A 113,081-nucleotide genomic window follows, 5' to 3' on the forward strand; every position below is an offset into this window, starting at 1 on the left:
GCCGCGTTGACGTTCGAGATCGGCAAAAACGCGGTAGCGGCCCTCGGCATGAAGCCCGTCCAGCTCGTTTTTGAAAAATGCTTCGAAATCCATCATATGCTCCAGTATCGCGCGGCCGTTCTTGCCGACCGGACGTCCGCGCGTCAATGCTTACCCTTTGCTTTAACATCAACTGCGGCAAAAGGCCCAGATTTTTGAATGATTCCAGACAAAAAAATGCGTGCGCCACAATCAGTGGGATCGGTGCGCAAAAGCGCCTGACATAGGCGCAAAATCCGCACGGCCGCAACAACACTCTCCGCGAAAAAAATCAGGCCAAGAGTGGACAACCCTTTCTTCCGACATAGTTTTCCAGCTAGCCTGCCAAAAAAACAAAAGGGACGGCCTTTGCCCACTGGACAACAACCTCGGAGAGAAGAGATGAAAAAAGCTGTCATACTCGCATTGATCGGCCTGTCGATCGCAAGCTGCACGCCGACCCAGCAGGGCGCCGGTATCGGCGCTGCATCGGGCGCCGTCATCGGTGGCGCGGTCACCGGCAATGTCCGCGGCGCGGCCGTCGGGGCCGCCATCGGCGGCGTGTCAGGCGCTCTTATCGGCAGCGTCGCGGAACAGCCCGGCCAGTGCTACTATCGCGACCGCTATGGTCGCCGTTACATTGACGCTTGCCCGCGCTGAGAGCGCTGACAAAGCGGCAAAACAGGAAATCCCGGACACACATCCGGGATTTTTTGTGCTGAATTAGTGCGTGGGCAATTTAAAATGGTACACCCTGCGCGATTTTGCCGCTAAGCTGTTCACGGCTGGGCAACGAAGCTTCATGTAGGCGTAACCAAAAGCAGCGGATGCGGATTAGAGGGACAAGTCCGAAAATAGGTTTTGCGTATCGGCGAACAGGCACCATGATGGTGGTCGCAGCGGCAGCTGCTTTCTCACCGGTCCTGATCGGCGATGCTTACGCCTTCAAGCTTTTCGGCATCACCATCTTCGGCAAGGAGGAGGACGAGAGCGAACAGGTGCCCGATCCGGTGCGCTATCAAGTCGACCTGAAGGCCGACACCGCCGATCCCGATCTTAAGGAAGCGCTCGAAAACAGCTCCCGCCTCGTCAGCGACCAGAAACAGCCAGTCTCCGGCGATCTCGGCATCGTCGTCAAGGCGCGTGACGACCGCGAGCGGCTGATCGCCGCCTTGTACGAAAAGGCGCGCTATGGCGGCGTGGTGACGATCACCATCGATGGCAGAAACATCGACGACCTGCCGCCCAATCCGACCTTCGACCGCTCCGGGCCGATCCCCGTCACCGTCAATATAACACCCGGTCCCGTGTTCAGGGTCAGAGAGGTGCAGTTCGGCGGCGACGCCGCAGATCGCAATCCCGCCGATTACGACCTTGCCCCCGGCGCCGAGGCCGGCTCGCTCGCCATCATCAAGGCCGGCGACAAGATTGTCGAACAGTTGAAAAGTGAAGGCCGGCCCTTCGCCAAATTGACCGAACGCAAGGTCGTCGCCGATCACAGGAGCGATACGGTCGACATCGTGCTTGCTGCCGAAGGTGGGCCTGTCGCCCCGATCGGCGATGTCGGGGTCACCGGCGAAAAAACCGTGCGGCCCGGTTTCATCCAGCGTTATTCCCGGCTGAACAAAGGGGACGCCTATTCGCCGGAAAGGCTGAAGAAGGCCGGCGAGCGGCTTCGCGCCCTCGGCGTCTTTTCGAGCGTCACTATTCATCAGGGCGATGTGCTGGCGCCTGATGGTACGCTGCCGATGACGATCGAGGTTTCCGAAGGCAAGAGGCGTTATTTCGGCGTCGGCGCGCAATATTCCACCACCGACGGCCTCGGCATCCAGGGTTACTGGGGCCACCGCAACCTGTTCGGCGAGGCCGAGACGCTGAGGATCGAAGGCTCGGTCTCGCGGCTCGGCGAAACAACCGATGTCGGCAGCCTCGACTACTCCGCCGGCATCCTCTTCACCAAGCCCGGCGCCTTCTTCCCGGCCGCCACGCTGAAGGCCGGCATCGTCGCCAAGACCCAGAACCCGGACGCTTATAATGCGACGCTCGTCACCGCCTCGCTTGGCCTTTCCTATGAACTGACCGACAAGGACACGGTGTCGGCGAGCGGCGAAGTCAGCTGGGAGCGTGATGACGACGCCTTCGGCACCAATGACTATCTGACCATCGCCCTGCCGCTTCAATATGATCGTGACGCACGCGACGACAAGTTCAATCCGACCGAAGGCTATCGGGCGACAGCATCGGCAAAGCCCGGCTACGAGATCTTCAACGCCACACCCTACGCGGCATTCGAGGGCTCGATCTCCGGCTATCTGCCATTCGGCGCCGAGGACCGCCTCGTGCTTGCCGGCAAGATCGCCGCCGGCGTGCTGATCGGCGGCGGCGGGATCGAGGACATTCCTGCTACGCAGCGTTTTTTCGCCGGCGGCGGCGGTTCAGTGCGCGGATATAGCTATCAGGAGATTTCGCCTTACAATGACAATGGCGATGCCACCGGCGGCCGCTCCTATGTGACCGGATCGTTGGAGGCCCGCTTCAAGATCACCGATACAATCGGCCTCGTGCCCTTCATCGATGTCGGCACCGTATCGGATAGCACCTTCCCGGGTTTTTCCGATATCCGCGCCGGCGCCGGCGCGGGAATACGATATGCCACACCTTTCGGGCCGTTGCGGCTTGATTTTGCCGTGCCGCTGAACAAGTACGAAGATGGCACAGATTATGGAATTTATGCCGGCATCGGCCAATCCTTCTAGGGTTGCGATTCCGGCTTCTTCCGATCGATGGGCCGCATGAAAACGGGGTAGTCCGCGCCGATGCAAACGCTGGCAAAAATCGTCAACTGGATCGTGCGGGTCACCGGCTATGCCGTAGGCGCCATTTTGATTCTCGCTGTCGCGGCACTTGCGATCTTCGGCTTCACCTCCTTTGGCGCCCGCATCGTCACCGAAAGGATCGCCTCCACCCTTTCCAACCGCGACATGACGATCGAGGTGCGCGAACCGGAAGGGCTTTTGACCGGCGGGCTTCGCGCCGCCGAAATCTCCCTATCCGACACCAGGGGCGTTTTTGCGGAAATTCACGGCGTGGCAATCGATTGGAACCCGCTAGCGCTGCTGACGGGAACATTCCACGCCAAGCGTTTCCAGATCGACACGATCAACGTGCTGCGCAAGCCGGTGCGCACCCTGCCCTCGCGGCCCGGCGCCGAAAATTCCGGCGGCTTCGCACTTCCGGTCAAGATCGATGTCGACCATGTGGCCCTGCCCGATATCAAACTGGCCGAAGCTTTTGCCGGGCGCGCCTTCGCGCTCGCCGCCAACGGCAGCCTTTCGGCCGATGGCGACGGCGGCGAAGCGATGGTCAATGTCAGCCGCCACGCGGTTCCGGATGCGCGCCTTACTGCCGATATCGCCTATGCGCCGGCCGAAAACCGGCTGCGGCTGAGGGCGCAGCTTGCCGAGCCGAAGGGTGGGCTTTTGGCAGGCTTCCTCGGCCTGCCTGACAATCCTGCCGTCAACATCGACATCGACGGTCAGGGACCGATATCCGACTGGACGGGCAAAGTGCAGGCTGCGCTCGACGGACAGCAGCGCGCTGCAATCGAGGGCCGGCATGCGATTGGCACAGACGGACTGCACCATCTCGATCTCAAGGGTGGCGGTGACCTGAGTTCGCTTCTTCCCGCGGCATTCCGGCCGCTTTTCGCCGGCCAGACCAATATCGACCTTGCCGCCACCTTCGACGATCATGGCAAGCTCGATATCCAGACCGGCAACATCGCCACCGGCAGCGTCGTCATCGCCGCATCGGGCGCGCTTGATCCGGCCGGCAACAACAGCCTGAACGCCAATCTGCTCGGCACATCCGGCCCCGTCGATTTCCGCTGGCCGCTCGCCGAAGGCGAAGCGCGCTTTCTGATATCAGGCCTCAACCTTGCTCTAACAGGCGACGCGCAGACCGCCCGACTGAGCCTCAGCGGCTCGCTCGACAGCGCAACCTTGCCGCAGGCCGATATCGGCAATGTCAAGCTGACGGCAAAGAGCGACGCCTTCAATCTTGCCGCCCGTTCCGGCAGCGTTCAGCTACGCCTCGTGGCCGGCGACGCAACCTTTGCCGAGCCGAACCTCAACCGCGCAGTTCAAGGCCCTATCACGATCGCCGCGCCGCTCCAGATTTCGCTGGGCGACATCGGCTTCAACGGCACCACCGTCGAAAGCGCCAATATCAACGGCAGCCTCAACGGCTCCTATCGGCTGGCGGACCGCGCGCTGACCGGCAATGTCAAGCTGAGCGTCGAACCGGCGGCCCTGCCGGCTGCGGCGACGAGCAGGTTCGATCAGCCGATCTTGGTCGAAGGCCAAGTGACTGGCACGATCCCGTCGAAATTCGCGCTGTCCAACCTCGTCCTGAAATCCGGCACGCTTGAAGCTGCCGGCAACGTCGCGCTCGACGGCTCGATGTTGAACGCCGATCTTTCAGGCCGGCTGCCCGATATCGGAAAGCTGATGACAGGCGCCAGCGGCGGAGCAGGTTACGCGCTGAGGATCGGAGGCGAACTGCCGGCGATCTCCGTGACAGCCAATATCAAGGCTCCCAGCCTTGAGATAGCTGATCGCGCGCTCGCCGACCTCAATATCGATCTGTCGGGTGTCGCCGATCCCAAGGCGCCGCAGGGGAAGTTTGCGGCCACCGGCACGATCGACGGACAGCCGCTCGGCATCAACGGCGACATCCGCTCTGAAAACGGCGAGACGAACATTCCCGCACTGACCGCCGATGTCGGCGGCAACCGGCTGACCGGCAATCTGGAACTCTCGCCCTCCTTTACACCCTCGGGCGCGTTGACCTTCGATTTTCCCAAGCTGGGCTTGCTGGCCGCGCTCGGCGGACAGAAAGCCGAAGGAGACCTCAAGGGTTCGCTCGGCATCGATAGCCACGACGGCAAGATCGCGCTCAAGCTCGTTGCGTCAGGCGCCTCGATCCGCCGCGATACGCTCGCGATCGCTAAGCCGGATATCGACCTCACGGTCAGCGATCTCAGCACCCTTGCGGCAAACGGCACGCTCAGGGCCGAGGAGGTAGCTGCCGGAGCGAACAAACTTGGCGGACTTTCTCTCAGTTTTACCAAGCAGCAAGACCGCACCAACTTCGACCTCGATGCTGCCTATGACGGAAATCCCGTGATGGCGGACGGCACCATCGAGATGGCCGCCGGCAATATCGGCCTCAACCTCGATCGGCTCTCGGCAAGCCCCCGCAACATTCTGATCGAACTCGCTGCGCCGACGCGGGTCACGGTCACCGGCGGCGTCGCCAATCTGGACGGACTGACGTTGAAGACCGGCGCCGGCTCGGTATCGGTTACCGGTTCGGCCGGCGAGACGCTGAAGCTCGATGCCATCATCAAAGAGCTGCCAGCATCACTCGTCGACGGTTTCGTGCCGAATCTTTCGGCTGGCGGCACGATCTCGGGAACGATTGCCGTGACGGGAACGCCGGCAGCACCCATCGCCGATTTCAAACTCGACTGGAAGGATGCGACCACAGGACAGCTTAAGGGCGCGGGCCTGGCACCGCTCGGCATCATCGCCAGCGGTAAATTCGTCGACAAGAAGCTCGATTTCGACACGACAATCGCCGGTGCCGACAGCCTGTTGCTCAAGGCCCGCGGTGACGTCGGGCTCGCCGATCCGACGGCGCCGGTGTTCGATATCGACGCCGATATCCTGAACCTGCCTGCGCAGGTCGCCAATGGTTTCGTTTCCGATCTCGCCGCCGAGGGCGCGATCACCGGAAAGGTGACTGCCTCCGGTTCGCTTAAGGCTCCGACCGCCAATTTCGATCTCGCCTGGAAAAACGCTGCCACGAGCCACACAAAGCGGGCCGGCCTCGCGGCTCTTGATGTGACCGCGTCCGGCAAATTCGCGGGCGACAAGCTCGATTTCGACGCTGCGGCCAGAGGCGCCGGCGGGGGCTCGCTCAAGGCAAACGGCAACGTTGATATCACCGGGACGACGGTCGGCAGCGTCAGGGCGGACGCAACGCTGACCAATATCCCCGCAACTATTGCCAACGGCTTTGTTCCCGATCTCGCAGCGGAAGGCACTGTCTCGGGAATGGTCGCGGCCAGCGGGTCGCTTGCGGCTCCGAACGCCGATTTTGATCTCCATTGGCAAAACGCCGCGACGAGTCACACGAAACGAGCCGGCCTTACCGGTCTTGACGCTAGGGCGTCCGGAAAGTTCGCTGACAACAAGCTCGATTTCGACGCTGCGGCCAGCGGCGCCAACAACCTCTCGCTCAAGGCAAACGGCAACGTGGACATCACCGGAACGACGGTCGGCAGCGTCAAGGTCAACGCAACACTGGACAATATCCCGGTGGCTATTGCCAACGGCTTCGTTCCCGATCTCGCAGCGGAAGGTGCTCTCTCCGGAACGGTCGCGGCCAGCGGGTCGCTTGCGGCTCCGATCGCCGATTTTGATCTCCATTGGCAAAACGCCGCGACGAGCCACACGAAACGAGCCGGCCTAACCGGTCTTGATGCCACGGCGTCCGGCAAATTTGCCGACAACAAGCTTGATTTCGACGCCGTGGTCGCCGGCGCAGACAGCCTCTCGCTCAAGGCGAACGGCAATGTCGCCGTGACCGGCACGACGATCGGCACCGTCGCGGCCGATGCGACGCTGTCAAATATCCCGGCAAGCCTGGCAAACAGCTTCGTCGCCGATCTCGCCGCCGAAGGCACAGTCTCGGGGAGGATCTCGGCTGCGGGCTCGCTTTCCGCCCCCACCGCCAATTTCGACCTCAATTGGAAAGACGCTGCGACGAGCCACACGAAGCGTGCCGGCCTTGCCGCTCTCGACATGACCGCATCGGGGAAATTCGCCGATAACAAGCTGGATTTCAACGCGGCCGCCGGTGGCGATCAAGGTCTCTCATTGAAGGCCATGGGCAATGTCGCTCTCGCTGGTACGGCGATCGACAGCGTGAAGGTCGATGCCGAAATCGCCAAACTCCCGGCTGCTCTCGCCAATGCCTTCGTCCCCGATTTGGCGGCCGGCGGCACAATATCAGGCACGCTCTCGGCAGCCGGAACACCCGCTGCACCCAAGGCCGATTTCAAGCTCGACTGGACGGACGCCGCGACCAGCCACACCAGAAGCGCGCATCTTTCCGGCCTCGCGCTTGCCGCATCGGGACACCTCGCCGACAACAAGCTCGACTTCAACACCAATCTTGGCGGCCAGGACGGCCTGTCGCTGAATGCCGCTGGCAATGTGGCGATATCGGGCACTTCGATCCGCAACATCGACGTCAAAGCCGATCTTGCCAATCTGCCCGCGGGCCTTGCCAACGGCTTCGTTCCCGGTCTTGCCGCCGAGGGCACCGTGTCGGGAACGGCATCCGCCTCAGGAGCGCTGCCGAAACCCGCCGTCGATTTCAAGCTCGATTGGAAGAACGCCGCCACCGCCCAGACCAGGAGCAGCGGCTTGTCGGGCCTGAGTGCCGCGGTCACCGGCAAGTTCGCCAATGACAGGGTCGATTTCGATGCTAGCCTTGCCGGCAAGGACGGCATGTTGGCCAAGGCGGCGGGTGGCGCGACGATCGCGGGAACCGCGATACGCGACCTTTCGATCAATGCCGATATTCCGGCGCTGCCCGCAAATATCGCCAATGCCTTTGTTCCCGGCCTCGGAGCCGAAGGCACGCTGTCGGCGAGCGCCCAGACATCGGGAACGCCGGCAGACCCGATCGTCGATTTCAAGCTGAATTGGAAAGATGCCGCGACCAGCCACACCAAGGCCGCCGGCCTCTCCCGCCTTGCCTTGGCGGCGACGGGAAAATATGCCGGCGACCGGCTGGATTTTGATGCCGACCTCAGCGGCGGTGGCGGTATTTCGCTGAAAGCCGCTGGTAATCTTTCCATTGCAGGCACAACGATCCGATCGATCGACGTCACCGCAAACGCCGCCAATGTTCCGGCCGCCATCGCCAACGGTTTTGTTCCTGGCATAGGAGCCGAAGGCACGATCTCGGCGACGGCCAAAGTGACTGGCACGCTGAGCTCGCCCGTCGTGGACTTCAAGGTCGACTGGAAGAATGCGGCAACGAGCCAGACGAAGGGCGCCGGTCTTTCGCCATTCACCATCGGCGCATCCGGCAAGCTTGCCGATAACAGGCTGACGGTCGACACCAACCTTGCCGGCGACGCCGGCATGTCGCTGAAAGGCGGCGGCAGCGTCGTGATATCGGGCAACCGCGCCCTCGACATGCGCTTCAACGGCAATGTTCCCTTCGCCGTGCTTGGCGCCCCGCTCGCACAGCAGGGCTTTGTCGCCGACGGCGTCGCCAAGGTCGATCTTAAGATTGGCGGAACGGCCGCAGCCCCCGTCATCAACGGCACGGTCTCGACATCAGGCGCCAAGCTTGTCGACGTCAGGCGCAATCTTGCCGTCAACAATCTCGCAGCCACCGTCACCTTCAATGGCAACCAGGCCGTCATCTCGCGCCTCAGCGGCAATCTGGGCGGCGGCGGCACGATTTCGGCAAGCGGTACCATCGGCATCCAGCCCGCCGGCGGATTTCCCGCCGACATTTCGATCAAGCTCGACAAGGCCGTCTATGTCGACGGAACGCTTGTCGTCTCGACCGTCAACGGAACGGTCGGCCTGCGCGGGCCGATCCTGAGTGCGACGCTGAGCGGCAAGCTTCGGCTGGACAAGACCTCGATCACCGTCCCGGAAAGATTGCCGACCTCACTCCGTGAAATCGACATCCGGCATAAAAACGCACCGCGAGCGGTGCTGGCGCAGCTGCGCGATGACGGTGAACGGAAGCCGGGCGAGAAGTCCTCGACTATCACACTCGACCTCGAAATCGATGCGCCCTCGCAGATCTTCGTGCGCGGCCGCGGCATCGATGCCGAGCTTGGAGGTCTCGTGACGATCCGCGGAACGGCGGCAGCACCGATCGTCACCGGTGGCTTTACAATGCGCCGCGGCCGGCTCACCATTCTCAATCGTCGCCTCAATTTCTCCGACAAGAGCAAAATCACCTTTGCCGGCGACCTGACGCCGGCGCTTGACATGGAAGCGACCTCCACCTCCGGCACGACGACCCTGACGGTGGATGTCTCAGGCCTTGCCACCGATCCGTCAATCACCTTCTCCTCCTCGCCCCAGCTGCCGCAGGACGAGGTGTTGGCGCAGCTGATCTTCGGCCAGTCGATGTCGAAGCTCTCGCCGGTGCAGATCGCCCAGCTCGCCGACGCCGTCAGCCAGCTGGCCGGCAACCGCTCCACCTCGCTTTTCGAGGGTCTGCGCAACCAGCTCGGCGTCGACGATTTCGACATCAGCACCGACGCGAAGGGCCAGACGAGCGTCAGCGTCGGCCGCTATCTCAACGACCGTACCTATTTCGAATTGCAGCAGGGCGGCTCGGCCGGCGCCAAGGCAATCATCAATCTCGATGTCGGCCGTGGCGTCAAATTGCGGGGAGCCGCCGGCGGCAATGGCGCCGGCGAAGCGGGCATCGTCTATGAACGGGAATATTAAAGCAGCTTAGAAACCCGTCTTGCTCGTTTTAAGAAGAATGTTGGTCTCGGTCGAATTGATGCCGTTGATCAGTCTGATTCGGCGCAGCGTCTCGTCAAAGGCGGCAAGATCGCGGTCCTCCAGCTCGGCGACGAAATCCCATTTGCCATTGGTGCTGTGAAGCGCCCGCACCTGCGGCAAGCCCCTGAGCTGATCGGCCACCCTGTCGGCGAGCTTGCCGAGCACCTCGATCATGACGATCGCGCGCACGCCGGCGGATCGCGTCTCGTGACTGGTGCGGATTGTGAAGCCGACGATGGTGCCGCTGGCGACCAGCCGGTCGATACGGGCGGCGACCGTTGCCCGCGATGCACCGGTCATTGCCGCGAGCGAGGAGACGGACATGCGAGCATTATGGCGAAGCGCACTCAGAAGTTCGGTATCGAGATCGTCCACGTCGAACACTTTGTCAAAATAGCTTTATCAATCTGCGCAATCATAATCCATTTCCGGCACTTTTCCATCTTTTTGCCGCCAGCCCTTTATCCCACTATCGGCCGAAAACAGGCCTCAAACGGAGCCCTCGAATGAATGCGCAATCGCGATCAGTCACCCTCATCGGCGCACCCTTGGAAGAAGGTTCGGGTCGCAGAGGCGCCGCCATGGGCCCCGCGGCGCTGCGGATCGCCGGCGTCGACCAGACCCTGATTGATCTCGGCCACGACGTCGCCGATATCGGCGATCTCTCTATCGTGCCGGCGATGGATCTGCCGAATCATCCGAAAGCCCATAATCTGAGGATCGTCGGTGCCTTCACCCGCGCATTGGAAAGCAGCGTCTATGACGTCGCCGCCGCCGGCCGCTTTCCGCTGATTCTCGGCGGCGATCATAGTCTGTCGATGGGCAGCGTCTCCGGCATGGCGCGTTATGCCGCCAGCAAGGAGCGCCCGCTCTTCGTGCTCTGGCTCGATGCCCATGCCGATTTCAACTCTCCGGCAACGTCACCCTCCGGCAATATTCACGGCATGCCCGTCGCCTTCTTCTGCGGCGAGGCGGAGTTCGCCGAAATCCTCCCGAAGGACCGGCCCTTCGTCGACCCGAAGAATGTCTTCCAGGTCGGTATCCGTTCGGTCGATGCGCGCGAGCGCGAGGAAATCCATGAACACGGCGTCAACGTCTTCGACATGCGGGCGATCGACGAGCAGGGCATCGGCGCCATCATGCGCGAGATTCTCGCTGTTGTCGCAAAGGCCAACGGCCTGCTGCATGTCAGCCTTGATCTCGACTTCCTCGATCCCGACATCGCGCCCGGAGTCGGCACGACGGTGCCTGGCGGTGCGACCTTCCGCGAAGCGCATCTTGTCATGGAAATGCTTTCCGACAGCGGCCTCGTCTCGTCGCTCGATCTCGTCGAGCTCAATCCGTTCCTCGATGATCGCGGCAAGAGCGCCCGTATACTGGTGGAACTGACGGCAAGCCTCTTCGGCCGCCGCATCTTCGATCGTCCGACACGCGCCGCATAGACAAGCTGAGGGAGAAGCGCCATGAACACTTCGGAAAAACTGATCGCAACGGAACAGCGGCTCGGCGCCCACAACTATAAGCCGCTCGACGTGGTGCTGACGCGTGGCGAAGGCGTGTATGTCTGGGATACCGACGGCAATCGTTATCTCGATTGCCTCTCGGCCTATTCTGCCGTCAATCAGGGCCATTGCCACCCGAAGATCCTCGCCGCCATGGTCGAACAGGCGGGGAGGCTGACGCTCACATCCCGCGCCTTCCGCAACGATCAGCTCGCCCATCTCTACGAGGAGCTTGCGACGCTGACGGGCTCGCACAAGATCCTGCCGATGAATTCCGGCGCTGAAGCGGTGGAGACCGCCATCAAGGCGGTGCGCAAATGGGGTTACGAGGTCAAGGGTGTTCCTGAAGGCAAGGCGGAAATCATTGTCTGCGCCGACAATTTCCATGGCCGCACACTGAGCATCATCAGTTTCTCCACAGATCCCGACGCCCGCACCAGCTTCGGCCCCTATACGCCGGGCTTCCGCATCATTCCCTTCGGCGACGCCGAGGCATTCGAAGCCGCGATCAACGGCAATACCGTGGCAGCCCTGATCGAGCCGATCCAGGGCGAAGCCGGCGTCATCATCCCGCCGGCCGGTTATTTCACCCGCATCCGCGAGCTCTGCACTGATAACAACGTCACTCTGATCCTCGATGAGATCCAGACCGGCCTCGGCCGTACCGGCAAGCTGCTGGCGGAGGAGCACGAAGGCATAGAGGCCGATGTGACGCTGATCGGCAAGGCGCTTTCCGGCGGCTTCTATCCCGTATCCGCCGTCCTTTCCAATTCCGAGGTGCTGGGCGTGCTGAAGCCTGGCCAGCACGGCTCGACCTTCGGCGGCAATCCGCTCGCCTGCGCGGTGGCGCGCACGGCCCTCAAGGTGCTCGTGGAGGAAGGCATGATCGAGAACGCCGCCGCGATGGGCGATTATTTCCTCGAAGGCTTGAGGTCGATCCGCTCCAACATTGTCAGAGATGTACGTGGCCGTGGCCTGATGATGGCGATCGAACTGGAGCCCGAAGCCGGCGGCGCGCGGCAATATTGCCATGCGCTGAAGGAGCGCGGCCTTCTCGCCAAGGACACCCATGACCACACGATTCGCCTCGCTCCGCCACTTGTTATAACGAGGGAGCAGGTCGATTGGGCCGTCTCGCAGATCGAAATGACGATCGGCTGAAGTAGAGCGAGGCGAAAAGCTTTATGCTCCCGTTCCCGATTTAGATTTGGGCAACACTCTTCTGTTAATGTCGTCGCTAACCGTAACGATGCTTTGAGTGCAGAGTCATCGCGTGGTGTGAAGGCAAAGCTCGTCCGCGCCAATGGTGGCGCACCCGCTTCTGCTTTGGCTTACGACAGTTGGGAAGAATTCTAATGGCCACGATCAATTCCACTAGCTTCAGCGGCGATACGCTCGAGATCATTGCCTTCCGCCTCCATGATCAGGAGTTTTGCGTCAAGACCACGACCATCCGCGAAATCCGCGGTTGGGCGCCCTCGACCCCGATCCCGCATTCGCCGGCCGATGTTATCGGCGTCATGAACCTGCGCGGTTCGGTCATCCCGATCATCGATCTCGCCTATAAGCTCGGCATGAAGAGTACGGTTGCCAACGAACGCAGCGCCATCGTGGTCGCCGAAGTTCATAGCATGGTCATCGGCATGCTCGTGGACCGCGTCTCGGATATTCTCACCATCTCATCCAGCCAGGTTCAGCCGGTGCCAGAAGTGACGGCCTCCTTCGACCGCGCGTTCTGTGAAGGCATCATCGCCTCCGAAAACGGCATGATCTGCTTCCTGAACCTCGCCAAGATGTTCAAGGAAAATGAGACGGATGAACTGGCTGCCTGATCTGCCGGAACAATTGGATATCGGAAAACCGCCGCTTTCGGCGGTTTTTTATTGCCGCCGACTTTCTTGCAGCGCCGCGACCTCGCCATCCCTCAGAACCACTTGTCCGGAAGCGGCCTGACCAACGCGTTGGCGACGGCAAGGATATACATGGCGCCGGTATAGAGGGCAGTGGCGCGTGCGCAGGCAGTTTGCTGCTGTCTCCCCTCCGGCAGACGCCACTTTGAATTACCGGACCCGGTTTGCCTCCGCCTCCGGCTTGCGGATCAGTGGAGCGGCCTGAAGCACGAGAGCATCCAGGCCATTCTCCTCTTTCTCGAGAATTTCAAACAACTGCCGCCGCATGCGCCGCTCCCAGAATTTGTTGATGTGCGTGGCGACGCCTTGCGCGGCCTCGTCTTGCGGCTGGCTTTTGAAAAAGGTGGCGATCTGGTTTGCCATATAGACAAGCTTGGTTTTGGTATCATGCGACATCGGCGATGCTTCCGGGCGAGATGCGGTGCGGGTGTGTGAAAATCTCGAAATCTTCGCCGCGCACCAGCGCGACGAGCGTCATGCCGGCCGCTTCGGCCGTGCGGATGGCAAGGGCCGTCGGCGCTGAAATGGCAATGAGCGCTGGGCTGCCGAGGATCGCCGCCTTCTGCACCATTTCCACCGACAGTCGGCTGGTGACGACGACTGCGCCGTTTCCGCCGCTTTCGCCGGCGCGGATGACGGCGCCGCAGAGTTTGTCCAGCGCGTTATGGCGGCCGACATCTTCGCGAACCGCGATCAGCCCGCGGCCGGGAAGGTAGAATCCAGCGCCATGGACGGCCCGCGTCTCCCGATGCAGCGGCTGCGCATCGTTCAGAAGCGAAACGGCCTGAACGATATCCGCATGAGACAGCGTCAACGGCGATGCCGAGACATCGGGCACCGGCCGCACCGCCTGTTCGATCGATTCGATGCCGCAGAGCCCACAGCCGACTGGTCCGGCCATGCTGCGGCGGCGCGCCCGCAGCCGATCGGCGACGTCGTCGGTAAGGCTGACCTGCACGTCGATGCCCTGCCCCCCCTCGACGATCTCGACGGCGGATATCTCCGCCGGCTTGGCGATAATCCCTTCCATCAGGCTGAAGCCGACGGCGAAATCCTCAAGATCCGCCGGTGTCGCCATCATCACCGCATGCGAACTGCCGCCATAGGAAAAGGCGATCGGCACTTCCTCGGGCACCATGCGCGAACCGCTGTGCATGACGCCGTTGCGGCGGGCGGTTTCGGGAGCACGGGCGGTGGTGGCGAAAGTCATCACAGACGCCTCCTCTTCTCCCCGAGGAAAGATGGGAGGATCTCGCCGACAACGCCAAATCGCCCCGGCATCGTCACTCCGCCGCTTCAAGCTTGCCGGCGATGCGGCGCGATTGCCGTGCCTGCTCGTCATATTCGAGCTGCCACTCGCTCGGCCCGTTCGACGGCGAGACCTGCACCGCCGTCACCTTATATTCCGGGCAGTTGGTCGCCCAATCGGAAAAGTCGGTGGTGATGACGTTGGCCTGCGTATTGGGATGATGGAAGGTCGTATAGACGACACCGGGCGCGACACGATCGGTGATCAACGCCCGGAGCGTAGTGTCGCCGGAGCGGCTGGCGAGCTTCACCCAGTCGCCATCGCGGACGCCGCGCTGTTCGGCATCGTGCGGATGGATCTCCAGCCGGTCCTCCGCGTGCCAGACGACATTCTCCGTCCGTCGCGTCTGTGCCCCGACATTATACTGGCTGAGGATTCGCCCGGTGGTGAGCAGAAGCGGGAAACGCGGGCCGGTGCGCTCGTCGGTCGCCACATATTCGGTGCGGATGAACTTGCCCTTGCCGCGCACGAAGCCGTTGACATGCATGATCGGCGAGCCGAGCGGGTTCTTCTCGTTGCAGGGCCACTGCACCGAGCCCATCTTGTCGAGATAATCGTAGGAAACCAGCGCGAAACTCGGCGTCGTCGCGGCGATCTCGTCCATGATCTCGGAAGGATGGGCATAGTTCCAGTCGAGCCCCATCGCCTGGGCAAGCTTCTGGGTCACTTCCCAGTCGCCATAACCGTTGCGCGGCGTCATCACCTTGCGCACGCGGTTGATTCGCCGCTCGGCATTGGTGAATGTGCCGTCCTTCTCGAGGAAGGTCGAACCCGGCAGGAAGACATGGGCGTAGTTCGCGGTTTCGTTGAGGAACAGGTCCTGCACGACGACGCATTCCATTGCCGCAAGGCCTGCCGCGACATGTTTCGTATCGGGATCGGATTGGAGAATGTCCTCGCCCTGGACGTAAAGGCCTTTGAAGGAGCCGTCGACCGCCGCATCGAGCATGTTCGGAATGCGCAGGCCCGGTTCGTCGCTGAGCTTCACACCCCAGAGCTTTTCAAAGATATCGCGCGTGGCATCGTCGGAAATATGCCGGTAGCCGGGCAGTTCGTGCGGGAATGAGCCCATGTCGCAGGAGCCCTGCACATTGTTCTGGCCGCGCAGCGGATTCACGCCGACACCGGGACGGCCGATATTGCCGGTCGCCATCGCCAGATTGGCGATCGCAATGACCGTCGTCGAACCCTGGCTGTGTTCGGTGACACCGAGGCCGTAATAGATCGCACCATTGCCGCCCTTGGCATAGAGCCTTGCCGCACCGCGCAGATCCGCCGCCGGCACCCCGGTGAAAACCTCCGTCGCTTCGGGACTATGTTGCGGTTCGGCGACGAAGGCCGCCCAGTCCTCGAATTCCGACCAGTCGCAGCGCTCGCGGATGAATGCCTCGTCGTAGAGCCCTTCGGTGACGATCACATGCGCCAACGCCGTCATGACCGCGACATTGGTGCCCGGCTTCAGCGGCAGGTGGTAGGAAGCCTCGACATGCGGCGACCGGACGATATCGGTACGGCGCGGATCGATGACGATGAGCTTCGCCCCCTGGCGCAGCCGCTTCTTCAGCCGCGAGCCGAACACCGGATGGCCATCCGTCGGGTTGGCGCCGATGATGACGACGACATCCGAATGTTCGATGCTGTCGAAATTCTGTGTGCCGGCCGAGGTTCCGAATGTCTGGCCGAGACCGTAGCCGGTCGGGGAATGGCAGACGCGGGCGCAGGTATCGACATTGTTGTTGCCGAAACCGGCGCGGACCAGCTTCTGCACCAGATAGGTTTCCTCATTGGTGCAGCGCGAGGAGGTAATGCCGCCGATCGCGTCGCGCCCATATTGATACTGAATGCGGCGGAACTCCGACGCCACATGCGCGAAGGCCTCGTCCCAGCTCACCTCCCGCCAGGGATCGCTGACCTTTTCGCGGATCATCGGGTTGAGAATGCGGTCCTTATGTGTGGAATAACCGTAGGCGAAGCGGCCTTTGACGCAGGAATGGCCGCGATTGGCTTGTCCGTCCTTCCACGGCACCATACGCACCAGCTCCTCGCCGCGCATCTCCGCCTTGAAGGAGCAACCGACGCCGCAATAGGCACAGGTTGTGACGGCCGAATGCTCCGGCTGGCCGATCTCGATCACCGATTTCTCCGTCAGCGTCGCCGTCGGACAGGCCTGGACGCAGGCGCCGCAGGAAACACATTCGGAATCCATGAAATTCTCATGCATGCCGGGTGACACGCGGGAGCCAAAACCACGCCCTTCGATCGTCAGCGCGAAGGTGCCCTGAACTTCCTCGCAGGCGCGCACGCAAAGCGAACAGACAATGCATTTGGAGGGATCATAGGTGAAATATGGATTGGACTCGTCCTTCGGCATCCATTTCAGATTGATGTCGCCGTTGCTGCGCGCCTTGACGTGATTGTCGCCCTCATAGCCGTAGCGTACGTCACGGAGGCCGACAGCACCGGCCATATCCTGCAATTGGCAATCGCCATTGGCAGCGCAGGTGAGACAGTCGAGCGGATGATCGGAAATATAAAGCTCCATCACACCGCGGCGGATATCCTTCAATCGTCCCGTCTGCGTGTGCACCACCATGTTTGCCGCCACCGGCGTCGTACAGGAGGCCGGCGTGCCGGCGCGGCCCTCGATCTCGACAAGACAGAGCCGGCAGGAGCCGAAGGCATCGACCATGTCGGTGGCGCAGAGCTTCGGCACCTCGATGCCGGCTTCCATTGAGGCGCGCATGATGGAGGTGCCCTCCGGCACGCTGATCTGCTGCCCGTCGATGGTGAGCGTCACCATGGTTTCGGATTTCGAAGCGGGAGTGCCGTAGTCGATTTCATGGATGAGAGACATGGATTGCACCTCCGCTAGATTTCAGTATCGGGCGCCTTGAGGCATGCCGCTCATCCGCCTGCCGGCACCTTCTCCCCGCAAGCGGGGCGAACGGGTATGCCGCACCACCTTCACTCGATACGCGACCTCGTGGCACGTCTCCTCTCCCCGCAGGCGGGGAGAGGGTTAGGGTGAGGGGCAACTTCGAATAAAAAACCATCACTCAGCCGCCTCCACGACCGGTGCCGGCGAAAAATCTTCCGGGAAATGCGTCATGGCGCTCATCACGGGATAGGGCGTGAAACCGCCAAGCGCACAGAGCGACCCGAATTTCATGGTATTGCAGAGATCGCCAAGCAGTACCCGGTTCTTCTCCGGCTCGATGCCGCCTGCGATCTTGTCGACCGTCTCGACGCCGCGCGTCGAACCGATGCGGCAGGGCGTGCACTTGCCGCAGCTTTCGACGGCACAGAATTCCATGGCGAAACGCGCCTGCTTCAGCATGTCGGCCGTGTCGTCGAAGACGACGATGCCGGCGTGGCCGATCAGCCCGTCCTTGGCGGCGAAGGCTTCGTAATCGAAAGGCGTATCGAACAGCGCCCGCGGGAAATAGGCGCCGAGCGGCCCGCCGACCTGAACCGCCTTGACCGGCCGGCCGGTCCTCGTGCCCCCGCCGATCCTGTCGACGATATCGCCGAGCGAAAGACCGAAGGCGGTCTCGTACAGGCCGCCATATCTGACATTGCCGGCGATCTGCAGCGGAATGGTGCCGCGCGAGCGGCCCATGCCGAAATCGCGGTAGAAGGCGGCGCCCTTCTCCATGATCACAGGCACTGAGGCCAGTGAAATCACATTGTTGATGACGGTCGGACAGTCGAACAGGCCCTTATGCGCCGGCAGCGGCGGCTTGGCGCGCACGATGCCGCGCTTGCCTTCGAGACTGTTCAAGAGAGCCGTTTCTTCACCGCAGACATAGGCGCCGGCGCCGGTGCGCACCTCGATATCGAAGGCGCGGCCCGAGCCAAGCACCGATGGGCCGAGAATGCCGCCCTGTCTGGCAATGCCGATGGCCTCGCTCATCACAGCGATCGCATGCGGATATTCCGAACGGGTGTAGACGAACCCCTTCGTGGCGCCGGTCGCGAGCCCCGCAATCGCCATGCCCTCGATCAAGACGAAGGGATCGCCTTCCATGATCATCCTGTCGGCAAAGGTGCCGCTATCGCCCTCATCGGCGTTGCAGACGATATATTTGCGTTCGCCGCTGGCATCGAGAACGGTCTTCCACTTGATGCCGGTGGGAAAACCGGCGCCGCCGCGTCCGCGCAGGCCGGAATCCGTGACTTCCTTGACGATTTCGGCAGGCGTCATCGAAACGGCGCGGCGAAGGCCGGCAAGGCCGCCATGCGCCTCATAATCGCCGAGCGAAAGCGGGTCGGTGATGCCACAGCGGGCGAAGGTCAGGCGGGTCTGTTCCTTCAGGAATGGGAGGTCTTCAACCTCCCCGAGACAGAGTGGGTGGCCGCGGCCGTTCATCATTCCCGCGTCGAACAGAGCAGGCACATCCTTTGCCTTCACCGGCCCGTAGCCGATGCGCTTGCCGGCGGCCTCGACCTCGACCAGCGGTTCCAGCCAGAACATTCCGCGCGAGCCGTTGCGCACGATCTCTGCATCGAAGCCGCGGGCGGCGATCTCCTGGGCAATCGCCTTTGCCACCTTTTCGGCCCCGAGCGCCAGCGCAGCGGCATCGCGTGGAACATAAATCTTGACTGTCATCGACGTGCCTCCGCAACGAGTTCCGCCGCCATCTGATCGTCTACGCGGCCATAAACCTCGCCGTCGAGCATCGCCGACGGGGCGCAGGCACAAAGGCCGAGACAGTAGACCGGCTCCAGCGTCACGGCGCCGTCGAGCGTCGTCTGATGAAAATCGATCCCGAGCAGCGCCTTGACGCGATCAGCCAACGCGTCGCCGCCCGTCGACTGGCAGGCCTCGGCGCGACAGAGCTTCAGCACATGGCGGCCGGCGGGATGGTCGCGATAATCGTGGTAGAATGTCATCACCCCGTGCACCTCGGCGCGCGAGAGGTTCAGTTCCTCCGCAATCACAGGCAGGGCTTCCTGCGGCACATAACCGAATTCTCGCTGAACCTCGTGCAGAATGGGAAGCAGCGGTCCTTCAAGGAAGCGAAGGTCGGCGACGATGGTCCGCGTACGCGCTGCGATATCGCCTTCGGCGATATGAATGGTCATCAGGCAGCCCTCCCGGCGGCTCGCTCGTTTCGGGATGGCAGGCCTCCCCAGCCGAGCGCCATCGTGCAGACAACATCTCAGGGAAGCCGACGACGATCAATAAAGCTATCTCGTGGATTGATAGGTTTTTTCTATCAGAGCTCCTCGTCCCGCACGAGCACTCTCGCTTCGTGCAGCAGGGCCGAAACGAGCGGGGTGAAGGGCTCCCGATAGGGTGCGACGAGGCCAACCAGATGGTGGGCTTCCGGTTCGACAATCGGAATCATCCGGATCTCCACCGGAAAACCAAATGATTTCGCCACGTTGCGCGGCATGATGCTCGCCCAGCGTCCGGTTCTGACATGCGAGAACAGCACGATCATCGAATTGGATTCGAGCGTCGGATGCACAGTGGCGCCGGCTTCTGTCAGATGCCGGTTGATGATGCGGCGGTTCTGCATGTCGGCGGTCAATAGACAAAGCCGAAGATCGCCGACCTCCTTCCAGGTCACATTGTCGCGATCGGACAGCGGGCTGCCTGCAGCAGTGATCAGATGATAGCGCTCGGCATAGAGCGGAACACTGGTGACCCGGCCGAGCGGCTCGTTTTCGAGATAGGTGATGCCGGCATCGATTTCGAGATTTTCGAGCATGCTCAGCACCTGCAGCGAGTTCCGCGAGACGATCGAGAAGGTCACTCCCGGATGTCGTTCCTGAAAGGGCGTGGTGATGCGCGATAGCATGGCGAGCGCCGTCGGAATGGCGGCAAGGCGGATATGGCCGGAAAGTCCGCGGCGGGCCGCGCGCATCTCCTCGCGCATGGTGCGGGCATCGCCGACGATGCGCCGGGCCCATTCCAGGACGCGCTGGCCCTCCGGCGTCAGCCCCTGAAAGCGCGAGCCGCGCTGCACCAGCATGACACCAAGCTGATCCTCGAGCTGCCGGATCGCGGCTGAAAGCGTCGGCTGGGAAACCCCGCACTCCTCCGCGGCGCGGCCGAAATGCTTTTCGTTGGCAAGGGCGATGAAAAATTCCAGCTTGTCGATCATCCGGTCTCCCGATCCGGCGCGAAATCATCCGGATCAGCTATCTTCGACGCAGCAACCGTGCTCCGCAAGGGCGGGTACTAATTGTTTTCAGCAGCCGGAAAAAGATCGAAGAGCGATTCAAGGAAGGCAAGCACGTTTGTATTGCCGATACGGTAATAGACCAGCCTGCCCTGACGGCGCGTATTGACGAGACCTTCGAGCCTCAAACGCGCGAGCTGCTGCGAGACCATTGCCTGCTGAATGCCGAGGATGTTTTCGATTTCACTCACCGTCCGCTCCTCGGTCGCGAGTATGCAAAGAATCAGAAGTCGAGTCTGGTGCGCCAGCGCCTTCAGCAGATCGCTCGCCTCACGAGCGTTTCCAGCGAGTTTGTGCAGTTCCTGACCGGACATTCCCGGCTCGGGCTTGGGCAATGGCATTCGACATCTCGGAAGGGAAGCAAAAAGGCAGATCAGCACAATAGCATATTCGCACACACGAATTTGCCAAAAGTGAAGAAATGTCAAAAAAGGTCTAACTAAATCAGCAGATAAGCTGGCCGCCATTGATCTCGAGGACCTGGCCGGTAATGTATCCGGAGAGCGAGGGCGCCGCCAGAAACAGATAGGCGGGAGCGCAATCCTCCGCTGTGCCCAGCCGCTGCAAGGGAATAGACTTTCTCGTCTGCTCCAGCTTTTCGCGGGAGGAATAGCGCTCGTGGAAATCCGTCTCGATCGTTCCGGGCGAGACACAATTGACGCGGATGCCATCCGGCGCGAGCTCGCGGGCAAGCGCCTTGGAATAGGTTGAAACGAAGGCTTTCGAGGCAGAATAAATCGAAGAACCGGGACTGCCGCCGGTCAGCGCGGAAATTGAAACGGTGTTGACGATGGCAGCGCCTTCCGCCGCCTTCAATGCCGGCAGCAACGCACGCGTCAGCGCCACCACCGACGTCTGGTTCAAACGCACGATCGCCTCATAATCCGTGTCAGTCAGTGTGGCAGCTGGAAAACGGCCGAGCATAGTGCCGGCGTTGTTGACGAGCACATGCACCTTGTCGAAAAAGGTAAGCGCATTTTCGGCAAATTGCGCAGCGCCGCCAGCGGCAGTGAAATCGGCGTGCAGCAACAGCGCCCGTCTTTCGGATTCAGCCGTCAGCAGAAAATCCGGCAGATCGCGCCCCGGTTTGCGTCCAGTATGGACGATCACCTTCGCGCCGCAGTCCAGGAACTGCCGGGCCACTTCGAGACCGATGCCCCGCCCGGCGCCGGTTACGATGACGTTGCGATTTTCGAATAGTCTCGGATGGAACACGAAGCTGTCCTCCTCGCGGACAATGCCGCCTGTTGCGCCATTCGCCCTTAACATATGAGCGCGCCGGCCGAAAGAAAGGCAGGCGTCATCTTTCCGCCAGAGGCTGGCGCTCTTCCCTGAAAGTTCATACTTCGATTTCGGTCTCCAGCAGCCGTGCGCCTGGCCCTTCCTCGCCGAGCTGATCGAAGGGATTGCGCAACGGACAGCTTTCGATCGACAGGCAACCGCAGCCGATGCAGCCGGTCAGACGGTCTCGCAGCAGGCTCAGCCGTCTGATTCGCGTGTCGAGTTCATCCTTCCAGCGCGCCGACAGCGTCTGCCAGTCGGCAATCGTCGGCGTGCGCCCCTGCGGCAGGGAGGCAAATGCCGTCTGGATTTCCGAAAGCGGAATGCCGACACGTTGCGCCACCTTGATGATGCCGAGCCGGCGAAGGACATCGCGTCCGTAGCGCCGCTGGTTGCCGCGCGTGCGGATACTCGAGATCAGCCCCTTGGCCTCATAGAAATGTAGCGCCGAGACGGCAAGACCACTGCGTTGCGCCACTTCGCCGACCGTCAGAAGCCTGCCGAGCGGCGTTGCAGAAATCCTATTCATGGCCTATTGACCTCAATATTAGTTGAGGTTTTATAACCGCTGCTTCCCCGGCCGTAAAGCACGAGGCGCAGGAAGGAGCTCAGTGAGATCATCCGGTCGATACAAGCTGAAATGATGGCGTCGGCGGTTGCCCGGCCCGCACCAATCGCCCTTGCCGATATTGCCGCCTGAAAGACAAGCGCTCGGGTTCCGTTCCCGGCAGGTACGGAACCTCGGAAAACACCCGGACAGGACCTCCGTCCGGGTGTTTTTTTATCTGCGCCCCATCCGACCGGGCGGACGGGTTTGCAATTTTGCGGTTGCGGCAAGAAAACCCCGATGATAGTTTTCGCCGAAATAACAGGGGAGCTCCGTGTCGCCGGGGCTGAGATGTGAGGCGCAAGCCTCCGGACCCTTCTAAGCTGATCTGGGTAATGCCAGCGGAGCGAGGTCCAAATGTATTCCGGCGCGCAAGTGTCACTCTACCGGACGTCCGGCAATTCCGTCGGCATCCCTATCGATGCCCTCAAGGCAACCGCCCCAAATCGCATCGAGACCGATGCCCTCGACAGGTTTGCGCGAACGGCCCGGCGAAAGCCTGAAATCGAACGCCGATGACATCGCCACGACCATCGGATTCGCGCCTTGCGACGCTCTATCTCGCCGTGTACCGGGCAATGCCCGCCTTGCTCGCAGGCTTTGCTTTTCTGGCGGCATGGGAACTCTATGTCGATCTTTCCGGTATCAAACCGTCCATTCTGCCGGCACCTTCGCGTATCCTTGTCCAGGGCTGGCTGAACCGAGAGGCGCTGATATCAAACACCTGGCCGACGCTCGGAGCGACACTCGGTGGTTTCGCCCTGTCGCTCGCCTTCGCCTTCGCCTCTTCGATCCTGATGGATTTCATGCCATTCATGCGCCGGGCAATGCTGCCGATCTTCATCGCCAGCCAGACTTTGCCGCTGGTGGCGATCGCGCCTCTCGTCGTCCTCTGGTTCGGTTTCGGCCTTTTGCCGAAGATATTGCTGGTGGCGCTCGTCACCTTCTTTCCGCTGCTTGTTGCCCTGCTTCAGGGCTATGAGGCGACCGATCGCGACATTGCCGAGCTCTTGAATTCGATGAAAGCGAGCCGCTGGCGCATTTTCCGCCTGGCGCGGCTTCCCTCGTCGCTGCCCTATTTCTTCGCCGGCCTTCGAATCTCGATCACCTATGCCGTCGTCGGCGCGATCTTTGCCGAATATGCCGGCGCTGCAAGCGGCCTCGGCATCTATATCCTCAACGCCAAGAACAATTTCCGTCCCGATCTCGTGCTCGCCGCCGTGATCGTCAGCGCTCTGTTGACGCTCTGCCTCTTCGCGCTGACGCTGGTTATCCAGCGTTTCGTCATGCCCTGGCAGCCATCCCAGGAGCGGCGCCGATGACCGGTCAGATGCTTGAGCTGCGCAACATCTCGAAGTCCTTCGACGGCATGAAAGTTCTAGACGACATTTCGCTCGCCGTCGCAGACGGCGAGTTCGTCTCGATCGTCGGCCCATCCGGCTCCGGAAAATCGACCGTGCTGAGACTGCTGACACAGGCGCTGCGACCCGATTCCGGCGCCATGCTTTTCAACGATGCAGCGCTGGAACAGACGCCGCATTCCTTTGCCTTCATGCCACAACGCGATGCGCTGATGCCCTGGCGCCGGATCATCGATAATGCCGCGCTCGGTCTGGAAGTGAAGGGCATGGCTCGCCGGGCTGCACGCGCCGCTGTCGCGCCCCTCTTCGAGCGGTTCGGCCTTGCCGGCTTCGAGCATCACTACCCCGCCTCTCTTTCCGGCGGCATGCGCCAACGTGCTGCGCTGCTGCGCACCGTCATCCAGGAGCAGGACATGCTGCTGCTCGACGAGCCCTTCGGCGCGCTCGATGCGCTGACCCGCACGCAGATCCAGGAGTGGCTGCAAGGCATGTGGACCGAACATCGCTGGACGGCGCTGCTGATCACCCACGATGTTCGCGAGGCCGTTTTTCTCTCCGACCGGATCTACGTGCTGTCTGCCCGTCCGGCGCGTGTCATCCGCGAATTCCGCGTTCCCCTGCCCCGCCCGAGAAGCATTGCCGATCTCGGTTCGCCGGCGGCCCAGGCGATCGAGACCGAAATCCTGCAAACCCTGCTTCATCCGCTAGAACAGGGTGGTTTTAGGCCGGTCGGCCCAAAATCTGAATCCTGTTCCAATTTAAAGAGTTAGAGTCTGATGTCGTTCGAAAACCGTACTTTTCGGCGTCATGCTCTAAAGACCTGAGGAGGTCACCATGCCGCTTCTCACCCGCCGCCAGACGATGCTCGCCGCCATCGCGACAAGCCTCGCCGGCCGCGTCGCCTTCGCTCAAGCGGCGCCCGCAAAGGTTCGTATCGCGCTCGACTGGACGCCCAACACCAATCACATCGGCATCTACGTCGCCAAGGCGAAGGGCTTCTACACGGCCGCCGGCCTCGATGTCGAAATTCTACCCTTTACCGACACGAGTGCCGGCACGCTGGTATCAAACGGGGTCGCCGATTTCGGCATCAGTAGCGAGATCGAGGCCCTGACGCAGCGTGCTGGCGGCGGTGACGTGAAGATGGTCTACGGCGTCGTCCAGACGGAAACCGCACGCCTGATCTTCAACGGCGGGCGGGACGACATCAAGAGCCCTAGAGATCTCGATGGCAAGACCTATGGAGGCTTCGGCGGCACTTGGGAAAGCGCGCTGGTCTCGGCGATGATCCGCAATGACGGCGGCAAGGGCGACGTCAAGACCGTCACCCTCGGCACCTCCGCCTATGAGGCGCTGGACAATGGCTCGATTGACTTCACGCTGGAGATCTACACCTGGGAGGGCATCGCCGCTGAGCTGGAAAATCGGCAGATCAGCCGCTTCCACTATTCCGATTACGGCATTCCCGACGAGCAGACGACAGTCATCGTTTCCAGTGACGCCTATCTCTCTGCCAGTCGAGAACACGCGCGCGCCTTCATCCAGGCCACGCGTCAAGGCTATGTCTACTCCATCGATCATCCCGACGAAGCCTGCGACCTGCTGATATCAGGAAGTAACGGTGCGCTGATGAACACGGATCTGGTGAGAGCATCTCAGAAGGCGTTGATCGAAGGCCATTTCCTGAGATCCGAGGCCGGCGTGATCGGCACGCTTGATCCGGCAAAGGCCGATGCCATTGGCGCTTTCCTGGTCGAGAACGGCATTCTCGTCGATGCGAATGGCGTCGTGCTCAAGGAGAAGCCGGACTTTTCCACCTATTACACCAACGAACTCCTCGGCTGAGCTCGCCCCGGGCCTTGCCGAGGCGGTCTTCCCAGGCAATGCTTTGCGCCTGGGCGGTTTGAGCCGAATCGGGCAGGGCGGGGAACGACATGCGAGCACAGGACAGACTGGCCGGAGCCGACTTTCTGCGCGCAATGGCCTGCTTGTTGGTGCTCGCGCATCATCTCGCGCTCCGGCTGGATATGCGCAGAATACCGGATGAATTGGCGGCGACGGCAAACGTCCTCCGCTTCGGCAATTTCGGCGTCGCCATCTTCTTCGTGCTCAGCGGCTTTCTGCTTGCCCGCCCCTTCTGGCACGCTCTCGACGCCGGCGGCGCCATGCCCAGCCTTGGGCACTACGCCATCCGCAGGTTGGCGCGCATCGCTCCGGGCTTCTGGGTCGCCACCAGCGTCAGCTTCGTCCTTAGCCTGACGCTGCTTGCCGTGCCGCTGACGCCAGAACTCGTCGTCCGCTACGTCTCGGGACTGTTGTTCATGAGCCAGTGGCATTGGCGCACGTTTTTTCCCGTCGAAGCCGATGGGCCGCTCTGGTCCATTCCCTTCGAGGTCACCAGCTATGTGCTCCTCCCGGTCGGCTTTCTCCTGCTGTTTCGCCTGCCGCTGCTACGGCAACGTCCGTTCTTCGCCCGCGCCGCCTGGCTCTGCGTCATTGCCGTCGTCCTTCTTGCTCATATGATGATCCTGAGGCTCTTTGCGCTCGACGATATCGGGCGCGGCTGGTCATATGGCCTTCAGGGTGGAGCGAAGGAATGGATGCCCAACTATAATCCGATCGGCTTCTTTGCTGTCTTCGCGCTCGGCGCGCTTGCCGCCGGCATCGAAGTGATGTTGCCCGCAAGACGATCTCCCTGGTTCGACGCCGCGGCACTCCTCGCCGTCGCGGTTGCCGCTTACCGCCTCCTCATATCCCCAGGCGGCTCGGCCGAAGGTTACGGTTGGCTTCACATCCCCTATGGATTTCCGGTCTTCCCACTGGCCGTTGCAACAGCGCTCGTTTCACTCAGCCATTCGCAGCGTCTGGGCAGGCTGCTTGATAACCCCCCCGTCCGCTACATCGCCAAGATCTCCTTCGGCATTTACATCTGGCAGGAGATCATCCTGACATTGATCCAGAGACTGGACCCCGGCTCGTTCGGCGCCTCCTCCGAGAATGTGGTCACCGGTTGGATGCAATCCTGCACACTGACAGCGGCGCTCGTTTTTCTGGTGGCAAGCCTCAGTTATTATCTGTTGGAACGACCAGTAATCGATTTTGGCAATCGTCTGACATCGCGCCGCCTCATCGGGCTACTCCTTTAGAAGTATAATTTCGGACGCCGCTCAACTAGAGGCATTAAGGTTAACGCGAAATACTCCCATTTTTGGCGTCTTTATGCTTACCGATTTCTTATTTATAACGATGACAAACCATACGTAAGCATGTATCTGTCTCCCCGCTGTTCAGTATCGCATCTAAACTTCTGGGCATTGAGTAATGTATGCTTTTACTTCGAAGATAAGTTCACGCTTCGATTCGTCTCAGCGTCAGAACAAAATCCGGACCCTGGTTGTAGCGAACTCCAACATTCGCCAACCGGACAGCTTTTCCGGTGTCGAAGGGAGGGCGGCTCTGCGATTGGCCGTAAAGCGGCTGATTGATATCGTCATCTCGGCCAGCGCTCTGCTCGTACTGGCGCCGCTTTTCCTGGCAATCGCTCTTTTCATCAAACTCGACGATGGAGGCCCCGTATTCTTCCGCCAGATCCGTTGGGGCCTGAACGGGCGGAAGATCACCGTCTTCAAGTTCCGCTCGATGCACATCGAAGCTTGCGATCCCAGCGGCATTCAGCAGACCGTCAAGGGCGACAGCCGGGTGACCGGCTTCGGCGCTATGCTCCGCAGGACCAACATTGACGAGCTGCCGCAGCTTCTGAACGTCCTCAGGGGCGACATGTCCCTGGTCGGGCCGCGCTGCCATGCCATCAACATGCGCGCAGCCGGCCGGCTCTACGAAGAATTGGTGCCGAACTACCACCATCGTCACGTCATGCGCCCCGGCATCACCGGCCTCGCGCAGACACGCGGCTGGCGCGGGCCGACCGCACGGCCGCTGCAAGCCCGGGCCCGGATCGCCTGCGATATCTATTATGTCAGGCATTTCAGTCTGCTGCTCGACCTGAAAATCCTGTTCAAGACGCTGGTCATCGAGCTGCGCGGCGGCACCGGCTTCTAGGGCAATTCCAGGAAAAGTATGGAACGGTTTTCCGTTCGGAATCGCGTAAAACGAAATCTTAGGGCGATTCTGCGCTTCGGTGAAAACCTGAACCGCTCTCGAACCCTCCTGGTTGGTCCATAGCGTCGCGCGCGCAAAAGTGCGACACTGCGAAAAGGACATCAGCCAAACGAAGCGCTAAAGCGCGAGAAGCAAGTCAGCAACGCGAGTATCAAGGGCCGTAGCACCTTTGCGCGCCCTGAAGACGCGCGGCGCTGCAAATGTGGCCTCTCGGTCATGAGCCGGACAAAAGCGGTTTTGAATGCCCGCTCTTTTTCAAATCTTTGATGAGGCGCTTCAAGTTCCCTCGCAGAAACAAAAAAGCGGCCTCGCGGGCCGCCTTTCATCGAAGCCGTCGATTGGTCAATCCTGCTGGACGATGCCGCTAAGATGCGTCAGTTCCATGATGAAATGCTCGAGCTTCGACTTGTGCTCGTGCAACTCGGCATGTTCGAGTTCCTTGCGGGCTGCCTCGATGCGACGGGTCAGTTCGTCCTTATGGAGTTCCTCGACTGGAACGGCGGACTCTGCCAGCAACGTGCAGCCGGTCGGCAGAATGTCGGCAAAGCCGCCGAACACGACATAGTCCTGCTTCTTCCCAGAAGCTGAACGCACGCTCACGACACCCGGCTTGACCGTCGTCATCGTCGGCGCATGGTGCGCCATCACGGTCATCTCGCCCTCAGTCGCGGGAATGACGACCTCGGTCACCATCTCCGACAGCAGCAGACGCTCCGGCGAAACGAGCTCAAAGTTGAAATTGTCAGCCATCAGTGACTTACCTTCTCGGCTATGGCTTTTGCATCTTGCAATTTGGTCCCGCAGAACGGGCAGTGCAGTATCGCCTGGTCGAGATATCCGAGACCTTCTTCGGTCTGAACCAGTCCCACGACCATCATGATCACGCCATTATCGGCACGGTAGATGGTCGGTGCGGCTGGCTCTGGGAGTTCCGCTACGACCCCTTTTAGCGAGTCGCAGCAGAATATCTCGTCCTTAGCGTCGCTCATCAAGCAGCAGCGAGCTTCTTGGCCTTTTCGATGGCTTCATCGATCGAACCGACCATGTAGAAGGCAGCTTCCGGCAGGTTGTCGTATTCACCGTTGACGAGGCCCTTGAAGCCCTTGATCGTGTCTTCCAGAGCAACCAGCTTGCCCGGCGAGCCGGTGAAGACTTCGGCGACGAAGAAGGGCTGCGACAGGAAGCGCTCGATCTTGCGGGCGCGGGCGACGGCAAGCTTGTCTTCTTCAGACAGTTCGTCCATGCCGAGGATGGCGATGATGTCCTGCAGGGCCTTGTAGCGCTGCAGCGTAGACTGAACCTTACGAGCGACCTCGTAGTGCTCTTCGCCGACGACCATCGGGTCGAGCATGCGCGAGGTGGAGTCGAGCGGGTCGACGGCCGGGTAGATACCCTTTTCAGCGATCGAGCGCGACAGAACGGTCGTTGCGTCCAAGTGGGCGAACGAGGTTGCCGGTGCCGGGTCGGTCAAGTCGTCGGCCGGAACGTAAATGGCCTGAACCGAGGTGATCGAGCCGGTCGTCGTCGTGGTGATGCGTTCCTGCATCGAGCCCATGTCGGTTGCGAGCGTCGGCTGATAACCCACGGCCGAAGGAATACGGCCGAGCAGAGCCGACACTTCCGAGCCTGCCTGCGTGAAGCGGAAGATGTTGTCGACGAAGAACAGAACGTCCTGGCCCTGGTCGCGGAAGTGTTCTGCAACCGTCAAACCCGTCAGAGCGACGCGAGCGCGGGCGCCCGGCGGTTCGTTCATCTGACCGTAAACGAGCGCAGCCTTGGAGCCTTCGCCACCACCATGCTTGTTGACGCCCGATTCGATCATTTCATGGTAGAGGTCGTTGCCTTCGCGGGTACGCTCACCCACGCCTGCGAAGACCGAGTAACCACCGTGCGCCTTGGCGACGTTGTTGATCAGCTCCATGATGAGAACGGTCTTGCCGACGCCGGCGCCGCCGAACAGGCCGATCTTGCCGCCCTTTGCGTAAGGAGCGAGAAGGTCGACTACCTTGATGCCGGTGACGAGGATCTGCGCTTCCGTGGACTGCTCGACGTAAGCCGGAGCGTCCTGGTGGATGGCGCGCCTGTGAGCGGTGGTCAGCGGGCCCGCTTCATCGACCGGCTCGCCGATGACGTTCATGATACGGCCGAGCGTTTCGTCGCCGACGGGAACCGAGATCGGAGCGCCGGTATCGATGACCTGCTGACCGCGAACGAGGCCTTCGCTCGAGTCCATCGCGATGGTGCGGACTTCGTTTTCGCCCAGATGCTGAGCGACTTCGAGAACCAGGCGGACGCCGTTGTTGTCGGTTTCAAGCGCGTTCAAAATCGCCGGCAGTTCGCCTTCGAAAGCAACGTCGACGACGGCGCCGATAACCTGGGTGACTTTGCCGACAGAGCGGGTAGCTGCCTCAGCCATATTCTTACCCTCTTTCCTAACTCAGAGCGCTTCCGCGCCCGAAATGATTTCAATCAATTCCTTGGTGATCTGAGCCTGACGCTGACGGTTGTAGCTCAGCGTCAGCTTGTTGATCATCTCACCGGCATTGCGCGTCGCATTGTCCATCGCGCTCATCTTGGCGCCCATCTCGCCCGCGACGTTCTCAAGGAGAGCACGGAAGATCTGGACGGAGATATTGCGCGGGATCAGGTCGTCGAGGATCGACGCCGGATCCGGCTCGTATTCATAGACGGCGCCTGCATGTTCTGCATCCTGGGCGACGGCTTCCGGAGCCTTGGCCGGGATGAGTTGCTGGGCGGTCGGAACCTGTGAGATGACCGACTTGAACTCGGAGTAGAACAGCGTGCAGATGTCGAACTCACCGGCCTCGTACATCTCGATGACGCGCTTTCCGATCTGGTCGGCATTCTCGAAACCGATCTTCTTGACTTCGCGCAGTTCCTTGCGCTCGATGATCAGCGATGCATATTCACGCCGCAGGATATCGTAGCCCTTCTTGCCGACGGTGAAGATCTTCACCGTCTTGCCCTCGGCAAGCAGCCTGCGGACATGGTCGCGCGCAAAGCGGGCAATCTGCGAGTTGAAACCGCCGCAAAGACCGCGTTCGGCCGTGCAAACCACCAGCAGATGGACCTGGTCCTTGCCGGTGCCGGTCATCAGCGCCGGCGCGCCATCCGCCTCGGTGACGGCCTTGGCAATGTTCGCCAGAACCGCACCCATGCGCTGCGAATAGGGCCGGGCGGCCTCGGCCGCCTCCTGCGCACGCCGAAGCTTCGCCGCGGCGACCATTTTCATCGCCTTGGTGATCTTCTGCGTCGCCTTGACGGAGGCGATCCGGTTTTTCAGATCCTTAAGTGAAGGCATCCGTTATCCGTCCTAACTGGGCCCGATTACTGGAAAGACTTGGCGAAGCTATCGAGAGCAGCGGTGAGCTTGCCCCGAGTATCGTCGCTGATTGCCTTTTCCGTGCGGATCGCATCGAGGATGGCCGAGCCTTCCGAGCGCAGATAGGACAGCAGGCCCTGTTCGAACTTGCCGACCTGAGCGACCGGCAGCTTGTCGAGGTAGCCATTGACACCTGCGAAAATCACGGCGACCTGCTCTTCCGTCTTCAGCGGCGAGAACTGCGGCTGCTTCAGGAGTTCGGTCAGGCGTGCACCGCGGTTCAAGAGGCGCTGCGTCGCAGCGTCGAGGTCCGAACCGAACTGGGCGAAGGCGGCCATCTCGCGATACTGGGCGAGTTCGCCCTTGATCGAACCGGCAACCTGCTTCATCGCCTTGATCTGGGCTGAGGAACCGACGCGCGAAACCGACAGGCCGACGTTAACGGCCGGGCGGATACCCTGGTAGAACAGGTCGGTTTCAAGGAAGATCTGACCGTCGGTGATCGAGATCACGTTGGTTGGAATGAAGGCCGAAACGTCGTTGCCCTGCGTTTCGATGACAGGCAGAGCGGTCAGCGAACCGGCGCCCTTGTCGTCGTTCATCTTTGCGGCGCGCTCGAGCAGGCGCGAATGCAGGTAGAAAACGTCGCCCGGATAGGCTTCGCGGCCCGGCGGACGGCGCAGCAGCAGCGACATCTGACGGTAAGCGACAGCCTGCTTGGACAGGTCGTCATAGCCGATCAGCGCGTGCTGAGCGTTGTCGCGGAAGTATTCGCCCATTGCGCAACCTGCGAACGGAGCGAGGAACTGCATCGGAGCCGGATCGGAAGCGGTCGCAGCGACGATGATCGAGTACTTCAGGGCGCCGCGCTCTTCGAGAACCTTGACGAACTGGGCAACCGTGGAGCGCTTCTGGCCGACGGCGACGTAGACGCAGTAGAGCTTGTCGTTGTCGGGGCCGTTGTCGTGGATTGGCTTCTGGTTCAGGAAGGTGTCGAGCAGGATGGCGGTCTTGCCGGTCTGGCGGTCGCCGATGACGAGCTCGCGCTGGCCGCGGCCGACGGGGATCAGAGCGTCGATGGCCTTGAGGCCGGTCGACATCGGCTCGTGAACCGACTTGCGCGGAATGATGCCTGGAGCCTTGACGTCAACGCGCGCACGGCGGGTCGCGTTTATCGGGCCCTTGCCGTCGATCGGGTTGCCGAGAGCGTCGACGACGCGGCCGAGCAGCTCCGGACCGACCGGCACGTCGACGATGGCGCCGGTGCGCTTGACGGTGTCGCCTTCCTTGATGTCGCGGTCGGAGCCGAAAATAACGACACCAACGTTGTCGGATTCAAGGTTCAGGGCCATGCCGCGGATGCCGCCGGGAAACTCGACCATTTCACCAGCCTGAACATTGTCCAGACCGTAAACGCGAGCGATACCGTCACCGACGGAGAGAACCTGGCCGACTTCCGAGACTTCTGCCTCTTTGCCGAAATTTTTGATCTGGTCTTTGAGAATTGCGGAAATTTCCGCGGCGCGGATATCCATCAGCCGACCTCTTTCAATGCAAGCTTAAGGGTAGAGAGTTTGGTACGAAGAGACGTATCAATCTGACGGGACCCGACCTTGACGATCAGACCACCAAGAATTGACGGATCAACCGTGACAGCAATTGCCACGTCTTTGCCGGTGACGCCCTTCAGCGCCGCCTTCAATTCATTTTCCTGCTCTGCTGAGAGAGCATGGGCCGAGGTGACCTCGGCAGAAATTTCGCCGCGATGATTGGCGGCGATCAGCCGGAAGGCCTTGATCATGCCGGGCAGAGCGAAGAGGCGGCGGTTGCGCGCCACGACCTTCAGGAAGTTGGCGAAGAAGCCCGAGATGCCGGCCTTTTCACTGATGGCGACGATGGCCTTCAGCTGGTCCTCGGCAGAGAAAACCGGGCTCAGTATGAAGCGCTTCAAATCATCGCTCTCATCCAGCATCGCCTGGAAACGGTCAAGGTCTGCAGTTACGGTAGCGACGGCACCCTCTTCGAGCGCCAGCTCGAAAAGCGACGAGGCATAGCGCTCTGCAACACCAGAAGTAAGCTGGGACGTGTCTGCCACTGGCACAAATTTCCCTGATTTCAATCCAAAATCCGGCTCTCGGCGGGCGCCGAACCTATGATCTTGAATTCGTTTTGATTTCCCCCAGAAATCACAAGAGAAGCCTCTTGCTTCTTCCGAAATTCGGGGTCCGTCTAACATAGGATGTTCGGACTCGCAACACGCGTAACGTCCGAATACGCCTTTCGCATGAATTTCTGTTCGCAAAATTGCGCAAAGGCTTCCGGACAGGCCGCGAAGGCGGCCCGCCAGCGGTGAAATTCACGTTTGAATGAAGCCGAAAACATAAAGCAGCGGTAACGCAGCAAGCACGACTTGCACAACCAGAAGTAAATAGTTGACCAGATTGCTCCCCTTATCGGACAGGATCGATATGATCCGCGCAAAGGCAGCCATGCTGAAGGAGGCGCCGAGCGCCATGTAGATCCAATCCTGCGCAAGCAGGATCGCTGAGAGCCCGAAGCCGAGATAGAAGCCGCCCATCGAGCGTCCCTCGCCATATCCTTCCGACCGCCCCTCCTGCACCTGCAAGCCGAGAAGACGGAAAGCATGGCCCGGCGCAAACATCATGATGAAACCGGCCAGCGCCGTGAAAGCGGCAGAGCAGAAGGCGAGTTGCTCGCCGAGTTCGGTCGGAAAATAGAATTCCATGCATCGGCCCCTAATCGCCCGGATGATTCGCTGTTTTATGGCATGCGCTCGAAAAGGAGGAAATGGCGGCGTACTATTTTAAAGAAAGCTCTGGGGATCAATGTCGAGCTGCACCTGCACCGACCCGCGCTCCTTCGGAGATTGCGACAGCATCGCCCGCAGAAATCCCTGCATGTCGGAGTTGCGCCGTCCGTGGACCAAAAGGCGGAAGCGGTGGCGGCCGCGCACCAGGGCAAGCGGCGCTTCCGCCGGGCCGAGCACTGAGATGCCGGAGACCTGGGGTGCTGCGTTGCGCATGCCGCGCGCATGATTTTCCGCGTCTTGGCGCATTTCGGCCGAAACGATGATCGAGGCGAGCCGGCCGAACGGCGGCAATGCTGCACGTTCGCGCTCGGTGATTTCGCGCTCGTAAAAGGCATCGGAGTCGCCGGAAACGATTGCCTGCATGACCGGGTGCTGCGGCTGGTAGGTTTGCAGCAGCCCATGGCTCTTCAGGCCTGTCCGCCCGGCGCGGCCCGTCACCTGCGACAGAAGCTGGAAAGTGCGTTCGGCCGCGCGCGGATCGCCATTGGCAAGACCGAGGTCGGCATCGACGATGCCGACCAGCGTCATCAGCGGAAAATTATGCCCCTTGGCGACGAGCTGGGTGCCGATGACGATATCGGCCTCACCCTTCGCGATCGCATCCAGCTCCAGCCGCAGCCGCTTCACGCCGCCCATCATGTCCGAGGAGAGGACGATCGTCCGCGCCTCAGGGAAATGTCGTTCCACCTCTTCGGCGATGCGCTCGACGCCTGGCCCGCAGGCGACCAGATGGTCGAGCGTCCCGCATTCCGGGCATGCCTCGGGCGTGCGCTCGGCATGACCACATTGATGGCACTGCAACTGCTTGCGGAAGCGATGCTCGACTAGCCAGCTCGAACATTGCGGGCATTGGAAGCGGTGACCGCAGACCCGGCAGAGCGTCAGCGGCGCATAGCCGCGCCGATTGAGAAAAAGCAGCGCCTGCTCCCGCCTCTCCACCGTCTTGCCGATCGCCCGGATCAGCACCGGCGACAGGAAGCCACCCCGCTCCGGCGCGTGTCTGCGCATATCGATGAGATGCAGGTCCGGCAGCGCCGCGTCGCCGAAACGCGTGGGCAGGTGGACAGTGCTGTAGCGGCCGTTCTGCCCATTGACCTGGCTTTCGACCGATGGTGTCGCAGAGACCAGGATGACGGGAAAATCGCCGATGCGGCCGCGCACGACGGCCATGTCACGGGCATTGTAGAAGACCCGATCTTCCTGCTTGTAAGCGGGATCATGCTCCTCGTCGACGATGATGAGGCCGAGATTCTCGAAAGGCAGGAAGAGCGCCGAGCGGGCGCCGGCCACGACGCGCACTTCGCCGGTCACCGCCTGGCGCCAGACTTTTTCGCGCATGCGCGGGGCGAGATCGGAATGCCATTCGGCCGGCTTTGCTCCGAAGCGATCCTGAAAACGCTCGAGGAAACTGGCCGTCAGCGCGATCTCCGGCAGCAGGATCAGCACCTGCTTGCCACGTTTCAGGGTCTCGGCGATCGCCTCGAAATAGACTTCCGTCTTGCCGGAACCCGTGACGCCATCGATCAGCGACACCGAAAATTCGCCCCTGCGGACGTCGGAAACGATTTCCGCCGCCGCCTCTTTCTGCGGCCCTTCGAGGCGCGCGGCGGCAAAGTCGGGATCCGGCATCGCCACGACGGGCGGCGGCGGCAGGAACACCGTTTCGAAAATGCCGAGCGTGACCAGTCCATCGACCACGCTCGTCGAAACACCGGCCGCATGCGCCAGACCGCTGCGCGTCCAGGAGAGACCGTCGGAGGCGGCCGCGAGCACGCGCGCACGCGCCGGTGTCATCCGCTCAGGTTCGCCGCCGACGAATTTCAGCCCCTCCACCATAGGCTCCGGCTCGAAGGCGTTCGGCGCCCTGAGCGCCATGCGCGCGACGAGACCGGGCGGGGAGAGCGTATAGCTCGCCACCCAATCGATGAAATCCCGCATTTCCTTGGAAAGCGGCGGGCAATCGAAGACATGGCTGATCGGCCGAAGCTTCTTCGGATCGACGCCATCTTCGCCGCCGTCCCAGACGACACCGATCACCTGCCGCGGCCCGAGCGGCACCTGCACGACCGAGCCGGGCTCGACCGCCATGCCCTCAGGCACCGAGTAGGAATAGGGTTTCGGCGCCGGCATCGGCACCAGCACCGGAACCGTTCGGTTCGCGGGCGGTGCTTCGAAAAGCGCGCCAAAGAGATCGGACGAATCTATGCTCATCGCGCGAGACCATGCCCGCAAATCGCTGGAATTGGAACCGCAAAGACGCGATGGCTCGTCGGGGGAGAATGTGGATAACGAAGACGCGCCAAGACGGACCGCGTCTTGACGAAAAGGTTGCGGGGCAAGCAATCGGCCGCCTAGATTTCCGGTAGATTTGTTCGACAGCTGAATCGGAGAGCATGAATGGCCAGACTGACCGAGAATGCCAAAGGCGTCTACGTTATCGCCGTAACTCCCTTTGCCGACGACGGCGCGCTCGATCTCGAAAGCGTCGACTGCATGGTCGATTTCTACGAAGGCGCCGGCGTCACCGGCCTGACAGTGCTCGGCCAGCTCGGCGAGGCCCCGAAGCTGATTGCGGACGAATCGCGGATCGTGGTCGAGCGTGTACTGAAGCGCCTCGACGGGCGCCTGCCGGTGGTCGTCGGCGTGTCGGCGCCCGGACTTGCCCCGATGAGGGAACTCGCCAAGGCCGTGATGGGCGAAGGTGCCGCCGGCGTCATGGTTGCGCCGCCGTGGACCATCAGGACCGACGATCAGGCCTTCGCCTTCTACCAGTCGGTTGGTGAAACCCTGGGCGATACGCCTTTCGTGCTGCAGGACTATCCGCTCACGACCAATGTGACGATCGCATCCGCGGTCATCGAGCGCATCGTCAGGGAGGTGCCGAATTGCGTCATGCTCAAACACGAGGATTGGCCTGGCCTGTCGAAAATCACCGCACTCCGCGCAGCCAGCGACACGCGCGGCATGCGGCGCATCTCCATTCTCTGCGGCAATGGAGGACTTTTACTGCCCGAAGAAATGGGCCGGGGCGCCGACGGCGCCATGACCGGCTTCTGCTATCCCGAAATGATGGTCGGTGTCGTCGAAGCCTATAGCGCCGGCAATGCTGATCGCGCCTACGAAATCTTCGATGCCTACCTGCCGCTCGCCCGCTATGAACAGCAGCAGGGCATCGGTCTTGCCTGCCGCAAATACGTGCTTGCCAAGCGCGGCGTCATCAAGTCCGCCACTGTGCGCGAGCCGGGGCCCAGACTTTCAGCGCTCGACATTGCCGATGTCGAGCGGCTTTTGGCCCGCCAGGAGGTCCGCCTCAAGGAGATCGGCGCATGATGGTGTGCGGTCTCGCCTCAACCGCGCAGGTCGAGAACATGGGTGTAGCCATCCTGCTCGCTGGGACGAAACTCAAGCGACTCCCAAAATTTCGCCGCACCGTCGTTTCCCGCATGCACGGTGACACAACGGCAGAAGCGCCGCGCGTGATCCAGAAGGGCGAGCGCAAGCATCCGCCCGACGCCGCGACCGCGCATCGCGGGGCGGACGTAGAAACGCCGCATCCGCAACGCTTCCGGCATGGCGGGTTCGATGGTCATGCCACCAACGCCAACGAGTGTTTCGCCGGCAAAGGCGCCGAGCAGCCTTTCGCCGTCACCCACCAAGCGGATGTCGCCAGCTGCCCACTCATCGATAAGCCGGCCGATATGGAGATGGCCTTCCTGCCGGGCGTCGTGCGCAAGTCCCGCCATCGCCTCCGGCAAACGATCACGGAAGATGCGAATATCGATCGTCACGGTTCTAGACGGCCAGAACCGACATCTCGCGCGGCATCGCCGCAGCCGGCCCGGCGACCGGCACGAAGGTCGCGTCCCCATCGCGGGCCATGTCGTGGACAGTATGTTTCTCCAGCGCCTTCGTCACCTCGTTGACATCGCCATCGAGATGTTCGGCGGGAATGAGATTGCCGATCACGAAATCGAAACGGTCGCCGCGCTTGTTCAAGAGTTCGTGGAAAACCGTCATGTCGCGAAGCTCCGTCGACCACTTCGCCAGCCAGTAGAACAGGCCGGAATTGCGCGCCGTCATGTGGACGGGAAGGATCGGCAGATTGTATTTGCGCGCCAGCCCGACGGCCGACGTTTTCCATGGGCGCTCGTTGAGCTGGCCGTTCGCCCAATAGGCAATGCGGCCGGACGGAAAGAGCACGGTGGCCTTGCCTTCCCGCACAGCGTGGTTCGTCAATTGTAGCGTCTCGCGCGCCTTAAGCTTGCTCTTGTGCTCCTCTCGCCATTCGACGGGGATGACCATCTCGGCAAAACGCGGGTTGACGCGGATCGCGTCGCGATTGGCAAAGAACATCATATCGGGCCGGCGCGTTTTCAGCAGATCGAATACGGCGACCCCGTCGGCAATGCCGGTGGGGTGATTGCTGACGAGGATGAAGCCGCCGCTGTCGGGAATGCGTTCGCCGTTGGCGACGCCGATGTCGAGCTTCAGCACGTCGCTCAAATATTCGAACGACTGGAACCCCGGCATCTTGGCAACCGCATTGGCGAATTCGATCGCCTTGTTATAGCGCAGAAGCGTGTAGAGGAACGGTCGCATGACCGGCCAGAGCGGATGTTTCACGATCCTCTGGCCGCGTTCGGCAATCAGCGTATCGACGATGTGACCGGGCTTTCCCTGTGAAACGAGAGCGATCGCTTCCGCGAGTTGTCCGAAAGCCGTCATGGAATCGCGCCGTGCCATGAAAGATCCTGTCTATGGGCTGTAAGCTATCGCAGTACAATATGATCGAAGGATGACAATGGCTTGGCCGGCATTAGCAATTCGATAACCGTTCCTGCTTCAAATTGGCGGACTTGAAGGCAAATTCAAGGCCAGCAACGTGAATGAACTGCTTGTAATCGCCGACCCGCGCCTGATGGCGGAACGCGCTGCGTGGCTCGAAAACCTCGCTCGTGAACGCCGTCTTTCCGAGCATACGCTCGATGCCTATGAGCGCGACACCCGCCAGTTTCTGACCTTCCTGACCGGCCATCTCGCCGGCCCGGCGACCCTCGCGGATATCAGGGAATTGCGCCCCGCCGATTTCCGCGCCTTCCTTGCCGCTCGGCGCAGGCAAGGCTCCGGCGCCCGTTCGCTCGGCCGCAATCTCGCCGGCCTTCGCTCGCTGTTGCGTCACCTCGAAAAGAAGGGCCTGGTCAATGCCGCCGGCGCCGGCGCGATCCGTTCGCCGAAGCAGCCGAAGTCGCTGCCCAAACCGCTGTCGGACACGCAGGCGATCACCATCGTCAGCGATGAAGCCCAATTGCATGACGAACCCTGGATTGCCGCGCGCGATGCGGCTGTCATGACGCTGCTCTACGGCTGCGGCCTACGCATCTCCGAGGCACTGAATCTCGTTCCCGCCGACCTGCAAAAGGGCGCGACGACGCTGCGCATCACCGGCAAAGGCAACAAGACACGGCTGGTGCCGCTTCTGCCCGTGGTTTTCGACGCGGTCGAAAAATATCGCGCACTCTGCCCATATGATCTCGACAGCGGTGGGCCGCTGTTTCGCGGCGCCCGCGGCGGCAAGCTGCAGGCGGCGATCATCCAGCGGGCCATGCAGAAGCTACGGGGCGCCTTCGGCCTGCCGGAGACGGCGACGCCGCATGCGCTCCGCCACTCCTTCGCCACCCATCTGCTTGCCGGCGGCGGCGATCTGCGCACCATCCAGGAACTGCTCGGCCATGCCAGCCTTTCGACAACACAGGTCTATACCGGCGTCGATGCATCGCGGCTGCTTGAGGCGTATGATCGAGCCCATCCGCGCGCTTGATGGATGTCGTCCAAAATGCGTAGCGCTTGTGACGACGGCACCCCACATTCGACACGCTCAGCGCCCATGAATTCGGCTCGATGCCTGCGCTAAGTTTTCGTTAACGCATTCTCTTAAAGGATTATGCGTAAGCCGAGCGTAGAGCAGAAGCGATTGGGCATGTGGGGAATACCATGATGACGACTTCGATCAGCCGCCGGGCTTTTTTCCTCGCAGCACCCGGCAATCTGCTGCTCTGGCTGATTGCGGCCTTCCACATGCTGCTTGTAGCAGCCCTGTTTGTCGCCCTCCTGGCCGCAAGGCCGGCGGCGGCCGAAGACGCTGCCTGCACCGGCCGCAATCTGATGGTCGACTTGCAGCAGAGCGACCCCGCCCGATATGCCGAGGCAGTCAAGGAAGCCGAGGCAACGCCGAACGGCAAGGGCATCTTCTGGAAGATCGAAAAGCCTGGACTTGCCCCCTCATGGCTGCTCGGCAGCATGCATGTGACCGATCCCCGTGTGCTTGCTCTGCCACCGCGCGCCCAGGCCGCCCACGACGCAGCCAATACGATCATCATCGAATCCGACGAGATCCTCGATGAACGCAAGGCAACCGCCGCCCTGCTCGCGCGGCCGGAACTGACGATGTTCACCGACGGCACGACTATCGACAAGCTGCTCTCTGCCGAGGATTACAAGCGCCTGGAAGCCGGCCTCAAGCAGCGCGGCATCCCCCTCACCGCCGTCTCCCGCATGCGGCCATGGATGATCGCCAGCGCCGTCGCCCTTCCGGCCTGCGAACTCGCACGCAAGGCCAGAGGCGTGCAGTTTCTCGACCAGAAAATTGCCAGCGACGCCGTTGCTGAAGGCAAGCAGGTCAAGGGGCTGGAAACCCTTGCCGAGCAGATCCAGGCTATGGCCGATCTGCCGGTCGAATTCCATATGAAGTCGCTGATCGAGACGCTGGAACTCGGAGCCAAAATGAATGATGTCGTCGAAACGATGACCGATCTCTACCTCTCCGGCGATATCGGCATGACCATGCCGATCCTGAAGACAGTGACGCCGGAGAACGAAGGAGATAGCAGCGACTATGCTGCCTTCGAACAGCGGGTCATCCTCGATCGAAACAAGGTCATGGCAGAGCGCGCCGCACCCATTCTCGACGGTGGCAACGTCTTCATGGCCGTCGGCGCCCTGCATCTGCCCGGCGAGGGCGGCGTCATCGAATTGCTGCGCAAGCAGGGCTTCACCGTTACCGCCGTGAACTGAACTCGTTTTCGGTCAGCCGAGCGTCATGCGGCGCAGCACATTGCTCTTCCAATAGAACTGATGGACGAGCGCGCCGGCGACGTGGGCGGCGATCAGCCCCCAAAGAATGACCTTCAAGACATCCGCGTGCACGAAGCCGGCGGGATTGATGCCGAAATAGTAAGCGGCGATGCCGGAAAGCGGCAGCGCGAAGAGCAGGATATAAAGCCCCGCATGGACGAGTTTTGCCCCTAGACGAAAGATCGCCGGCTCCTGCGAAACCTCAGGCGGCACACCCTGCATAAAACGCAGACAGAGCCTGAGGACGGCAAGCAGCAGAATGGCGATGCCGACGTAGGCGTGAATATTCGCCGAGGCAATCTGCTCGGGCGTCGGAACCTCGCCCCTGCGAACGAGCCGGTTCCACATATTCATCCCGTCGGGAAACAGCAGATTGAAGAAGATCAGCAGCGCCACGGCCCAGTGGAGGAAACGTTGGCTGAGACTATAACTCAGGATGGACGGCTGCTGCATTCCTGATCTCCCCCGATGCTCGAACTTTGCGATATGAGACAACTAAAACAGCCGCTTGCCTCTCGGCAAGCGGCTGCGCGCTTCATTACGAAGATGTAAGATTACATATGGATCGGCTTGAAGAAGGTCGCGAGTGCAGCCTCCTTGACCGCTTCGGACATCGTCGGATGTGCATGGCAGGTCCGACCGAGATCTTCCGACGAGCCGCCGAATTCCATTAGCACGGCGATCTCGTGGATCATCTCGCCGGCGCCGAAGCCGACGATATGGCCGCCGAGCACGCGATCGGTCTCCTTGTCCGCGAGGATCTTGACGAAGCCGTCAGTCGCCAGCATCGCGCGGGCGCGACCGTTTGCGGTGAACGGGAACTTGCCGACCTTGTAGGCAATGCCCGCCGCCTTCAGCTCTTCCTCGGTCTTCCCGACCGAAGCGATTTCCGGCTGGGTGTAGACGACGCTCGGAATGACCTCATAATTGACGTGGCCATGCTGACCGGCGAGGATTTCGGCGAGCGCCACACCCTCGTCTTCCGCCTTGTGCGCCAGCATCGGACCCTTCACCACGTCGCCGATCGCATAGATGCCGGCGACATTGGTCTTGAAGTGACCGTCGATCTCGACGCGGCCGCGATTATCGAGCACGACACCTGCCTCTTCCAGGCCGAGGCCTGCGGTATAGGGCTTACGGCCGGTGGCGATCAGCACGACTTCGGCGTCGAGCGTCACCGCGTCACCGCCCTTGACCGGCTCGAATGTGACCTTGGCGCCCTTGCCGCCCTTCTCGACGCCGGTGACCTTGGCACTGAGGTTGAAATCGATGCCCTGCTTGGCAAGCATGCGCTGGAACTGCTTGGAGACTTCGCCGTCCATGCCGCCGAGGATGGTGTCGAGATATTCGACGACGGTGACCTTGGCGCCGAGACGCGACCAGACCGAGCCGAGTTCGAGGCCGATGACGCCGCCGCCGACGACGATCAACGTTTCCGGCACCTTTTCCAGTGCGATGCCGCCGGTGGAGGAAATGATGGTCTTTTCATCGATCTCGACCTGCACGCCGGGAATTCCGGCGACGTCGGAGCCGGTGGCGATGACGATGTTCTTGCCCTCGATCTCCTGCGCCGTTCCATCCTCGGCGGTGACGGAAACCTTGCCGGCCGAAACGATCTTGCCGGTACCCTGGAAAGCGTCGATCTTGTTCTTTTTGAAGAGGAAGGCGACGCCGTCGACATTCGACTTCACCGTCGCATCCTTGTGCGCCATCATGTTGCCGAGGTTGAGCGTCGGCGCCGGCACGTCGATGCCAAGCGCGCTTAATCCGTGGCCGGCCTGATGGAACATTTCGGAAGCATGTAGCAGCGCCTTCGACGGAATGCAGCCGACGTTCAGGCAGGTGCCGCCATAAGTCGCGCGCTTTTCGACGACGGCGACCTTGAGGCCGAGCTGGGCTGCCTTGACGGCGCAGACATAGCCGCCCGGGCCGGTTCCGATAATGATCACATCATAAGACATTGCTTTTCCCTTTGAATTTATCGTTTAGTCGACTGCGCGCGACAGCGCCAGGCGGAAGCCGAAGGCGACGAGTGCCGCTCCGGTGATGCGGTTGAACCATTTGCCGCTGGCGATGAAGCGGTCACGGATCGCCTGACCGTGAAGAAATAGAAGACGCCGGCAAACAAGGCGACCAGCGCCGTCGCCATGCCGATGCCGTAGGAAAAACTGGATAAGGACAGGCGTATCGTGATGCACGAGCGTATACTGCATGCTGTTTTTTACCCGTCTTTCTAGCGGCCCCCGCTCACGTTGAGGATCGAGCCCGTGACATAGGAGGCGGATGGAGAAAGAAGGTAGAGGACGGCGTCCGCCACCTCCTCGGCAGTGCCCGGACGCTGCATCGGGACCGAGGGCGCCATTTCGCGTGCCCGGTCCGGCAGTCCGCCCGAAGCATGCAGATCGGTTTCGATGATACCGGGCCTGACGGCATTCACACGAATGCCCTCGGCTGCGACCTCGCGCGCGAGCCCCACCGTAAACGTGTCGATAGCGGCCTTCGAGGCGGCATAATCGACATACTGCGCCGCCGAGCCGAGGATCGCGGCCATCGACGAGATGTTGACGATCGCGCCGCCCTGCCCGCCGTGACGGCTCGACATCCGGCGAACGGCCTCTCCCGCGCACAGGATGGAGCCGGTCACATTGACGCGCAGCATCCTTTCGACCCGCTCCATCGACATCTCATCGACCCGCTGCGGATAATCGACAATGCCGGCATTGTTGACCAGCCCGTCGAGCCGGCCGAAATGGCGATCGACCGCCGCAAACATCGCGGCGATATCGGCAGCCTTGCCGACATCGCCCTGGATGGCCACGGCCTCGCCGCCGTCAGCGGCAACCGCCGCAACGACAGCCTCCGCCGCCTGACGGCTGGAGGCGTAATTCACCGCGACGCGCCAGCCCTGGCGCGCGGCGAGCCGGCAGACCGCGGCGCCAATGCCCCGGCTGCCGCCGGTCACGAGAACAACCGGTGCATCACTCATGTCGCACACTCCTTGAAAGTCAGCACATCCCAGGGCGCCACCGAAGCCTTGCCCTCGCCCCAGGCGCTCGATTCACGAATGGCGGGACCAAGGCCGGGAAGCACGAGCTTTTCGGCCGCCGCCGCGCCCTCCGGCTGCAGATTGTCCATCTCGCCCTGGGCATTCATACCGTAGACGGCGCCCTGCCAGACGGTGCATGCATCGAGGTCGGCGCCCGTCGCGTCTCCCTCCGGGCAGTTGAACATCAGGATGCCGATCGCCCGCACCGGATCTTCCGATGGCATCACGTAGCCTTCCATGACGACGGATGCCTCGAGCGCATTGACCTTGAACTGGTTGCTGGCGGCAGCCGAGGGAGAATTCAGCGGTGTAAAACGCAGTTCGTAGGCGCCGTCACGGTCGACGTAAACGGCGTGCTCCTGTTTGCAGTCGGCGGCGAACGCGGCAACCGGAGTGGTGAAAACCGCGGCAGCTGCAATTGCAGCCACGCCTTTCCGCCCTGCCATGATCCCGATCGCCCCGCTCATTGCACCTTCGCCTCTCGCCGTCCATCGGCATTCTCAATAACACCAAAATCCGTCAACAGCACCAATGGACGACCGTCCTTGTCGAGGCCCCAGAAGACAGGATAGACACCGTCGCCCCAGCCGCTCCAGAACACAGCGACGTTGCCCTTCTTGCCGGCAATCGGCCGGTGCAGCGCATAGTGGTTCTTGTTGGCATCGAGGTCCGAAGCCAGCACGTCATCATAATAGTTGATGTCGACGCCCGGCTTCTGCGCCTGGACCTGCGCTTCACGCTCATCGATCAGCGCCAGCGTATCGGCATCCATGTAGCAGCCGATGCCGGCATCGACGGGATAGCCGAAGATCTCGTCATCCTTCAGCATCGCCGGGTCCTGCCCGGGAAGGACAGCTAGCTCCCAATGATCGGGCTTGCCCTCGGCAAACCGCATGCTGGCCGCCGCGATGCGACCGAAGGCCCGGTAGAGCGTCACCGGATAGTCACCCGGCGCAACCGTTCTTGCCAGCGCCGGACGATCCGGCTGAGCAAGCGGATCGGCAGCGACAATGCGCCCCGACGTCAGCTCGACATCGCCCATATGGACCACGTCGATCGACCGGCTGGAGAGTTCGGCATCATCAAACGCCACCAACTCGAAATTGCTGCTGGCCTTGCCGACATCCCAGCCGGCAGCCGATGCGGAGACCGGCGCATGCGCGGCGGCAGCGCAAAGAAGAAGGCGCGCCGCTCGCATGACCCGGTTCCGCATCGAAATGCTCCTTAGAGATCGAGAACCAGACGTTCCGGATCTTCGAGGCTCTCCTTGACACGCACGAGGAAGGTGACCGCTTCCTTGCCGTCGACGATACGGTGATCGTAGGACAGCGCCAGATACATCATCGGACGGATGACCACCTGGCCGCCGATCGCAACCGGCCGCTCCTGGATCTTGTGCATGCCGAGAATGCCGGACTGCGGCGCATTGAGGATCGGCGAAGACATCAGAGAACCGTAGACGCCGCCATTGGTGATGGTGAAGGTGCCGCCCTGCATGTCGGCCATAGCAAGCGAGCCGTCACGGGCCGCCTTGGCAAGGCGGCCGAGTTCCTTCTCGATTTCGGCGATCGACATCTGGTCGGCGTCGCGGATAACAGGAACGACGAGGCCCTTGTCGGTGCCGACGGCCATGCCGACATGGCAGTAGTTCTTGTAGATGATGTCGGTGCCGTCGATCTCGGCATTGACTGCCGGCAGTTCCTTCAGGGCATGCGTCACCGCCTTGGTGAAGAAGCCCATGAAGCCGAGCTTGACGCCGTGCTTCTTCTCGAAAATGTCCTTGTACTTGTTGCGCAGGTCCATGACTGCCTTCATGTCCACCTCGTTATAGGTGGTCAGCATGGCGGCGGTGTTCTGCGCGTCCTTGAGGCGCTTGGCGATCGTCTGGCGCAGGCGCGTCATCTTCACGCGCTCTTCGCGTGAGGCATCCTCGACCGTCGACGGGCCACGCGCTGCAACCGGCGCCGCTGCCGGTACGGCCGCCGGAGCGGAAATGCCCTTGGCGACGGCGGCGATGACATCGCCCTTCAGCACCTGGCCACGTTTGCCACTGCCGTCGACCTGATCGGCGGAAAGATTGCTTTCAGCCAGCATCTTCGCAGCCGCCGGTGCCGGCGGCATGGTGGAGACGGAAGCACTCGACGACGATGCAGCGGCAGCAGCAGCTGGCTGGGCCGCGGCAGCCGGGGCTGGCTGGGCGGGAGCGGCGGCCGGTGCGGCAGCAGCCGGCGCGGCGGCGGCGCCGGCACCTGCGGAGATCTGGCCGAGCAACGCACCGAGGCCGACGGTCTCGCCGGCGGCAGCGACGATTTCCGAAAGCGTGCCGGAGACGGGCGCGGGAACTTCGATGGTCACCTTGTCGGTTTCAAGCTCCAGAATCGGCTCGTCAGCCTTGATGGCGTCGCCGACCTTCTTGAACCAGGTGCCGACGGTTGCCTCGCTGACGGATTCACCGAGAGTTGGAACGCGGATTTCTGTGGCCATTGTTCAAATCCTGATTTCGTGTGTTTTCGTTTATGCGTTTCAGACGGCGGGCGGCCGCAAAATGATCGAGGGCATCGGCAGGATATCGAAACGGAAACCGAGACCGGAAGCGATGATGGGATCGCCGTCGGCAAGCGCTTGTGCCGCCGCCTGATCCTCGACTTCGACGACTGCCATGCCGAAGGCGCCTTGACCCTCGAACACGGGACCGACGACAATTGCCGATCCCGCAAGGGCCTGCCGATGCCAATATTCGACGTGGCGTTTCATCGCCGCCATTTCCTCCCCCGTCCCGTCGTGCGGAAAAGTGGGGCGCGGCGGCAGCAGTCTCAGAAAGAAGTAAGCCATTGCGCCCCCCTTGATTTAGCCGCCCAATGCATCCTCGAGGAATGCGGCGAGCTGAGACAGATGCTTCGACATCAGGCCCGTCGCCGGCGAGGCGGCGGCCGGACGGCCGGTATAGCGGACGCGCTGGTATTTCGCATCGATATGGGCGAGCACCCATTCGAGGAACGGGTCGATGAACGACCATGCGCCCATGTTCTTCGGCTCTTCCTGGCACCAGACCATCTCGGCATTGCGGAAGCGCGACAGCTCGTTGATCAGCGCCTTTGCCGGGAACGGGTAGAGCTGCTCGACGCGCAGGAGATAGATGTCGTCGATGCCGCGTTTTTCACGCTCTTCGAGAAGATCGTAATAGACCTTGCCGGAGCACATGACGACGCGGCGGATCTTGTTGTCCTTCTGCAGCTTGATCGGGCCGTCCTTGATCACCTCGGCATCATCCCACAGCAGGCGGTGGAAGGCGGATTCACCGGCCAGTTCGGCAAGTGTCGAGACCGCTCGCTTGTGGCGCAGCAGCGACTTCGGCGTCATCAGGATCAGCGGCTTGCGGAAGTCGCGCTTCAGCTGCCGGCGCAGGATGTGGAAATAGTTCGCCGGCGTCGTGACATTGGCGACCTGCATGTTGTCTTCCGCGCAGAGCTGCAGGAAGCGTTCCAGGCGAGCCGAGGAGTGCTCCGGACCCTGACCTTCATAGCCGTGCGGCAACAGGCACACGAGGCCGGACATGCGCAGCCACTTGCGTTCGCCCGAGGAGATGAACTGGTCGAAGACCACCTGCGCGCCGTTGGCGAAATCGCCGAACTGCGCTTCCCAGAGCGTCAGCGCATTCGGGCGGGCGAGCGAGTAGCCGTATTCGAAGCCGAGCACGGCCTCTTCCGAAAGCATCGAATTGATGACTTCGTAGCGGGCCTGCGTCGGCGAAAGATTGGCGAGCGGAATGTAGCGTTCCTCGGTCTCCTGATCGTAGAGAACCGAGTGACGCTGCGAGAAGGTGCCGCGTTCGCAATCCTGACCGGACAGACGGATCTTGTGGCCTTCCAGGCAGAGCGCGCCAAAGGCGAGCGCTTCGGCCATCGCCCAGTCGAGGCCCTCGCCGGTGGCGATCATGTTGGCCCGGTTTTCCATGAAACGCTGGATCGTGCGGTGCGCATTGAAGCCTGCCGGGATTGCCGAGAGCTTGCGGCCGATCTCCTTCAGCGTCTTCATCGGCACCGCGGTCTTGCCGCGGCGCTGTTCGTCGGCATTGTCGGCCGTGCGCAGGCCCGACCACTCGCCATCCAGCCAGTCGGCCTTATTCGGCTTGTAGTGCTGGCCGGCGTCGAACTCCTGCTCGAGATGCGCGCGCCAGTCGGCCTTCATCTTCTCGACTTCGCCTTCGGTGACCAGGCCCTCGGCGACGAGGCGGGCCGCATAGAGCTGCAGCACGGTCTTGTGGCCGCGGATCACCTTGTACATCTTCGGCTGCGTGAAGGACGGCTCGTCGCCTTCATTGTGGCCGTAGCGGCGATAGCAGAACATGTCGAGCACCACAGGCTTGTGGAACTTCATGCGGAATTCGGTCGCGATCTTGGCTGCGTAGACGACCGCTTCTGGATCGTCGCCGTTGACGTGCAGGATCGGTGCTTCGATCATCTTGGCGACGTCGGACGGATAGGGCGACGAGCGCGAGAAGGCCGGATTGGTGGTGAAGCCGATCTGGTTGTTGATGATGACGTGCATGGTGCCGGCAACACGATGGCCGCGCAGACCGGAAAGACCGAGGATTTCGGCAATGACGCCCTGGCCGGCGAAGGCCGCATCGCCATGGATCAGCAGCGGCAGAACCTTGGCGCGTTCGGAAAGCGGAATGATGTCGCCTTCCCACACCGTAGCGCTCATGTCCTGCTTGGCGCGAGCCTTGCCCATCACGACAGGATCGACGATTTCGAGATGCGACGGGTTCGCCGTCAGCGACACGTGTACCTTGTTGCCGTCGAATTCGCGGTCGGAGGATGCACCGAGATGGTACTTGACGTCGCCCGAGCCTTCGACTTCATCGGGTGCGTAGGAACCGCCCTTGAATTCGTGGAAGATGGCGCGGTGCGGCTTGCCCATGACCTGCGAGAGCACGTTGAGGCGGCCGCGATGGGCCATGCCAAACACGGCTTCCTTCAGGCCGAGATGACCACCGCGCTTCAGGATCTGCTCCAGAGCCGGGATCAGCGATTCGCCGCCATCCAGGCCGAAGCGCTTGGTGCCCTTGAACTTGACGTCGAGGAACTGTTCGTAGCCTTCGGCTTCGACGAGTTTCGAAAGGATCGCCTTCTTGCCCTCAGGCGTGAAGGCCACGCCCTTGTCCGGGCCTTCGATGCGCTCCTGGATCCACGCCTTCTCTTCCGGGTTGGAGATATGCATGAATTCGACGCCGAGTGTCGAGCAGTAGGTGCGCTCGAGGATCTCGATCATTTCGCGGATTGTCGCGTATTCCAGGCCGAGCACGTTGTCGATGAAGATCTTGCGGTCGTAATCGGCTGATGTGAAGCCATAATTTTCCGGCGACAGTTCGCGATAATCATCGACGGTGGCGGCGATTCCGAGCGGGTCAAGCTTGGCGTGCAGGTGGCCGCGCATGCGGTAGGCGCGGATCATCATGATGGCGCGGACGGAATCGCGCGTCGCCTGCAGCACGTCGGTGCTGTCGGCAGGCTTGCCCTCGGCTGCGGCCTTGGCCTTCACCTTCGTCTCGATCACCTTCTCGACGATGCCCCAGTCGCCGTCGAGAGCCGACACCAGATCGCCGCCGGCTGCCAGAGGCCAGTTCTTTCTACGCCAGGAAGCTCCCTTTGCCGCCTTTTTCACATCGGCAGGATCGTCTTCCAGCGCCTTGAAGAAGGCGCGCCATTGATCGTCGACCGACGCCGGATCCTCTTCGTAGCGCGCATAGAGTTGCTCGATATAGGCCGCGTTGGCGCCATCCAGAAACGAGGTGATCTGAAACTGCTCGTTGGCTTCTTGCCGTGCCATGGTGATATGCGAACGCTTCCGTCCGCCTCCTGACTTTGATGATTTTGCCGGATCGATCGCCGGCTGCCGCATTCCGATCGCCGCCTGTCCGCGGCGCATCTGCTGCTCTCGTATGCAAGCCGGGCGAAGGCGCAGATGCCGTTCCTCCGCCCGGTCTATAGGCGGCTTCAGCCCTTCAGGACTTCCACCAGCGTCTTGCCGAGGCGGGCCGGAGACGGAGACACCCTGATGCCAGCCGATTCCATCGCCGCGATCTTCGATTCAGCGTCGCCCTTGCCGCCGGATACCACGGCGCCGGCATGGCCCATGGTGCGGCCCTTCGGTGCCGTACGGCCTGCGATGAAGCCGGCCATCGGCTTCTTGCGGCCCTTCTTGGCCTCGTCCTTCAGGAACTGGGCTGCGTCTTCTTCGGCGGAGCCGCCGATTTCGCCGATCATGATGATCGAAGTCGTGGCTTCGTCGGCGAGGAACATCTCGAGCACATCGATGAACTCGGTGCCCTTGACCGGGTCGCCGCCGATGCCGACGGCCGTCGTCTGGCCGAGACCTTCGTTGGAGGTCTGGAAGACGGCTTCATAGGTCAGCGTGCCCGAGCGGGACACGATCCCGACCGAACCCTTGCGGAAGATCGAGCCCGGCATGATGCCGATCTTGCATTCTTCCGGCGTCAGGATGCCCGGGCAGTTCGGCCCAAGCAGGCGCGACTTGGAGCGGTCGAGGCGAGCCTTCACGCGCACCATGTCCATGACCGGAATGCCTTCTGTAATGCAGGTGATGAACGGTATCTCGGCGTCGATCGCTTCGATGATGGCATCGGCAGCGCCCGCCGGCGGAACATAGATGACGGTCGCATCGGCGCCGGTCTTTTCCTTGCCCTCGGCAACGGTCGCGAAGATCGGCAGGCTCTCGCCCTTTGCGCCGGTCCAGGTTTCACCACCCTTCTTCGGGTGGATGCCGCCGACCATCTGGGTGCCGTAATAAGCGAGCGCCTGTTCGGTGTGGAACGTGCCGGTCTTGCCGGTCAGACCCTGAACGAGGACCTTGGTGTCTTTATTGACGAGAATAGACATTCTTTCCGATCCCTCAAAATTAGCCGTTGATCGCCGCGACGATCTTCTTGGCCGCATCGTCCAAGTCGTCAGCCGCCGTGATCGCGAGACCCGACTCGTTCAGGATCTTCTTGCCGAGCTCGACATTGGTGCCTTCAAGGCGCACGACGAGCGGAACCTTGAGACCGACTTCCTTGACCGCGGCAATGACGCCTTCAGCGATGACGTCGCACTTCATGATACCGCCGAAGATGTTGACGAGAATGCCCTCGACCTTCGGGTCTGCGGTGATGATCTTGAAGGCCGCAGCGACCTTCTCCTTGCCGGCGCCGCCACCGACGTCGCAAAAGTTGGCCGGCTCCTTGCCGTACAGCTTGATGATATCCATCGTTGCCATGGCGAGGCCCGCGCCGTTGACCATGCAGCCGATATTGCCGTCGAGCGCGACGTAAGCGAGGTCCCACTTGGAAGCCTCGATTTCCTTGGCGTCTTCTTCGGTCTCGTCGCGCAGCGCCCGGACGTCGTCGTGACGGAAGAGCGCGTTGCCGTCGAAGGACATCTTGGCGTCAAGAACCCGCAGATGGCCATTCTTCATGACGATCAGCGGATTGATTTCGAGAAGGGACATGTCCTTCTCGTTGAAGGCCTTGTAGAGCAGCGGGAAGAGCGACTTGGCGTCTTCTGCGGCAGCACCTTCGAGCTTGAGAGCGGCGGATATCTTGGCGACGTCGGCAGTCGTCACGCCGGCTTCCGGATCGATGGCGATCGTCTGGATCTTTTCAGGCGTATCGTGCGCGACGGCCTCGATGTCCATGCCGCCTTCGGTGGAAACGACGAAGGCGACCTTACCGACCGAACGGTCGACCAGCAGCGAGCAGTAGAGTTCGCGTTCGATGTCGGCGCCGTCTTCGATGTAGAGACGGTTGACCTGCTTGCCGGCTTCGCCGGTCTGCGCGGTCACCAACGTGTTGCCGAGCATCTCCTTGACGTTGGCAACGACGTCTTCGATCGACTTGGCGAGACGTACGCCGCCCTTGGCTTCCGGCGACAGCTCCTTGAACTTGCCCTTGCCGCGGCCGCCCGCATGGATCTGGCTCTTGACCACGTAAAGCGGGCCGGGAAGCGACTTGGCGGCCGCCTCGGCTTCTTCGACCTTGAGAATTGCCACACCCTCGGCAACCGGCGCGCCATAGCCCTTCAGCAGAGCCTTGGCCTGATATTCATGAATGTTCATGGGTCTATCCCTGTTTCGATTACTTCAGCGCCGATTACTTCAGGGCAGGCGCGATGTTGATGCAGGCTTCGCACAGACCGGCGACAGCGGCCACCGACTTGTCGAAGGCTTCCTTCTCAGTCTTGTTGAGATCGATCTCGATGACGCGCTCGACGCCGCCGGCGCCGATGACGGTGGGAACGCCGACATACATGTCCTTGACGCCGTACTGGCCGGTCAGATGGGCCGCGCAAGGCAGAACGCGCTTCTTGTCCTTGAGGTAGGATTCGGCCATTTCGATCGCCGAGGCAGCCGGCGCATAATAGGCCGAACCGGTCTTCAACAGGCCAACGATCTCGGCGCCGCCGTCACGGGTGCGCTGGATGATCTCTTCGAGGCGCTCCTTGGTGACCCAGCCCATGGTGACGAGGTCGGTGAGCGGAATGCCGCCGACCGTCGAGTAGCGGGCGAGCGGCACCATCGTGTCGCCGTGGCCGCCGAGAACGAAGGCCGTCACGTCCTGAACGGAGACGTTGAATTCCTTGGCGAGGAAGAGGCGGAAGCGCGAGGAATCGAGAACGCCTGCCATGCCCACGACCTTGTTTGCCGGAAGGCCGGAAAACTTCTGCAGCGCCCAGACCATGGCATCGAGCGGGTTGGTGATGCAGATCACGAAGGCGTTCGGGGCATACTTCTTGATGCCGGCGCCGACCTGCTCCATGACCTTGAGGTTGATGCCGAGAAGGTCGTCGCGGCTCATGCCCGGCTTGCGCGGGACGCCAGCGGTGACGATGCAGACGTCGGCGCCTTCGATCGCCGAGTAGTCGCTGGCGCCGGTCAGATTGGCGTCGAAGCCTTCGACCGGCGAGGACTGTGCGATGTCGAGGCCCTTGCCCTGGGGGATGCCGTCGGCGATGTCGAAGAGGACGATGTCGCCCAGTTCCTTCAGGCCGGCGAGATGCGCCAGTGTACCACCAATCATGCCAGAACCAATGAGTGCGATCTTGTTACGCGCCATTTCGCTGTTTCCTTTGCGATCAAATCCGTCGAACGACGCTGCAAGGCCGCTCAATGACGCAATCGCATAGACCCAAAGGCTAAAAATGGCAATCCATTAATTTTGATGCAGCGTTTTCAATCGTTTAGATGCCAAAATTCTTACGTAAACGTAAGATATTTTGTCGCAATGCTGTTATTCGGCGGCGCGTTTCTCATGGTGCAGCGCAAGATATTCCGCGCTCCGCATCTCGAACAGGCGTGATGCCGTGCGATCGAATTCAAAGCTCTCGGTGCCCCGACGGTTGACGAGCAAGTCCTCCGGCATCGCCGCTGCCGATATGTAAAGCCGCACGGCATGATCGTAGAGCGTATCGACCAGAATGATGAAACGCTTGATCTGGTTCCGCTTCTCCGGCCCGAGCAAGGGAACGTGATCGAGGAAGACCATATCGAAGCGTTCGGCGATGGCCAGGAAGTCGGCGGCCCCGAGCGGCTTGTCGCAGAGATCGGCGAAAGAGAAGCGCGCCATGCGGTCGGCGGCAAGCGGCACGTGGATGGAGCGCCCCTTCATCGGTATATCGAGCGGCTGCGCCTTGCGCCCATGCAGCGCCTGCGTCCAGGACGCTTCCATCGCCATGTCATTATGTTCGCTGAGCGGCACGAGATAGACCGGCAGGCTATTCAGCTTCTCCATCCGGTAGTCGGTCGGCGAATCCAGTGTGACGACATCGACATGCTGCTTGAGCACAGCGAGGAAGGGCAGGAACAGGCCGCGATTGAGCCCATCCTTGTAGAGATTGTCCGGTTCGACATTCGAGGTCGCCACCAGCACGCATCCCCGCGCGAAGAGTTCGGAAAACAGCCGCGACAGGATCATCGCATCGGCAATGTCGGTGACGGTGAATTCATCGAAGCAGAGCAGTTCCGCTTCATCGTAGAGGGCTGCGGCGACCGGCGGCATCGGATCGGCCTGCTTCGTCTCGCCGTTCTTGAGCTTCAGCCGGTGTGCCGCGATACGGTTGTGAACATCCGCCATAAATTCATGGAAATGCGCCCGGCGCTTCTTCCTGCACGGCGCCATGGCAAAGAACATGTCCATCAACATGGTCTTACCGCGTCCGACGCTGCCGTGAATATAGAGTCCCTTGATGCCGTCGGCGGCTTTCTTCTTCTTGGCAAACAGCCAACCGAGCGCGCTCGTTTTGGCCGCCGGCCGCAGTTGCTTCAGCCCGGCAAGCACCCGATCCAGGCTTTTGGCCACCTCCATCTGGGCGGAATCGACCTGCAACGCACCGGCAAGCGTCAGCGATTTAAGCTGTTCGCAAACGCTGAGCGTATAATCTGGCATTGGCTGCATGAGGGCACGTCCGCCTGTCGGTCATCAGCGGCGCACCGCCGGATCGTTCGCCGCGCGGTTCGTTTACCGCGCCGGTTCATTTACCGACTGAGGCTGATCTGCTGACCCGTATTCGTCTGGCCCTGGAAGCGATTGTCGGCCGTCTTGTAGACGCTGCCGATCTGGTTGCCCGAACGATCTTTGAGCAGCACCTGCTTGCCGGCGACCTCCCAGGAGCCCATCGCCGTCAGCTCGCCGACGCAGCCGCGCGTGCCGCCACGCGACCCGCTGCCGAGATTGGTGAGCGTCAGGAACATGTCGCAGCTGCCGTTGACGCGCCAGCTTCCGACCATCGATTCCTTGGTGACGTCGAGCGCATTCGCTGCCATGGCGCCTGACTGCGCCCCAGGCATCGGTGCCGTCGCCGTCGGCGCGGCCGGAAACTGCGAGCTGCCGGTCGGCGGCGGAAGCTGGCCGCCCTGCACAGAGGGCACAGGCTGCGCCGTCAACGGCGCCGGTCCGGCGTTCGAGTTGGAGCTATAATCATATGCCGTACGCTGACAACCGGCTAGCGCGAGAGCCACCACCAGACCTGTCATCGCATATCGCAACTGCATCATCATACTCCTGAATTCGGCTATCGCCGCAAGAACGGGCGTGAGACAAGTCCGATTATCGTAATTCGCTTTGGTTAATCAAGTCGGGTTGCAGAAATTGCCCGTGACAACACCTAACCGAAAAACGATACAGTTCAACTGCCCTGCTGCAAAACTTCCTGCACATGAATTTTGTCAGGAAGGTGTTGCGCGCGCGTATCTCCCCGACTCCCGCAGTGATCAGACCCGGCGCTCGACCATCATCTTCTTGATTTCGGCGATTGCCTTGGCTGGGTTGAGGCCCTTCGGGCAGGTCTGCGCACAGTTCATGATCGTGTGGCAGCGGTAAAGACGGAACGGATCCTCGAGGTTATCGAGACGCTCGCCGGTCGCCTCGTCTCTGGAGTCGATCAGCCAGCGATAGGCCTGCAGCAGAACGGCCGGACCTAGATAACGGTCGCCATTCCACCAGTAGCTCGGACAGGAGGTCGAGCAACAGGCGCAGAGGATGCATTCATAAAGACCGTCGAGCTTCTGCCGGTCCTCATGGCTCTGCTTCCATTCCTTGGCCGGCGTCGGCGACACCGTCTTCAGCCACGGCTCGATCGAGCGATGCTGGGCGTAAAAGTTGCTGAGATCGGGCACCAGATCCTTGACGACGGGCAGATGCGGCAGCGGATAGATCTTCACCGCGCCCGTAATATCGTCGAGGCCCTTGGTGCAGGCAAGCGTGTTGGTACCGTCGATGTTCATCGCGCAGGAGCCGCAGATGCCCTCGCGACAGGAACGGCGCAGCGTCAGCGTCGGATCGATCTTGTTCTTGATGTAGAGCAGGCCGTCGAGAACCATCGGGCCGCAATCGTCGACATCGATGTAGAAAGTGTCGATCGACGGGTTCTGACCATCATCCGGGCTCCAGCGATAGACGCGGAATTCGCGCGTGTTTGTTGCACCGGCCGGCTTCGGCCAGACCTTGCCTTCGCGCATCTGGGAGTTCTTGGGGAGAGCGAGTTCAACCATGCGAGGTTCCTCTTGAGATCAGTAGACGCGCGCCTTCGGCTCGATCTTGTGCGGATCGATGCCTTCGGCGATCAGCTCGGTGTGAACAGGCCTATAGTCGAGTTTCACCTCGCCTGCCTCGTTCACCCAGGCGAGCGTATGCTTGCGCCAGTTGACGTCGTCGCGGCCGGCGAATGCGCCCTCGGTGTAATCCTCACGTGCGTGCGAACCGCGGCTCTCCTTGCGGGCCTCGGCGCCGTAGATCGTCGTGATGGCGTTTGCCATCAGGTTCTGCAGCTCGAGTGTTTCCACGAGATCGGAGTTCCAAACCATCGACCGGTCGGTGACCTTGATGTCCTTCATTTCGCCCCAGATCGCCGAAATACGCCGGCAACCGGATTCCAGCGATTCCTGGGTGCGGAACACCGCCGCGTCTTCCTGCATGGCGCGCTGCATCTTCTCGCGCAGCGCTGCCGTCGGCGTGCCGCCGCTGGCGTGGCGCAGGCCGTCGAAGCGGTCCATGATCTTGTCGCAGGCGGCGACGTTGAGATGCGGGATCGGCGCCGCCCGGTCGATGACCTCGCCGGCGCGGATTGCGGCGGCGCGGCCGAAGACCACGAGGTCGATCAGCGAGTTGGAACCGAGGCGGTTGGCGCCGTGCACCGAAGCGCAGCCGGCTTCCCCTACAGCCATCAGGCCGGGAATGATCCGCTCCGGATTGGCGCCATCGGCGTTCAGCACTTCGCCCCAATAGTTGGTGGGAATGCCGCCCATATTGTAGTGAACGGTCGGCAGAACCGGGATCGGCTCGCGTGTGACGTCGACACCGGCGAAGATCTTGGCGCTCTCGGAAATGCCCGGCAGGCGCTCATGCAGAACGGCCGGATCGAGATGGTCGAGATGCAGGAAGATGTGGTCCTTGTTCTTGCCGACGCCGCGGCCTTCGCGGATCTCCAGCGTCATGCAGCGCGAAACGACGTCGCGCGAGGCAAGATCCTTGGCCGAAGGCGCATAACGCTCCATGAAGCGTTCGCCCTCGGAGTTGACGAGGTAACCGCCTTCGCCGCGCGCGCCTTCGGTGATCAGACAGCCCGATCCGTAGATACCGGTTGGGTGGAACTGCACGAATTCCATGTCCTGCAGTGGCAGGCCGGCGCGTGCCACCATGCCGCCGCCGTCGCCGGTGCAGGTATGGGCAGACGTTGCCGAGAAATAGGCGCGGCCGTAGCCGCCGGTCGCCAGCACCACCATCTTGGCGGCGAAGCGATGGATCGTGCCGTCATCGAGACACCAGGCGACGACACCGGTGCAGCGGCTGCCGTCTTCGGACATGATCAGGTCGAGCGCGAAATATTCGATGAAGAACTCGGCGTTGTTGCGCAGCGACTGACCGTAAAGCGTGTGCAGGATGGCGTGGCCGGTACGGTCGGCGACGGCGCAGGTGCGCTGCACCGGCGGGCCCTCGCCGTAATTCTGCATGTGGCCGCCGAAGGGGCGCTGATAGATCTTGCCCTCCTCGTTACGAGAGAACGGCACGCCGTAATGCTCGAGCTCATAGACCGCCTTCGGCGCTTCCATGGTCAGATACTGCATGGCGTCGACGTCGCCGAGCCAGTCCGAACCCTTGACGGTGTCGTAGAGATGCCACTGCCAGCTATCCGGCGTCATGTTGCGCAGCGAGGCGGCGATGCCGCCCTGCGCCGCTACGGTGTGCGAGCGAGTCGGGAACACCTTGGTGATGCAGGCGGTACGGAATCCCTGCTCGGCCATGCCGAGCGTCGCGCGCAAACCTGCGCCGCCGGCGCCAACGACGATCACGTCATAGGAGTGGTCGACATATTTGTAGGCCTTGCCATTCTGGGCTGGTGAAGTCGGTGCCATGTCGAGCTTATCCTACGAATGCAATTTTCAAAATGGCGAAGAGACAGAGGCTGGCGACCACGATCGCAAAGAACGTGTTCAGCATCAGCAGAGCGATCTTGCCGAATTCGCCATGCACATAATCCTCGATGATGACCTGCATGCCGAGCTTCATATGGATGACGCCCGATATCACCATCAGTCCCATGACGACGGCGACAAAGGGGTTCGACAGGGCGCGAACCACATCCGCATAGGGCGCGCCGGCATAGGTGATCATGAAGATGACGAAGAACAGGATCAACGGAATATTGGAGACCGCGGTCAGCCGCTGACGCCAGAAGTGGCTTGTGCCTTCCTTGGCGGAGCCGAGCCCGCGAACCTTGCCGAGGGGGGTGCGCATATCCATGAGAGGACCTTCAGAAGCGAATGAGAATGCCGATCGCCCAGACCAGAACGGTCAGACAGAGCGATCCGATGACGTTGGCGATGGCGAGCTTGGTCGAGACTTCCTTCTCGAAGCCGTAGCCGAGGTCCCACATGAGATGGCGGAAACCGCCAAGCATGTGGTGCAGCAGTGCCCAGGTATAGCCGAGCAGCACGAGCTTGCCGAGAAGGCTGCCGAGCACCCAATTGGCCCAGTCGTAAGAGCTCTGGCCGCTTGCCGCTGCGATCAGCCACCAGGCGACCAGCAGCGTGCCGACGTAGAGCGCGCCACCGGTGATGCGGTGGACGATCGACATGACCATGGTGGGAATAAGTTTATAGACTTGCAAATGCGGCGACAGGGGCCGGTTATTTGTCACGTTCGCCATCAGAACCTCGCGGCGGCTTCTCTGCGCTCCCGGATTTCGGAGCATGCTCAGTCAACCACACGAATGACAAAATTCTCTGTGTGCGTTGCATCAATTGCGCACGTTTAATCACCGGAAAGCCATACGACAAGCACAATCGCTGTCTGCTTCTAATTTAATCGATTCGGGTTACCGCGAAGTTTGCGGACTAACGAAACTGGTCTTTTCCGCTCAATATTTCGGCCACTTCTCAGGCGCGCATGGACAAGCTGCAGCTTTTGGCGCAATCTGGCGTTAACGATTTGTTAACGATTGCAATTCCGGAGGCCGGCGTCGATGTTGCGCAGTCTGTCGAGAGCTACCTTGCTTACCCTTGCCGCGCTGGCCGCACTTCCCGCCATGGCGGGCGAGCACCGCGACGATCGTCGCTTTCCCCATCGCCGTGTCTTTCACGATGGACTTTATCTCGGCGAAAGGCTGAGTTGGCGCGATCGCGGCATTCGTTTCGACAGCACTTATGGCTATCGATACGGCAGAAAGCGGATGCCGATGCTGGAACGGTTTTCGTCGCCGACAGCCAATCGCGTCACCCGCGGCAGTCTCGTCGTCCTCCTGCCCCAGACAGCGGGCGGATACGGCGGCGGCACCTATGCCGGGTCTTCCTATGTCTACGAGACCGACGGCGGGACCTATGTCGGTGGCAACGGCTACGGCTACTATCCTGCAGCCCGGCCTGAGACGCTGGCGCCAAAGGCAAAGGTGATCGACGTCGCCATCCAGGACGATCCCTGCTCCTATGAAGCCAATGTCTGCGTCATCCGGCCTTAACCGCATGGCGCATCGCGACGCGCGTTAGAGTTCCGTATCAGCCGGGCGCGAAGCGCCATACGGTCGTCTTCTTGATGTCGCTATCCTCTAGCGCCCGCGTCACCGCCACCTGATAGACAGCGCAGAATTCCAGCCGGTCCCGCGGAAGGTAGCTGCGCCCGGGATCGCCGACCAGTACCGGCCTGCCCTCGGCCGCCAGCCGCGCGAACCAGGGGACGAGCGCATCGGCGAATGTGCGATCGTAAAAGACATCGCCGGCTAGCACGATGTCCGCCTCAACACTCGCACCGACCAGATCGGCGCCGGTAAATCCGAGCGCAACATGATTGGCCTCGGAATTCAACCGGATTGCCGTCTTTGCCCAGGGGTCGATATCGGCAGCCATCACCTCCCGGGCGCCGGCCATGGCGGCCGCAATGCCGACAAGGCCGGAGCCGCTGGCAAAATCCAGCACGCGCTTGCCCTGCACCATTTCCGGATGATCGAGGATGTAGCGCGCCAGCCCCTGCCCGCCCGCCCAGGCAAAAGCCCAGAAGGGCGGCGGCAGGCCGATGGCTTCCAGCTCCTCTTCCGTTTTCAGCCAGAGTTCATGCGCCTCGTTCGCCAGAAAGAGCGAAATCTCCGGCACATGCGGCGGCGGCAGCAGACTCGTATTGGCGCGAATGAAGGTTTCCGGGTCGGTCTTCAATGGTCTTCAGCGCGGCGGATTGTCGAGGCCGCCCATGCGGCAGACTTCGGCCCATTCGTCATCAGTCACCGGCTGCACGGAAAGGCGCATGGAGGTGACGAGCGACATTTTGGCGAGTTTCGCATTCGCCTTGATGTCCTTCAGCGTTACCGGCTTCGGCATGTCTATGACGGCGCGGATATCGACGCAATCCCACTTCGGATCGCCCTTGGCGCTGGAGTCGGGATGCGACAGCGCTGCGACTTCGACGATGCCGACGATCTCCAGCCCGTCATTGGAATGGTAGAAGAACCCTTTGTCGCCGATCTGCATCGCCCGCATGTTGTTGCGCGCCAGATAGTTGCGCACGCCGGTCCATTCCGTGCCTTTTTCACCGGCGGCCTTCTGCTGCTCCCAGGACCAGGAGGCAGGTTCGGATTTATAGAGCCAATGCGCCATGCTCACGCCTCCGGCTTGTTGAAGACCCAGTTGAAGGGCTTGATATCGACGCTTTCGAACAAACCGGCCATGGCGTAAGGGTCGGCATCGGCGAGCGCCTTTGCCTCTTGCGCTGTCTCCGCCTTGACAAGCACCAGACTGCCGCAGGCCTTGCCTTCGTCGTCAAGAAAAGGGCCGGCCATAGAGAGCTTGCCTTCGGCATTGAGTTTGTCGAGATAGGCAAGATGCGTCGGCCGCGTCTCCATGCGAACGTTCAGATGTCCCGGCTTGTCCTTGCAGAGCAGGGCGAAAAGCATGTCTATTCTCCTATTCGGTGGTGATTGGACGCGTCATCAACTGCTCGATGGCGTCTGATATGTCGAGCCGGCCGTCGATGATGGAGGAAACGGCATCCGTGATCGGCATGCTGATCGCAAGCCCCGCGGCAAGCCGGGAGGCGACGGAAGCGGCAAACGCACCCTCCACCAGGGCGCCGTGGGTGGGATCGGTCTTTTCGCCGCGCCCGAGCGCAATGCCGAAACGCAGGTTTCGCGATTGATGACTCGTTGCTGTCAGCACCAGATCGCCGAGACCGGAAAGTCCGCGCACCGTATCGGCCTGCCCGCCTTTGGCCACGACGAAGCGCGACATTTCCGCGAGACCACGGGCGATCAATGCCGCACGGGCGGATTCGCCGATGCCGCGGCCCTCGACGATACCGCAGGCGATCGCCAGCACATTTTTGAGCGCGCCGCCGAGCTGCACGCCGATACGATCGGTGGAGGCATAGAGCCGGAAGGTCCGTCCGGAGATCGCCTGAGCGAGCCGCTCGGCCGTCTCCATGTCATTAGCCGCAATCGCCATCGCCGTCGGTAGCCCTTTGGCGATATCGGCGGCAAATCCCGGGCCGGAGAGAACCGCCACCGGATGGTCCGGCAGTTCCCGCTCGAGCATATCGGTCAAAAGATTGCCGGTCGTCCGCTCGATGCCCTTGGCGCAGGTGACGACAACGGCATCCTTTGACAGGTAGGGACCATATTGCCGCGCCGCGTCGGCCTGTGCCTGCGACGGCATCGCAAAAAGCACGATGGACGCCCCGGTGATCGCATCCGCCTCGGCGGAAAATTCCAGGGCTTCGGGCAGTGGGATGCCGGGCAGCACGGCATCATGCAGCCGTTCTTCTTTCAGATCCTCGATCAGGGACGGATCGCGCCCGACGAGCGTCACGGCGCTGCGGCCGGCAAGGGCGATCACAGCGGCAAGCGCCGTGCCGAATGCGCCCGATCCGATGACGGCGATCCTTTCACTCATGCCTTGGCTCCTCTCTTTCCAAAGCCGATCAGCGTTTCGGCATTGGCATCGAGCGGCCAGCGCGAACGCGGCTGCACGTCGAGTGTATCAGGCGCTACACCGGTCGCCATGCGCTCGAGCCCCGCCCAGGCGATCATCACTGCATTGTCGGTGCAAAGGCTGAGCGGCGGCGCAATGAAGCGGAAGCCGTTCTTGTCGCAGAGCGCCTGGAGCGTGCCGCGCAGCTCGAGATTGGCAGCGACGCCGCCGGCAACGACCAGCGCCGGCTTCTCGCCGCTGCTCGGGAACTCCGTCTTGAATCGTTGCAGGCCGCGGCCGATGCGGTCCTTCAGCGTGCGCGAAATCGCCTTCTGGAACGAAGCGCAGATATCAGCCACATCCTGATCGCTGAGCGGCGCGATCTCTTGCGCCGCCTGCCGCACCGCCGTCTTAAGGCCGGAAAACGAGAAGTCGAGCCGCGCCTCGCCGACGAGCGGGCGCGGAAAATCGAAACGATCGGCATTGCCGTCGCGCGCCATCCGCTCCACCGCCGGACCGCCGGGATAGGGCAGGCCGAGCAGTTTTGCCGTCTTGTCGAAAGCTTCGCCGAGTGCATCGTCGATCGTCGTGCCCCAACGTTCATACTGTCCGACGCCACGCACCAGGATCAGCTGGGTATGGCCGCCGGAGACGAGCAGCACCAGATAGGGAAAGGAGAGCCCGTCGGTCAGCCGCGCCGTCAGCGCATGGCCCTCGAGATGGTTGACAGCATAGAGCGGTTTGCCGGCGGCCTTGGCGATCGCCTTGCCGGTCATCAATCCGACAAGCAATCCGCCGATCAGACCCGGGCCTGACGTGGCGGCGATGGCGTCGACATCATCAAGCGACACATTGGCGCGTTTCAGCGCCTGTTCGATCAGTTCGTCCAACGCCTCGACATGGGCGCGCGCGGCGATCTCCGGCACCACGCCGCCATAGGCGCTGTGCTCGTCGAGCTGGGAAAGCACGACGTCCGACAGGACGTTGCAATGCCCCTCCGCATCACGCTCGACGACGGCGGCGGCGGTCTCGTCGCAGCTTGTTTCGATGCCGAGGATGCGCAGAAAGGGAACCATTGGCCTGTTCGTTGATTGCGATGGAACGGAAACCCGTTTACGAGAATTCCGGTAACAACGGAACAGAGCGGATGCAAACAAAACCTTTCCGGATCGGCACGCGGGGCAGCCCGCTGGCGCTTGCCCAGGCGCATGAGGCCCGCGACAGGCTGATGGCGGCGCATAACCTGCCTGAAGAGATGTTCGAAATCGTCGTGCTGACCACCAAGGGCGACCGCATCACCGACCGATCGCTGGCCGAGATCGGCGGCAAGGGTCTCTTCACCGAGGAACTCGAGCAGAAGCTTGTGTCGGGCGAGCTGGATTTCGCCGTGCACTCCGCCAAGGACATGCCGACGCACCTGCCGGACGGCCTTTACCTCTCTGCCTATCTGCCGCGCGAGGATATCCGCGACGCAGTCGTCGGCCGCACCGCACCCAGACTGATCGACCTGCCGCATGGCGCCACCGTCGGCTCTTCGTCGCTGCGCCGCCAGGCGCTGATCCGCCGTATGCGGCCCGATATCAACGTCATCACCTTCCGCGGCCTCGTCGAAACCCGCCTGCGCAAGCTGGAGGAAGGGCAGGTGGATGCGACCTTGCTGGCGCTAGCCGGCCTCAAACGCCTCGGCAAGGTCGAGGTGATCACCGATGTCCTCGACCCCGATAGCTTCCCGCCGGCGCCGGCGCAGGGGGCGATCTGCATTGAAAGCCGCGTCGGCGACACAAAAATCGATGACCTGCTGGCGGCGGTCAACGATGCCGCGACCTTCGACACCGTCTCCTGCGAGCGCGCCTTCCTCGCCGCTCTCGACGGCTCCTGCCGCACGCCGATCGGCGGCTACGCCGTTTGCGAGGGCGACCTCATTCGATTCTCTGGCCTGATCATCACGCCCGACGGCCGCAGCCAGCACGCGGTGACGACCGACGGCCACCGCCGCGACGCGGCCGCACTCGGCACCCGCGCCGGCCAGGATGTGCGCGCCAGAGCCGGCAGCACCTTCTTCGACGACTGGCACTGAAGCGGCCATGCGTGTGCTCGTCACCCGCCCCGCGCATTCGGCGACAAGAACAGCACAACGTCTGCGCGACATGGGCCACGAGCCGCTGCTGCTGCCGCTGCGTCGGCCGGTGCACGACAGGGCCGCAGCCGCAAGCGCGCTTGCGGCCAGCAGCGGTGCAATCGCGGTGACCAGCGCCGAGGCGGTCAGGGTCGTTTCCGCCCTCGGCGATCAGCTCCGCCCGCATCTGGCCCGCCCGCTTTTCGCGGTCGGAGACGCGACGGCGCACGCCGCGGAAAGCCTCGGCTTCCGATCGGTCGCCTCCTCCTCCGGCAACGGACGCGATCTCGCCGAGCTCGTCGCGGCGCAAGGGGTGAATGGCTTGCTCTATCTTGCCGGGATACCGCGCGCCGAAACTTTTGAACAAGGAATGCTTGAACGCGGCATCCGTTTTTCGATCGCCGAATGCTATCGCATGATGCCGGTTGTTCCGAACCCGATTGAGATCGAAGCTCTCTTTTCCGGCGGCCGCCCTAACGCCGTTCTCTTCTATTCCCGGCAGGCGGTGGAAGATTTTTTTCACCTGGCGGAGCTGCGATCAGCCCTGTCGGAACACCGCGAAATCCGCCTTCTCTGCCTGAGCGAAGCGGTAGCACAAGCCGTTCCGATGTCCCTGAAAAAAACCGTGGCGATTGCGTCCATGCCGGATGAGCAAAGTCTTTTGTCGCTGCTTTGAAGGCTCCACGGCCCAAATTTGATCTAACCTCTTCCCTTAATTGGCATCACTGTCTAGTTTCGTTGCAATGCAGGATAAAGAGGACCTCATGGTATCGGGAAACCCGCCACGCCATTCGAAGAGCGCCGATGAGCCGGTCACGATCGACCTCGATGCACAGGATTTCGCCTCCGAAGCCGATACCGAAAAGCCGGTGAACAATGATTCCGGCAACGTCGACAGCCCCTCTGCGGATCTCGGGCCGCCGCCCGAAACCGAAGCGGCGTCGCAGCCTGAACCCGAAAGCAGGCCCGAATCGGAGCCGGAGGAGGAGACGCCGGCGGTCGCCGAACCTTCCTTCACGCCCTCTGCCGAACAGCCCGCGCCGCGCGGCGCCGGCACATCCGGTCTTATCGCCGCCGGCATTTTCGGCGGCCTCGTGGCGCTGCTTGGCGCGGGCGTCATTCAATATGCCGGTTACCTCCCGGGTTCCTCCGCCCCGCAGACCTCGTCCGAGATCGCCGATCTCTCCGGTGAGATCGAAGGCTTGAAACAGACCGTCGCCAACCTTGCCGCCAATCCCGTAAACACGGGTGACGGCGCGTTCGAGACGCGGATTGCCGCTCTGGAAACGGCTGCGAAGAACACCGCAGCGGCGCCATCGGCAGATCCTGCAAATGTCGAGGCGCTCAACCAGAAGGTTACAGAGCTCAGCAGTCAGGTCGACCAGCTGCGCTCGATGCTTGCCCAGTCCTCCGACCAACAGACGAGCAGCGACGCCGATATCGCCAAGCGCCTCGCCGAGGCCGAAAAGAAACTCAATGAGCCGCGCGAGGATGTTGCCGTCGCGCGAGCCATCGCGGCCGCCGCCCTGAAGGCGGCGATCGATCGCGGCGGGCCGTTCCTGGCCGAGCTGGACACTTTCGCCGGCGTCGCACCTGACGATCCTGCTGTCGCCGACTTGCGTGGCTTTGCCGAGACCGGCGTTCCCTCACGCGCCGACCTGATGCGTCAGGTTCCCGACGTTGCAACCGCCATCATCGAATCGATCAATCAGCCGGATCCGAACCAGAGCTGGTCGGATCGGCTGATGGCGAGTGCAAAATCGCTGGTGACGGTCCGACCCGTCGGCAATATCGAAGGTGAGAGCGTCGAAGCGATCGCCGCCCGCATGGAGGACAAGGTGAAGAACGGCGATCTGCCCGGCGCCTCCGCCGAATGGAATGCTCTACCGCCCCCCGGCAAACAGGCGTCCGCCGCCTTCAAGCAGTCTCTGGAGGCGCGCATCCGTGTCGAGGAGCTGGTTGGCGGGGCGCTGTCGAAGGCGGTCAGCGGCGCCGGCAAGGAAGGGTGAGACCATGACCAGGCTTGTCATCTTCGCCTTGCTCGTCCTGCTTCTTGCCTACGGCTTCTCCTGGTTCGCCGACCGCCCCGGGGACATCTCGCTGATCTGGGAGGGCCAGATCTACCAGACGAAACTGATCGTCGCCGTCAGCGCGATCATCGCGCTTATCGCCGCCGTGATGATCGCCTGGTGGTTCGCCCGGTTGATCTGGACTTCGCCGCATTCGGTGACACGCTATTTCCGCGCCCGCAAGCGCGATCGCGGCTATCAGGCGCTGTCGACCGGCCTGATCGCCGCGGGCGCCGGCAATGCATTGCTCGCCCGCAAGATGGCGGCTCGTTCGCGTGGCCTCATCCGCGCCGATCAGGAGCCGCTGATCAATCTGCTCGAGGCTCAGGCGGCACTGATCGAAGGCCGCCATGATGAGGCGCGCGCCAAGTTCGAAGCCATGGCCAACGACCCGGAAACGCGCGAGCTTGGCCTGCGCGGCCTCTATCTCGAAGCCCGCCGCCTCGGAGCCAACGAGGCCGCCCGCCAATATGCCGAAAAGGCCGCCGACAACGCCCCCTATCTGCCCTGGGCCGCCCAGGCGACCCTCGAATATCGCAGCCAAGCCGGCCGCTGGGACGATGCGATCCGACTGCTCGAGCAGCAGAAGGCCGCCCGCGTCGTTGACAAACCCGAGGCCAACCGCCTGCACGCCGTGCTGCTGACGGCACGCGCCACCGAGAAGCTGGAAGGCAACCCGGCCGGCGCCCGCGACGACGCCCTGCAGGCGCTGAAGCTCGCCGCCGATTTCGTTCCGGCCGCTCTCATTGCCGCAAAGGCACTGTTCCGCGAAGGCGGTCTGCGCAAGGCCGCTTCAATCCTCGAACAAGTATGGAAATCGGCGCCTCATCCCGAGATCGGCCAGACCTATGTCAGAGCCCGCAGCGGCGATTCCACACTCGACCGCCTGAAACGTGCCGAACGGCTGGAAGCGATGCGCCCGAACAATGTCGAATCTCTTCTTGTCGTCGCTAAGGCGGCGCTCGACGCGCAGGAATTTGCCAAGGCGCGCGCCAAGGCGGAAGCGGCGGCGCGCATTGAGCCGCGTGAAGCCGCCTTCCTGCTCCTGGCCGACATCGAGGAGGCCGAGACCGGCGACCAGGGCCGCGTGCGCCACTGGCTGGCGCAGGCGCTGAAAGCCCCGCGCGATCCCGCCTGGGTTGCGGATGGTTTCGTCTCCGACAAATGGCTGCCGGTGTCGCCGGTCACCGGTCGTCTCGACGCCTTCGAATGGAAGGCGCCGTTCGGTCAGATCGAGGGGCCGCTCGAAGACGGCTCAGTCCCGGCCTCGATCGAAACGGCTCTGAAGACCCTGCCGCCGCTGCGTGACGTCAAACCGGAAAGCCCGGTCAACGATCACCGCATTATTGAGCTGGAACGCGCCGCGACGATCGCCGAGGCTGTGCGCCCGGCGCCGGCAAAGCCGAAACCCGTCGAAGCCGCCGCCAGCGGCAAAGCGCCAGCACCGAACGAAGCAAAGCCCTTTTTCGGCGGGCTGCCGGATGATCCTGGCGTTCGCGATCCCAGGACGGAACCGGAACCCAAGACACGGCTTCGCCTTTTCTGACACGGAACGAAACCCGCATGTTCGAACGCTTTCAGGCATTCTTCCAGAATCTCACCGCCGATCGTCCGAAGAAAGGCTTTGCCCCCGATGACCCGCGCATCGCAGTGGCAGCACTCTGCATGCAGGTCATGGAAGCCGACGGCCAGATCAAGGCCAGTGAAAAGAAGCGGCTGCGCAAGCTCTTGAAGGAGCAGTATTCGCTCGACAGCAAGCAGCTCGATGCTTTGATGGCCGCCGGCCTCGAAGCCGAAAGCTCCGCCGTCGACTATTATCGCTTCACCGCCGACCTGAAACGCCATCTCGATACCGAGCAACGGCTGGAGCTGATCGGCATTCTTTGGGATATCGTCTACGCCGATGGCGAGCGCAGCGAGATGGAAGACCATGTCATCTGGCGTATCGCCGATCTGCTCGGGGTCTCCTCACGCGAACGCATCCAGAAGCGGCAGGAGGCTGCCGCCAGGGTAACGGATATCCAGGTTGCGCAAGATGATGCCGACTGAGCAAACCCCGAACCGGGACCGGCGCCCGATCCTTATCGTCCTGCATCAGGAGCGATCCAGTGCCGGCCGTGTCGGGCAATTGCTGGTCGAAAAAGGCTACCGCCTCGATATCCGTCGCCCGGTCCTCGGGGACCCGCTTCCGACGACGCTCGCAGACCATGCCGGCGCCGTCGTCTTCGGGGGGCCGATGAGCGCCAACGATCCGGATGACTTCGTCAAGAAGGAGATCGATTGGATCGAGGTGCCGCTACGGGAAAAACGCCCTTTTCTCGGCATCTGCCTCGGCGCCCAGATGCTGGTGCGTCATCTTGGCGGCAAGGTGCAGCCGAATGCCGACGGCTCGACGGAGATCGGCTGGTACCCGCTGCACCCGACCGAGAAGGGCCGCCTGCTGATGCACTGGCCGAAGATGGTCTATCATTTTCACCGCGAAGGCTTCGAGCTGCCACACGGCGCCGACCTGCTCGCCGAAGGCGAAGCCTACCCGAACCAGGCCTTTCGCTACGACGGCAACGCCTGGGGCCTGCAGTTCCATGCCGAGCTCACCCGGGTGATGATGCATCGCTGGGTCGTGCACGGTGCGCATCGCTTCATTCTGCCGAACGCCCAGCAGGGCCGCGAACACCTTGAGGGCCGCATGCTGTTCGACGCGCCGCTGAGAGCCTGGCTGACAGAATTCCTCGATCTCGTCTTCGAGGGAAAGACGGCGAAGGCGACACCGTCTATTACTCTGCATGCATAATCCCGCTTAGCGGTCAGGCGGGTGCGTCGAGCGTGTCGATCCTGCGCAGCTTCGGGAAACTGGAAGCCCAGATCGCCGCAACTGCCAGAGTTCCGATCCCGCCGAGGATCACTGCCGGCACCGCGCCGAAGACCGATGCCATCGTGCCCGCCCTGAACTCCCCAAGTTCGTTGGAAGCGCCGACAAATACCATGTTGACCGCATTGACCCGGCCGCGGAGTTGGTCCGGCGTCCAGAGCGCGATCAGGCTCTCGCGCACATAGACCGACACCATGTCGGCCGCGCCCATCAGCGCCAGTGCTGCGATCGAAATTTCGGTATTGGTCGAGGCGCCGAAGATGATGGTGCCGACACCGAACAGGGCAACGCCGATGAACATATAGAGACCGGCGCGGTGTTTCAGCGGGTAGGCGGCGAGGAAGATCGCCATGACGATGGCGCCGAGTCCTGGCGCTGCCCGCAGCAGTCCGAGTCCCCAGGGGCCGAGCGTCAGAATATCGCGGGCGAAGATCGGCATCAGTGCAGTCGCACCGCCGAGCAGAACGGCGAAGAGATCGAGCGAGATCGCGCCGAGCACCACCTTTTCGGCGCGGATGAAGCTGAAGCCGCCGAGTATCATCGCCCAGCTCTTGGCCTCACCCGTCGTTTTCTGTTCCGGCTTGGGGATCATGAAGAGAAGAGCCGCGCCGAGGATGGAGAAGATGACCGCCACCGTATAGGCGGTCGTCGCACTGACGCCATAGAGCAGGCCGCCGATCACCGGCCCGGTGATCGCCGCCAGCTGCCAGGACGATGAATTCCAGGCGATCGCATTGGAAAGGGCGTGCTCGGGCACGAGATTGGGTGCGAGAGACTGCACCGCCGGCGACATGAAGGCACGCTCGATCCCGAAAATAAGAAGCACCGCAAAGACCGGCCAGGGCGCGAAGGTCTCCGTCGCCGTCATGATCAGCAGCGCCAGCGTGCAGAGCGCGCTTACCAGAGAGCAAAGAGCGGCGATGGCCCGGCGATTGTGCCGATCGGCGACCGAACCGGTGACCAGGATGAGCAGCAGCGACGGCAGGAACTGTACCAGCCCGATCAGACCGAGATAGATCGCCTTGCCGGTCTGATCGTACATCTGCCAGCCGACTGCGACACTGACGATCTGCTGCGAGAAGGAAAGCAGGAAACGCGCAAAGAAGAAGCGCGTGTACGACGGATGCCGAAACGCGGCGAAACGGTCTCCGGTGGGCGAAAACGACATGGGCCTTGTCCGAGGAAGCGGGCGCCGGAATGGCTGCGAGGCCGCCCGTTAAACGTGATCTGCCATGCGTTTCGACATGGCACTTGCCCGTTTAGTCGCCAATGTCTACATGTCTGTCAACAACCAATTGGAGACGACGATGTTTGCCTTGTTTCAAACCATTGATTTGGTTTTGAATATTTACACCTGGATACTCATTGCCAGTGCCGTTTTCTCCTGGCTCTATGCGTTCAACGTCATCAATTCCAGCAACCAGTTCGTCAATTCGGTCGGCATGTTCCTCTATAATGTCACCGAACCCGCGCTGAAGCCGATCCGCCGTCTGCTGCCGAATCTGGGCGGCATCGATATTTCTCCGATCATCCTGCTGGTGATCATCTTCTTCCTGCGCACATTCCTTTGGACCACCCTATACCCGCTGGTCGCTTGAACCCTCCCTGGAGGCTGTTCGCCGACCATCTTCGCCTCGCCGTTCGGCTGACACCGAATGGCGGGCGTGACGCGATCGATGGCGTCGAGGCGGATGGCGACGGCGAGACCCTGCTTAAGGCACGCGTCACGTCAGTGCCCGAGAAGGGCAAGGCCAACAAGGCGCTGATCCTTCTGATCGCCCGGTCGCTGCGCATTCCGAAATCCAGCATCAGCCTCGTCTCCGGCGAGACGGCGCGCAAAAAAATCCTCCGGATCGACGGAGATCCGGAGGATTTGGTAAAAAAGCTCGAAGCGTTATTAGGCTGAGGGTTCAGCCCTTCGCCTTCTTGGCCCGCTCGACGGCTTCGATGATGAGCTGGCCGGCTTCCTTGGAATCGCCCCAGCCGAAGATCTTCACCCACTTGCCGGGCTCCAGATCCTTGTAGTGTTCGAAGAAGTGCTCGATCTGCTTCAGCGTGATCTCCGGGAGATCGGTAAAGTCCTTCACCTTCTCATAGCGCAGCGTCAGCTTCGGCGACGGCACGGCAATGATCTTCTCGTCCTTGCCGGAATTGTCTTCCATCTTCAGCACGCCGATGGGGCGGACGTTGATGACGCAGCCCGGAACCAGCGGCCGGGTGCTGGCGATCAGCACGTCGATCGGGTCGCCGTCTTCAGACAGGGTGTGCGGTACGAAACCGTAATTGCCCGGATAGGTCATCGGCGTATAGAGAAAACGATCGACGACCAGCGTGCCGGCCTCCTTGTCCATTTCATACTTGATCGGATGACCGCCAACAGGAACCTCGACGATAACGTTGACGTCTTCAGGTGGATTGTTACCGATTGAAATGGCGTCGATGCGCATAGGATACTCCCGCGGGGTTGAATTGCTCGAAGCCAGATAATCAGTTTCATCTCGCAACGCAACACGGCAGATCACCGATGCGTGATGACACCGGCGTGATGCCGCAAAAACTTTGGAAGAGAGGCGTGCGACGCCCGAGCAGGCCGATCAGTTCCAGATGAAACCGATCTTCTTCAACTGCTTGTGGTCGAAATTTTCCATACCTTCGCAGAAATCGGTCCCGCCGTGGTGGCGGTAGAAGCGGCTGGCGGCCTCGTTTTCCTCGAGGCACCAGACGACCAGGCCGTTGCAGCCGAGCGACTTCAACAGCCGGCGCGCCTCGCCGAACAGCATGTGGCCGAGACCGATGCCCTGATATTCGGGGCGAAGATAAAGCTCGTAGATTTCGCCTTCCTGCGGCAGGGCGCGGGCACGGTTGAGACCGAGCGTCGCATAACCGGCGACCGTCCCTGCCACATCAAGGACCAGCAATGTCGCAGGCCCGCGCGTGGCCTTGCGCCACCAGTTCTCGCCGCGACGCTCGATCATCTGCGTCAGCGCGCGATGCGGAATGATGCCTGCATAGGTATGTTGCCACGCGAGCCTGTGCGTTTCCGAAATGGCTCGGGCATCGTGCGGTTCCGCCCGCCGGACATCGATCGACAACGTCTTCATAACGTTTACTCTGGTCCTGCCGCAGGCAATTAACCATATGCGGCGAGCGCATCGTGATCGATTGCCCACAGACTTGATATGTGGACGACGGATAAAATTTAACGCTTTTTTAACGATTGTCACAAGTCGGAATCAGCGCAGCGCACAATAAAAAACCCCGGCTCGAAGGCCGGGGTTTGAAAGCGGTAACGACTGAGCTCTTAGAGCGCCGCCTTGGTCTTTTCGAACCGCTTGCGGTCGTTGGCGTCGAGATACATCTTGCGCAGGCGAATGGACTTCGGCGTGACCTCGACCAGTTCGTCTTCCTGGATCCAGGAGAGTGCGCGCTCCAGCGTCATGCGGATCGGCGGGGTCAGCTTGACGGCTTCGTCCTTGCCGGCGGCGCGGATGTTGGTCAGCTTCTTACCCTTCAGAACGTTGACCTCGAGGTCGTTGTCGCGGGTGTGAATGCCGATGATCATACCCATATAGACCTTTTCGCCTGCGTCGATGATCATCGGGCCGCGGTCTTCCAGGTTGAACAGGGCGTAAGCAACGGCTTCACCGGCTTCGTTGGCGAGCAGCACGCCGTTGACGCGGCCGCCGATCTCACCCTTGTAGGGCTGGTAGCTGTGGAACAGGCGGTTCATGATCGCCGTACCACGCGTATCCGTCAGCAGTTCCGACTGATAGCCGATCAGACCGCGGGTCGGCGCGTAGAAAACCAGACGGACGCGGTTACCGCCCGACGGACGAAGCTCGACCATCTCGGCCTTGCGCTCCGACATCTTCTGCACCACGACGCCGGAATGCTCCTCGTCGACGTCGATCAGGACTTCCTCGATCGGCTCAAGAAGCTGGCCGCTCTCATCCTTGTGCATGACGACGCGCGGACGCGAAACGGCAAGCTCGAAGCCTTCGCGGCGCATGTTTTCGATCAGAACGGCGAGCTGAAGTTCGCCACGGCCGGAGACGAAGAACGAGTCCTTGTCGGCGCTTTCTTCGATCTTCAGAGCAACGTTGCCTTCGGCTTCCTTGAACAGGCGGTCACGAATGACGCGGCTCGTCACCTTATCGCCTTCGGTGCCGGCTAGCGGCGAGTCGTTAACGATGAAGGACATGGTCACGGTCGGCGGATCAATTGGCTGCGCCTTCAGCGCTTCCGTGACCGCTGGATCGCAGAAGGTATCGGCGACCGTGCCCTTGGAAAGGCCGGCGATGGCGACGATGTCGCCCGCGTGCGCTTCCTCGATCGGCTGACGCTCGATGCCGCGGAAGGCGAGTATCTTGGAAATACGGCCCTGCTCAATCAGCTTGCCATCCTGGCCGAGCACCTTGACAGCCTGGTTCGGCTTGATCGAACCGGAGGCGATACGGCCGGTGATGATACGGCCGAGAAAGTTGTTGGCTTCGAGGATCGTGCCGATCATCCGGAACGGACCTTCTTCGACCTTCGGCTCGGGCACGTGCTTGACGACGAGGTCGAGTAGCGGTGCAAGACCTTCGTCGCTCGGGCCAGCCGGATCGTAGTTCATCCAGCCGGCGCGGCCGGAACCGTAAAGGATCGGGAAGTCCAGCTGCTCGTCGGTCGCATCAAGCGCCGCGAAAAGGTCGAAAACCTCGTTGACCACTTCATCGGCGCGCGCATCGGGACGGTCGATCTTGTTGATCGCAACGATCGGACGCAGGCCGACCTTGAGGGCTTTGCCGACGACGAACTTGGTCTGCGGCATCGGGCCCTCGGCAGCGTCCACGAGAACGATCGCACCGTCCACCATCGACAGAATGCGCTCGACTTCACCGCCGAAATCGGCGTGGCCGGGCGTGTCGACGATGTTGATGCGCGTGTCCTTCCACTCGATGGAAGTCGCCTTGGCGAGAATGGTGATGCCGCGCTCTTTTTCGATGTCGTTGGAATCCATCACGCGTTCCATGACGCGCTGGTTCTCACGGAAGGAGCCGGACTGTTTCAGAAGCTCGTCAACGAGAGTGGTCTTGCCATGGTCAACGTGCGCGATGATCGCGATGTTGCGAAGTGCCATATGTCATAATCTCTGAGGCTGGGGCGCTACGCCAAGTGGACGCGCCATTTACGTTTGGCGCGCTCTTACCGGTTTTTTCGCGATTGCGAAAGGGGGTCGCGCGCGAAAGCTGCGGCATGGCCGCCGCCATGCCGCTCGCTTCTCTGTCATCAAACTGTCTTAAGCGTCGCTGCCTGTCAATTCCTCGAAGGTGGCGAGTCCCTTTTTGACCAGCATAGCATCCGGCCTCGGCAGCTTGCCGCGGAAGCCCTTATAGGCATCATCGGGATCAACCGAGCCGCCGGTGGAATAGATATTCTCCTTGAGCTTGCGCGCCATCTCGCCGTTGAAGGCGTCTCCCGTCTCCTCGAAGGCGGCGAAGGCATCGGCGTCGAGAACTTCCGACCACATGTAGGAATAATAGCCGGCCGAATAACCGCCGGAGAAGATGTGCTGGAAGTGCGGTGTGGCATGGCGCATGACGATCGACTTCGGCATGCCGATCTCGGCCAGCACCTCCGCCTGTACCGCCATCGGATCGTCAATCGCTTCGCGCGTATGAAACGCCATATCGACAAGCGCCGACGAGGTGAATTCGACGGTATTGAAGCCGGCATTGAAGGTGCGGGCCGCCAGCACCTTGTCGAGGAGCGACTGTGGCATCGGCTCGCCTGTCTCAAAATGCACGGCGTATTCCTTGAGGATGGCGGGAACAGTCAGCCAGTGCTCATAAAGCTGCGAGGGCAACTCCACGAAATCGCGCGAGACGCCGGTGCCGGAAACCGAGGGATAGGTGACGTTTGAAAGCATGCCGTGCAGCGCATGGCCGAATTCATGAAACAGCGTGCGAGCATCGTCGAGCGACAGCAGCGCCGGCTTGCCTTCGGCGGGCTTGGCGAAATTGCAGACATTGTAGATGATCGGCAACTCGCCATGGCGGCCGTTCTTCAGTTGCAGCTTGTGCTGCGATTGCAGCGAGCTCATCCAGGCGCCTGAGCGTTTCGAACTGCGGGCGAAATAATCGCCGAGGAAAAGGGCGACCAGTCTGTCGTCCCGATCCCTGATTTCGAACACTCTGACGTCGGGGTGATAAGCCGCGACACCCTTCTTCTCGACCGCGCGGATGCCAAACAGCCGGCCGGCCACGTCAAAGCAGGCGTCGATGATCTTTTCGAGCTGCAGGTAGGGCTTGAGCTCGGCCTCGGAAAAATCGAACTTCCGCGCCCGGATCTTTTCGGCGTAGTGGCGCCAGTCCCACGGCATCACCTCGTGGTTCCGGCCCTCTTCGGCGATCAGCGCCGCGATGTCGAGCTCTTCCTCGCCGGCGCGTTTCACCGCCCGCGCCCAGACGGCCCTCAGCAGGTCGTTCACCGCATCGGCCGTCTTGGCCATCGTGTTGTCGAGCTTCAGCTCGGCGAAATTGCCGTAGCCGAGCAGCTTCGCCACCTCGTGGCGCAGGGCCAGCGTTTCCTTGATGACGCCACGATTGTCCGTCTCCCCGCCGTTTGCGCCGCGCGCCACCCATGCCTTGAAAGCCTGTTCGCGCAGATCCCGGCGCTCCGAAAAGGTCAGGAACGGCTCGATGATCGAGCGCGACAGCGTCACCGCATATTTGCCCTCCTCGCCGCGTTCGCGCGCCGCCGCTGCCATCGCGTCGCGCAGGAATTCCGGCAGCCCGTCGAGCTCTGCACCCTCGGATAGCATCAGCGCCCAGGCCTTCTCGTCGGCCAGCACGTTCTGGCCGAACTGCGTGCCGAGACCCGCGAGCTTTTCGTTGATCGCCGCAAGCTTCTCCTGCTCGGGCTTTTCAAGCTTGGCGCCGGATTTGACGAAACCCTTCCAATGCCGCTCCAGCACCCGCGTCTGCTCCAGCGTCAGACCGAGGCTCTCACGATTCTCCCAGAGCGTGTCGATGCGGGCAAAGAGCGCGGCGTTCATCCCGATCTTCGAATAGTGCCGTGACATCTTCGGCGAAATCTCCCGCTCGAGCGCCTGGATGACTTCGTTGGTATGTGCGCCCGCCTTGTTCCAGAACAGCGCCGAAACGCGCGACAGTGCATCGCCGGCGATCTCCAGCGCCACCACCGTATTGTCGAATGTCGGCGCATCGCTATTTCCGGCAATCTCATCGATCTCCTGTTCATGCGCGGCGAGCGCCGCGTCGAAAGCGGCAGAAAAATCGCCATCATCGATGGCATCGAAACGTGGCAGACCGTGGAGAGCGTCCCAGTTGACGAGCGCCGGATTGAAATCATGGGGAGAAGCCATCGGAGAATTCCTTTTGGTATGCGAACGGATGGTCAATATAGGAGAGCCGCCGCAGAATTGGTATGTCGCCGCGTTAGGCGTTTGCCTCGTCGGGCGATCTGACGCAGGTCAGCCAAAGCCGGGGGTACAAGATTTGACAATTGAAAATTAACTATTTGTTAACGATTGACGCGAATCACCTACAGGCGCTAGTTTCCCGATGATCTTCCTGCCAGGGGACATGCGTCATGGAAATTTTTTCCCTGCGGTCTTCTCAGAGTTTGCTATTTAAAAACAACCCTAATAACGCAAGAAATTCGAAGACTGCCGATATTCAGATCGAGACCAAGGCTCCGGCCCCGGTTTCGTTCCAGCTCGAAGATAATCTCGACGACGGGCCGGATTTCACCGCCGTCAGCCCTGGCGAGCTGCGCAACTACGCCCGCCAAAGCTTCGATAGCGGCCTGATCGATCAGAACACTTACGCCGCGATCTCCGAACCATTGCCAATGCATGCGATCGATCCACTGGGCAATATCATCGATCTCTCCAGCGTCACCGACGGCACGAGTTTCAATTTCCTCGATTATTACAAGAATCAGCTGCAGGTCGCCATGTCGATCGGCGATCCTCATGAAGTCCAGACGCTAAAGTCGATCGTCAATTTCCTGAACGGCTGAGCGAATGCGCCTCGCATGAAATGAGGCGCTTCAAGCCTTGCGCCAGCCGATGAGGCCGGGCGTTGCATGCCATAGCGCCTGGGCGGCAAAGCCCATGAACAGCACGCCGGACGAGCGCACGATCAGCCGCTCATGCGCGCGATAGAAGCGACGAACCGCCCCCGCCCCGATGATGCCGATCAGAATGACGTCGGCTGTCACGAAACCCAGGAAAGACACAACGAGAAGCACCGGCAGCGCCTCGAAATCGAGCGCGCCGGCCGAGCCCGCGACCAGCGCCGTGAAGGTAGCAAGCGCCACTGGATAACCCTTGGGGTTGGTGACGCCGAAAATCAGGCCACGCCGGAACGGCCGCTCGACCATAACAAGCGCCTGCCCGTCCGGTTTCGGCTTGGCGTTGACTGCGCCCCAACCGATCCAGGCGAGGTAGAAACCGCAGGCGAGCCCGAGCAGATCGAAGACGAAGGTCCCGATCGTCTTCGCCCCGACGATCGCAATCAGCGCCAGCGACGACCAGATGAGATCCCCGACCAGATGCCCCATCATGAACAAGGCCCCGGCCTTGCGCCCCTGACCGGCGCCGATGCCGAGCAGTTGCAGGAAGGCGGGTCCCGGAATGAGCACATAGAACAGCGCCGCCAGAAAGGCGCCGAAGAGCAGGGAGTGCGTCATGGGGATGCTCCGGAGAATGATCGCAGCAGACTAAGCGATGGCAGGCATCCGTCAAGGGCAATAACATGGCCATAAAAAAGTCAGAGCAGTTCTGCGCTTCCGTGAAAAGCTGAACCGCTCTAATCGCAATCTGCCTGTCGACATCACCTTCAGATTGGCGTCGGCCGGGTTCGAGCCCGCCGCCGCATACGAGGCACTTCCACAACGGGTCGTTGTCGATTGGGAGGGCGACGGATGTGCCGTCGCCCGGCCATCCATCAGGTGCCCAGGACTTCAATTCCGTGCCTGTGGCACGCCGCCAATACCGCGCCGATTTCCTCCGCCGAAGGAGGGCCATCAGGCGGGACTTCGCTCTGGCCGACGTCGCGAAAGAAGTGGCTCATCGAGTCTTCCACGACGGCGATCATCTGTGCGGGGAGGCTTCCGGTATTGGCATAATTGTGCGGCTGGAAGGAGCGTAGGGTGAGAACGTCGCCGGGCCGTGCGACCATTTGTGAGGGAGGTACGCTGTCGAACACCGTGAAGGTGATCTCGCCGCTCAGAACCCGGAATATCTCCACGGATTCGTGCTTATGCGGCGGCGTACCTGAACCGGGGGGCACGGTCACCTCCAGGATGGACAAACCCTTCTCCGGCACTTCGCCCATGAACTGCACCTTGTCGCGAATGACCCAAAGGGCGTCCGCGGTGTCGTGTGTCTTGAATGCTTGATCCATCATCGTCTCCATCGTTAAGCCGGCTCTCGCCAGCATGTGTGATCAGTTCTCGTCGGTCTCGGCAGCTTTCAACAGCGCCTGCATCGCCCAGGATGCGGCCTTTCCCGCGTCCTTCCCGGTCAATCCGCCGTAGTCCTTAAGCGTTTCCCAGGCGCTGGCGCTGTAGAGAAGGTGGAAGAGCGCCTCGACCTTGCGGGCGCTCTTGGAATTTACATCCAGATTGGCGTCTTCGAGGCACGTCCGGAACGCGATGCGCCGTGCCTTGACCGTCCGCATCCGCATGGCGTGACCCGTGGGCGTATGTAGGCTGGCGCGAATGATGCCTTCGTTCTTGTCGAACTGCGGAAAGGCGTCGAGGGGCGAGCGAAGAAGCTCCTCGAGGGTCGTTGGAAGGACCGCCGCATTCATACTCTGGTTAATGTAGACCCAGAAGGCGTCGAACAGCGCTTCCTTCGTTGCAAAATGCCGAAACACCGTTCGCCTCTCCACCCCGGCAGACCGCGCAACATCGTCCATGGAAATGTCCGCGAACGCATTGCCGTTGAGAAGGTCTGAGGTGGCGCGCAGGATGCGCTCCCGTGTTTCCTGGGCCTGCGATTCCCGTAAGGGGGAACTGTACTTTCGAGTGGGCGTCTGTTGGGACATTATGTCTCTCATAATGTATTAATGTGACTTACAGTGACACTATTTTACGACCATGTCAACTGGTGCTGTTGACCGTTCGCGGAGGGTATCGGCAAGACCCGTACGCAGGCGACGGCGCGTGAACAGCGAATCAGTCGATTGATGACCGCTGTTGGGCGCAATCCGGTCAGCTTGAACGCCTCGACAGGTCGTGCCGCGCTTGCCGCGCATCCAACAAAAAAGCCCGCGCGGCAATGCCGGCGGGCTCATATCCGTCCGAAGACGAATTCCGCGATTACGTCCCGAGATTGCGCTTGCCGAGCGTGCGCAGGCGCAGCGCGTTGAGCTTGATGAAGCCGGCCGCATCCTTCTGGTCGTAAGCGCCCTGGTCGTCCTCGAAGGTGACGAGCTTGTCGGAATAGAGCGACTTTTCGCTTTCGCGGCCGATGACCATGACATTGCCCTTGTAGAGCTTCAGCGTCACTTCGCCTTCGACATGCTCCTGGCTCTTGTCGATCAGCGCCTGCAGCATCTCGCGTTCCGGCGAGAACCAGAAGCCGTAATAGATCAGCTCGGCGTAGCGCGGCATGATCTCGTCCTTGAGATGGGCGGCACCCCGGTCGAGCGTGATCGATTCAATGGCGCGATGGGCCGAGAGCAGGATCGTGCCTCCGGGCGTTTCGTAAACGCCGCGGGATTTCATGCCGACGAAACGGTTCTCGACGAGATCGAGACGGCCGATGCCGTTGTCGCGGCCGTAGGTGTTGAGAGTGGCGAGCAGCGTCGCCGGCGACATCTCGACACCATTGATAGACACGGCATCGCCCTTGCGGAAGCCGATCTTGATTGTCGTCGCCTTGTCGGGAGCGGCCTCCGGCGAGATCGTGCGCATGTGCACATATTCCGGCGCCTCCTGAGCAGGGTCTTCCAGAACCTTGCCCTCGGAAGAGGAATGCAGAAGGTTGGCGTCGACGGAGAAGGGAGCCTCGCCCTTCTTGTCCTTTGCAACCGGGATCTGATGCTTCTCTGCGAATTCGAGCAGGTCGGTGCGGCTCTTGAAGGACCAATCGCGCCACGGCGCAATGATCTTGATGTCAGGGTTCAGGGCATAGGCGGAGAGCTCGAAGCGAACCTGATCGTTGCCCTTGCCCGTGGCGCCGTGGGCGATCGCATCGGCGCCGGTCTTGCGGGCGATATCGATCAGATGCTTTGAGATCAGCGGACGGGCGATCGAGGTGCCGAGCAGGTAGACGCCCTCGTAGACGGCATTGGCGCGGAACATCGGAAAGACGAAGTCGCGCACGAATTCCTCGCGGACGTCCTCGATATAGATCTCCTTGATGCCGAGCATTTCGGCCTTCTTGCGCGCCGGCTCCAGCTCCTCGCCCTGGCCGAGATCGGCGGTGAAGGTGACGACTTCGGCGCCGAGTTCCGTCTGCAGCCACTTCAGGATGATCGAGGTGTCGAGGCCGCCGGAATAGGCGAGCACGACTTTCTTCACGTCTTTGTATGATGCCATGATGATGAGGTCCGTTGCATAAAGCCGGCGAAAACCCGGTGTCGCGGCACTTTTAGCGAGATTGGCGCGCGACGCAAGGGCAAGTGCGATGGCTGAGGCGCCGATAGCGTTTGACAGTGCGAAAGCGCCGCCCATATTCGGCTGCGTGCGAACAATGCTCGAGGAGGGGCTGTCCCCGTGACGAATATTCAAGATATTTTCAAGAAGTCCAATGTTGCCGTCATCACCGGCGGCGCTTCCGGCATCGGACTTGCGGCGGCGAAGTATTTTGCCGGACGCGGCATGAGCGTCGTCATCGCCGATCTCGGCGGTGATCGGCTGGCCAACGCCGCCGAGGAGCTCAAAGCCATTGCCGGCGAAGAGGATGTGATGGCAGTTGAGACCGACGTCGCCAGCCGCGACTCCCTGGAGGCGCTCGAACGCGCCGTACTCCAGCGTTTCGGCCGCGTGCACGTGCTGATGAACAATGCCGGCATCGGCCCGGAAACCTCGATCTTCAGTTCGCAGTCAAATTGGGACCATATCTTCGCCGTCAACCTGATGGGCGTGGTCAACGGCACGCGCGTCTTCGGGCCGAAGATGCTGTCCCACGGCGAGCCCGGCCTGATCATCAATACCGGCTCCAAGCAGGGCATCACCACGCCGCCGGGCAACCCCGCCTACAACATCTCCAAGGCTGGCGTGAAAGTCTTTACCGAAGCGCTCGAACACGAACTGCGCAACACCGCGGGTTCAAAGATCTCGGCGCATCTGCTGATCCCCGGCTTCGTCTTCACCGGCCTCACCAAGGGCGACCGGGCGGAAAAGCCAGCCGGCGCCTGGACACCGGAACAGACGGTCGATTTCATGGTCGAAAGCCTGGAACGCGGCGATTTCTATATCCTCTGCCCCGACAACGACGTGACCCGCGCGGTCGATGAACGCCGCATGGCTTGGGCCGCCGGCGATATCATCGAGAACCGCCCGCCGCTGTCGCGCTGGCACAAGGATTACGCCGACAAGTTCAAGGCCTTCCTCGAAGAGAAGTAATTGGTGCCACTGCATTTCACCCGGAAGCGTGCAGCGGTCCCGGGATAACGACATGCACAAAACAAACAGCGAATGCGCGCCGCATGAATCAAGTTTAGTGCGACGCGCATGAGAAGGTTTGATTGGTAATTTTCTGAAGGCTGGATAAGTAGTCACCTTGACTGTCCAGCTTTCCGAGCGTGCTATGGATTTCCTGCCGAACCTGCCGACCCTTCTCGCCTTTGCCGCCGCGACGCTGCTGCTCGCGGCGACCCCAGGTCCCGATATGACGCTCTCGATCAGCCGTTCACTCGCCCAGGGCAAGAAGGCGGCCCTTTTCGTCGTCGTCGGCACCAGCCTCGGCATCGTCGTCCACACCATGCTGGTCGCCTTCGGCATTTCGGCGCTGATCACCGCTTCGCCGACCGCTTTCCTGATCCTGAAGACCGGCGGCGCCGGCTATCTGCTCTGGCTCGCAGTGCAGGCGATCCGCTTCGGCTCGAAGCTGACGGTCGCCAAGGTCGAGACGCAGAAGGGCACCGCGCTTGCCAACGTCTCATCCGGCTTCTGGGTCAATCTCCTGAACCCCAAGGTCATCATCTTCTTCATGACCTTCCTGCCGCAATTCGTCAGCGCCGGCGATCCCGCCGTCACGCAGAAGCTGCTGTTTCTCGGCTTTTGTTTCATCCTGATCGGCATGCCCGTCAATGCCGCTGTCGTCTTTGCCGCCGACTGGCTGGCGTCCTGGCTGCAGAACAACAAGAAGGTTCTGCGCGGCATGGATTACACCTTCGCCGGCGTCTTCTCGATCTTCGCCGCCAAAATCCTGCTCACCCAGGCCCGATAGGTCGCGGTCGGCTTTGCCGATCCGCACGCTGTTGGTTCAGCCAATCAGCACGCTGTTGGTTCAGCCAATCAGCAAAGCATCGTCATCGAGCGTCTGGCCGCGCATCTTGCGGAACATGGCGATCAGATCTTCGACCTGCAGGTCCTTCCTGCTGTCGCCCGCCACGTCGAGAACGATCTCGCCACCATGGAGCATGATCGTGCGGTGGCCGTAATCAAGCGCCTGGCGCATGGAGTGCGTGACCATCATCGTCGTCAGCTTGCGCTCGGCAACGATCTTCTGCGTGAGGTTCATCACGAACTCGGCCATGCCGGGATCGAGGGCCGCCGTATGTTCGTCGAGCAGCAGCACTTCGGAGCCGGCAAGTGTCGCCATGACGAGCGACACCGCCTGCCGCTGCCCGCCCGAGAGCAGATCCATGCGATCCTTCAGCCGGTTCTCCAGCCCGAGATTGAGCTCGGCGATCCGCTCCTTGAAATAGTCCCGACGTTTGCCGCCAAGCGCCGGCACAAGCCCGCGCTTTTCGCCGCGCCGGGCAGCCAGAGCAAGATTCTCTTCGATCGACAACGAGCCGCAGCTGCCCGTCAGGGGATCCTGGAAGACGCGTGCCACCAGGCCGGCGCGCGCCGCCGTCGATTTGCGCGTCACATCGCTCTTGCCGATCAGCACCTGTCCTTCGCTCGGGATGACATCGCCGGCGAGCACGCCGAGCAGCGTCGATTTGCCGGCGCCGTTAGAGCCGATGACGGTGACGAAGGAGCCTTGCTCGATGGTCAGGCTGACGCCGTTCAGCGCCTGCTTCTGCAGCGGCGTGCCGCGTCCGAAAACGACCTTGATGTCTTTGACGCTGATCACGACACGGCACCTCGGCGAAGACGGGGTAGAATGAGCGCGAAGGTCACGAGCACCGCCGTCACGAAATTGAGGTCGGAGGCCTGCAGGCCGATGACGTCGCTCGACAGCGCCAGCTGGATCGCGATGCGATAGAGGATCGAGCCGAGCACGCAGCCGACAAGCGCGATCAGCAGGCCGCGGCGTCCGAGCAGCGTCTCGCCGATGATGACCGCCGCGAGCCCGACGACGATCGTGCCGACGCCCGAAGTGACGTCGGCAAAGCCGTTGGTCTGGGCAAACAAGGCGCCGCCGAACGCCACCAGCGCGTTCGAAATCGCCATGCCGAGATAGATTTGCCGGCTGGTGTCTACGCCCTGGGCGCGGGCCATGCGCGCATTGGCGCCGGTCGCGCGCATCGCAAGCCCGGCATCGCTTTCGAGGAAGCGCCAAACCAGAAGCAGCGCGACGATGACGAGAACGCCGACGAAGAGCGGCCGCACATAGAAATCGCGCAGGCCATGACCGAAGAAGGAGCTGATCATCGTATCGGCATTGATGAGAGCGACGTTGGGTCTTCCCATCACTCGCAGATTGACGGAGAAGAGCGCGATCATCGTCAGGATCGAGGCGAGCAGGTTGAGGATCTTGAAGCGCACGTTGAGCAGCGCCGTCACCATGCCGGCCGCCGCGCCCGCCGCCATCGCAATCAGCGCCGCGAGCCAGGCATTGACGCCGGCAATAATCAGCACCGCGGTCACCGCCGCGCCGAGCGGAAAGGAACCATCCACCGTCAGGTCCGGAAAATCGAGGACGCGGAAGGCGAGATAGACGCCGAGGGCGACGAAGGAATAGACCAGGCCGAGCTCGACGGCCCCCCAAAATGCGATTTGGCTCAAGGCTTTCAGCCCCTTTTGTTTCCGTTCCGCCCGTCGCGAAACCGCAGCCTTTTAATACTTCAGCCGCCCCCACGCAAACGGGAGCGGCTGAATGTGAATGGTCGAAGGAACGATGGCCGTTATTCGATGACTTTGTTGGCGCGCGAAAGCACGCTCTCGGGCAGGGTGACGCCCATCTTCTGGGCCGCCGCCTTGTTGACGACCAGATCGCTGCCGGCGGCAGTCTTGATTGCGATATCGCCGGGGTTTTCGCCCTTCAGCACCCGCACGACGATTTCGCCCGTCTGCTTGCCGACATCGTAATAGTTGAAGCCGAGGGCGGCGATCGAACCGCGCGAAACCGAATCCGTATCGGCGGTGAAGAGCGGCAGCTTGCTTTCTTCGGCAACCGCAACGGCGCCTTCGAGCGCGGAGATGATCGTATTGTCCGTCGGAACGTAGATGGCGTCGGCGCGGCCGACGAGGGCGCGCGCCGCACCCTGAACCTCGGCAGACTTGGTGGCAGCCGATTCCACGACCGTCAGGCCGGCCTTTTCGGCCTCGGCCTTCAAGACGGCGAGCAGCGAAACCGAGTTCGCCTCACCTGAGTTGTAGAGGTAGCCGATGGTTTTGACCTTCGGCACGATTTCCTTGATCAGCGCCAGGTGCTCGGCGACCGGCGACATGTCGGAAAGGCCGGTCACATTGCCGCCGGGCTTGTCCATGTTCTTGACGAGCTGGGCGCCGAGCGGATCGGAGACGGCGGTGAAGACGACCGGAATGTCACGCGTCGAGGAAACGACCGCCTGGGCTGAGGGCGTGGAGATCGGCACGATGACATTGGGCTCGTCGCCGGCGAACTGGCGGGCGATCTGGGCAGCGGTGGCCGGATTGCCCTGTGCCGATTCGAACAAGAATTTCAGGTTCTCGCCTTCCTTATAGCCAGCGGCCGTCAGCGCGTCGAGAACGCCCTTGCGCGCGGCATCCAGCGCCGGGTGCTCGACGATCGCGGTGACGGCGACGGTCACGTTGTCGGCCTTTGCGGGCAGGGAAAGGGCCAAAGTGGCGGCAAGAGCGAGCAGAATCGGGCGCATGGGTGTCCTCCTGAATGATTTTGGCGGCACTATTAGGAAAAGCGCATGCTTAATCAATGCAGGAGAATTGTAGCGAGGATCAAACTTGCTGATCAGTCGTCGGCGCCGTGATTGGCGATCATCATCGCCTCGAAGGCCAGGCGCTCGGTCTTGCGCATGCGTTCGGATTCCGATTTCAGCTGGCCGCAGGCGGCAAGAATGTCGCGGCCGCGCGGCGTGCGGATCGGCGAAGCGTAACCCGCCGAATTGATGAAATCGGCGAATTTCTCGATCTGCTCCCAATCCGAACACTGATAATTGGTACCGGGCCAGGGATTGAAAGGAATGAGGTTGATCTTCGCCGGCACGCCCTTCAGGAGCTTGATCAAACCCTTCGCGTCTTCGAGGCTGTCGTTGACATCCTTCAGCATCACATATTCGAAGGTGATGCGCCGCGCATTGGAAAGGCCCGGATAGGCCTTGCAGGCGTCGATCAGCTCCTTCAGCGGATATTTCTTGTTGATCGGCACGAGGATGTCGCGCAGGTCATCGCGCACCGCATGCAGCGAGATCGCGAGCATGACGCCGATCTCCTCGCCGGTGCGGAAGATCTCCGGCACGACGCCGGAGGTGGACAGCGTCACGCGGCGCTTGGACAGCGACAGGCCGTCGCCATCCGTGGCGATCAGCAGCGCCTGCTTGACGCTGTCGAAATTATAGAGCGGCTCGCCCATGCCCATCATCACGATATTGCTGACCTTGCGGCCCTCGGCAGGCATGATCGTGCCCTGCGGCGCTTCACGATCCGGGAAGTCGCCGAGCCGGTCGCGAGCGAGCAGCAACTGCGACAGAATTTCCTCCGCCGTCAGGTTGCGCACCAGGCGCTGTGTCCCGGTATGACAGAAGGAACAGGTCAGCGTGCAGCCGACCTGGCTTGAGATGCAGAGCGTGCCGCGGCCCTCTTCCGGAATGTAGACGGCCTCGATCTCGACCGGGCGTCCTGCGCCTCGCGCGGGAAAACGCAGCAGCCATTTGCGCGTGCCGTCGTTCGAGACCTGCTCCTCGACGATTTCCGGACGCGCGATGGTGAAATGCGTCTTCAGCATTTCACGCATATCCTTGGCGACATTGGTCATATGGTCGAAATCAGAGACGCCGCGCACATAGATCCAGTTCCAAAGCTGCGAGACGCGCATCTTGATCTGCTTTTCGGGTACTCCCTTTTCCCGGAGCGCTGCCGCCATTTCCTCGCGGGAGAGCCCGATCAACGACGGCTTCTCGGCGCCGGAAGGCGGGCGCGAGGCCTGAGGTTTGTTGACGACGATCGCATCCATGACGGACATAGGCTTCTGACCCCGAATTCAAACACGTAACCGTTCCGCAAGCCGCTGGCTTCACGGTGTGATCCGGAAGACTTGCGGGCGCATGACGGCACATTGGCAGAAATTGATCGCAGACGGCGACTGATATCGCGAACTGTCCGCTGTTTACGCGGCCTTTAGCATCATTTTGGCTGCGCGTCACTATAGATGGAAATAACAAAGGCCGGCGCAAGGCCGGCCTTTTGAACTCTCTCAGCAAAAGCCGCTTACTTGCAGCTTTCGATCTGCTTGAGCGCTGCCGAGATGCCCGAGAGCGAATAGCTGTAGGAGGTGCCGGTGCCTTTGCGCGAAACCGCATTCACGGTCATCGAATGGCCGGTCTTCATCGCCGCGACGAGGGCCGGCTCCTGGGCAGCATTCTCGACCCAGCCGGCCTTGTCCTTGGTGAACATGACGAAGGTCTTGTTGTCGATGACGACGTTGATCTTCGAATTTTCCTTCACCGTATAGCCCATCATCGCCTGCGGCTCATAGGAGATGTTCTGGCCCGGACGCTGCGAAACGATGAAGAAATTGTCGCCGTGGTCGACGCTTGCCGGCTGCTTTGCCGTCGGGACCGACAGGACGTAGCACACGGTGCTGTTGCCCGACTTGTAGGAATAAGCCCCCCAGGCCTGGAACTGCTGAATGCGGGTCGGCGCGGCGGCGGTCGCGGCCTGCTGCGCTGCCGCCACTCCGGCCATTGTCATGGTGAGGGCGAGGGCGGATACGATACTTCTTACAAACATGGATTCCTGCCGGTTCTTGCGATTCAAGGCCCGAAGCGATCATAGCGGGCGCCGCATAATCACGATCTGCTTTATTTTGACTTAATTCAGGTTACCAAATGGTCAACAATAGCTGCGATTTGTATGTGCCTGTGTCATTTCAGCTCGACTACCACTTTTGCCCCTTGCCGAAATCGGCTGCGATGCCGGTGCGCCGATGGGCACGGCTGGCCGTTCGGCTGAACTTAAGACACAAGGATTCAGGCAAGAGTTTGACCTTTCAAAAATCCGCTGTACCTCATTAAGACTTTGGAAATCCGGGACGAAATTTTTGTCCTAGGGGGCTGGTGAGACGAGATGGGTGCCCGGGAAAGACAGCGTTTCGCTGCCCTCGCAAAGGCCGTCGCAGACGATCGCGACCAGCAGGCCTTTTCCATCTTGTTCGACTATTTCGCCCCGCGCCTGAAAGACCTGGCTGACGCGCCAGAAGATGACGTCAGGCGACGCCGGAGAGCTGGTCCAGGAGATCATGATCGTGCTCTGGCACAAGACCTGTCTCTACGATGCCACGCGATCTTCTCTGTCGACCTGGCTTTTTCGCATCGCCCGCAACCGCCGCATCGATCTGCGGCGCCGCACCAGCACCCGCACTTTCGACGAAACCGACCCGAGCCTGCTGCCATCGGCCGAGATCGGCGCCGATGAAATCATCGCAAATGGCGATCGCGACGCCAAGCTACGCGCCGCTGTCGAACAACTGCCCGAAGAACAGCGCGACATGATGCGTGCAGCTTTCTTCCTCGGCGAATCGCATTCCGGCTGCCGCTCGGCACGCTGAAATCACGTATTCGGCTTGCATTTGGAAAGCTTCGCAAGATGCTGAAGCGGGAACTCGGCTGAACCGAGCCGCGGTCTTCAAATCGTTTTCATCGTTTCGGCGGGCCTGTCGGCAAGGACCCTGTCCGCCGCGTCGTAATGGCTCGGCCGGATATGACCGCGCACCATGGCGAAGGCGGCGGAAAGCACGGCGATGTCGTCAGAAAAGCCGATGACGGCGAAAATATCCGGAATCATGTCGACCGGCATGACGAAATAGGCCAGCGCTGCCAGCAGCACGCCGCGCACCTTGGTCGGCGTCTGCGGATCGAGCGCACAGTAGAAACCAGCAACGACGTCGCGCGAAAAGGGAATCTGCCGGACAGCCCGGCGGAAGGTCGGCCAGAACTTCTGCCGTACGGTTTCCTCCCGCCGGTTCTGGGTGTCCTCGTCGCCCGGCAGCAGGATTTCCCCGAATTTGACCTCGTCCATCCCTGACATCCTTTCGTCCATGCGAACATATGGTGATGGCGCTTCGGCTTTCAATCAGCGCTCGTTTTCAAACGGCACCGCGTGCTGCCACCTTGTCCATCGCCCTGGCGAGCTTGAAATCCAGTTCCGTCAGCCCGCCGGCATCATGCGTGTTCAGCGTCACATCCACCCTGGAATAGACGTTGAACCATTCGGGATGGTGGTTGAGTTTCTCGGCCGTAATCGCCGCCTGCGTCATAAAACCGAAGGCCTCGATGAAATTTGAAAACTTGAACGTTTTCGAGATCGAAGAGGCCGCATCGTTGAGCGCCCAGCCCGAAAGCTCGGCCATTCGTGCCTCGGCCGCGGCCCGTTCCAGTCTTTCCTGTTTCATGCCATGGTCCTCTCATCTGTCAGCAGGTTACCGATGAAAGACATCAGCATCCTTTTCGTTTGTATGGGCAATATATGCCGTTCTCCGCTCGCGGAGGGAATTTTTACCCATCTTGTCGCCGAGGCGAGGCTGACCGATCGCTTCACGATCGATTCCGCCGGCACCGGCGACTGGCATGAAGGCGAACCGCCCGACCGCCGTTCGATCGCTGTTGCCCGCAACCATGGCATCGACATAGCAGGGCAACGTGCCCGGCGCATCCGTTCGATCGATTGCGTCAGTGTCGATCTGATCGTCGCCATGACCGCGCCAACGTGGCGGAACTCAACAGGATCGCCTCTCCCGAGGCGAATATCCAGCTGTTCGGCGATATCGCGCTGGGAACGGGGGAGGACATTGCCGACCCCTATTATGGCGGTCCGGAAGGTTTCGAGCTGCTCTATACCAGGCTCTTGGCCGGCTGCAGCAGCCTGCTCGAAACGCTGGTCGCCGGACGTACTTCGTGCAGCGGGAACACCTCCTCGGTGAGATAGGGCCCGCCACCGACCGATTCGCGCGATGAAAGCAGCACGAAACGCGGCGCCGTGAAGGTCGCGGTGTGGAAGTTGCCGCGCCCGCTCAGATATTGCACGACATCGTCGAGCCGCGAGGATTTCAGCCGTGCCAGCGTCACGTGCGGCGTGAATTTGCGCGGATCCGGCGGCAGGCCGATGCGCTGGCAGATGCGTTCGATCTCGGCCTGCAGGGCGTACATTTCAGGCGAGTGAGAAACGCCTGCCCAGACCGAATGCGGCTTCTTTGAACCGAACGAGCCGATGCCTTCGAGCCGGAACTGAAATTCAGGCCGATCGATCCGGTCGAGACGTTCAACGATTTCATCGGCCGTGCGGCCGTCGACATCACCGATGAAGCGTAGCGTGATGTGGTAATTTTCCACATCGATCCATCGTGCTCCGGGGAGGCCACCGCGCAGCAATGAAAGGCTCATTGCCGCATTGCGCGGAATTTCGAGGGCGGTAAACAGTCTCGGCATAACGAGCACTCCCCGAATCTTTTGCAGGTGCTTACACGGAATCACGCAATCAATGGCCGTGCAAGCCCCTAATTCTTCACAGAAGAAATCGTATCGATGAAATTTGTGACATCAGCTTCCATTTTCTCGACCATGACGTCGACACCTCTCGCGTTCGGATGCATGCCGTCATCGAGCTTCAGCCCCGCATCGAGCGCAACCCCGTCGAGGAAGAAGGCATAGAGTCGAACTCCGTGTTTCTCCGAAAGTTTCCGATAAATCGGATTGAAGCGCGCCGCATAATCCGCTCCCATGTTCGGCGGCGCCATCATGCCGACAAGCAGCACCGCTATGCCGCGCGCCTTGAGCCGGGCAATCATCTGGTCGAGATTTTTCTCGCTCTCTTCCGGCGGAATTCCACGCAGCGCATCGTTGGCGCCAAGCTCGAGGATAACGCCATCGGTGCCGTCGGGGACCGACCAGTCGATCCGGGCAAGCCCACCTGTCGTGGTGTCGCCGGAAACCCCGGCATTGGCAATGGAAACGTCGAGCCCCTTCGCCTTCAACGCCGCCTGCAGCTTTTCCGGAAAGCCCTGGCCGGGCGGCAGCTGATAACCCGCCATCAGGCTGTCCCCGAATCCGACGAGATTGATCGTCCGCGCATTCGCTCCAACGGCAAAGATCAGCGACACCGCGATGACGGTGAATTGAAGCGCGGCAACTTTAAATCTCATTCTGGCTTCCCTAGATTGGCGAGGTGCCGTTATGCGGCCATTGCGTTAGAGATTAATATAGGGCGATTTCCGTTGGCAAAAACCATCATCGAGTTGAAGGGCGCCGATCTCACCCTTGGCAGTGCGGCCGCCTCCGTCCATGTTCTGAAGGGTATCGATCTCGATATATCGGCCGGCGAATCCGTCGGCATCGTCGGGCCTTCCGGTTCCGGCAAATCCACTCTGCTGATGGTGCTTGCAGGACTGGAGAAGCTCGACAGCGGCGAAATCAACATCAATGACACGCCGCTCCACGCCCTCAGTGAGGATGAGGTCGCCGATTTCCGCGGCCGCAACATCGGCATCGTCTTCCAGTCCTTCCATCTGATTGCCAACATGACGGCGCTGGAAAACGTCGCGGTGCCGCTGGAGCTCGCCAATATCAGCAACGCCTTCGAAATCGCCCATCGCGAACTGAGTTCGGTCGGTCTCGGCGAACGGCTGAACCACTATCCCGGCCAGCTTTCCGGCGGCGAGCAGCAGCGCGTGGCGATTGCCAGAGCGCTCGCTCCTTCGCCCGCCTTGCTGATTGCCGACGAGCCCACAGGCAATCTCGATACCGAGACCGGCCGACAGATCGCCGACCTTCTTTTCGCCAAGCAGGCCGAGCGCGGCATGACCCTGCTTCTCGTCACCCACGACGTCTCGCTTGCAAACCGCTGCTCGCGCCAGATCCGCGTCCGTTCAGGCAGGATCGAGGGCGACAGCGCTGCCCGCCGCAGCGAAGCGGCAATCGCATGAGCATGGTCACGCCACGCGTCGCGCTCGCTTTTCGCCTGGCGCTTCGCGAGTTGCGAGGCGGCATCCGCGGCTTCTATATCTTTCTGGCCTGCATCGCACTCGGCACCGGGGCGATCGCCTCCGTCAATTCCGTTTCGCAGTCGATCACCGACACGATCGCCTCGCAGGGGCAGGAGCTGCTGGCGGGCGACGTCCGCTTCGAACTCAACAATCGCCAGGCGACACCTCAGGAAATGAGCTTCCTTCAGGGCCTGGGAACCGTTTCGGTTTCAACGGGTCTGCGCTCGATGGCCCGCAAGCCTGACGGTTCCGATCAGGCGCTGGTCGAGGTCAAGGCGGTCGATGACGCCTATCCGCTCTACGGCAGGTTCGTCGCCGAACCGGACTATCCGCTTGCAGCCCTGCTTTCCGGCCAAGGCGGCACCTATGGCGCGGTCGCCGCCCCGCTGCTTCTCGATCGGCTCGGCCTTGCGATCGGCGACGAATTGCTGCTCGGCAATGTCAAGCTCAGCATTACCGGTACAGTGAAGACCGAGCCGGACGCGCTGTCGGAAGGCTTCGGTTTTGCACCGCGTCTGCTTGTCAGCCGACAGGCGCTCGAAGCCTCGGGGCTGATCCAGACCGGAAGTCTGGTTGAACACGCCTATAAGATCCGATTGGAAGACAAGCGCGCCATGTCGGGCATCCAGGCGCGTGCCTCCAAGGAGTTTCCCTCTGCCGGCTGGGCGATCCGCACCAGCGACCGCGCAGCACCCTCGCTCACTGAAAACATCACCCGTTTCTCGCAATTTCTGACGCTGGTCGGCCTCACAGCCCTGATCGTCGGTGGTGTTGGCGTCGCCAACGCCGTGCGTGCTTTCCTCGATTCCAAGCGCACCACCATCGCCACCTTCAAATGCCTCGGCGCTCCGGCCGCCGTCGTCGTTCTGATTTATCTCTTTCAGATCGCCATCATCGCCCTTGGCGGCATTATGGCCGGCCTCGTCATCGGCGCCCTGTCGCCGATCTTTGCAGCACAGTTCCTGGCGCAATTCCTGCCGGTCTCGACCGAGCCGACCCTCTATCCCAGTGCCCTGCTGCTTGCGACGCTCTTCGGCATCCTGACCACGCTCGCCTTCGCCATTCTGCCGCTCGGCCATGCCCGCGAAGTACCGGCCACCGCGCTCTTCCGCGAGCAGGGTTTTGAGGCCCGCCGTCTACCGTCCTGGCCCTATATCCTGCTTGCCGCCCTCTTCATGGCTGCCCTTGCCGGCCTTGCCATCCTCACCGCCTATGATCGTTTCATCGCCGTCGTCTTCGTCGGCGCAATCGTCTTCGCCTTCGTCGTCCTGCGCCTCGTCGCCGCCTTGATCGCCTGGCTCGCGCGCCGCAGCCCGCGCGTTCATTCGCCGGCGCTCAGGCTCGCAATCGGCAACATCCACCGCCCCGGCGCGCTGACGCCATCGGTCGTGCTCTCGCTCGGCCTTGGCCTGGCATTGCTGGTGACCCTGACCCTGATCGACGGCAACCTGCGCCAGCAGCTGACCGGCCGAATGAACGAGGGTGCACCCAACTTCTTCTTCGTCGATATTCAGAGTGCCGAGGTCGACGCCTTCCGCAATCTTGTCCAGACGCAGGCGCCGAAGGGCAAGTTGATGGAGGTGCCGATGCTGCGCGGCCGGATCGTCGCCTTCAACGGCGAGGACGTCACCAAGATGAATGTGCCGGCCGCCGGCCGATGGGTGCTGAACGGCGATCGCGGCATCACCTACGCCGACACGCTGCCGGAAAATGCTGCACTCACCGAAGGCAGCTGGTGGCACAAGGATTACAGCGGCGAGCCGCTCGTCTCCTTCTCCTCGGAAGAGGCGCACGAGCTCGGCCTCAAGATCGGCGATACCGTGACCGTCAACGTGCTGGGTCGCAATATCACGGCAAAGATTGCCAATCTGCGCCGCGTCCAATGGGAATCACTGTCGATCAATTTTGTCATGGTCTTCTCACCGAACACCTTCCGCGGCGCCCCGCATGCCTGGCTGGCGACCCTGACCGATCCCTCCTCGACGCCGGCCGAAGATGCGGCGATCCTGAAATCCGTCACCAATACCTATCCGACGATCACCAGCGTGCGAGTCAAGGACGCGATCGACATCGTCAACCAGCTCGTCGGGCAGCTTGCGACAGCGATCCGTGCCGCGGCATCGGTGGCGCTCATCGCCTCGATTCTTGTCCTGGCCGGTGCGCTCGCCGCCGGCAACAGGGCGCGCACCCACGATGCGGTGGTGCTGAAGACGCTCGGCGCCACGCGCGCCATGCTGATTCGTGCCTTCAGCTACGAATATCTGATCCTCGGACTGGCGACTGCGATCTTCGCACTCTTTGCCGGCGCCATCGCCGCCTGGTTCATCGTCGCCCGCATCATGCGACTGCCGTCTGCCTTCCTGCCTGACGTGGCGGGCCTGACGCTGGTGACGGCACTCGTTCTGACAGTCGGCATCGGCCTCATCGGCACCTGGCGCATCCTCGGGCAGAAGGCGGCGCCCGTGCTGCGCGAGCTTTGAAGCTGTCCCAAGGCCTTCACCTTACGGCGATTTAACCGGCCGCGCCGTTGCAGGCCCCTTGTTTGCAAAGGGCGAAAGCCTCATATTGTCTGCAGGCATGCTGGAGCTCCGCAGCGGCGCCCGGGTCGAGAACCCGACACCGTATCTCCTTCGGAGCTTGTAAGAGGAAACTATGGCTGATCTTCGTAACTATCAAAGCCGCGTCCAGACCGGCGAGATGATTGATCAAGGCCTGCGCGCATATATGCTCAAGGTCTACAACCTGATGGCGCTGGGCCTGGCGATCACCGGCGTGGCCGCATATCTCGGATTCAACTTCGCGGTCCAGGACGGCCAACTCACCCAGTTTGGCGCGCTTCTGTTCCAGTCGCCGTTGCGCTGGGTCGTCATCCTTGCCCCCCTTGCGGTCGTCTTCTTCCTGAGCTTCCGCATTCATCAGATGAGCGTCTCCGCCGCCCAGACCACCTTCTGGATCTACGCCGCCCTGGTAGGGCTGTCGCTCTCGTCGATCTTCCTGGTCTATACGGGCCAGAGCGTCGTTCAGACCTTCTTCGTCACCGCCGCCTCCTTCGGCGCACTGTCGCTTTACGGCTATACCGCGAAGCGTGACCTGTCGGCGATGGGTTCGTTCCTGATCATGGGCCTCTTCGGCCTGATCATCGCCTCGCTCGTCAACATCTTCCTGGCTTCATCCGCGCTGCAGTTCGCGATCTCGGTGATCGGCGTGCTGATCTTCGCAGGCCTCACCGCCTACGACACGCAGCGGATCAAGGAACTCTACTATGAAGCCGATGACGTCGCTGTCGCCGGTCGCAAGGCGATCATGGGTGCACTGACGCTTTACCTCGACTTCCTCAACCTCTTCATGTTCCTGCTGCAGTTCATGGGCAACCGCAGATAACAGGCGCAATGAGATCGAAAAGGCGGCTTCGGCCGCCTTTTTTGTTGCGCCGGTTTCGCAGGGATGATTTTAGAGGAGCCTGCTCTTCCGATGGACCTGCCGCCTCGATGTCCTTCCTCCTGCGCAACGCCGCCCAAGCCGACATCCCCGCCATCACGGAGATCTATCGTGACTCGGTCCTGAATGGCGTTGCAAGCTACGAGATTGCGCCGCCCTCCGAGGCCGAAATGGCCCAGCGTTTTTCCGCGATAGTTAGTCAGCAATATCCCTACATCGCCGCGGCCGATGGGGACGGGAAACTCCTGGGCTACGCTTATGCGTCGGCCTTCCGCACCCGCCCCGCCTATCGCTGGATGGTGGAGGATTCGATCTACCTGGCCCCCGAAGCCCGCGGCCGTGGCATCGGCAAGGCCCTGATGATCGAGCTGATCGACCGCTGCACCGCGCTTGGTTTTCGTCAGATGGTGGCCGTCATCGGTGGCGCGAGCCCGGCCTCGATCGCGCTTCATCTGAAGGCAGGTTTTGTGGAGGTCGGCCTGATGAAGGGCACCGGCTACAAGCACGGCCACTGGCTGGACACGATGCTCATGCAGCGCAGCCTCGGCGAGGGCATGACAACTGATCCGAATCCCTCCACCTACCCCGGTACGCTGTTTGCGGGCTGATAAGAGTTATTTGTCCACGAGTTTCAAGGTTTTGTCGAATACCTTGAGGACCTGGTTCAACTCGTGTCCGCGCTTCAGGATCATGCCGTTGATATTGATCACGGAATAGGCACCCTGTTTGGCGGCAAGCTTCGGGTTCTTTTCAATCCGGAAGAGCGGCATCTCGCCGGAGCGCTTGAAGACGGAAAAGACCGCTCTGTCCTTCAGATGGTCAATGGCGTAATCGCGCCATTCCCCCTCGCCCACCATGCGGCCGTAGATCCAGAGGATCGCATCCAGCTCGCGCCGGTGGAAAGTCACCGGAAGCGGGTCCTTGCTTTGTTTGTATTCCCTGAGATCGACGATGACCGAGGAACTATTGTCGACGGAGCGGCTTTCGCCGTGTCGCAAATCCGGCTGATCTGTCATCAGGTCTCCAAGGCCTCCGCTTGTGACAGGAGAGTGACAGTTTGCCCGAGCCGCCGCAAATTGCAAGAGCGGCGCTCCTCACATTCGCCGCAGGTCCAGTCACGTTCGCTGGGGACCAAGCAATGCTTTCTCCCCTGTGCCGCATTTCAGTCAAAACAGCGCCTCATTTGCGGGAGATTTATGCATCCCGGTTTGGCGCCAGCGCGCCAAAGGGCCCGGCGGAGCGTATCGACCTTAACCCCAGCCCCGAATACGCTCGGCCGGGCCGCCCGCATTTCACCCGTACTCGGGTGAAATATCAGATGCTTTTTCCCGCCATCACCACGGTCGCGCCGAGGATCGCCGCCGGATCGCCGTCGGCCGTGGCCGACTGTAGCAGGATTGCGCAGCCCTCGAGCTGCGGCCGCTGCAAGACGCTCGCCGGTAGCGTCAGACTGGTCGCCTTGCCATCCCACATGCCGACGGTTTCGACGTTGGTGACGCTGTGCAGATAGGAGATCTTCTTTCCGCTGTTTTCGCCTTTCTCAACGTCGATTGTCTTCTCCTTGTCGAAATAGACCATGACGACATTGGCCTTGCCCTGTCCGGCACCGATCTTGATCTCCAGCTCGTCGCCGCGCATCGCCGCGCTGATGGGAACGGTCAGCCCATTGCCTTCGCTGCTGTAGGTGTCGATCTTGCTGTTGATGCCGGTGAGATCGGCGCCGGCCAAATGGCCGCGCCCGTTGACGATGGCTTGCGGCGTATAGACGTTGCTGCGACCCATCGTCCTGGCATAGCCGTACTGCCGCTCGGTATTTTCCTTCGAGCTCAGCGTATCGGCCCAGCCGAGATAATTCCAGTAGTCGATGTGATAGGCGAGCGCGATGACATCGCCTTGGTTCACCAGCTTGCGGAAGGCGGCATCAGCGGGAGGACAGGAGGAGCAGCCCTGTGACGTGAAAAGCTCGACGACGCCTCTCGGCTTGCCGTCTTCGGCATGCAGCGAGCCTGCAAAAGCAACGCCGGCGATCAGCGAAATCAAGAAACGGGGGGACATTCACCTGCACCTCTTTTTCAGCGCCGGCGGCGTTTAGGAACCGAAGGCTCTGAGACATGAACGTACGAATAATCCTTCCGGGTCCAAACGAAAAGTCACGAACGGGTGAGACGTAGCTCGCCCGGAAAGCGCTGAAAACAAATCATCGTGAGCCCCATCGAATACTGTCGCCGCAAAGAGGAGCCGCCGGAAATTGCTCTCCGGCGGCCATTATCATAGCAATCTCCTAGATCCGGATGATTTCAGGCCGATTCGGCCTAAAATCTCAATCCGGATCTACATCAAAGAAGCAGAGCATGATGTTTTCCGAAAACCGCTCACACTTTTCGGCATCATGCTCGACAATCAGGCAGCGAGATCACGCAGAACCGTCTGCAGGATGCCGCCATTGTTGAGGTAGATCACCTCGTCGAGCGTATCGACGCGCGACAGCAGCGGAACTTCCTTCACCGTGCCGTCGCCATAGGTGATCTTGGCGATCTTCCTCTCGCGCGGCTTGATCTTGTCCAGCCCCTCGATGGTGACGAGCTCGTCGCCCTTGAGGCCGAGGCTCTGCCAGGTCGTGCCCTCTTCGAAGACGAAGGGGATGACGCCCATGCCGACCAGGTTCGAGCGATGGATGCGCTCGAAGCTCTGGGCGATCACGGCCTTGACGCCGAGCAGGTTGGTGCCCTTGGCAGCCCAGTCGCGCGAGGAGCCGTTGCCGTATTCGACGCCGGCGAAGATGACGAGCGGCACGCCTTCGGCCTTGTACTGCATGGCGGCGTCGTAGATCGATGTCTCTTCCTTCGACGGGTAGTGGATCGTGTAGCCGCCTTCCTTGCCGTTCGGGCCGAGCATGTGATTGCGGATGCGGATATTGGCGAAGGTGCCGCGCATCATCACTTCATGGTTGCCGCGCCGCGTGCCGTATTGGTTGAAGTCGGCAACGGCAACGTCATGGCCGATGAGGTATGCGCCGGCCGGCGACGCCGCCTTGATCGAACCGGCCGGAGAGATGTGGTCGGTGGTGATCTTGTCACCGAACAGGCCGAGGACGCGGGCGCCCTTGATGTCGGAGACGCCGGTGCCCTTCTTGCCCATGCCGACGAAATAGGGCGGGTTCTGGACATAGGTGGAGTTGTCGTCCCAGGCATAGGTCTGGCCCGGCGGGACCTGGACGGCCTGCCAGTTGGCATCACCCTTGAAGACGTCGGCATACTTGGTTTCGTAGAGTTCGCGGGTGACGTATTTCTGGATGAACTCCTGCACCTCGTGCGAGGTCGGCCAGATATCCTTGAGGTAGACCGGCTTGCCGTTCTGGTCTTCGCCGATTGGCTCCTTGGTCAGGTCCTTCTGGACCGTGCCGGCAAGAGCGTAGGCGACGACAAGCGGCGGCGAAGCGAGATAGTTCGCCTGGACGTCGGGCGAGATGCGGCCTTCGAAGTTGCGGTTGCCGGAGAGCACGCCGGAAACAATCAGACCCTTGTCATTGATCGTCTTGGAGATCGGCGCCGGCAGCGGGCCGGAGTTGCCGATGCAGGTGGTGCAGCCGAAGCCGACGAGGTTGAAGCCGAGCTTATCGAGGTCGGCCTGCAGGCCCGACTTGGCGAGATATTCGCCGACGACCTGCGATCCGGGCGCGAGCGACGTCTTGACCCACGGCTTGGTCTTCAGCCCCTTGGCAACGGCGTTGCGGGCGAGAAGGCCGGCAGCGATCAGCACCGACGGGTTGGAGGTGTTGGTGCAGGAGGTGATGGCGGCAATCGCGACATCGCCATGGCCGAGATCGAAATCGGTGCCTTCGACTGCATAGCGGTTGTTGAGCTGCCCGGGCTTCTTGTAGTCGGCTTCCATCGACGTCGCGAAGCCGGAAGCGATGTTTTCAAGCGCGATGCGGCCTTCCGGACGCTTGGGGCCTGCCATCGACGGCACGACGTCGCCGAGGTCGAGCTCCAGCGTATCGGTGAAGACGAGGTCGGAACCGTCGCCTTCGCGCCACATGCCCTGGGCCTTCGAATAGGCTTCGACAAGCGCGATGCGATCATGCGTGCGGCCGGACATGGTGAGATAGTTGATGGTTTCGCCGTCAACCGGGAAGAAGCCGCAGGTCGCGCCGTATTCCGGACCCATGTTGCCGATCGTCGCACGGTCGGCGAGCGGCATGTTGTCCATGCCGGGGCCGAAGAATTCGACGAACTTGGAAACGACACCCTTCTTGCGCAGCATCTGCACGACGGTCAGAACGAGGTCGGTCGCGGTGACACCTTCCTTGAGCTTGCCGGTCAGCTTGAAGCCGATAACTTCGGGCAGAAGCATCGAAACCGGCTGGCCGAGCATGGCGGCTTCAGCCTCGATACCGCCCACACCCCAGCCGAGAACGCCGAGACCGTTGATCATCGTCGTGTGGCTGTCGGTGCCGACGCAGGTGTCGGGATAGGCGATCGTCTCGCCGTCCTCTTCCTTGGTCCAGACGGTCTGGCCGAGATATTCGAGATTGACCTGGTGACAGATGCCGGTGCCCGGAGGAACGACGCGGAAATTCTTGAACGCCTGCTGGCCCCACTTCAGGAAACGGTAGCGTTCGCCGTTGCGCTGATATTCCAGCTCGACATTCTTGGCGAAGGCCTGCGGCGTGCCGAATTCGTCGACGATGACGGAGTGATCGATGACGAGATCGACGGGAACGAGCGGGTTGATCTTCTCGGGATCACCGCCGAGCGACACCATCGCGTCGCGCATCGCGGCCAGATCGACGACCGCGGGAACGCCGGTGAAGTCCTGCATCAGCACGCGCGCCGGGCGATAGGCGATTTCGTTTTCGACCGCACCCTTGTTGTTCAGCCACGCGGCAACGGCGAGGATGTGCTCCTTGGTGACCGACTGGCCGTCTTCGAAGCGCAGCAGGTTTTCGAGCAGCACTTTCATCGAATAGGGAAGCTTCGATACGCCGGCCAGACCGTTTGCCTCAGCCTTGGGCAGGCTGTAATAGACATAGTCCTTCCCGTTCACGGAAAGCGTGGAACGACAATTGAAACTGTCAAGAGATTTAGACACGAGAAACCCCGTTCTGATAGCCAACACAGTCGTGCGAACGCCTATGCACTTAATGCACATCAGGATGCGGGTACGGCCATTTCCGCTGTCCGCACGTGAAGCAGATGCTCCAAGTTCGGCGCAAGGATGAAATTCACGCCGACCGCTGGCGTGGTTGCCGGTCTTATAGATAATTTCCTAAAAACTTGCCATACCCGACCACGGTCAAAATCGGAGATTTTTTGACCCTCCCGTGAGCCGAAACGAAGAAAGAGCCGACGCATGCAACTCACCGCCGAAAATCTGGCTGCAAGGCGCGGTGAGGATCTCATTTTCGTAAACATTTCCTTTCACTTGACAGCAGGAGAAGCCCTTGTCCTGACCGGCAAAAATGGATCGGGAAAATCCACTTTGCTGCGCGTTGCCGCCGGTCTTCTGAAGCCCGAAAAGGGAACTGTCATCTTCCGCGATAAAGAGAGCCCGCAAGGCCGCCCTCCGGGCGAGGTCAGCCACTACCTCGGCCACCGAAATGCCATGAAGAATGAACTTACGGTTGCGGAGAATTTGGAATTCTGGCAGTCCTTCCTCAGCAGCCCGGGCGCCGCCGGCCTCCCTCTCGAAGACGCCGCCGAAGCCGTCGGCCTCTCGGGGATCACCCACCTTCCCTTCGGCTATCTCTCCGCCGGCCAGCAGCGCCGCTTCGCCTTCGCCAAGCTGCTCGTCGCCCACCGCCCCATCTGGATTCTCGATGAACCCACGGCGGCACTGGATGCGAGCGCCGACCGGCTGTTTGCCGCACTGATCGAGGCGCATCTAGCCAAGGGCGGCATCGTGCTCGCGGCGACGCATCAGCCGCTGGGATTGAACAATGTGCAGGAAATGAAGATGGCGGGCTTCGCCGGTGTGGATCAGGGGGTGTGGGGGTGATGGTTCTCGATGTGGCTACCACCCTTGTGGGGGAGATGCCTGGCAGGGCAGAGAGGGGTATCGCCCCATCAACAGCACCTGAAGAGAGCCGCCCCGCATGACCGCCCTCTTCCTCCGCGACCTCAAACTCTCCATCCGCGCCGGCGGCGGTGCACTGATCGGCGTGTTGTTCTTCCTGACCGTCGTCGCCGTCATCCCTTTCGGCGTCGGCCCTGACCTCAAGCTTCTCTCCCGCATCGGCCCCGCCATCGTCTGGATCGGCGCACTGCTCGCCGCCCTTCTCGGCCTCGACCGCCTGTTCCAGGCCGAGCGCGACGACGGATCGCTCGACTTGATGCTGATGCAGGAAACGCCGCTGGTCCTGACCGTGCTCCTCAAATGCTTCGCCCACTGGACCGCGACCAGCCTGCCGCTGGTCATCGCTTCGCCGCTGCTCGGCCTGTTCATGAACATGGACGAGAGGGCGATCGGCGCCACAGTGCTGACGCTCTTCGTCGGATCGCCGGCGATCACCTTCATCGGCGCCGTCGGCGCTGCCGTCGCCGTCGCTCTGCCCCGCGGTGGGCTGCTGGTGTCGATCCTCGTGCTGCCGCTGACCATTCCGGTACTGATCTTCGGCGTCAGCGCGACCTATGCCGCGGTCGAGGAGCCGGCGCCATTTCTGCCGCCCTTCCTCATATTGATCGCACTGACGCTGTTCTTCGCGGTCATCGGCCCGGCCGCCGCCGCACTTGCGCTGCGAAACACGTCGGATTGAAAGCCATTCGATTGCGGGAAAAGCCGGATCAAGGTAAGGAAGCGGTCATGAGCCAAACCAGCCTTGCCATCAGCAAAATCAGCGATCTCGCCAACCCGACGCGGTTCCTGGCGCTGGCGGCCCGCATCATTCCCTGGATGGCCGGCATCACCACCCTCTGTTTTGCGGTCGGTCTTTATCTGAGCTTCACGACCGAAGGCGATTACCAGCAGGGCGAGACCGTGCGCATCATGTATATCCACGTGCCCGCGGCCTGGCTTTCGATGATGTGTTACACGATCATGAGCCTCTCGGCGATCGGCACGCTCGTCTGGCGCCACCCGCTCGCCGATGTTTCCGCCAAATCAGCAGCCCCGCTCGGCGCCGCCTTTACCCTGATTGCGCTCATCACCGGTTCGCTCTGGGGCAAGCCGATGTGGGGCACCTGGTGGGTCTGGGATGCGAGGCTCACCTCCGTCTTCATCCTCTTCCTGATGTATCTCGGCCTCATTGCGCTGAGCCGCGCCATCGACGATCCGTCGCGGGCGGCGCGCGTTTGCGCCGTGCTCATCCTGGTCGGCTTCGTCAACATCCCGATCATCAAGTTTTCCGTCGACTGGTGGAACACGCTGCATCAGCCGGCAAGCGTGATGCGCCTTGGCGGCCCGGCGATTGATCCGGAATTCCTGCGCCCGCTTTTCGTCATGGCGATCGCCTTCACCCTGCTGTTCTTCACGCTGCATATCATAGCCATGAGAAACGAGATCTGGCGCCGCCGTGTCGCCGCCCAGCGCCGTCTCGCCGCCCGCATGGCGAGCCGGGAGGAATAGGCCGTGACGCACGCCTTCTATGTCTATGCATCCTATGGCATCGCCGCATTGGTGACGATCGCCGTCATCCTGTGGACCTGGGCCGACGGCCGGGCGCGTCGCCGCGAGCTTGCAAGCCTCGAAGCCGCCGGTATCCGCCGCCGCTCGGCGCGGCCAAAGGATGGCGAATGACCGAGACGCCCAATACCAAAACTGCCAAGCCAGGTGGATTTGGCCGCTATGCACTGGCGCTTCTGCCGCTGATCGTGTTCGGCGGCATTGCCGCGACGGCCGCGAAGATGCTCTACGACCAGGATTTTCACGGCAAGAACATCGCCGAAATTCCGTCCGCCCTGATCGGCACCAAGGCGCCGTCGCTGAGCCTTCCTCCGCTCGAGGGCGCCAACCTGCCGGCGCTGACCGACGCCGCAGTCAGCGGCAAGCTGACCCTCGTCAACGTCTTCGCCTCATGGTGCATCCCCTGCCGCGACGAGCACCCTATCCTGAAGGAACTGGCGAAAGACGGCCGGCTAAACATTGTCGCCATCAATTACAAGGACAAGAACGAGAACGCCCTGCGCTTCCTCGGCGAACTCGGCAATCCCTATCAGGCGATCGGAATCGATCCGAACGGCAAGGCGGCGATCGACTGGGGCGTGTACGGCATTCCGGAAAGCTACCTCGTCGGCACGGACGGCACCATCCTCTACAAACGCGTCGGCCCCTTCGACGAGATCAGCCTGAAGGAAGGCCTATATCCGGCGATGGAAAGGGCGCTGGGAAAGCCGGCGTCGTAGTCACCAGGCAGGACACCCCTCCCCACAGGGAGGCGCTTCACTTGTCGCACCGCCTTTCCAAATCCTATTCTAACAACTCACTGCTTGTTGCTGTCGAGAGCCGACCGAAATGTAAGGTCAGATCGCGAACGAGCGAGCAAAATGCCGATCTGGCAGTCGGTCCCCTGCTCCGAAAAGCTTCTTCCTCAGCGTACCGTCCGAATAAGCGGTTTTGTATCGTCCGCGCTCCTGTAATCTCGGAACGACATGATTGACGAAATCCTCGTAGCTCTCCGGAACGACAGTTCTGGTGAGATTGAAGCCGTCGATCTCGCCCTCGTCCATCCACGAAATCATCTCCGACGCCACGCTGTCGCCATCCCCTACGATGAGTGGATAGCGCCCTCCAATCTTGAGTTCCTCCAAAAGCTGACGCTTCGTCCAACGCTTCTCCTGCGCCAGCTGAGTGACAGATTGGATGGAGTTGGAGGTTCCGTAGGAGATCGGTTCGTCCAGCCCGAACCTGGAGAGGTCGATCCCGGTGCCAGCAGAAAAGTGAGCCAGCCCGGCTTCGGGGTTGGCGTAGCTGAGATAATCCCGGTATAGATCCTGCGCCGCGCTCCGTGTCGCGCCGGTTATGACCGTTATGCCGACGAATATCTTTACATCGTCGGCATTCCGACCGGCACTGACCGCTCCCTCGCGGATGGCGCGCGCGGTCTTGCGAGCGGCTGCCTTGTCGACTGCGGTGATGAATACACATTCCGCGTGTTTCGCAGCGAATTCCTTTCCACGACCCGAGGTGCCGGCCTGATAAAGGACCGGCGTGCGTTGAGGGGAAGGCTCCGCCAAATGATAACCGGTGGCCTTGTAGTAGAGGCCATCGTGCATGACCGGCCTCACTCTGTTCGGATCTGCGTACCTGCGGCCTTCCTTGTCCAGCAAGACAGCCTCGTCTGACCAGCTCCCCTCCCAGAGCTTATAGAGGACCTCGAGGTACTCGTCGGCCCGCTCATATCGGCTGTCATGCTCCGATTGCGCGTCTTGCCCGACCGCACGCGCCGCACTGTCGAGATAGCCCGTAACGATGTTCCACCCAAGCCGACCCCCGGTAAGGTGGTCGAGGGTCGACATCCGGCGCGCAAACAGATAGGGCGGCTCACCATTCACGTTTACGGTGACACCGAAACCAAGGTGTTGTGTCACGGCCGCCATTGCCGAGATCAGCAAGAGTGGATCATTGACAGGCAGCTGGATCGATTCCCGGAGCGTCAGATCGGCTGATCTCTGATAAACATCGTAGACGCCAACGATATCCGCCAGGAAAATTCCGTCGAAAAGACCGCGATCGAGCGTCTTCGCAAGCGACGTCCAATAGTCGAGTGTCTTGTATTTGTGGGATTGATCACGCGGGTGCGCCCATAGACCGTGATTGATGTGGCCCACCGAATTCATGTTGAACGCGTTGATCAGCAGTTTTTTTGTCATCGTAAAATCGCCTAGATGGCACCGTGTCGCGGCGGGGCGCGCTCATTCAGGTAATAGTTTCCGATAGCCTGGTGCTTCCAACGGACCGGGTCGTGGAGTGTGTGCGTTCTGACATTGCGCCAGTATCGGTCGAGGTTAAGCTCGCTCGCCGTGGCGGAGGTGCCTGACAATTCGAACAATTTCGTTGCTGCCAGCAGACCAGCTTTTGTCGTTAGAATTCTGGCTTCGGCTACTGCCACCGATGCCGCGGCTACCGTGGCTTCTGTCGGCGTGGATTGTGCGTCATCCACAAAGCGGGATGCCCGACGCAACAATGCCGCGGCGGCTTTTAGCTTGACGTTCACCTGGCCCACTGCGCTGACCGTCAGCGGGTCGTCGGAGGCTCTACCGACATTGGCGTCAATCCACGGCCTGGCTCGCTCGCGGACGAAGCGCTTCATTTCTTCATGTGCTCCGACGCCGATGCCGTAATCAATGGCCGCGTGCATCAGCTGGGCGAAAGGCCCGATCGTAGTCGGCGTATCGAACGAAGCCTGGAATGGTATGATCCACCGTTCTTCGACGCGAACGTTATCGAACGTCACGGAGCCGCTGCCGGTTACGCGCTGCCCGAAGCCGTCCCAGTCGTCGATGACGGCGACGCCGTCCGATGTTCTTGGAACCATAACCAGATAGGAGACCTGCCCGCCTCCCTCCTGCGCGACAGCAAGGGTCGGTATCCAATGCGCAAAGATCGCCCCGGTGCAATAGAATTTGCGCCCGCTGACGATCCAATCGCCGTTCTCCTGGCGCAAGGAGGTTCTTCTTTTGAAATCCTTATTGCCAATCTCCGCAAGCGCATTGCCAAAACGCTCGCCGGCGAGGACGCGATCGTAGAAAAAGCGCTTCTGCTCCCAGCTTCCGCCGACGCGTAGCACCTCAAGGGCATAGAAATGGTTCTGAGGAATCTGCGAAAGCGATCCGTCGGCCGCCCCGATCGTCGATATGATATCCGCGACCGTCTTGGAGCCGAGCGCCGGGCCGCCGAACTCCTTTGGAACGGTGACACCCCAAAGGCCACTCTGGGAGAACTGTTCAACCTCGCTCCAGGGAAGTTCGCGACCGCGATCCCTTTCGGAAGCCGTCACCGCAAAACCGGCGGCGAGCTTATCGGCTACTTCGAGGGCTTGCTCATGGCTACCAATGACCGGCGGGACACCTGACGGCCGAGGGGCCGGCGCGGCAGCTTTTGCTTCATCACTCATCACTAGTTCCATTGATGCCGCTTGGGAAAAATGTCGTTCAGTTCGAAATTGCCCACAAGGTGATACTTCCAACGAACCGGATCGTGCAGAGTGTGCGTTCTTGCATTCCTCCAATGGCGGTCAAGATTGTGGGAGGCGCGCGTGGCCGAGGAACCCGCTAGATCGAAAAGCATCTCGCTTGCCTCCAGCGCGACTTCGGTCGTGAGTATCTTTGCGTTCGCCACCGCTACAGAAGCCTCTGCGCTGGAACGTTCGGTCACAGGCCGCCTCGCGATCTCATCTAGCGCGGCAGCGGCCTCATAGAGCACCTCCTGCGCCGCGTGGTAGCTCGTGTAAAGGTTTCCGATTTCGTGGATGATAGTCGGGTCGTCCGCGGCGCGCTCGCCGCCGAAATCGACCCAAGGGCGTGCCCGGTCTCGAACGAAGGACACCGCATCGGATATTGCCGCGCCAGCAATGCCGCAATCGATCGCGGCCTGTATCAATTGCGAAGTGGGACCGGCGAGCCCCGGCCTGTCCTTGAACTCGGCCATCCGGAAAATAAGATCGGGATCGGCCGCTGCGTCGTCGAAGATGACCGATCCGCTTGCCGTTGTCCGTTGCCCGAAGGAAGACCAGTCGTCGACAACCTTCACACCGGGCTGGTCTCGACGAAGCCAGACCTGGACTGTGTTATCGTCGTCATCAACCGCACGGGTTGGAATCCAATGGGCGAATATTGCACTGGTCGAATAGAAACGCCTCCCCGTGAGCCTCGGCTCTCCGTTGACCATCGATAGTCGAGTTGTGCTCGCCGTAACCACCCGGCTGCCTTTCTCCGGTCCGGCATTTCCGATCCGATGACCGTTGAGCACGTCACCGAAAATGCGGGTCTTTTGGGTCTCGGCCCCGATATCACGGAGCAAAGCGAGCACGCCGAACTGATTTTGCGGAAGTTGGCCGAGGGATGGATCGGCCTCACACAGCATTTCGAACACCTTCGCGACAGTTACCAACGAGACATCAGCGCCGCCAAACTCGCGCGGAACCGTGATACCGCCAAGACCGCTCGCAGTGTATTCCTCTATCTCATCCCAAGGCAGTCGTCGTTCGCGGTCTCGCGACGACGCCTCGATTTTGAAATGCGCGGCCAATTTCTCCGCTATCGCCAGCGCCTCGACGTCGCTTGTGATCAAATGCGGCTTTGCGGGCGGACGCGGCAGTCGATTTTCAACCGGCCGATGAGACACATTGTCAGCCATCATTGACCTCATCGTGCCTTCAGGCGGCGTACTACAGCGTCGCCGCCAAGCTGTACGACACATACCAAGGCAATGAGCACGACGATTACCGCCACCATAACGGTCGTGTCAAAACGCTGATACCCGTACCGGATTGCCATATCACCCAGGCCTCCTGCACCCACGGCACCTGCCATCGCTGAGGCGCCGATCATGCTGACGACGGTGATCGTGAAGCCGCCGACGATTCCGGGAAGCGCCTCCGGAAGCAGGACGTGCCTGACGATATGCCATCTCCTGCAGCCGATGGCTTGGGCTGCCTCAATCAGCCCGCCATCGACCTCGCGCAGGCTGACTTCCGCAATTCTAGCGAAGAACGGCGTCGCACTTATTGAAAGCGGCACGACCGCGGCCCACACCCCGATTGTGGTTCCGGTAATCAACCGAGTGAGGGGTAACAGCGCGACTAGCAACACGATGAATGGCGTTGCTCTAAAACCGTTGATGACTGCCGCCAAAGAGCGTTGGGCATAAGGAGCCTTTATGAGCCCGCCTGGGGCAGCTAGAACGAGGAAGACTGCAAGCGGGATACCGGCGGCCAGTGCGATCAGAGCCGATGTGCCCACCATGAGAACGGTGTCCAGCAGCGCCTGCCAGAGGCGCTCATACATCATCGCGGACATAGCCGAGTATCCTTACGTTATCTGCAAGTCCCTCGAATCTGGAGAGACCGACTTGATCGTCTGCGTCAGTTGTCAAAAGTATCCGGCCGTACGCGTGGCCTTGGATCCGGTCCACTATGCTCTGAACGATCTGCACCGATGAGCCGACGACCCTCGCCAACTCCTGAAGCTTGATACCCTCACGCCCATTGCCCCCGTAGGTGAGTTCAATGAGCGCCCGTTGGTAAAAATGCTCGCGCGCAGATGTCAGCCGGTCCGCGATATCGCGCGGAATACCAGGCTCCAGCGGCTTGAGCAGTGCCTTTGTGGCTGCATGGCCGGGCTTGCTGAAAATCTCCCAGGTCTTGCCAGCCTCGGCAACCTGGCCGCCTTCGAGCACAACGACATCATCACAGATCTCACGCACGACGCTCATCTCGTGCGTGATCAGCAGGATTGTGATGCCGAGCGAGCGATTGATGTCTTTGAGCAATTGGAGAATAGAGAGCGTGGTCTCCGGATCAAGCGCGGAGGTCGCCTCGTCGCAAAGGAGAATTTCAGGTCGGTTCACCAGCGCCCTCGCGATCCCTACCCTCTGTTTCTGCCCACCTGACAAACGCGAGGGGTAGGCGTCCTGCTTCCCTTCGAGGCCGACAAGCCGCAAAACATCAGCAACGCGCTCGTCAATTTCGAGCTTGGGCACACCCGCCACTATCAGAGGGAGCGCGACATTGCCCCAGACGGTTTTAGCCGACAGCAAATTGAAGTGTTGAAAGATCATTCCGACCTTGCGTCGGAATGTCACGAGTTCGTCGTCACTTAGCGACCGGACGTCAACCCCGTCTACGACGACGCTGCCCTCGGTCGCGGTCTCCAGCCGATTCACAGTGCGGAGCAGGCTCGATTTCCCTGCTCCGCTGCGCCCTATGATGCCGAAGATCGAGCCTCGTGCGACGTCTATCGTAATGCCTTTGAGAGCGTGGACGGAGCCCTTTTGTGTGTCATAGGTCTTTCCCACGCCGTCGAACGAGACGGCGATTGCCCGCGCGGGATTGGCCGATAAGCCTTCCCCGTTTTCCGGCGAAGGTGCCTCGATTGGGTCGACCCGGCTTACGGATAAGGCGGTCAATTCGTTGCCACCCAAGGCAGCGTGTAGAGCTTCGTGTCGGATGCGAACGCCTTGTTGATCGCATCCTTCACGGCCTGCGAATTCTGGTAAAGAGTGACCAGCTCCCTGACGGCCGGATCTTCCACGCGGTCGGACTTTACGGCAAAAATGATGGCGAACTGCTTGTCGTCGACACCGGAGTAGAGGAGGCCCGAACTCGGATCGAACGCCTTGGAGGCGACGATAAAGTGAGGGTACCCCTGAGCCAGATCAACATCGCCAGTGACGCGCGCAAGCTGGGGACCCTCGACTTCGGTGAAACTCAGGTTCTTTGGATTCTCAGTGATGTCGTCAAGCGATCCCTTGAACCCAACGCCGTCCTTGAGCTTGAGAAGGCCGGCCCGCTGGAGGAGTAGAAGTCCGCGGCCCTGGTTAACCGGGTCATTCGCTATGGCAACCTTGCCGTTTTCGGGGATATCTTCGAACTTCTTGTACTTGAGCGAGTACAGCCCGATGTTAGCAAGCACACCAATGCCGGCGCTCTTGAAATCATAGCCACGCTCCTTCGTAGCATTGTCGAGGAACGGCTGGTGCTGAAAATAGTTGACGTCGATGTCGCCGGATTGAAGCGCGATATTCGGCGTCGTCCAGTCGCTGAACTCGACCACTTCGAGATCGAGCCCTTTGGCCTTTGCCTCCGGAATCAAGGCTTCAATCGAGTCCGCGTATACGCCAGGAACAACGCCGACCTTCAACGTGGCCGCCGTTGCAGGCAATGAGAAGGACAGCGCGGCCACAGCCACAAGCAATGTTCTAAGCGTAAGTTTCATTGGTTGACCTCTTGTTTTCGAGGGACCAACGTATTGTCTGTGAAATTGATAGACAAAGATGATTTTTGCGAGATGGCTTTCGCTTCGAGAATATTTTCGCAACCCAAAGTCATCGATTCAATCCGGACGTTTGCGGTGGCGGGCGGGAAGCCCGAAGGGCAGTCAGGGCGATGACTACGCCGCGGCCGGAGATTTGCGTCCGCCTAAAAAAATCGGCTTTTTGCGGGACCGCTGCCCTAAATTATGCAGTCATCGTTGGTTCGTCCGGCATGGCGTGATTGGAAACCACCCCGGACTGAAACTGCCTGGGTGGCTTCGCCGATCAAATTGCCGACCACCGACGCAGCCTCGTGGCTTTGCTGAACGATCTGGGGTACCAGATCAATATCTGGAAGGCTGCCCAGCCCGAGTGGCCCCATCGCAAACACCCCATGCGAAGGGTTCGCGCGGGTCCGCCCGCACTCATCTACGACGATGCCGATGTCGAGTTCGTCCCTCGTTGCCAGACCCGCAACAATAAGCGAACGAACGGGTGGGCTATCGGTCCCGGATGGCCGCAAGCGGCAGTCGATCGTCAGATCCGCGGGAAGGACCTCCGGCCCGGTCGGCGCCGAAAACAGCACGCCGTTGGTGGCGATGCAATTTACCTTTCCCTTCCTCACGGCAATCGCGCCGCTTGCGATTGCGTGATGCAGGCGCTGATAGTGCTCCGGTGGCAAGCGATTGCGATGACTGTCGTAAACGGCCTTCACATGACGTTTGAACCGTGCCCGCTCTTCCGGCGCCAGGCCAGTCCAGAGGTCTCGCGCGCGTGACCGAAAACCGTTCATGACGCCCTGCCATCCCGAACCTTCCACGTCGGCTCTGCGCGCGGCCTCGCGTAGGTAGCGGAAAGCACCGCGCAGCGTCTTCGGCACGGGCTGGTCCGTGACGACCGATCCCACCGCAGCGGGAGCATGCGACTGAGGCAGGAACCCCGATTCCGAGATCAGCGTGACATGGGAAATCCTGGAATCAGCCAGCAGCCCGAGCGCCCTGTCGACCGCATGAATGCCACTCCCGATCACGACAGCGCTTTGCGCAGCATCGGCAAGCGCCACATCCGAAGTTTCACGCAGACCATAACCGGTGGCGAGAAAAACGGCATCGAAGCGGGTCGGCTGCTCGGCACCTGCGAAGACCGAATATCCCCCGGCCGGATGCCTGCCGATCGCCGTAATCGCATCCGAACCAAACTGCACGACGACATCGGGCCGATCTGTCAGAGCTTCGGAGAAGCGTTTATAGACATAGCTGCTGAAGATTTCTCCGGGAACGAAGGCGTGCTCGAGACCGGCAGGGTCTGAGGTGAGGCGATCGCGCCATGTATCATCTCTTTCCAGCCAGCGACGGAAATCGTCGGGCAGCGCGGGATCGACGGAAAGATCGCGAACGCGGCTGGTAAGCACAGTCGACGCAGGCTGGCTGATGCCTTCGCTGATATCGATCTTTGCGCGCGGGTCGAACATCACCAGATGGAAAGGGTGATCGACTCTCTTGAAAAGAGCGATTGCGGTCATGATTCCGGTAAAGCCCCGGCCGACGATCGCAATCCGTGCGAGATGGTCGGCTTTCTGGCCATCCGGCCTCGAAGAACGTGACGAGAGAAGAGTCATTCATCGGCTCCTTCTGCGTGTGAGCGCCCGGAACGAGCGCCGCGTAATTCTCCACTAAAATAATAGAAAATACTGTTCCGAACGCAAGCACTATTCGACGCGCTCGGTTGACAACGTGGCGTCGGCGTGCGGCAGGACCGCTGTTCCCTTGCCGACTGGCTGCTTCGCGCCTTCTGAAGCAATGAAGATGCGGGAGATGGACGATTGGAAATTAATTCCCGGCCACGCCGAAAAAAGAGAGGAATTTAGAACAACTGCGTTGATCTGCGGAATTCTTGAACCATCAATTCCAGCGAGGATTGGCTTAACGTCTCTCTTGCGGGTCCTGGCATGGGCTGCAAGAGGAAGGTAGCATGGCGGCTCCATTGGTCAGCTTGAGCAATCTGTCGACAGAGCCAGTTGCTTCGCCTCAGGTTGCCGCGATTTGGCAGGCCCTTTGCGCGGAGGCCGTCAATGCTTTGGCCAAGGACCCCGCACTCACACGCGCCATGAATTCGGCAGTGCTTTATTATGCGAGCTTCGCCCAGGCGCTCGCCCAGCGGGTCGCAATCAAACTGGCCAACCACGACCTCGACCAGGACGAACTGCTGGCGGTAATCGCGCAGGCCTTGATCGCCAATCGCAATATCGTTGCGGATGCCGCTGCGGACCTGACGGCGATCAAGGAGCGCGATCCGTCGAATACGGAAATCCTGACGCCATTTCTATATTTCAAGGGCTTTGTCGCCCTGCAGGGACAACGTGTCGCCCATTGGCTCTGGCATCATGACCGCCTCCATCTGGCGCGCCACATCCAGAGCCGCATTTCTGAAGTCTTTGGCGTCGACATTCATCCCGCCGCCAAGATGGGCAGGAGCATCATGCTCGATCACGGGAGCGGCTTGGTCATCGGTGAGACAGCCATCGTCGAAGACGACGTATCGATCCTCCAGAACGTCACATTGGGAGGAACGGGCAAGGAGACCGGCGACCGACACCCCAAGGTCCGGCGTGGCGCGCTGATCGGAGCAGGCGCCAAGATCCTCGGCAACATCGAAATCGGCGTCGGCGCCAAGGTTGGCGCAGGAAGCGTTGTCGTAAATGCCGTAGCAGCCTACAGATCGGTAGCCGGCGTTCCGGCGAGACAGGTCGGCAAGCGCCATTTCAATCTGCCCGGCATCACGATGGACCAGACCTTATCTGAACCGGAATATACGATATAGAGACGTTCTAGAGCCTTTCATGTTTTGACGGAAGCATAGCCCGCATTTGAGAAGTAGTTGGCGCATTCCTCTGGCTTGATGGTGTCGGCGAGTAAGCCCAGA

At 61.4% G+C, this 113,081-nt stretch carries 105 protein-coding genes, 5 pseudogenes and 1 riboswitch; of the genes and pseudogenes, 38 read left to right on the forward strand and 72 right to left on the reverse strand.

All coding sequences use genetic code 11. The features are described 5' to 3' along the window. A pseudogene (locus FHT70_RS30480) lies at window positions 1-147 on the reverse strand (5-aminolevulinate synthase); the annotation flags it as partial. Window positions 148-420: 273 nt separating this feature from the next. Between FHT70_RS30480 and FHT70_RS22980 the strand changes: the two are divergent. The 3 genes from FHT70_RS22980 to FHT70_RS22990 all read left to right on the forward strand — a co-directional run bounded on the left by FHT70_RS22980 (window position 421) and on the right by FHT70_RS22990 (window position 9,578). Beyond that, complete coding sequence (locus FHT70_RS22980; protein ID WP_004679653.1) at window positions 421-678, forward strand: YMGG-like glycine zipper-containing protein; 258 nt, start codon at window positions 421-423, stop codon at window positions 676-678. A 167-nt stretch (window positions 679-845) separates the two neighbouring features. Then, window positions 846-2,774, forward strand: a complete 1,929-nt coding sequence (locus tag FHT70_RS22985; RefSeq protein WP_183705092.1) for an autotransporter assembly complex family protein — start codon at window positions 846-848, stop codon at window positions 2,772-2,774. A 60-nt stretch (window positions 2,775-2,834) separates the two neighbouring features. Further along, window positions 2,835-9,578 carry a translocation/assembly module TamB domain-containing protein gene (locus FHT70_RS22990; RefSeq protein WP_183705094.1) on the forward strand — a complete coding sequence of 2,248 codons (6,744 nt, stop codon included), beginning with the start codon at window positions 2,835-2,837 and terminating at the stop codon, window positions 9,576-9,578. 6 nt (window positions 9,579-9,584) lie between these two features. On the opposite strand, the gene FHT70_RS22995 is transcribed toward FHT70_RS22990, so the two are convergent. Continuing rightward, entirely contained in the window at window positions 9,585-10,022 is a 438-nt protein-coding gene (locus FHT70_RS22995) for an Lrp/AsnC family transcriptional regulator (protein WP_176536244.1), read from the reverse strand. Window positions 10,023-10,144: 122 nt separating this feature from the next. Here FHT70_RS22995 and rocF point away from each other — a divergent pair, with 122 nt between their 5' ends. From rocF to FHT70_RS23010, 3 genes are all read left to right on the forward strand, one after another. Beyond that, window positions 10,145-11,080, forward strand: coding sequence for an arginase (gene rocF / locus FHT70_RS23000; protein WP_064811477.1), 936 nt, complete (start codon window positions 10,145-10,147; stop codon window positions 11,078-11,080). 21 nt (window positions 11,081-11,101) lie between these two features. Continuing rightward, entirely contained in the window at window positions 11,102-12,301 is a 1,200-nt protein-coding gene (gene rocD / locus FHT70_RS23005) for an ornithine--oxo-acid transaminase (RefSeq protein WP_183705095.1), read from the forward strand. 194 nt (window positions 12,302-12,495) lie between these two features. Beyond that, window positions 12,496-12,972 (forward strand): chemotaxis protein CheW, encoded by a 477-nt coding sequence (locus FHT70_RS23010; protein WP_064707940.1) that lies wholly within the window; start codon window positions 12,496-12,498, stop codon window positions 12,970-12,972. A 228-nt stretch (window positions 12,973-13,200) separates the two neighbouring features. On the opposite strand, the gene FHT70_RS23015 is transcribed toward FHT70_RS23010, so the two are convergent. The 9 genes from FHT70_RS23015 to soxR all read right to left on the reverse strand — a co-directional run bounded on the left by FHT70_RS23015 (window position 13,201) and on the right by soxR (window position 22,360). Then, window positions 13,201-13,446, reverse strand: coding sequence for a formate dehydrogenase subunit delta (locus FHT70_RS23015; RefSeq protein WP_085779673.1), 246 nt, complete (start codon window positions 13,444-13,446; stop codon window positions 13,201-13,203). After that, window positions 13,436-14,260 carry a formate dehydrogenase accessory sulfurtransferase FdhD gene (fdhD, locus tag FHT70_RS23020; protein ID WP_183705096.1) on the reverse strand — a complete coding sequence of 275 codons (825 nt, stop codon included), beginning with the start codon at window positions 14,258-14,260 and terminating at the stop codon, window positions 13,436-13,438. The genes FHT70_RS23015 and fdhD overlap by 11 nt, the downstream gene beginning before the upstream one ends. Window positions 14,261-14,333: 73 nt before the next feature. Then, a complete protein-coding gene (fdhF, locus tag FHT70_RS23025; RefSeq protein WP_183705097.1) occupies window positions 14,334-17,213 on the reverse strand; it encodes a formate dehydrogenase subunit alpha in 2,880 nt (959 codons plus the stop codon). A gap of 198 nt (window positions 17,214-17,411) precedes the next feature. Continuing rightward, a complete protein-coding gene (locus tag FHT70_RS23030; protein WP_183705098.1) occupies window positions 17,412-18,968 on the reverse strand; it encodes an NADH-quinone oxidoreductase subunit NuoF in 1,557 nt (518 codons plus the stop codon). Then, window positions 18,965-19,444: a formate dehydrogenase subunit gamma gene (locus FHT70_RS23035; protein ID WP_183705099.1), complete on the reverse strand. Its 480-nt coding sequence runs from the start codon at window positions 19,442-19,444 to the stop codon at window positions 18,965-18,967. Before FHT70_RS23035 ends, FHT70_RS23030 begins: the two co-directional genes overlap by 4 nt. 134 nt (window positions 19,445-19,578) lie before the next feature. Further along, a complete protein-coding gene (locus FHT70_RS23040; protein ID WP_085779679.1) occupies window positions 19,579-20,472 on the reverse strand; it encodes a LysR family transcriptional regulator in 894 nt (297 codons plus the stop codon). A gap of 77 nt (window positions 20,473-20,549) precedes the next feature. Then, entirely contained in the window at window positions 20,550-20,891 is a 342-nt protein-coding gene (locus FHT70_RS23045; RefSeq protein ID WP_085779680.1) for a metalloregulator ArsR/SmtB family transcription factor, read from the reverse strand. Between the two features lie 103 nt (window positions 20,892-20,994). Further along, window positions 20,995-21,765, reverse strand: a complete 771-nt coding sequence (locus FHT70_RS23050) for an SDR family oxidoreductase (RefSeq protein WP_183705180.1) — start codon at window positions 21,763-21,765, stop codon at window positions 20,995-20,997. A gap of 124 nt (window positions 21,766-21,889) precedes the next feature. Next, the gene (soxR, locus tag FHT70_RS23055; RefSeq protein WP_085779681.1) at window positions 21,890-22,360 is read right to left on the reverse strand and encodes a redox-sensitive transcriptional activator SoxR; all 471 of its coding nucleotides are present in this window, start codon (window positions 22,358-22,360) and stop codon (window positions 21,890-21,892) included. A 331-nt stretch (window positions 22,361-22,691) separates the two neighbouring features. Continuing rightward, window positions 22,692-22,805: riboswitch (TPP riboswitch) on the forward strand. Between the two features lie 148 nt (window positions 22,806-22,953). On the opposite strand from soxR, the gene FHT70_RS23060 reads away from it, so the two are divergent. The 5 genes and pseudogenes from FHT70_RS23060 to FHT70_RS23080 all read left to right on the forward strand — a co-directional run bounded on the left by FHT70_RS23060 (window position 22,954) and on the right by FHT70_RS23080 (window position 27,858). After that, window positions 22,954-23,760: an ABC transporter permease gene (locus tag FHT70_RS23060; protein ID WP_097598145.1), complete on the forward strand. Its 807-nt coding sequence runs from the start codon at window positions 22,954-22,956 to the stop codon at window positions 23,758-23,760. Further along, entirely contained in the window at window positions 23,757-24,569 is an 813-nt protein-coding gene (locus tag FHT70_RS23065) for an ABC transporter ATP-binding protein (RefSeq protein ID WP_097598146.1), read from the forward strand. The genes FHT70_RS23060 and FHT70_RS23065 overlap by 4 nt, the downstream gene beginning before the upstream one ends. A 64-nt stretch (window positions 24,570-24,633) precedes the next feature. After that, window positions 24,634-25,644, forward strand: coding sequence for an ABC transporter substrate-binding protein (locus tag FHT70_RS23070; protein ID WP_183705100.1), 1,011 nt, complete (start codon window positions 24,634-24,636; stop codon window positions 25,642-25,644). 89 nt (window positions 25,645-25,733) lie between these two features. Continuing rightward, window positions 25,734-26,953 (forward strand): annotated as a pseudogene (locus FHT70_RS23075) (acyltransferase). Window positions 26,954-27,120: 167 nt separating this feature from the next. Next, window positions 27,121-27,858, forward strand: coding sequence for a sugar transferase (locus tag FHT70_RS23080; protein WP_085779685.1), 738 nt, complete (start codon window positions 27,121-27,123; stop codon window positions 27,856-27,858). Window positions 27,859-28,260: 402 nt separating this feature from the next. Here FHT70_RS23080 and FHT70_RS23085 read toward each other — a convergent pair whose 3' ends face one another. The 8 genes from FHT70_RS23085 to FHT70_RS23120 form a co-directional block, all read right to left on the reverse strand. Further along, the gene (locus FHT70_RS23085; RefSeq protein ID WP_085779686.1) at window positions 28,261-28,668 is read right to left on the reverse strand and encodes a F0F1 ATP synthase subunit epsilon; all 408 of its coding nucleotides are present in this window, start codon (window positions 28,666-28,668) and stop codon (window positions 28,261-28,263) included. Next, window positions 28,668-28,907, reverse strand: a complete 240-nt coding sequence (locus FHT70_RS23090) for a hypothetical protein (RefSeq protein ID WP_097598149.1) — start codon at window positions 28,905-28,907, stop codon at window positions 28,668-28,670. Before FHT70_RS23090 ends, FHT70_RS23085 begins: the two co-directional genes overlap by 1 nt. Further along, entirely contained in the window at window positions 28,907-30,334 is a 1,428-nt protein-coding gene (atpD, locus tag FHT70_RS23095) for a F0F1 ATP synthase subunit beta (protein WP_183705101.1), read from the reverse strand. Before atpD ends, FHT70_RS23090 begins: the two co-directional genes overlap by 1 nt. Before the next feature lie 21 nt (window positions 30,335-30,355). Next, the gene (locus FHT70_RS23100) at window positions 30,356-31,240 is read right to left on the reverse strand and encodes a F0F1 ATP synthase subunit gamma (protein WP_097598151.1); all 885 of its coding nucleotides are present in this window, start codon (window positions 31,238-31,240) and stop codon (window positions 30,356-30,358) included. Between the two features lie 26 nt (window positions 31,241-31,266). Further along, the gene (atpA, locus tag FHT70_RS23105; RefSeq protein WP_008527976.1) at window positions 31,267-32,796 is read right to left on the reverse strand and encodes a F0F1 ATP synthase subunit alpha; all 1,530 of its coding nucleotides are present in this window, start codon (window positions 32,794-32,796) and stop codon (window positions 31,267-31,269) included. Then, the gene (locus tag FHT70_RS23110) at window positions 32,796-33,362 is read right to left on the reverse strand and encodes a F0F1 ATP synthase subunit delta (protein ID WP_085779690.1); all 567 of its coding nucleotides are present in this window, start codon (window positions 33,360-33,362) and stop codon (window positions 32,796-32,798) included. The genes atpA and FHT70_RS23110 overlap by 1 nt, the downstream gene beginning before the upstream one ends. Before the next feature lie 255 nt (window positions 33,363-33,617). After that, entirely contained in the window at window positions 33,618-34,007 is a 390-nt protein-coding gene (locus FHT70_RS23115) for a DUF4345 domain-containing protein (RefSeq protein WP_097598153.1), read from the reverse strand. A 78-nt stretch (window positions 34,008-34,085) separates the two neighbouring features. Then, window positions 34,086-36,302, reverse strand: a complete 2,217-nt coding sequence (locus FHT70_RS23120) for a primosomal protein N' (RefSeq protein WP_097598154.1) — start codon at window positions 36,300-36,302, stop codon at window positions 34,086-34,088. Window positions 36,303-36,488: 186 nt separating this feature from the next. On the opposite strand from FHT70_RS23120, the gene FHT70_RS23125 reads away from it, so the two are divergent. Next, window positions 36,489-37,421 (forward strand): dihydrodipicolinate synthase family protein, encoded by a 933-nt coding sequence (locus FHT70_RS23125; protein WP_183705103.1) that lies wholly within the window; start codon window positions 36,489-36,491, stop codon window positions 37,419-37,421. A gap of 17 nt (window positions 37,422-37,438) precedes the next feature. On the opposite strand, the gene FHT70_RS23130 is transcribed toward FHT70_RS23125, so the two are convergent. Both FHT70_RS23130 and FHT70_RS23135 read right to left on the reverse strand, forming a co-directional pair. Further along, on the reverse strand, window positions 37,439-37,879 hold the full coding sequence (locus FHT70_RS23130) for a GNAT family N-acetyltransferase (protein ID WP_183705105.1): 441 nt from the start codon (window positions 37,877-37,879) through the stop codon (window positions 37,439-37,441). Between the two features lie 4 nt (window positions 37,880-37,883). Then, window positions 37,884-38,834 (reverse strand): GNAT family N-acetyltransferase, encoded by a 951-nt coding sequence (locus FHT70_RS23135; protein WP_097598156.1) that lies wholly within the window; start codon window positions 38,832-38,834, stop codon window positions 37,884-37,886. Between the two features lie 139 nt (window positions 38,835-38,973). On the opposite strand from FHT70_RS23135, the gene FHT70_RS23140 reads away from it, so the two are divergent. Beyond that, on the forward strand, window positions 38,974-39,909 hold the full coding sequence (locus tag FHT70_RS23140; protein WP_097598157.1) for a tyrosine recombinase XerC: 936 nt from the start codon (window positions 38,974-38,976) through the stop codon (window positions 39,907-39,909). A gap of 176 nt (window positions 39,910-40,085) precedes the next feature. After that, window positions 40,086-41,162 carry a TraB/GumN family protein gene (locus tag FHT70_RS23145; RefSeq protein WP_097598321.1) on the forward strand — a complete coding sequence of 359 codons (1,077 nt, stop codon included), beginning with the start codon at window positions 40,086-40,088 and terminating at the stop codon, window positions 41,160-41,162. 12 nt (window positions 41,163-41,174) lie between these two features. Here the strand turns inward: FHT70_RS23145 and FHT70_RS23150 are convergent, their stop codons facing one another. The 18 genes and pseudogenes from FHT70_RS23150 to sdhC form a co-directional block, all read right to left on the reverse strand. Next, window positions 41,175-41,675: a cytochrome b/b6 domain-containing protein gene (locus FHT70_RS23150; protein ID WP_097598158.1), complete on the reverse strand. Its 501-nt coding sequence runs from the start codon at window positions 41,673-41,675 to the stop codon at window positions 41,175-41,177. A gap of 101 nt (window positions 41,676-41,776) precedes the next feature. Further along, window positions 41,777-43,183 carry a dihydrolipoyl dehydrogenase gene (gene lpdA / locus FHT70_RS23155; protein ID WP_097598159.1) on the reverse strand — a complete coding sequence of 469 codons (1,407 nt, stop codon included), beginning with the start codon at window positions 43,181-43,183 and terminating at the stop codon, window positions 41,777-41,779. Between the two features lie 24 nt (window positions 43,184-43,207). After that, window positions 43,208-43,438, reverse strand: a pseudogene (locus FHT70_RS23160) (LysE family translocator); the annotation flags it as partial. Window positions 43,439-43,455: 17 nt separating this feature from the next. After that, window positions 43,456-44,208: an SDR family oxidoreductase gene (locus tag FHT70_RS23165; protein WP_183705107.1), complete on the reverse strand. Its 753-nt coding sequence runs from the start codon at window positions 44,206-44,208 to the stop codon at window positions 43,456-43,458. Then, complete coding sequence (locus FHT70_RS23170; protein WP_097598161.1) at window positions 44,205-44,735, reverse strand: hypothetical protein; 531 nt, start codon at window positions 44,733-44,735, stop codon at window positions 44,205-44,207. The genes FHT70_RS23165 and FHT70_RS23170 overlap by 4 nt, the downstream gene beginning before the upstream one ends. After that, window positions 44,732-45,481: a DUF4241 domain-containing protein gene (locus tag FHT70_RS23175; RefSeq protein ID WP_097598162.1), complete on the reverse strand. Its 750-nt coding sequence runs from the start codon at window positions 45,479-45,481 to the stop codon at window positions 44,732-44,734. The genes FHT70_RS23170 and FHT70_RS23175 overlap by 4 nt, the downstream gene beginning before the upstream one ends. A gap of 11 nt (window positions 45,482-45,492) precedes the next feature. Continuing rightward, window positions 45,493-46,752: a 2-oxoglutarate dehydrogenase complex dihydrolipoyllysine-residue succinyltransferase gene (gene odhB, locus FHT70_RS23180; RefSeq protein WP_097598163.1), complete on the reverse strand. Its 1,260-nt coding sequence runs from the start codon at window positions 46,750-46,752 to the stop codon at window positions 45,493-45,495. A gap of 39 nt (window positions 46,753-46,791) precedes the next feature. Continuing rightward, window positions 46,792-47,100, reverse strand: a complete 309-nt coding sequence (locus FHT70_RS23185; protein ID WP_085779703.1) for a YciI family protein — start codon at window positions 47,098-47,100, stop codon at window positions 46,792-46,794. A gap of 15 nt (window positions 47,101-47,115) precedes the next feature. Further along, window positions 47,116-50,100: a 2-oxoglutarate dehydrogenase E1 component gene (locus FHT70_RS23190; protein ID WP_183705109.1), complete on the reverse strand. Its 2,985-nt coding sequence runs from the start codon at window positions 50,098-50,100 to the stop codon at window positions 47,116-47,118. A gap of 167 nt (window positions 50,101-50,267) precedes the next feature. Continuing rightward, window positions 50,268-51,170 carry a succinate--CoA ligase subunit alpha gene (sucD, locus tag FHT70_RS23195; RefSeq protein ID WP_183705111.1) on the reverse strand — a complete coding sequence of 301 codons (903 nt, stop codon included), beginning with the start codon at window positions 51,168-51,170 and terminating at the stop codon, window positions 50,268-50,270. A 19-nt stretch (window positions 51,171-51,189) separates the two neighbouring features. Then, window positions 51,190-52,383 (reverse strand): ADP-forming succinate--CoA ligase subunit beta, encoded by a 1,194-nt coding sequence (gene sucC / locus FHT70_RS23200; RefSeq protein WP_085779704.1) that lies wholly within the window; start codon window positions 52,381-52,383, stop codon window positions 51,190-51,192. A gap of 34 nt (window positions 52,384-52,417) precedes the next feature. Continuing rightward, window positions 52,418-53,380: a malate dehydrogenase gene (gene mdh / locus FHT70_RS23205; protein ID WP_004679265.1), complete on the reverse strand. Its 963-nt coding sequence runs from the start codon at window positions 53,378-53,380 to the stop codon at window positions 52,418-52,420. A gap of 174 nt (window positions 53,381-53,554) precedes the next feature. Next, window positions 53,555-54,718, reverse strand: coding sequence for a cell division protein ZapE (gene zapE, locus FHT70_RS23210; RefSeq protein ID WP_183705112.1), 1,164 nt, complete (start codon window positions 54,716-54,718; stop codon window positions 53,555-53,557). Window positions 54,719-54,798: 80 nt separating this feature from the next. Continuing rightward, window positions 54,799-55,314, reverse strand: coding sequence for a protease inhibitor Inh/omp19 family protein (locus tag FHT70_RS23215; RefSeq protein ID WP_088391343.1), 516 nt, complete (start codon window positions 55,312-55,314; stop codon window positions 54,799-54,801). A 219-nt stretch (window positions 55,315-55,533) separates the two neighbouring features. Further along, on the reverse strand, window positions 55,534-56,313 hold the full coding sequence (locus tag FHT70_RS23220; protein WP_011427088.1) for a succinate dehydrogenase iron-sulfur subunit: 780 nt from the start codon (window positions 56,311-56,313) through the stop codon (window positions 55,534-55,536). An 18-nt stretch (window positions 56,314-56,331) separates the two neighbouring features. Continuing rightward, window positions 56,332-58,173, reverse strand: a complete 1,842-nt coding sequence (sdhA, locus tag FHT70_RS23225; protein WP_183705114.1) for a succinate dehydrogenase flavoprotein subunit — start codon at window positions 58,171-58,173, stop codon at window positions 56,332-56,334. 7 nt (window positions 58,174-58,180) lie between these two features. Further along, a complete protein-coding gene (gene sdhD / locus FHT70_RS23230) occupies window positions 58,181-58,561 on the reverse strand; it encodes a succinate dehydrogenase, hydrophobic membrane anchor protein (RefSeq protein WP_085779708.1) in 381 nt (126 codons plus the stop codon). 10 nt (window positions 58,562-58,571) lie between these two features. After that, entirely contained in the window at window positions 58,572-58,967 is a 396-nt protein-coding gene (sdhC, locus tag FHT70_RS23235; protein ID WP_183705116.1) for a succinate dehydrogenase, cytochrome b556 subunit, read from the reverse strand. Window positions 58,968-59,282: 315 nt separating this feature from the next. On the opposite strand from sdhC, the gene FHT70_RS23240 reads away from it, so the two are divergent. Next, the gene (locus tag FHT70_RS23240) at window positions 59,283-59,774 is read left to right on the forward strand and encodes a hypothetical protein (protein WP_183705119.1); all 492 of its coding nucleotides are present in this window, start codon (window positions 59,283-59,285) and stop codon (window positions 59,772-59,774) included. A gap of 37 nt (window positions 59,775-59,811) precedes the next feature. On the opposite strand, the gene FHT70_RS23245 is transcribed toward FHT70_RS23240, so the two are convergent. The 5 genes from FHT70_RS23245 to tsaD are packed head-to-tail and all read right to left on the reverse strand — an operon-like array spanning window position 59,812 to window position 63,284. Further along, window positions 59,812-60,462 carry a methyltransferase gene (locus FHT70_RS23245; RefSeq protein WP_183705121.1) on the reverse strand — a complete coding sequence of 217 codons (651 nt, stop codon included), beginning with the start codon at window positions 60,460-60,462 and terminating at the stop codon, window positions 59,812-59,814. Between the two features lie 6 nt (window positions 60,463-60,468). Further along, the gene (locus FHT70_RS23250; protein WP_183705123.1) at window positions 60,469-60,900 is read right to left on the reverse strand and encodes an EVE domain-containing protein; all 432 of its coding nucleotides are present in this window, start codon (window positions 60,898-60,900) and stop codon (window positions 60,469-60,471) included. 2 nt (window positions 60,901-60,902) lie between these two features. Next, window positions 60,903-61,196: a YciI-like protein gene (locus FHT70_RS23255; RefSeq protein ID WP_085779712.1), complete on the reverse strand. Its 294-nt coding sequence runs from the start codon at window positions 61,194-61,196 to the stop codon at window positions 60,903-60,905. Window positions 61,197-61,206: 10 nt separating this feature from the next. Then, entirely contained in the window at window positions 61,207-62,190 is a 984-nt protein-coding gene (locus FHT70_RS23260) for an NAD(P)H-dependent glycerol-3-phosphate dehydrogenase (RefSeq protein ID WP_183705126.1), read from the reverse strand. Continuing rightward, window positions 62,187-63,284 carry a tRNA (adenosine(37)-N6)-threonylcarbamoyltransferase complex transferase subunit TsaD gene (tsaD, locus tag FHT70_RS23265; protein WP_183705128.1) on the reverse strand — a complete coding sequence of 366 codons (1,098 nt, stop codon included), beginning with the start codon at window positions 63,282-63,284 and terminating at the stop codon, window positions 62,187-62,189. The genes FHT70_RS23260 and tsaD overlap by 4 nt, the downstream gene beginning before the upstream one ends. Window positions 63,285-63,355: 71 nt before the next feature. Between tsaD and hemC the strand changes: the two genes are divergently transcribed. The 6 genes from hemC to FHT70_RS23295 all read left to right on the forward strand — a co-directional run bounded on the left by hemC (window position 63,356) and on the right by FHT70_RS23295 (window position 69,184). Beyond that, entirely contained in the window at window positions 63,356-64,285 is a 930-nt protein-coding gene (gene hemC / locus FHT70_RS23270) for a hydroxymethylbilane synthase (RefSeq protein ID WP_183705130.1), read from the forward strand. Between the two features lie 7 nt (window positions 64,286-64,292). Next, window positions 64,293-65,000: a uroporphyrinogen-III synthase gene (locus FHT70_RS23275; protein ID WP_183705132.1), complete on the forward strand. Its 708-nt coding sequence runs from the start codon at window positions 64,293-64,295 to the stop codon at window positions 64,998-65,000. A 67-nt stretch (window positions 65,001-65,067) separates the two neighbouring features. Then, window positions 65,068-66,333: a COG4223 family protein gene (locus tag FHT70_RS23280; protein WP_183705134.1), complete on the forward strand. Its 1,266-nt coding sequence runs from the start codon at window positions 65,068-65,070 to the stop codon at window positions 66,331-66,333. 4 nt (window positions 66,334-66,337) lie between these two features. Next, window positions 66,338-67,939, forward strand: a complete 1,602-nt coding sequence (locus FHT70_RS23285; RefSeq protein WP_183705136.1) for a heme biosynthesis protein HemY — start codon at window positions 66,338-66,340, stop codon at window positions 67,937-67,939. 17 nt (window positions 67,940-67,956) lie between these two features. Then, a complete protein-coding gene (locus FHT70_RS23290) occupies window positions 67,957-68,442 on the forward strand; it encodes a TerB family tellurite resistance protein (protein WP_085779719.1) in 486 nt (161 codons plus the stop codon). Next, entirely contained in the window at window positions 68,432-69,184 is a 753-nt protein-coding gene (locus FHT70_RS23295) for a glutamine amidotransferase (protein ID WP_183705138.1), read from the forward strand. Before FHT70_RS23290 ends, FHT70_RS23295 begins: the two co-directional genes overlap by 11 nt. Window positions 69,185-69,197: 13 nt before the next feature. Here the strand turns inward: FHT70_RS23295 and FHT70_RS23300 are convergent, their stop codons facing one another. Then, on the reverse strand, window positions 69,198-70,430 hold the full coding sequence (locus FHT70_RS23300) for an MFS transporter (RefSeq protein WP_183705139.1): 1,233 nt from the start codon (window positions 70,428-70,430) through the stop codon (window positions 69,198-69,200). 139 nt (window positions 70,431-70,569) lie between these two features. Between FHT70_RS23300 and FHT70_RS23305 the strand changes: the two genes are divergently transcribed. Both FHT70_RS23305 and FHT70_RS23310 read left to right on the forward strand, forming a co-directional pair. Beyond that, a complete protein-coding gene (locus FHT70_RS23305; RefSeq protein WP_011427104.1) occupies window positions 70,570-70,860 on the forward strand; it encodes a YggT family protein in 291 nt (96 codons plus the stop codon). Beyond that, complete coding sequence (locus FHT70_RS23310; RefSeq protein WP_097598176.1) at window positions 70,857-71,168, forward strand: DUF167 domain-containing protein; 312 nt, start codon at window positions 70,857-70,859, stop codon at window positions 71,166-71,168. The genes FHT70_RS23305 and FHT70_RS23310 overlap by 4 nt, the downstream gene beginning before the upstream one ends. Window positions 71,169-71,172: 4 nt before the next feature. On the opposite strand, the gene ppa is transcribed toward FHT70_RS23310, so the two are convergent. From ppa to FHT70_RS23330, 4 genes are all read right to left on the reverse strand, one after another. Beyond that, the gene (gene ppa / locus FHT70_RS23315; RefSeq protein ID WP_064805467.1) at window positions 71,173-71,709 is read right to left on the reverse strand and encodes an inorganic diphosphatase; all 537 of its coding nucleotides are present in this window, start codon (window positions 71,707-71,709) and stop codon (window positions 71,173-71,175) included. Window positions 71,710-71,856: 147 nt separating this feature from the next. Beyond that, a complete protein-coding gene (locus tag FHT70_RS23320; protein ID WP_011427107.1) occupies window positions 71,857-72,363 on the reverse strand; it encodes a GNAT family N-acetyltransferase in 507 nt (168 codons plus the stop codon). A 200-nt stretch (window positions 72,364-72,563) separates the two neighbouring features. Beyond that, the gene (typA, locus tag FHT70_RS23325) at window positions 72,564-74,384 is read right to left on the reverse strand and encodes a translational GTPase TypA (RefSeq protein ID WP_183705140.1); all 1,821 of its coding nucleotides are present in this window, start codon (window positions 74,382-74,384) and stop codon (window positions 72,564-72,566) included. 159 nt (window positions 74,385-74,543) lie between these two features. Then, window positions 74,544-76,631 carry a M3 family metallopeptidase gene (locus FHT70_RS23330; RefSeq protein ID WP_183705141.1) on the reverse strand — a complete coding sequence of 696 codons (2,088 nt, stop codon included), beginning with the start codon at window positions 76,629-76,631 and terminating at the stop codon, window positions 74,544-74,546. A gap of 227 nt (window positions 76,632-76,858) precedes the next feature. Between FHT70_RS23330 and FHT70_RS23335 the strand changes: the two genes are divergently transcribed. Further along, window positions 76,859-77,290, forward strand: coding sequence for a hypothetical protein (locus tag FHT70_RS23335; protein ID WP_183705142.1), 432 nt, complete (start codon window positions 76,859-76,861; stop codon window positions 77,288-77,290). Between the two features lie 30 nt (window positions 77,291-77,320). Here FHT70_RS23335 and FHT70_RS23340 read toward each other — a convergent pair whose 3' ends face one another. The 4 genes from FHT70_RS23340 to FHT70_RS23355 all read right to left on the reverse strand — a co-directional run bounded on the left by FHT70_RS23340 (window position 77,321) and on the right by FHT70_RS23355 (window position 80,821). Further along, window positions 77,321-77,962 carry a LysE family translocator gene (locus FHT70_RS23340; protein WP_183705143.1) on the reverse strand — a complete coding sequence of 214 codons (642 nt, stop codon included), beginning with the start codon at window positions 77,960-77,962 and terminating at the stop codon, window positions 77,321-77,323. 257 nt (window positions 77,963-78,219) lie between these two features. Further along, complete coding sequence (locus FHT70_RS23345) at window positions 78,220-78,678, reverse strand: cupin domain-containing protein (protein WP_183705144.1); 459 nt, start codon at window positions 78,676-78,678, stop codon at window positions 78,220-78,222. Between the two features lie 42 nt (window positions 78,679-78,720). Beyond that, window positions 78,721-79,335: a TetR/AcrR family transcriptional regulator gene (locus FHT70_RS23350; protein ID WP_348649565.1), complete on the reverse strand. Its 615-nt coding sequence runs from the start codon at window positions 79,333-79,335 to the stop codon at window positions 78,721-78,723. Between the two features lie 262 nt (window positions 79,336-79,597). Beyond that, window positions 79,598-80,821 carry an argininosuccinate synthase gene (locus tag FHT70_RS23355; protein WP_097598323.1) on the reverse strand — a complete coding sequence of 408 codons (1,224 nt, stop codon included), beginning with the start codon at window positions 80,819-80,821 and terminating at the stop codon, window positions 79,598-79,600. 177 nt (window positions 80,822-80,998) lie between these two features. Here FHT70_RS23355 and FHT70_RS23360 point away from each other — a divergent pair, with 177 nt between their 5' ends. Next, window positions 80,999-81,850, forward strand: a complete 852-nt coding sequence (locus FHT70_RS23360; RefSeq protein WP_168301694.1) for an SDR family NAD(P)-dependent oxidoreductase — start codon at window positions 80,999-81,001, stop codon at window positions 81,848-81,850. A 184-nt stretch (window positions 81,851-82,034) separates the two neighbouring features. Beyond that, window positions 82,035-82,676 (forward strand): LysE family translocator, encoded by a 642-nt coding sequence (locus FHT70_RS23365; RefSeq protein ID WP_085779730.1) that lies wholly within the window; start codon window positions 82,035-82,037, stop codon window positions 82,674-82,676. Between the two features lie 60 nt (window positions 82,677-82,736). Here FHT70_RS23365 and FHT70_RS23370 read toward each other — a convergent pair whose 3' ends face one another. The 5 genes from FHT70_RS23370 to FHT70_RS23390 form a co-directional block, all read right to left on the reverse strand. Then, window positions 82,737-83,531, reverse strand: a complete 795-nt coding sequence (locus FHT70_RS23370; protein WP_085779731.1) for an ABC transporter ATP-binding protein — start codon at window positions 83,529-83,531, stop codon at window positions 82,737-82,739. Beyond that, window positions 83,528-84,406 (reverse strand): ABC transporter permease, encoded by an 879-nt coding sequence (locus FHT70_RS23375; RefSeq protein WP_183705147.1) that lies wholly within the window; start codon window positions 84,404-84,406, stop codon window positions 83,528-83,530. The genes FHT70_RS23370 and FHT70_RS23375 overlap by 4 nt, the downstream gene beginning before the upstream one ends. 119 nt (window positions 84,407-84,525) lie before the next feature. Further along, a complete protein-coding gene (locus FHT70_RS23380; protein WP_183705149.1) occupies window positions 84,526-85,479 on the reverse strand; it encodes an ABC transporter substrate-binding protein in 954 nt (317 codons plus the stop codon). Window positions 85,480-85,571: 92 nt separating this feature from the next. Continuing rightward, window positions 85,572-86,801 carry a 23S rRNA (adenine(2503)-C(2))-methyltransferase RlmN gene (gene rlmN, locus FHT70_RS23385; protein WP_183705151.1) on the reverse strand — a complete coding sequence of 410 codons (1,230 nt, stop codon included), beginning with the start codon at window positions 86,799-86,801 and terminating at the stop codon, window positions 85,572-85,574. A gap of 245 nt (window positions 86,802-87,046) precedes the next feature. After that, window positions 87,047-87,568, reverse strand: coding sequence for an invasion associated locus B family protein (locus FHT70_RS23390; RefSeq protein ID WP_085779735.1), 522 nt, complete (start codon window positions 87,566-87,568; stop codon window positions 87,047-87,049). 336 nt (window positions 87,569-87,904) lie between these two features. On the opposite strand from FHT70_RS23390, the pseudogene FHT70_RS23395 reads away from it, so the two are divergent. Then, window positions 87,905-88,447 (forward strand): annotated as a pseudogene (locus FHT70_RS23395) (sigma-70 family RNA polymerase sigma factor). A 15-nt stretch (window positions 88,448-88,462) separates the two neighbouring features. On the opposite strand, the gene FHT70_RS23400 reads toward FHT70_RS23395, so the two are convergent. Both FHT70_RS23400 and FHT70_RS23405 read right to left on the reverse strand, forming a co-directional pair. Then, window positions 88,463-88,855, reverse strand: a complete 393-nt coding sequence (locus tag FHT70_RS23400) for a YkvA family protein (RefSeq protein ID WP_085780227.1) — start codon at window positions 88,853-88,855, stop codon at window positions 88,463-88,465. A gap of 67 nt (window positions 88,856-88,922) precedes the next feature. Continuing rightward, window positions 88,923-89,228, reverse strand: coding sequence for a 4a-hydroxytetrahydrobiopterin dehydratase (locus FHT70_RS23405; protein ID WP_085779737.1), 306 nt, complete (start codon window positions 89,226-89,228; stop codon window positions 88,923-88,925). A gap of 33 nt (window positions 89,229-89,261) precedes the next feature. Here FHT70_RS23405 and FHT70_RS23410 point away from each other — a divergent pair. Continuing rightward, window positions 89,262-89,761 (forward strand): annotated as a pseudogene (locus tag FHT70_RS23410) (low molecular weight protein-tyrosine-phosphatase). Here FHT70_RS23410 and thpR read toward each other — a convergent pair. Both thpR and FHT70_RS23420 read right to left on the reverse strand, forming a co-directional pair. Then, window positions 89,668-90,261, reverse strand: a complete 594-nt coding sequence (gene thpR, locus FHT70_RS23415; RefSeq protein WP_183705155.1) for an RNA 2',3'-cyclic phosphodiesterase — start codon at window positions 90,259-90,261, stop codon at window positions 89,668-89,670. The pseudogene FHT70_RS23410 and the gene thpR overlap by 94 nt on opposite strands. Before the next feature lie 68 nt (window positions 90,262-90,329). Continuing rightward, complete coding sequence (locus tag FHT70_RS23420; protein ID WP_183705157.1) at window positions 90,330-90,974, reverse strand: arylesterase; 645 nt, start codon at window positions 90,972-90,974, stop codon at window positions 90,330-90,332. A gap of 72 nt (window positions 90,975-91,046) precedes the next feature. On the opposite strand from FHT70_RS23420, the gene FHT70_RS23425 reads away from it, so the two are divergent. The 4 genes from FHT70_RS23425 to FHT70_RS23440 all read left to right on the forward strand — a co-directional run bounded on the left by FHT70_RS23425 (window position 91,047) and on the right by FHT70_RS23440 (window position 95,860). Continuing rightward, on the forward strand, window positions 91,047-91,754 hold the full coding sequence (locus FHT70_RS23425) for an ABC transporter ATP-binding protein (RefSeq protein ID WP_088390967.1): 708 nt from the start codon (window positions 91,047-91,049) through the stop codon (window positions 91,752-91,754). Beyond that, window positions 91,751-94,294 carry an ABC transporter permease gene (locus FHT70_RS23430; RefSeq protein WP_183705159.1) on the forward strand — a complete coding sequence of 848 codons (2,544 nt, stop codon included), beginning with the start codon at window positions 91,751-91,753 and terminating at the stop codon, window positions 94,292-94,294. The genes FHT70_RS23425 and FHT70_RS23430 overlap by 4 nt, the downstream gene beginning before the upstream one ends. A 172-nt stretch (window positions 94,295-94,466) precedes the next feature. Continuing rightward, a complete protein-coding gene (locus FHT70_RS23435) occupies window positions 94,467-95,195 on the forward strand; it encodes a Bax inhibitor-1/YccA family protein (protein ID WP_085779743.1) in 729 nt (242 codons plus the stop codon). Window positions 95,196-95,302: 107 nt separating this feature from the next. Beyond that, window positions 95,303-95,860, forward strand: coding sequence for a GNAT family N-acetyltransferase (locus FHT70_RS23440; RefSeq protein ID WP_183705161.1), 558 nt, complete (start codon window positions 95,303-95,305; stop codon window positions 95,858-95,860). Window positions 95,861-95,866: 6 nt separating this feature from the next. On the opposite strand, the gene FHT70_RS23445 is transcribed toward FHT70_RS23440, so the two are convergent. The 3 genes from FHT70_RS23445 to acnA all read right to left on the reverse strand — a co-directional run bounded on the left by FHT70_RS23445 (window position 95,867) and on the right by acnA (window position 100,343). Next, a complete protein-coding gene (locus tag FHT70_RS23445; RefSeq protein WP_085779745.1) occupies window positions 95,867-96,268 on the reverse strand; it encodes a DUF2794 domain-containing protein in 402 nt (133 codons plus the stop codon). Between the two features lie 298 nt (window positions 96,269-96,566). Further along, on the reverse strand, window positions 96,567-97,307 hold the full coding sequence (locus FHT70_RS23450; RefSeq protein WP_085779746.1) for a thioredoxin family protein: 741 nt from the start codon (window positions 97,305-97,307) through the stop codon (window positions 96,567-96,569). A 345-nt stretch (window positions 97,308-97,652) separates the two neighbouring features. Continuing rightward, a complete protein-coding gene (gene acnA, locus FHT70_RS23455) occupies window positions 97,653-100,343 on the reverse strand; it encodes an aconitate hydratase AcnA (RefSeq protein ID WP_097598193.1) in 2,691 nt (896 codons plus the stop codon). Window positions 100,344-100,604: 261 nt separating this feature from the next. Between acnA and ccmA the strand changes: the two genes are divergently transcribed. From ccmA to FHT70_RS23480, 5 genes are all read left to right on the forward strand, one after another. Continuing rightward, a complete protein-coding gene (gene ccmA / locus FHT70_RS23460) occupies window positions 100,605-101,249 on the forward strand; it encodes a heme ABC exporter ATP-binding protein CcmA (protein ID WP_183705163.1) in 645 nt (214 codons plus the stop codon). 97 nt (window positions 101,250-101,346) lie between these two features. Beyond that, window positions 101,347-102,006 (forward strand): heme exporter protein CcmB, encoded by a 660-nt coding sequence (ccmB, locus tag FHT70_RS23465; protein ID WP_085779749.1) that lies wholly within the window; start codon window positions 101,347-101,349, stop codon window positions 102,004-102,006. A 47-nt stretch (window positions 102,007-102,053) separates the two neighbouring features. After that, window positions 102,054-102,815: a heme ABC transporter permease gene (locus tag FHT70_RS23470; protein WP_183705165.1), complete on the forward strand. Its 762-nt coding sequence runs from the start codon at window positions 102,054-102,056 to the stop codon at window positions 102,813-102,815. 3 nt (window positions 102,816-102,818) lie between these two features. Continuing rightward, complete coding sequence (gene ccmD, locus FHT70_RS23475; protein WP_097598197.1) at window positions 102,819-102,986, forward strand: heme exporter protein CcmD; 168 nt, start codon at window positions 102,819-102,821, stop codon at window positions 102,984-102,986. Then, the gene (locus FHT70_RS23480) at window positions 102,983-103,591 is read left to right on the forward strand and encodes a DsbE family thiol:disulfide interchange protein (RefSeq protein WP_183705167.1); all 609 of its coding nucleotides are present in this window, start codon (window positions 102,983-102,985) and stop codon (window positions 103,589-103,591) included. Before ccmD ends, FHT70_RS23480 begins: the two co-directional genes overlap by 4 nt. Before the next feature lie 117 nt (window positions 103,592-103,708). On the opposite strand, the gene FHT70_RS23485 is transcribed toward FHT70_RS23480, so the two are convergent. The 7 genes from FHT70_RS23485 to FHT70_RS23515 form a co-directional block, all read right to left on the reverse strand. Further along, window positions 103,709-105,058, reverse strand: coding sequence for an LLM class flavin-dependent oxidoreductase (locus FHT70_RS23485; RefSeq protein WP_183705169.1), 1,350 nt, complete (start codon window positions 105,056-105,058; stop codon window positions 103,709-103,711). Between the two features lie 11 nt (window positions 105,059-105,069). Further along, on the reverse strand, window positions 105,070-106,302 hold the full coding sequence (locus FHT70_RS23490) for an SfnB family sulfur acquisition oxidoreductase (protein WP_210282930.1): 1,233 nt from the start codon (window positions 106,300-106,302) through the stop codon (window positions 105,070-105,072). Between the two features lie 2 nt (window positions 106,303-106,304). Next, complete coding sequence (locus tag FHT70_RS23495; RefSeq protein ID WP_246721949.1) at window positions 106,305-107,543, reverse strand: SfnB family sulfur acquisition oxidoreductase; 1,239 nt, start codon at window positions 107,541-107,543, stop codon at window positions 106,305-106,307. A gap of 8 nt (window positions 107,544-107,551) precedes the next feature. Further along, entirely contained in the window at window positions 107,552-108,205 is a 654-nt protein-coding gene (locus FHT70_RS23500; RefSeq protein WP_085779756.1) for a methionine ABC transporter permease, read from the reverse strand. Beyond that, on the reverse strand, window positions 108,186-109,313 hold the full coding sequence (locus FHT70_RS23505; protein WP_246721951.1) for an ATP-binding cassette domain-containing protein: 1,128 nt from the start codon (window positions 109,311-109,313) through the stop codon (window positions 108,186-108,188). Before FHT70_RS23505 ends, FHT70_RS23500 begins: the two co-directional genes overlap by 20 nt. Beyond that, window positions 109,310-110,122 carry a MetQ/NlpA family ABC transporter substrate-binding protein gene (locus FHT70_RS23510; RefSeq protein ID WP_183705175.1) on the reverse strand — a complete coding sequence of 271 codons (813 nt, stop codon included), beginning with the start codon at window positions 110,120-110,122 and terminating at the stop codon, window positions 109,310-109,312. Before FHT70_RS23510 ends, FHT70_RS23505 begins: the two co-directional genes overlap by 4 nt. Window positions 110,123-110,358: 236 nt before the next feature. After that, on the reverse strand, window positions 110,359-111,777 hold the full coding sequence (locus FHT70_RS23515) for an FAD/NAD(P)-binding protein (protein ID WP_183705177.1): 1,419 nt from the start codon (window positions 111,775-111,777) through the stop codon (window positions 110,359-110,361). A gap of 353 nt (window positions 111,778-112,130) precedes the next feature. On the opposite strand from FHT70_RS23515, the gene cysE reads away from it, so the two are divergent. Continuing rightward, a complete protein-coding gene (gene cysE / locus FHT70_RS23520; RefSeq protein ID WP_183705179.1) occupies window positions 112,131-112,979 on the forward strand; it encodes a serine O-acetyltransferase in 849 nt (282 codons plus the stop codon). The last annotated feature ends 102 nt before the right edge of the window (window positions 112,980-113,081 follow it).

Source organism: Rhizobium sp. BK049 (assembly GCF_014193135.1).
Lineage (GTDB): Bacteria > Pseudomonadota > Alphaproteobacteria > Rhizobiales > Rhizobiaceae > Rhizobium.

Coding starts and splice junctions, on each gene's coding strand:
- FHT70_RS22980 (WP_004679653.1), top strand. CDS start 421: ATGAAAAAAGCTGTCATACTCGCATTGATCGGCCTGTCGATCGCAAGC.
- FHT70_RS22985 (WP_183705092.1), top strand. CDS start 846: ATGCGGATTAGAGGGACAAGTCCGAAAATAGGTTTTGCGTATCGGCGA.
- FHT70_RS22990 (WP_183705094.1), top strand. CDS start 2,835: ATGCAAACGCTGGCAAAAATCGTCAACTGGATCGTGCGGGTCACCGGC.
- rocF (WP_064811477.1), top strand. CDS start 10,145: ATGAATGCGCAATCGCGATCAGTCACCCTCATCGGCGCACCCTTGGAA.
- rocD (WP_183705095.1), top strand. CDS start 11,102: ATGAACACTTCGGAAAAACTGATCGCAACGGAACAGCGGCTCGGCGCC.
- FHT70_RS23010 (WP_064707940.1), top strand. CDS start 12,496: ATGGCCACGATCAATTCCACTAGCTTCAGCGGCGATACGCTCGAGATC.
- FHT70_RS23015 (WP_085779673.1), bottom strand. CDS start 13,446: ATGTCGCATGATACCAAAACCAAGCTTGTCTATATGGCAAACCAGATC.
- fdhD (WP_183705096.1), bottom strand. CDS start 14,260: ATGACTTTCGCCACCACCGCCCGTGCTCCCGAAACCGCCCGCCGCAAC.
- fdhF (WP_183705097.1), bottom strand. CDS start 17,213: ATGTCTCTCATCCATGAAATCGACTACGGCACTCCCGCTTCGAAATCC.
- FHT70_RS23030 (WP_183705098.1), bottom strand. CDS start 18,968: ATGACAGTCAAGATTTATGTTCCACGCGATGCCGCTGCGCTGGCGCTC.
- FHT70_RS23035 (WP_183705099.1), bottom strand. CDS start 19,444: ATGACCATTCATATCGCCGAAGGCGATATCGCAGCGCGTACGCGGACC.
- FHT70_RS23040 (WP_085779679.1), bottom strand. CDS start 20,472: ATGATCGACAAGCTGGAATTTTTCATCGCCCTTGCCAACGAAAAGCAT.
- FHT70_RS23045 (WP_085779680.1), bottom strand. CDS start 20,891: ATGCCATTGCCCAAGCCCGAGCCGGGAATGTCCGGTCAGGAACTGCAC.
- soxR (WP_085779681.1), bottom strand. CDS start 22,360: ATGAATAGGATTTCTGCAACGCCGCTCGGCAGGCTTCTGACGGTCGGC.
- FHT70_RS23060 (WP_097598145.1), top strand. CDS start 22,954: ATGACATCGCCACGACCATCGGATTCGCGCCTTGCGACGCTCTATCTC.
- FHT70_RS23065 (WP_097598146.1), top strand. CDS start 23,757: ATGACCGGTCAGATGCTTGAGCTGCGCAACATCTCGAAGTCCTTCGAC.
- FHT70_RS23070 (WP_183705100.1), top strand. CDS start 24,634: ATGCCGCTTCTCACCCGCCGCCAGACGATGCTCGCCGCCATCGCGACA.
- FHT70_RS23080 (WP_085779685.1), top strand. CDS start 27,121: ATGTATGCTTTTACTTCGAAGATAAGTTCACGCTTCGATTCGTCTCAG.
- FHT70_RS23085 (WP_085779686.1), bottom strand. CDS start 28,668: ATGGCTGACAATTTCAACTTTGAGCTCGTTTCGCCGGAGCGTCTGCTG.
- FHT70_RS23090 (WP_097598149.1), bottom strand. CDS start 28,907: ATGAGCGACGCTAAGGACGAGATATTCTGCTGCGACTCGCTAAAAGGG.
- atpD (WP_183705101.1), bottom strand. CDS start 30,334: ATGGCTGAGGCAGCTACCCGCTCTGTCGGCAAAGTCACCCAGGTTATC.
- FHT70_RS23100 (WP_097598151.1), bottom strand. CDS start 31,240: ATGCCTTCACTTAAGGATCTGAAAAACCGGATCGCCTCCGTCAAGGCG.
- atpA (WP_008527976.1), bottom strand. CDS start 32,796: ATGGATATCCGCGCCGCGGAAATTTCCGCAATTCTCAAAGACCAGATC.
- FHT70_RS23115 (WP_097598153.1), bottom strand. CDS start 34,007: ATGGAATTCTATTTTCCGACCGAACTCGGCGAGCAACTCGCCTTCTGC.
- FHT70_RS23120 (WP_097598154.1), bottom strand. CDS start 36,302: ATGAGCATAGATTCGTCCGATCTCTTTGGCGCGCTTTTCGAAGCACCG.
- FHT70_RS23125 (WP_183705103.1), top strand. CDS start 36,489: ATGGCCAGACTGACCGAGAATGCCAAAGGCGTCTACGTTATCGCCGTA.
- FHT70_RS23135 (WP_097598156.1), bottom strand. CDS start 38,834: ATGGCACGGCGCGATTCCATGACGGCTTTCGGACAACTCGCGGAAGCG.
- FHT70_RS23145 (WP_097598321.1), top strand. CDS start 40,086: ATGACGACTTCGATCAGCCGCCGGGCTTTTTTCCTCGCAGCACCCGGC.
- FHT70_RS23150 (WP_097598158.1), bottom strand. CDS start 41,675: ATGCAGCAGCCGTCCATCCTGAGTTATAGTCTCAGCCAACGTTTCCTC.
- lpdA (WP_097598159.1), bottom strand. CDS start 43,183: ATGTCTTATGATGTGATCATTATCGGAACCGGCCCGGGCGGCTATGTC.
- FHT70_RS23165 (WP_183705107.1), bottom strand. CDS start 44,208: ATGAGTGATGCACCGGTTGTTCTCGTGACCGGCGGCAGCCGGGGCATT.
- FHT70_RS23170 (WP_097598161.1), bottom strand. CDS start 44,735: ATGAGCGGGGCGATCGGGATCATGGCAGGGCGGAAAGGCGTGGCTGCA.
- FHT70_RS23175 (WP_097598162.1), bottom strand. CDS start 45,481: ATGCGGAACCGGGTCATGCGAGCGGCGCGCCTTCTTCTTTGCGCTGCC.
- odhB (WP_097598163.1), bottom strand. CDS start 46,752: ATGGCCACAGAAATCCGCGTTCCAACTCTCGGTGAATCCGTCAGCGAG.
- FHT70_RS23185 (WP_085779703.1), bottom strand. CDS start 47,100: ATGGCTTACTTCTTTCTGAGACTGCTGCCGCCGCGCCCCACTTTTCCG.
- FHT70_RS23190 (WP_183705109.1), bottom strand. CDS start 50,100: ATGGCACGGCAAGAAGCCAACGAGCAGTTTCAGATCACCTCGTTTCTG.
- sucD (WP_183705111.1), bottom strand. CDS start 51,170: ATGTCTATTCTCGTCAATAAAGACACCAAGGTCCTCGTTCAGGGTCTG.
- sucC (WP_085779704.1), bottom strand. CDS start 52,383: ATGAACATTCATGAATATCAGGCCAAGGCTCTGCTGAAGGGCTATGGC.
- mdh (WP_004679265.1), bottom strand. CDS start 53,380: ATGGCGCGTAACAAGATCGCACTCATTGGTTCTGGCATGATTGGTGGT.
- zapE (WP_183705112.1), bottom strand. CDS start 54,718: ATGCAGCCAATGCCAGATTATACGCTCAGCGTTTGCGAACAGCTTAAA.
- FHT70_RS23215 (WP_088391343.1), bottom strand. CDS start 55,314: ATGCAGTTGCGATATGCGATGACAGGTCTGGTGGTGGCTCTCGCGCTA.
- FHT70_RS23220 (WP_011427088.1), bottom strand. CDS start 56,313: ATGGTTGAACTCGCTCTCCCCAAGAACTCCCAGATGCGCGAAGGCAAG.
- sdhA (WP_183705114.1), bottom strand. CDS start 58,173: ATGGCACCGACTTCACCAGCCCAGAATGGCAAGGCCTACAAATATGTC.
- sdhD (WP_085779708.1), bottom strand. CDS start 58,561: ATGGATATGCGCACCCCCCTCGGCAAGGTTCGCGGGCTCGGCTCCGCC.
- sdhC (WP_183705116.1), bottom strand. CDS start 58,967: ATGGCGAACGTGACAAATAACCGGCCCCTGTCGCCGCATTTGCAAGTC.
- FHT70_RS23240 (WP_183705119.1), top strand. CDS start 59,283: ATGTTGCGCAGTCTGTCGAGAGCTACCTTGCTTACCCTTGCCGCGCTG.
- FHT70_RS23250 (WP_183705123.1), bottom strand. CDS start 60,900: ATGGCGCATTGGCTCTATAAATCCGAACCTGCCTCCTGGTCCTGGGAG.
- FHT70_RS23255 (WP_085779712.1), bottom strand. CDS start 61,196: ATGCTTTTCGCCCTGCTCTGCAAGGACAAGCCGGGACATCTGAACGTT.
- FHT70_RS23260 (WP_183705126.1), bottom strand. CDS start 62,190: ATGAGTGAAAGGATCGCCGTCATCGGATCGGGCGCATTCGGCACGGCG.
- tsaD (WP_183705128.1), bottom strand. CDS start 63,284: ATGGTTCCCTTTCTGCGCATCCTCGGCATCGAAACAAGCTGCGACGAG.
- hemC (WP_183705130.1), top strand. CDS start 63,356: ATGCAAACAAAACCTTTCCGGATCGGCACGCGGGGCAGCCCGCTGGCG.
- FHT70_RS23275 (WP_183705132.1), top strand. CDS start 64,293: ATGCGTGTGCTCGTCACCCGCCCCGCGCATTCGGCGACAAGAACAGCA.
- FHT70_RS23280 (WP_183705134.1), top strand. CDS start 65,068: ATGCAGGATAAAGAGGACCTCATGGTATCGGGAAACCCGCCACGCCAT.
- FHT70_RS23285 (WP_183705136.1), top strand. CDS start 66,338: ATGACCAGGCTTGTCATCTTCGCCTTGCTCGTCCTGCTTCTTGCCTAC.
- FHT70_RS23290 (WP_085779719.1), top strand. CDS start 67,957: ATGTTCGAACGCTTTCAGGCATTCTTCCAGAATCTCACCGCCGATCGT.
- FHT70_RS23295 (WP_183705138.1), top strand. CDS start 68,432: ATGCCGACTGAGCAAACCCCGAACCGGGACCGGCGCCCGATCCTTATC.
- FHT70_RS23300 (WP_183705139.1), bottom strand. CDS start 70,430: ATGTCGTTTTCGCCCACCGGAGACCGTTTCGCCGCGTTTCGGCATCCG.
- FHT70_RS23305 (WP_011427104.1), top strand. CDS start 70,570: ATGTTTGCCTTGTTTCAAACCATTGATTTGGTTTTGAATATTTACACC.
- ppa (WP_064805467.1), bottom strand. CDS start 71,709: ATGCGCATCGACGCCATTTCAATCGGTAACAATCCACCTGAAGACGTC.
- FHT70_RS23320 (WP_011427107.1), bottom strand. CDS start 72,363: ATGAAGACGTTGTCGATCGATGTCCGGCGGGCGGAACCGCACGATGCC.
- typA (WP_183705140.1), bottom strand. CDS start 74,384: ATGGCACTTCGCAACATCGCGATCATCGCGCACGTTGACCATGGCAAG.
- FHT70_RS23330 (WP_183705141.1), bottom strand. CDS start 76,631: ATGGCTTCTCCCCATGATTTCAATCCGGCGCTCGTCAACTGGGACGCT.
- FHT70_RS23335 (WP_183705142.1), top strand. CDS start 76,859: ATGGAAATTTTTTCCCTGCGGTCTTCTCAGAGTTTGCTATTTAAAAAC.
- FHT70_RS23340 (WP_183705143.1), bottom strand. CDS start 77,962: ATGACGCACTCCCTGCTCTTCGGCGCCTTTCTGGCGGCGCTGTTCTAT.
- FHT70_RS23345 (WP_183705144.1), bottom strand. CDS start 78,678: ATGGATCAAGCATTCAAGACACACGACACCGCGGACGCCCTTTGGGTC.
- FHT70_RS23350 (WP_348649565.1), bottom strand. CDS start 79,335: ATGAGAGACATAATGTCCCAACAGACGCCCACTCGAAAGTACAGTTCC.
- FHT70_RS23355 (WP_097598323.1), bottom strand. CDS start 80,821: ATGGCATCATACAAAGACGTGAAGAAAGTCGTGCTCGCCTATTCCGGC.
- FHT70_RS23365 (WP_085779730.1), top strand. CDS start 82,035: ATGGATTTCCTGCCGAACCTGCCGACCCTTCTCGCCTTTGCCGCCGCG.
- FHT70_RS23380 (WP_183705149.1), bottom strand. CDS start 85,479: ATGCGCCCGATTCTGCTCGCTCTTGCCGCCACTTTGGCCCTTTCCCTG.
- rlmN (WP_183705151.1), bottom strand. CDS start 86,801: ATGTCCGTCATGGATGCGATCGTCGTCAACAAACCTCAGGCCTCGCGC.
- FHT70_RS23390 (WP_085779735.1), bottom strand. CDS start 87,568: ATGTTTGTAAGAAGTATCGTATCCGCCCTCGCCCTCACCATGACAATG.
- FHT70_RS23400 (WP_085780227.1), bottom strand. CDS start 88,855: ATGGACGAGGTCAAATTCGGGGAAATCCTGCTGCCGGGCGACGAGGAC.
- FHT70_RS23405 (WP_085779737.1), bottom strand. CDS start 89,228: ATGAAACAGGAAAGACTGGAACGGGCCGCGGCCGAGGCACGAATGGCC.
- thpR (WP_183705155.1), bottom strand. CDS start 90,261: ATGCCGAGACTGTTTACCGCCCTCGAAATTCCGCGCAATGCGGCAATG.
- FHT70_RS23420 (WP_183705157.1), bottom strand. CDS start 90,974: ATGAGATTTAAAGTTGCCGCGCTTCAATTCACCGTCATCGCGGTGTCG.
- FHT70_RS23430 (WP_183705159.1), top strand. CDS start 91,751: ATGAGCATGGTCACGCCACGCGTCGCGCTCGCTTTTCGCCTGGCGCTT.
- FHT70_RS23435 (WP_085779743.1), top strand. CDS start 94,467: ATGGCTGATCTTCGTAACTATCAAAGCCGCGTCCAGACCGGCGAGATG.
- FHT70_RS23440 (WP_183705161.1), top strand. CDS start 95,303: ATGTCCTTCCTCCTGCGCAACGCCGCCCAAGCCGACATCCCCGCCATC.
- FHT70_RS23445 (WP_085779745.1), bottom strand. CDS start 96,268: ATGACAGATCAGCCGGATTTGCGACACGGCGAAAGCCGCTCCGTCGAC.
- FHT70_RS23450 (WP_085779746.1), bottom strand. CDS start 97,307: ATGTCCCCCCGTTTCTTGATTTCGCTGATCGCCGGCGTTGCTTTTGCA.
- ccmA (WP_183705163.1), top strand. CDS start 100,605: ATGCAACTCACCGCCGAAAATCTGGCTGCAAGGCGCGGTGAGGATCTC.
- ccmB (WP_085779749.1), top strand. CDS start 101,347: ATGACCGCCCTCTTCCTCCGCGACCTCAAACTCTCCATCCGCGCCGGC.
- FHT70_RS23470 (WP_183705165.1), top strand. CDS start 102,054: ATGAGCCAAACCAGCCTTGCCATCAGCAAAATCAGCGATCTCGCCAAC.
- FHT70_RS23480 (WP_183705167.1), top strand. CDS start 102,983: ATGACCGAGACGCCCAATACCAAAACTGCCAAGCCAGGTGGATTTGGC.
- FHT70_RS23485 (WP_183705169.1), bottom strand. CDS start 105,058: ATGACAAAAAAACTGCTGATCAACGCGTTCAACATGAATTCGGTGGGC.
- FHT70_RS23490 (WP_210282930.1), bottom strand. CDS start 106,302: ATGAGTGATGAAGCAAAAGCTGCCGCGCCGGCCCCTCGGCCGTCAGGT.
- FHT70_RS23495 (WP_246721949.1), bottom strand. CDS start 107,543: ATGGCTGACAATGTGTCTCATCGGCCGGTTGAAAATCGACTGCCGCGT.
- FHT70_RS23500 (WP_085779756.1), bottom strand. CDS start 108,205: ATGTCCGCGATGATGTATGAGCGCCTCTGGCAGGCGCTGCTGGACACC.
- FHT70_RS23510 (WP_183705175.1), bottom strand. CDS start 110,122: ATGAAACTTACGCTTAGAACATTGCTTGTGGCTGTGGCCGCGCTGTCC.
- FHT70_RS23515 (WP_183705177.1), bottom strand. CDS start 111,777: ATGACTCTTCTCTCGTCACGTTCTTCGAGGCCGGATGGCCAGAAAGCC.
- cysE (WP_183705179.1), top strand. CDS start 112,131: ATGGCGGCTCCATTGGTCAGCTTGAGCAATCTGTCGACAGAGCCAGTT.